The organism is Aliirhizobium smilacinae, from assembly GCF_006335145.1.
Taxonomy (GTDB): Bacteria; Pseudomonadota; Alphaproteobacteria; order Rhizobiales; family Rhizobiaceae; genus Neorhizobium; species Neorhizobium smilacinae.
The window spans coordinates 56,320-167,876 of sequence record NZ_VDMN01000002.1 but is presented as its reverse complement, the minus strand read 5'-3'; the positions used below and the strand labels follow the sequence as shown (position 1 = coordinate 167,876).

Sequence of the window (111,557 nt, the reverse complement as noted above, 5' to 3'; positions counted from 1 at the left end):
GCCGGTGGTGCAGCGACCGTTCGTTCCGCAGGCGGTGCAGGATTTCGGTCTGGCCCGAGCCGCCGGATTCCCGCTGTCGATTGCGGCGCAGGCACTGAGCGACGCGTTACAGAGGCAGATCCTGTTTTCTCAAAAAATCGAATAAAAACAGATATTTATTTGGAAAAAACATGGATATCCACCGCACATCCGCCTCTCGCGGTGCGCATAGACATATGACAAAAACGCATAGTATTGCGCTTCTTTCTTCATCCAATCATAGTCTAACGCAACGAAACCGATGATGCCCTAACGGAAAGCTGGACATCAATCGTGGGGAAACAATGCTGAGATTTATCCTGAGCCGTCTGCTGATGGCGCTACCAACGATCGTGCTCGTCTCCGTGACGGTATTTGCGCTGATCCGCTTCATTCCCGGTGATCCTGCGGCCTTGATGCTTGGCGACATGGCGCAGCCCGAACAGATCGCTGCCATGCGCACCGAACTGGGGCTCGACAAATCGATGCCGCAGCAATTCGTCATCTGGGCGGGCAATGTCCTGCAGGGCGATTTCGGTCGCTCCATCGTCAATGACGAGGAGGTATTGCCGCTCGTCGTGTCGCGTTTCATGGTCAGTGCGGAAATCGTCGTCATTGCGGTGCTATTGGCCAGTCTGATCGCGGTGCCCGCTGGCGTCATCGCCGCCTGGCGTCAGAACAGTGTCACGGACCTGGCATTGGTCGGCACGGCAACCGTGCTCCTGTCGATCCCGACCTTCTGGCTTGGACTGCTGCTGCTGCTGTTCTTCGGGCTGAAGCTCGGCTGGCTGCCGGTGCTTGGTTACGTGTCGATCGAGGACAACATCGTCGGCGGACTGCTCTATCTCGTGTTGCCGGTCATGACTTTGGTCATCCACGAAGCTGGTGTGCTGATCCGCATGGCGCGTGCCTCGACACTGGAAGTGCTGCGGCTGGACTATATCACCCATGCCCGCGCCAAGGGTCTGTCAGAGAGCGCGGTCCTGTGGCGTCACGCCTTCAAAAACGCATTCGGCCCGACATGGACGATGATCGGCCTGATCCTCGGCAACCTGCTCGGCGGCATCGCCGTCATCGAGACGGTGTTCACCATTCCCGGCCTCGGCCGCCTGATGGTCGACAGCATTTTTGCCCGTGACTACCCCGTCATTCAGGGCTGCCTGCTGTTCGTGGCCTTGTCCTATGTAGCGGTCAATCTCGTCGTCGACCTGCTTTATCCCCTATTTGATCCGCGTGTGGTCGCCGAATGAAAAAGTTCACTCTCAATGGTCTCATCGGCGGCTTTCTGATCGCCGTCCTCGTCATCACCGCCGCCATAGGCCTCGTCTGGACGCCGTTCGATCCGATGAAGCTGTCCTTCACGGCCCGTCTGGCGGGGCCAAGCGCCGCGCATCTTCTTGGAACAGATGAATTCGGGCGCGATGTGCTGAGCCGCCTGATGGTCGGTGCCCAAGCCAGCGTCTGGATCGGTTTCCTGACGGTCAGCTTTGCCACAATCTGCGGCACGCTGATCGGGCTGGTCAGCGGTTATGCGCGCGGTTGGGTCGATGGCGTGATCATGGCGGTCAACAATGCGCTTCTTGCCTTTCCCGGCATCCTGCTGGCGCTCGGCCTGCTCGCCGTGTTCGGCGCCAACCAGTATGGCATCATCTTTGCGCTCGGGATTGCCTATACGCCGTCCATGGCCCGTGTCGTGCGCGGGGCGGTCCTGTCGCTGCGCGAGCGCGAATTCATCGAGGCCTCGCGGGTGATGGGCAATGGCGAGCTGTTCACGATGTTCCGCCACATCCTGCCCAATTGCCTGGCGCCGATCACCGTGCTTGCCACCTCGATGTTCGGCTGGGCGATCCTGTCGGAAAGCGCGCTCTCCTTCCTGGGCCTCGGCGTGCCGCCACCGGCACCGACCTGGGGCAACATGCTGGCCGCCGGCCGGCCATTCATCCAGCAGGCCGTCTGGCTCGGCCTGTTCCCCGGCATCTGCATCGCGCTGACCTTGCTCGGCATCAATCTTCTTGGCGACGCCCTTCGCGACCGGCTCGACCCGCGCATGAGAGGTCTGAAATGACATCGGAAACCCTTCTGACCGTTCGCGGTCTCACGCTCGAAGTCGCCCGCACCGGTATCGAAGTGGTCAAGGATATCTCCTTCGATATCGCCTCCGGTGAAATCTTCGGCATCGTCGGAGAAAGCGGCTCCGGCAAAAGCCTCGCGACCCGGGCGCTGATCTCGCTTCTGCCGCCCGCCATCAAGCTTGCCGGTGGCGCCATCAGCTACAAGGGTCGCGACGTCCTCACCATGAAGGACGGCGAATTGCGGCGCCTGCGTGGCGCCGAGATCGGGCTCGTTTTCCAGGAGCCGATGACCTCGCTCAACCCGTCGATGACCATCGGCCGGCAGCTGGAAGAGGGGCTTGTCCTCCACACGAAACTATCACCGGATGAACGCCGCGCCCGCATCCTCGACATGCTGAACCGTGTCGGCATCCGTGATCCGGAAGGGGCGCTGGCAGCCTATCCGCACGAATTTTCCGGCGGCATGCGCCAGCGCATCATGCTGGCTTCGGTCATGCTGCTAAAACCGGCGCTGCTGATCGCCGACGAGCCGACGACGGCGCTCGATGCGGTCATCCAGCGCGACGTCATGGAACTGATGGTCGAGTTGACACGGGCCGAAGGCACGGCCGTCCTGCTGATCAGCCACGATCTGCCGATGGTGGCCCGTTATACCAGCCGCATCGTCGTCATGGAAAAGGGCGCTATCGTCGAACATGGTCGCACCGAGGATTTGCTGGAAGCGCCGCAGCATCCCTATACGAAAAAGCTGTTGTCCTCTCTACCCTTCAGGGGCGCGCCGCGCGTCGTCGATACCTCGAAGGCACCCATGGTGTCGGCGCAGAACATCGTCGTCGATTATGCCGGCCGCAAGTCGCTGCTGAAAAAGGCAAAGGCGAAACGGGCGCTGCACGGCGTCAGCATCGATATCCATGAGGGCGAGGTCGTGGCGCTGGTCGGGGGGTCCGGTTCGGGCAAAACCACGCTCGGACGCACCATCGCCGGTCTGGTCAAGGAAAACGAGGGTCAGATCCGCTTCCAGGGCCGCTCCCGTGATGAGGACTGGCGGGATTATCGAATGAATTGCCAGATGGTATTTCAGGATCCGTATTCCTCGCTCGATCCGCGCATGACCATTCTGGCCCTGGTGGAGGAAGCCCTGCGGCTGGTGCCTGATCTCGATGGTGCTGCCAAGCGCAAGCGCGCCTTGGAAACGCTGGAGGAGGTCGGCCTCAACGTCGATTATGCCAGCCGTTATCCGCACGAACTTTCCGGCGGCCAGCGCCAGCGCGTGGCGATCGCCCGCGCCATCGCCCGCCGCCCGCGTTTCCTGATCGCCGACGAACCGGTGTCGGCGCTCGACGTGACGGTGCGGGCGCAGGTGCTCGACCTCTTCTCCGACCTGCAGAAACGCTACGGCTTTTCCTGCCTGTTCATCAGCCACGATCTCGGTGTCGTCGAGCAGATCGCCGACCGCGTTATCGTCATGCAGGACGGCCGCATTATCGAACAAGGAGATCGCGACACGATCTTCGACAGCCCGAAGGAGGCCTATACGCGCCGTCTCCTCTCGGCCATCCCCGCCCTCGACCAGAACGAGCGGGGCGGCGTGACACTCAAATGGCGTCTGGAGAACTGACTTGGACACGGTAACGACTTCCGGCACGGCCGCCGATCGGCTGAACGCCATTTGTGACGCACAGCCTTTCGTCACCCGTTTCATGGTGCGCAACCTGCTGACGGGCGAGACGTTTGCGCGTGGCGCCGAAGAGGAAACCCCGTCGGCCAGCACGCGCAAGACCTCCATCATGATGGCGGCGCTGAAGGCCGTCGAGGAGGGCCGGCTCGATCTCGACGAGCAGATCACTTACGAGGCGCGTTTTGCCGAGGAAGTGGCAAGCGGCATGTTCCGCTACCTGACGCCTGGCATCGTCATCTCGCTGCGCGATGCCATTACCGGCATGATGGTGCTGAGCGACAATGTCTGCACGAAAATGGTGTTCGAGCGGCTGACGCTGGAAGAGGTCGACGGTTACTGCAAGTCGATCGGCATGAGCGGCACGCATCATCGCTTTCTCATCCCGCCGCTGGCCCTGTCGCCGGACCACGCGCTCGGTTCCGTCACCACCACGACGGCACGCGACCAGACCTTTCTGCTCCAGGCGATCCTCGACGCGCAGACGTCGGCGGATGCCGCAGCAAAGCTTGGCTGCTCGCAGGCGCTGTGTGCCTATGCGCTGCAGACGCTGAAGAACCAGATCCTGCGTTATGCCATTCCGTCGCGCCTGCCGTTCGGCACCGTCGTCGCCCACAAGGGCGGCACCGGCAAGCGGGGCCGCATGAATGCCGGCATCGTCTATCGCGACGGTAACCCGTTCTACATCATCTGCGCCTTCACCGACGACGTGCCGCAGGTCATGGCCGACGGCACGCCGGGTTACACGATGTCGCTCGAAACCATCGGCAAGCTCTCGCGGGCCTGCTGGGACGCATTCCAGTTATAGAGATCAACCAAAGAAAAAGAGGGTAGAACAGTGAAAAAGCTTCTTCTCGCAGGCGTTGCCCTGCTCGCCATGGCCGATATCGCCGCGGCCCGCGACATCACCATCGCGCAGAGTTCGGACCTGCGCAGCGCCAATCCCGGCGTCAACCGCGACGGCAATACCGATGGCGTCATCCTGCATATCGTCGAGGGCCTCGTCGGTTACAACAACAGCGGCGAAGTCAAGCCGCTGCTGGCCAAGAGTTTCGAAGCCTCGGCCGATGGCCTGACCTATACGTTCAAGCTGCGCACCGACGTGAAATTCCACAACGGCAAGCCGCTGACCGCCGAAGACGTCGTCTGGAACTGGACGCGTTATCTGAAGCCGGAAACCAAATGGACCTGCCTGTCCGATTTCGCTGAGGGTGGGGCCGCCCATGTGGCCGGCGTCAAGGCAACCGATTCCGCGACCGTGACGATCACCCTTGAAAAGCCCTCGGCCGTGTTCGTCGGCCTGATGTCGCGCCCCGAATGCGGTTATACCGGCATGATCTCGCCCGACAGCGTTGCTGCCGATGGCAGTTTCGTCAAGCCGATCGGCACCGGCCCGTTCCAGTGGGACGAGTGGAAGAAGGGTGAATATATCCACCTCAAGAAATTCGCCGATTACGTCTCGCCTGAAAATGACGGTAAGCCGGACGGCATGGTCGGCTCCAAACGCCCGCTTGCCGACGGCATCAAGTTCATGGTCATTCCCGATGCCTCGACCGTCAAGGCGGGCCTCGAATCCGGCGTGCTCGACACAGCCGAAATCTCGCCGGACCTGATCCCCGAGTTCAAGTCGAACGACAAGACCCAGCTTATCGTATCACGCAACAACGGCAAGAACCTGTTTTACATCCAGACCCGCGACAAGGTTCTGAGCAATCCGGGCGTGCGCCGCGCCATGGCGATGGCTCTTGATCTCGACGAACTGGTCGCCGCCGCCTCCAATGGCACCGGCGAGGCGAACGGATCGATGGTCTCGCAGGATAGCGTCTATTTCAACGACACCCAGAAGAAGCGTCTGCCTTACGACATCGAAGCCGCCAAGAAGGAACTGGCGGCCGCCGGTTACAAGGGCGAGCCGATCTCGATCATCGCCAACAAGCGCGGCAACGTTCCGAGCTTTCCGGCCGCCGTCATGGCTCAGGCAATGATGCAGCAGGCAGGCCTCAACGTGCAGATCGAAGTGCTCGACTATGCGACGCAGGTCGATCGCCGCCGTTCGGGCAATTACCAGGTGATCTCGCAGTCGGTCGCACCACGTCTCGACCCGGCCCTGATGTATGCCTTTTATGTCGGCAACAAGGACAAGAACGCCTCGCTGATGTGGGACGATCCAAAAGCCGTCGATCTGATGAAGGCGGCCTATGTCGAAGCTGACCAGGCCAAGCGCCAGAAGATTTTCGACGAGTTCCACGAGCTGATGCTCAAGGAAATGCCGGGCATCTTCCTCTACGACATGGTCGATGTCTGGGGTGCCACCAAGAAGCTGAAGGGCCAGCCGGTCTGGCAGTCGAACGCCCGTCTATGGGAAGTATCGGTCGACGACTGATCGTTTTTGTCGCGCCGGCAGCCGATGCCGGCGCGATACCAATCCTTTATCGAGATCTGATCCGGCCGTTTGACTGCCGGCAGGAAAACCGCGTCCTGAAATGGGCGCAAACAGACTGCGAGGACATGCCATGAACCGTGACGCCGTGACGTCGATTGCCGAAGCCATCGAAAAGATGAAGCCGGAATTCTCCGGCCTCAGCGACAGCATCTGGGATTTCGCCGAGCTGAAATTCGACGAGAAACAGTCCTCCGGTCTTCTGGCGAAAGCTCTTGAGGACAATGGTTTTGCAGTGACGCGCGGTGTCGCCGGCATGGACACTGCCTTCATCGGCGAATTTGGCAGCGGCAAGCCCGTCATCGCCATCCTCGGAGAATTCGATGCGCTGGCCGGCATGAGCCAGGCCGCCGGAATTGCCGAACACAAGCCGCTTGCCTCCGGCGGTACCGGTCATGGCTGCGGCCACAACCTGCTGGGCGTCGGGTCGCTGATGGCGGCCATCGCGCTTGCCCGTCACCTCAAGGACAACGGCATTGCCGGCACGGTGCGCTACTACGGCTGCCCCGGTGAGGAGGGCGGCTCCGGCAAGACATTCATGGTGCGTGCCGGCCTGTTCGATGATGTCGATACCGCGCTGACCTGGCATCCGGCCCCGTTCAACGGCGTGCGCTCCACCAACAATCTGGCGGTTCTCGAATATTTCTACCGATTCAAGGGCCTTGCTGCGCACGCCTCGAACGCCGCCCATCTCGGGCGCTCGGCACTCGATGCGGTCGAACTGATGAATGTCGGCGTCAATTTTCTGCGCGAGCACATGCCGCAGGATTGCCGCGTGCATTACGCCATTACTGATACCGGTGGACGTGCCGCCAACGTCGTTCAGGCGCAGGCGGAAGTGGTCTACCTGATCCGGGCGCCGGAAATGCCGCAGGCGCTCGATCTCGCGAGGCGCGTCGACAAGGTGGCACGCGGCGCTGCGATGATGACAGAAACAGAAGTCGAGATCGTTTTCGATACCGCCGCGACGAACCTTCTGCCGAATCTCGCGCTGGAAACGGCGATGCATGAAAACATGGTGGCGCTCGGACCGATCGCTTTCGACGAGGCCGATCTCGCCTTCGCCAAATCGATCCAGGACACGTTTACCGACGAGGCGATCAAAAGCAGCATCCGGCTTTACCAGATCAAGGGCGATGTTTTTTCCAATGCCAAGATCGATGGAGCGACGCCGCTGCATCTGGGCCTGCGCGATTTCGAGGGCCAGTCGCATTTTCGCGCCGGATCGACCGATGTCGGCGACGTCAGCTGGGTCACGCCAACGGCGCAATGCTGGACCCCGGCTTGGGCGATCGGCACCAATCCGCATACCTGGCAGGTGGTAGCGCAGGGCAAGAGCGCTGCCGCCCACAAGGCGATGGCGCATGCCGCCAAGGCGATTGCCACGACCGGCCTGTCGCTGTTCACATCACCGGAGCTTCTGGCGGCGGCCAAGGCGGAATGGGCGGACAAGACCGATGGTCAGGCCTATGTTTGCCCCATTCCGGCAGACATTGCGCCCGCAACGCACTCGTAGATCTGCATCCCCTTGATGGCTGAGGATGTAGGCCTGTGTTCAATCGAATTTAGGATGTCAAAATCGGCTGGTGCGTATTCATAAGGCACTTGGTAACCGCTACAGATATGCTTCGTTATGGGATATTGCGCTGCGGCGATGAAGACATCTAGCTTCCACGCAGCAAGGTCGTCGGCATCAGGGTGGCAAGGTCAAGGATGGGTGCGTCAGGACCAGGCGAGGTCACGGCGCTGGTCAATGGGATCTACATGCTATCGTCCGAGCGCGAGACGGCGGCCGAAAGCGAAATGACGCGGGCCAGCCATCCGGCGCACGGACTAAAGACACTGCTCAGCGGATCGCAAGCACGGCTATTCGCTAATAAAGTAATTTCGGCGCCAGGCGTTCCACGATGATAGGCTCGATTGCGGCAGCGATTGCAAGCAGTCGCTCATCGGTGCCGCAGGGCGAAAAGAGTGTCACGCCGAAGGGTGCGCCGTCCGTATCTGCGCCGGCAGGTAGGGCAATGACCGGGGCACCAGCCTTGCCCGTGCATTTGGCGGCGACCGACATCGGCACGATCAGCGCGTCGCAGCCGCCATTGGCGCAGGCCGCATCGATTCCCTGCGTCCGGGAGAGTGTGATATCGAGTGCGCGGTCAGCAAGATACGCCGGATCGTTCAGCCCGACCGTTGCTTCGGCAGCCAGAAGCAGCGTCTGGCCGAACGGGATTATATCGGGATGAGCCTCATTCCAAGCGATGAGTTCGCCGAGCGACCGAACGCCGGAGGGTACGTCGTTTTCCGCCAAAAAGACGTTAAGCGCGGCCTTGAATTCCGTCCGGAAAACGCTTGAGCGGAGGTTCATCAACTGCTCTGCCGAAGGAAGGTCGCAGGGATCGACGATCGTCACGCCGGCATCGGCGAGCCGTGACAGGACGGCTGCGAAGCTTCCAGCCGTTTGCCGTATATCATCCCGGTTCGCCATGGCGACGCGCGGGACGCCAAGCCGGATAGTGTCGAGCGTGATTTTCGGTAGTGCTGCGAAGGCGGATTGTTCCGATGTTGCGCCGTCCTGCATATCGGCACCACTGATGACTGAAGCCACCAGAGCAGCATCGGCGATGCAGCGGGCAATCGGCCCTGGCGAATCCTGGCTCGGCACCAGAGGCACGACATGCGTCCGGCTTGTTCGTCCGACAGTCGGCTTGAAACCGACAACGGAGGCATGAAGCGCAGGCGTCTGGATCGAATTTTGCGTTTCCGAGCCGATCGCGACCGGAGCGAATGCGGCGGCGACCGCCGCCGCCGAGCCGACGCTCGATCCCTGACCGCGATCGAAAGGACCGCTATGCGGGTTGATCACCACGCCACCCGCGCCGCTGAAGGCAGAAGGCATAAAGTCCGATACGTAATCTGCGAATTCGGTCATGTTGGTCTTGCCGAGGATGATGGCTCCCGCATCGCGCAATCTCTGCACGATTGTCGCCTCGTGCCTGGGCCGATAGTCCTTAAACGCGGCGGCGCCCGCGGTGGCCGCCATCCCGTCGGCCGTGAGGATATTGTCCTTGATGAGGACGGGAATGCCGTGGAGCAGTCCGAGGGTTCTGCCTGCACGGATCGCAGCGTCTGCCCGCGTCGCGTCGTCCAGCACAGTTGGTGAGATTTCCCGGACTGCGTTGATGGCCGGCCCGTCGTTGTTCAGGCGTTCTATCTGTTTCAGGAACCAGTCGATGGCGTCAAAGACGGAAAGTCGGCGTTGCGCGTAACACGCTTGCAGTTCCAGGATCGTTCCTGTCTTCAGGACGCGCTCAACATCGCGGTCCATGGTCAGTAGCCCCGCCGGGTAGCTTCGGTTTCCTGCAGCGTACGGCCGCCGAGGAATACCGTCTGTAAACGTCGGAGCGCCGATATATCGGTCGTTGGATCTCCATCGACGACAAGGATGTCTGCAAGCTTGCCCTTCTCGATCGATCCCACCTGCTTGTCGATGCCCATGGAGCGGGCGGAGCGAAGCGTTCCGGCCTGAAGGGCATCGTGCGTGTTCATGCCGGCGTCGACCATGGCCTCGATTTCGCCCACGAAATCTCCGAAAGGCGACCCCCAGCCGGCATCCGAACCGGCGATCAGTTCGACGCCCGCATCGAGAAGTTTCTGAAAGTAGTCGCAGCGTTCGGCGTAGCGCTGGCGGCGCGCAGCAAGTTCGTTGGTTTCTGCTTCCGTCAGCTTCCGTTCGCAAGCGCAACGCTCAAGCCTTTGAAGACCATAGCGGTGGCATTGCATGGTCGGGTGGATCGCAACGCCCTGATCGACGATCCGTTTGGTTAACTCAGGATCGTAGCTGTAGATGCCGAAAGCGTCGCAGAAGCTCGGCGGGGTTGGCCAGGCCGCTTCCCTTTGCGGCGGCTTGTAGAAGCTGCAATGGCACAGCATGTCAAAACCCGCGTCAAGCGAGTTGGCGATCGATTCATTGCTGGTTGCATGTGCCACAGCAACGCGCCCCCAGGAATGGGTCTCCTCCGCCACGGCTTTCAGTTCCGCCACGGTGTAGGAAGCACGGCAACGCGGCGTGTTGCGGGTCGATCCACCGCTCGCCATGACCTTGATATAGTCAGCGCCTTCCCGCAGCAGCTGGCGCACGGCCTGCCTCAATCCGTCCTCGCCATCCGCCTCTCCGCCCATCGGCCAGCCATGACCGCCGGTCATCGTCAGCGGTCGTCCGCAGACGAAAAGGCGCGGGCCGGGAATGATGCCGGCGGCGATCGCTTTCTTGGTGTCGAAGGCCGTCTTGCCGTAGGCGCCGTTGTCGCTGAGTGTCGTCACGCCGGTCTCGACGGTCGTCCGGCAGTTCTGCGCCGAACGGAAGAGCATCATCGGCTCACCCTCGGCAACCACCTCTTCCACGGTCAGTTTGTCGCCGGCCATGTTGATGTGCGAGTGGCAGTCCACCAGACCCGGAGCAAGGGTACGGCCCGGAAACTTTAACAGCTCTACGTCTGCCGGAACTTCGAAACTGCCGGCCGGCCCTGCTGAGACGATCCGCTCACCGTCTATGAGTACCGCGCCGTTCTTCACCGGCGCTGCACCCGTGCCGGACACGAGCCAATCCGCTTCAATCAATCGCATGTGTTGAAGTCCCCTTCTAAAGCCCTCTTGATGGGGCATTTATTAAAAAAACCATTTGGTACTTGACGTGAATTCATAATGTATACCATAAATCACGGCAACAAAAAAAGCGGGAAACACCCTTTGCGCAAAGCGAAGGAGGGCTGATCAAGAAATTACGGCAGTCACGGTCAGCAGACCGGGCGCCCTAATGGGAAGCCCTATGTATCAACAGACAACGAGTGATATCGCGATAGAACGGCCGCTCCCGTCAAGGGACTGGCGACCGATCTGGTTGCAGGCAGGTATGCTAGTTCTGCTGCTGCCCATGACGCTTTTCCTGCTGCTGTTTTTCCTGCTGCCGGCCATCAATCTGCTTGGCTACAGCATTCAAACCCAGAATGCTCAAGGGATCATCGGCGCGCCGCTGACACTGGCGCATTTCGCCAAGTTTTTTACCGTAGACCTCTACCTGCGAGTGCTCTGGAATACGCTTCGGATCAGCTTCTGGACCTGTATCTACACGGCGCTGCTGGCCTATCCGGTCGCAATTGCCATCGTTTCGGCCCGGCCGACGCTTTCGCGCGTCATTTCGTTGATCGTCATCGCGCCGCTCGTCGTGAGCGTTGTCGTCCGTGCCTATGGCTGGCAGCTGATATTGATGGCTGGACCGGGTGGGGCGCTGAACTGGCTTCTGCTTTCCATCGGCGTCATATCCGAGCCGCTCAGCCTTCTTTACACGCCAACTGCAGTCGTGATCGGCCAGGTGCATGTCAACCTGCCGATGATGGTGCTGCCGCTTGCTGCAGCCATCGGCAAGATCGATCCCAACCTTCGCGATGCTGCACGAACACTTGGTGCGCCCTGGTGGGAAGTCTTCCTGCGCGTGACGCTGCCACTCAGCATGCCGGGTCTCGTGGCGGGTGTCATCATCGTGTTCTCGCTGACGGCCGGAGCTTTCGTTACGCCGGTCGTTCTTGGTGGCCCTTCTGCGCTGATGCTCGGCAACCTCATAGAACAGCAGATCTTCACGGTTTTCGACTGGCCTTTCGGCGCGGTGATCAGCTTCATCCTGATCTTCATCGTCATCCTTCTGAACACGACCCTGATCCGCTTCGTGGAAAGCCGTAAGTTCCGGAGGGCGCAGGCATGAGCTTGAACCTCGACCGTTTTCGCCAATGGTTTCTGGCCGTCTTCGTTGGTGGTGTGCTGATCTTCGTCATGGCGCCGCTATTCGTGACACTCGCCATGTCTTTTTCCGACAGCTACTTCGTGGCGTTTCCGCCGCAGGGCCTCACCATTCGCTGGTATCAGCAGATTCTGACAGATCGCTATTTTCTGTCTGCGCTGGCACTGAGCGGCTATCTCGCCTTCGGCTCGACGATTTGCGCGCTCCTGATCGGCATTCCAGCGGCCATGGCGTTGGCACGCGGACGGTTTCCCGGTCGCACCATATTGCAGGGCATCATTCTCTCGCCGCTGATATTTCCGGAACTGGTTGCCGGTCTTGCCCTCATGCAGGTCCTTTCCGCCGCCGGCATGGTCGATGCGCGTCTCAATCTGCTGATCGGTTACACGCTGGTGGCCGCGCCCTATGTCGTGCGCGCCGTCACGACGAGCCTTCTGCTTGTCGATGCGAACCTCGAGGATGCGGCACGGACACTGGGCGCAAACCGGTTCGTGACCTTCTGGAAAGTGACGCTTCCCCAGATTGCTCCCGGCGTGGCGGCTGGTGCCGTTTTTGCCTTCATGATTTCCTTCGACAACCTTCCGATGGCGCTTTGGCTGGCGGACTCCCGCTACAGTCCGGTGCCGTTGATGCTGATGCGACAGCTCAATTCGGTTTTCGATCCTTCTATCCCGGCAATGTCCACGGTCATCATCATCCTTGCGCTTAGCGGCGCTCTGGTGGTGGAGAGACTGGTTGGAATGCGCCGCGCCGCTTCACTCCAGCCATGAATACCAACCAAAAAAAGGGGAATGCCAAATGAATATCAACAGGCGCAACGTTCTCAAACTTACGGTAGGCAGCACACTGGCAATGCCGGCGCTGATGCGCAACGCTTACTCCCAGGAGCGTGCCGTTCACATCGGTATCTATAACTCCCAGCTTGGAAAGGTCGTCCAGCGCGAGATCATCCCGAATTTCGAACGGGATTTCAAATGCCGGGTCTATACCATCGAAGGCGCGACGCTCTCCAACATCGCAGCACTGCGCACAACGCGTGAAACTCCGCGGTTCAGCGCCATGATGATGGACGATGTTGGTGTCCAGCAGGCAAAGCAGGAAGGTCTGATCGAAAAGCTCGATCCGGCGAAAATCCCCAATCTTGAAAACGTCTACCCGCGCTTTCTGTTCGAAGACAGCTTCGGTGTCGCTGTCAGCATTTCCGCGGCGGGCATGTTCATGAACCCCAATGCCCCGACCACCAAGGGCTTGAATTCCTACGAGCAGCTTTTCGACCCGAAGTTCAAGCAGCGCCTCATCCTGTCTTCGCCGAAATATACATCGAGCGTTCTCTTCGTCATGTTCATGGCCTCGCTTGCGACCGGCAAGCCGATCAAGGAGGCGCAATACCTCGTCGATCAGGGCTGGGACAAGCTCAAGGAACTGAAGCCGAGCGTTCTTACCGTCTTCGAAAACGAAGCCAACGTCATGATGGTCCCGCAGGGCCAGGCGGATGTCGGCGGCATCGAATATACCAAGGCTATCTATCCTCACACGATGAAGAACGTGCCGATCACGCTCGCGCCGATGAAGGAAGGTTTTTTCACCGGCATCAACAGCATCACGCTTGCGAAGAACGCTCCTGATCCGGAACTCGGCAACGCCTTCATCAACCGCATGCTGGACAAGGACGTCATGAAGCTGCTCGGCGAGCAGACGGTCAGCGCGCCGTCGGTAAAGGACATCACGTTCAGCCCAGATTTCGAGAAGTATCTGCCTTATCCGTTGAGCAAGATGGATGACATGCAGCTGGTCACGCCTGACTGGACCTTCGTGAATGCCAAGCGCGGCGAAATCCTTGAGCGTTACAACCAGATCCTGAGTGCCTGACGTGTCCACAAAATCGGCGGCTCTCCGCTTGGAGGGACTTTACAAGCAATACGGCAAGTCGGCAGCGGTGCAGGATGTATCGCTGTCGATCGAGCCGGGCAGCATGGTCGCGCTGCTCGGTCCGAGCGGCTGCGGCAAGACTACTTGCTTGCGGATGGTCGCCGGCCTCGTGGAACCTACTGCCGGCGCCATAGTTCTCGATGGCGCCGACATCACCCGTGTTCCGGTCCACAAGCGGAATGTCGGCATGCTCTTCCAGAACTATGCGCTTTTTCCGCAGCTGACCGTTGCGGAAAACGTAGCTTTCGGTCTGAAGATGCGGCGCATGGCCAAGGCGGAAATCGCCAAACGTATCGCCAAGGCTTTGCAGATGGTGCAGCTTCACAGCTTCAGCGATCGTTATCCCTCGCAACTTTCGGGTGGCCAGCAGCAGCGGGTAGCACTGGCCCGTGCGCTGGTAATCGAGCCGGACCTTCTCCTGCTCGACGAACCACTGGGTGCTCTGGACAAAGGGCTGCGCGAAAGCATGCAGGTCGAGCTGCGGCTGCTGCAGCGCAAGCTCGGCATTACCACGATCATGGTGACGCATGATCAGGACGAAGCGCTGACAATGGCCGATCAGGTGATCGTGATGCGGGACGGCCGGATCGAGCAGGGCGGCACACCGAAAGTGATCTACCAGAAACCGAACTCGCAGTTCGTCGCCACCTTCCTGGGCGCGTCGAACCTTTTCCATTGCCAGATGGATGCGGCAGGACCCAATATTCTACGCTCGGGCCCGTTCCGCTTCACGGTGGATGGTGCGGTGCCTTTAACGGCCAATCCGGTGATCTGCCTGCGTCCGGAATCGATCAGCATTGCGGCTGCGTCGGCCATGAATGCTGAAGGGCCGAACCGTGCCTCGGCCACGATCGAGCAGGTCATCTATCGCGGGCCTGTGATGCACTATCATATGAAGCTTGAAACAGGGCAGCCTCTGGTTGCTTACGAGCAGGTTCGTCCTCTCCACGGTTCGCGGGCAATCGAGGTCGGCGACGCCGTGGTCGCTCACTGGGAGCCCTCCAGCAATCACATCCTGCCCGGGTAAAATCACATCCCGTCATTCGCATTATAGAAAGAACAGCGGGTAGACATATGCTCAGCAACAGAAAACCCATCGACCTGCGAACCGACACGGCCACCCTGCCGACGCCTGAAATGTACCAGGCGATGGCGGCGGCCCCTCTTGGCGACGACGGCTGGCGTGACGATCCGACGGTGCTCGAACTGGAGCGCACGACAGCAACCTTGCTCGGCAAGGAAGCCGCGTTGTTCCTGCCCAGCGGCACGATGGCGGATCTCGTGGCACTGATGGCCGCCGGCCGGCGCCATGGAGGCGAACTGATCGCGCATGACGGGGCCTGGGTGCTGGGTGGTGCCTCCCATGGCGGTTATGCGACCATTGCCGGGCTCGCGGCGAGGCCGATCCCGGGGCCGCGCGGAGCCATGGACCTTGAAATGCTGGAAGAGGCGATCGACCCGATCGGGCATCACCGTGCCCCGTTTACGGCGATCGTCGCGATTGAGAATACCCATACTGCTGAAAATGGCGCGGTTCTCTCCATCGAGCATATGAGTGCCGTAAAGGCCATGGCCGAGAAGAAAGGCGTGACATTGTTTCTCGATGGCGCGCGTCTGCCGCATGCGGCCGTAGCGCTTGGAACGACGCTGGCGGATGTCGCGAGTTATGGTGATCTCGTCACGCTGTCGCTCTGCAAAGCGCTCGGCGCCCCCGCCGGCTCGATGCTCGCCGGCAGTGCGGAGATGATCGAACGTGCCCTGCTTTATCGCAAGCTCCTTGGCGGTGCCATGCGGCAGAGCGGTTTGCTTGCGGCGTGTGCACTGGTGGCTTTGAGGACACCTCTGTCAACGATCGAGACTTATCACGCCCGCGCGGCCCGGCTTGCAGAAGGCCTGGGGCGTATCGACCCGCAATTCGCCGACCCCGAACTGACTGTGACCAATCTTCTGACGCTGGATGTCCGTCATACCGGCCTCGACGCAGCACAGTGGGTGAAGGCTTTGGCGGCCGAAGACGTTCTGGTCGCTCCGATGGGCAGGTTCAAACTTCGTCTGCTGACGCATTCGGAAGTGCTGGACGAGGATATCGATGAGGCGATTGCACGCTTCGCGATCGTGCGCAGCCGGTGCCCTTCGACGGCAACGGAGCAGCTTGCCGGGTTTGGCGTCGCCTGATGAGGAAGATCAACATTAATTGCTCGCAGTATCAGCGGCAAGGCTTTCACGATGATGCGCCGGGCACGACCGAGATGGAGCGAAAGATCCGTCTTCGTCTCAAGAGAGCGGGCGTTTCCATCAGGTCTATGGGAGTTCGCAAAGGCCTACTCCGAACATAACGATCAGGGCGGGGCCAAGTCTCCGCTCGCAACAAGGCATTCAGTCACGACATGGTCTACATTTCAAAACGAATCCGCTCTCTGAATTCTTCACCAACCATCGCGATGGCGGAGCGGGCAAGAGAGCTTCGTGCCTCGGGAAAGGACATTATTGGTCTTTCGTCCGGTGAGCCGGATTTCGATACGCCGCAGCATATTCGCGTCGCGGCGGCCGAAGCGATGGAGCGTGGAGAGACACGTTATACCGATGTCGCCGGCACGCCGGCTTTGCGTGATGCAGTCATCCGAAAGTTCTCGCGCGAGAACGGGCTCTCGTTCGACCGCAATCAGATCATCGTCGGCACCGGGGCGAAGCAACTCATCTTCAATGCCCTGGTGGCAACACTTGATGAGGGAGACGAGGTCATCGTCCCTGCGCCATACTGGGTCTCATATCCCGACATGGTGCACCTTGCCGGCGGCGTCTGCGTCGTCGCGGACTGCACGACACGTGAAGATCTGAAACTTACCGCCGATATCCTGCGTGATGTCATCACGCCGCGGACGCGGTGGCTGATCCTCAATTCGCCGAACAATCCGACTGGCGCCGTCTACTCGCGTGATGAACTGGCCGATCTGGCTGCCTTGTTGCTGGAGCATCCGGCAATCAACATCATGTCCGACGACATCTATGAGCACATACGGTTTGAGGATACGCCGTTCGCAACTCTGGCCCAAGTCGAACCAGGGCTCGCCGACCGCATATTGACGATCAACGGCGTTTCCAAGGCCTATGCGATGACCGGCTGGCGCATCGGATTCGCCGGAGGGCCTGCCGACCTCGTTGGCGCGATGGTGAAAATCCAATCGCAGACCACGTCAAACGCCACCTCGATCGCCCAGGCCGCTGCCGTTGTCGCACTCGACGGGCCGCAGGACTGCGTTGAGGATGGCAGAAGGGTTTTCGAACGTCGGCGCGATCTCGTCATGAATATTTTCGCTGGCGCCAATAGGATAAAAAGTTGTAGGCCCGCCGGGGCTTTCTATATGCTCGTCGATTGTCGAGATCTTATCGGCGGTTCCGCAGAAGGTTCTGGCCATTTTGCTGACGATGAGATGCTTGTTCGGTTCTTTCTTGAAAATGCCAATGTTGCGCTGGTTGCGGGAAGTGCTTTTGGCATTCCAGGATTTTTCCGGATGTCCTGCGCAGCGGGAGACGATGTCCTGCGCGAGGCGGCCAACCGCATCGTCAAGGCAAGCTGGCTGATTTCGTAGAGATGGCCAATAGACCGATGATCGGGGTGGAGGATATGGTGAATTCGACGGCAGAGCAGGCAGGCTCCGAGTTTGATCAGGCAGGATATCAGAAGAAGAGCCTGGCTCAGGGCGCCTATGACAAGCTCCTCGATCTGATCATTACCCGCAAGATCCTGCCCGGTACGGTCGTACAGGAACGCATGTTGTCGAGCATGCTCGATATTTCGCGCACACCTGCCCGTGAAGCACTCTACAGGCTGGAGAGTGATGGATTCCTGACCCGCATTTCCAACCGTATCGTTACGGTTCGCGAAATTTCGCTGCGTGATATCATCGAGATACTCCATATCCGGAAACTGCTTGAGGTGGAGAGTGTGTCGCTGGCCGTCGGACGAATTCCTTTGGAGGAGCTCGATATGTGCGAACAGGCGATCCGAAATCTGTTGGCGCTTTCCGATCCAAGCGTCAGCGAAGACTGGGAGGTCGATGACCATTTCCACAGCATGGTGGCCCGCTACAGCGGCAACGACCATATTCTGAAGATGGTGATGGATCTGCGCATGAAAACCCGGATATTCAACATCAAGCGGGTGCCGGAGCGATATGTAAAAGGCCATGAGGAGCATCTTGTCATGATCGAGGCCTTCCGACGCGGCGATGGAGACCGGGCCAAGCAGCAGATGCACGACCATCTCGAAAACGTCCGCGAAAGCATCATCCGTAAGCTTTCCGAGATCTGACGGCCAATGGGCAGGCGTGGAACCGACTGCCGCAAAGAACATGCAAAACTGGATTTGATACGACTGTACTCGTGGGAGAAATATCGCGTTCGCATATCCATTCTGCTGGACTGATGGTGCCCGTCCAAGGCTCTTTGGTTCGGACGGGCGTTTGCATGACAGCGTCGCAACCATTGCTCCAGTGCAATGAGGACTGCTGAGGCGATGAAAACTTCCTGCATTCTATGATGCGGTCTGATCGGCAGGAACCTGATTAAGAATTGCCAGCAATCCCTATTTGCCAAATATCAATGGCAGACTGTAGCGCGGGCTCCGCTCTCTGATTTGAGTTAGCCTGACAAAAATCGCAACCAGCACTTCGTCGAAAGCGATCAGAAAACTGAGGCCGAGCGTCGACAGGACACCATGGAGTGAAAGCGGTAGGACCACATTCAAAAAGACTTGCCAGTCACGAGCTCCGAGGCTGACCGCAGCCTTCAGAAGTGTCTCGTCAATACCCCGCAAGCTCGCGGCGACGAGGAGAGCAGCGACAGGCAACCCAAGCAGAGATTGACCGATGTAGGTGAACAGTAATGCCGATGAGGACGAGTTGGCGCTATGGGTGCCGGACACGTCGGACCTGTTATCGTTCACCGGATGGTGAGAGCTCACGGGCGCTCTGGCCTGTTCGTGTCAAGGGTCCAAAGATAAGCAGGACTGGGCCTGGCGCTTTACGAAATCTGCGTTTTTCTTGCCGATATCAAGCATGCAATTCATAGTCTGACCGCCGTGGCAATGGCTCTATCATGTCCTTAGTTTGCCCATCAGTCTGTGCTCGTTTGGGTCGTCACCTATTGTGCAAAGTGCGGTCGATGAGCGCGCCATGATTGAAGCAATGAAAGCCGGGATCGGGCAGACCCCCTTACATTCTTATTGGGCTGAATGGAGAGGCGACGGCGAGATCGCTCTCTCTGTGCGGCTGGACGAGGCCGGCGACCTTTCTCCTCCCAACGCACGGGCGGATTGCTAGCACCGCAAATACACATGACAATTTGTCAGCCCATCCATGCACTTACCGGAACGGCTGTGTCCTCAAGCGGCTGTGAAATAATATCGACCAAAACTGGCCCGTCATGCTCGATAGCCTGCTTGAATACGCTGGCAAGGTCGGCAGGATCGGCGACGGTAAAGCTCTTTACACCGTAAGCGGCAGCCACCTTCGCATGATCCGTCCGGTCGAAATCGACCGAGTAGTACCGCTCATTGTAACCGAATTTCTGGCTCGCCTTGATCCAGCCGAAAACAGAGTTCGAGAAAACGATCATCAGCAACGGGATTTTCTTGCGGACAATCGTTTCCAGTTCGCCGACGGTGAAGCCGAAGCTGCCGTCGCCCATGACGGAGACGACTTTTGAGGACGGGCGCCCGTACCACGCGCCGATTGCCGCCGACATCGAGTATCCAAGCGCCCCATGCGCGCGGTTGGTGATGAAGTGGCGGCCGGGCTCCATGAAGTCGTAATAGCCGGAGAAGTATGGGCATGGCGTGCCCGGATCGGCGACGACAATTGCGTCGCGAGGCAAAAGTTTGTGAAGTTCGTTAAGAACGCGCTCCGGCCGGATCGGCGCATCGTTGCTAAACGCAAGCAACTCGAACTCCTCACGGCGCTTGGCCTTGGCTCTTGCGCTAACCGCCCTGCCATCGATGCAGCCTTGGCGGTCCTTTGGAATGATGGCCTCGACCTCGGCGAGCAAGCCTTGCAACGCCAGCTTGGCATCCCCGACAAGGCCGACATCGGTCTGGTAATTGGCCGAAATCACCATCGGGTCGGCATCGATGTGAACAATTGCCGTTGAACGCGAGGGATAGTGCCAATGCTCCGTCGTGGTTGAGCCGGCGCGCGCGCCAATGAATATCACCAGGTCGGCCATTTCTACGACTTCGCGGGTGGCGATGACGCCGCCATTCGTGCCGACAACGCCGACGCAGAGCGGGTGCTCGGCACCGAGGCTGCCCTGACCGCTGATCGTTGTGCAAACCGGAGCGTTCAGCAGCAGCGCAAGTGTCGAAAGTTCCTCGGTCGCGCCGGCAATCACGATGCCTCCCCCGACGATGAACACGGGTGATCTGGCGGCGACGATTGCCGCCGCTGCGCGTTTGACATCTGCCGGATCCGGCGCGGTGCGCCAGGAAGGGTAGCTGCCATGTTCCGGCTGCGCCCAGATCAGGTCTTCGGCGAGTGGTTGCTTCTGTACATCATAGGGCAGGCCGATATGGGCGGCACCCGGTTTGCCCGTCGTCATCGCACGGAAGGCGGCGCGAAATACCCGCGGCACTTCATCGGGGCGGTCGACCACTGCATTCCATTTGGTCAGCGGGCGATAGAGCGCCTTTTGGTCGAGTTCTGTCAGCGGGTATTTGCCGCGCGATGTCACCGGAATGTCGGAGGTGATGCCAAGGACCGGGACGGAGGATTCGTTGGCCTCGATGATGCCCGGAAGGAGATAGGTCGCGCCACCGCCGCTCGGACCTTCGCAGACGCCGACCTTGCCGGTAACGCGTGCATAGGCATCCGCAGCATAGGCTGCGCTGCGCTCGTCGCGGGTCAGGATATGTTCCATGCCGTGGTTGAGTCGATGAAGGGCGTCATAGAAGGGCAGGCTGGTGTCGCCGCACAGTCCGAAAATGTGTTTCACGCCGTTGAGCTGCAACATGCGGACGGCGGCTTCTGCGCCTGAAATCTCGTTCATGGACTTCTCCCCTTTTTAGTATAATTCAATCCTGAATACAGGATGATATTTTCTTCATCAACTCAGAAATGGAAGAAATTTTCTTGAGAATGTTGCCGGATATCGTTCTTTTAGCCGCGCAATTGGCGTCAGAAGCAAGTGCAGCAATGTTACGAAGCAGGGCGAGGCAATTGGAGAACGAGACGACATTTCCGGCTTGCCTCACGCTGTGTTACGAATATTATACAGCGATAAATAAGGCTAAAGCCATGCACAGGGGATCATCATGCTGCTGACAAGACGCAATACTTTGAAGGCTGCCGCTGCGACGGCGTTCACACTGACGGCCGGCCGTGCCATGGCTGCAACACGCATTTCCCAGTTTATCTGGACGGGCGCTCAGGAGCCGGTGCCGCGCAAGCTGGCTGAAGCCTATATGAAGGCGCATCCGGATGTGACGATCGAGCTGACGGCCGGCACCAATGCCGCCATGTATCCGAAGATCAAGGCCTCGCTCGATATCAGCGCCAATGATCCGCTCGTCAATTTTGGCTTCTTCAACCTGGATGCCTCGGCAAAGGGTCGAACAGCCAATGTCTTTGCGCCGCTCGATAAAACGGCCGTTCCCAATGTTGAAAACATTCTGGACGCCTATCGCCAGCCGGACGATATCGGCGCGATTTTCTGCATGGATGTCTGCGGTCTCGTTTATAATACCGACAAGATCAAGGAGCCGCCAAAGTCCTGGAATGACCTTTTCGATCCGAAATACAAGGGCAAGGTGGCGCTGTTCGATTATTACTGGGCAGGCAACGGTCTGGTCGCGCTCGCCAAGCTGAATGGCGGCAGCGAGGACAATATCGAGCCGGGCATGAAAATCTATGCCGATGCCGCTGCTGCAGGCCAGTTCCATTCGCTTTATACGTCCAACGCGCAGCTGCAGCAGTTGCTCGTCAGTGGTGAAGTCTGGATCGCTCCATATTTCCGCGGGGTGGCACTTCCATGGGCTGCCGGCGGTGCGCCGATCGGTTATTCCGTGCCGACCGAAGGTCAGGTGACCTTCCCGGAAGGTTTCCAGCTCGTGCGCGGCGGCAGTGCCGAGCAGACGCGCATCAGCCAGGAGATCATCAATCTCTCGCTCGCGCCTGAAGCGGTGCTTGACTATTGCAAGACGGCCTCCGTGTTGCCGCTGATGAAAAATGTCACGCTGCCTGCCGATCTTGCCAAGGATCCGGCTGTCCAGCCGGAAGCGTTGAAATCGGCCATAAATCTCGATTACGCCAAAATGGCTGCAAACCACACCGCCTGGTCGGATCAGTGGAACAAGCGGGTCAAGGTTAATCTGTAATGGCATCTTACGAGACGGGTGACGTCGTTCTCACGGCAGTCGAGAAGTGTTTCGGCGATTCCTCAGTCGTCAAGGGCATCGATCTGACGATCAGGAAGGGAGAGTTCTTCTCCCTTCTCGGTCCGTCCGGCTGCGGCAAGACGACGACATTGCGTATGATCGCCGGGCTGGAGGAGCCGACTTCCGGCTCGATCTCCATTCGTGGCGAGCGAATGAACGGCGTGCCGATCAACAAGCGGCCCACCAATCTCGTTTTCCAGAAACTGGCTTTGTTTCCGCATCTGAATGTGTGGGACAACGTCGCCTTCGGCCTCAAGCTGAAGAGGGTGCCGGAGGCCGAAATCCGTACCCGCGTCGGCGAAATGCTAGACATGGTGCGCCTTTCCGGCTTCGAAAGCCGGTCGATCGCCTCGCTATCCGGCGGGCAGCAGCAGCGCGTGGCGATCGCCCGCGCCGTGGTCAACAAGCCGGCCGTGCTGCTTCTCGACGAACCGCTCGGTGCGCTCGACCTCAAGCTCCAGACGCATCTGCAGGAGGAATTGCGCCGGATCCAGCGGGAACTGGCGATGACCTTCGTGTATGTCACGCACAACCAGACCGAAGCCATGGCAATGTCCGACCGGATCGGCGTAATGAATGCAGGGCAGCTCGAGCAGGTCGGTGCGGCGGCAGACCTCTATTTGCGGCCGCAGACCGAGTTCGTGGCCGGCTTCGTCGGTCAGACCAATCTGATCGGCGGCAAGGTGACGGCTATCGGTGAAACGACCATTTCCATAGAGGCGTTCGGCCTGACGTTTGACGCCGTTCGCCGGAGTGCCGTCGAAACCGGGCAGGCGGTAACATTCTCGCTGCGTCCCGAGCAGATCCGCATTGCACAGGCTGGCGGTGCAGGAATCCAGCTGCCGCTCGTCGATGCGACATTTTTCGGAGCGACCGCAACCTATCGTCTGCAGGTGCCCGGCGGCACGATTGTCGCCCAGACTCAGGGTGACCTGCAAATGCTGGCACCGGGACAGACGGTCTCGGTTTCCTGGCCCCCTGAAGCGGTCGTGCTTCTCACCGGTGGCCAGTCGTGACGGGCGGCAAGGCATTGGGCACGTTCAGGTCGTTTTACGTCCCGGCCATGCTCGTCGGCCCGGCGACACTGATCGTCCTTATTCCGTTCATTGCCAGCCTTGTCGTGCTTGGTGTCTACAGCGTCGGCTTTTATCCCGGTGGCGCGGGCTTCGATCTTGGTGTCTGGAAAACATTCCTCAGCGACAGCTATTCATGGACGGTCATTTTTACCAGTATCCGGCTTGCCGTCATCGTCACGTTTTTCTGTCTGCTCATCGGTTATCCTGTCGCCTGCGCGCTTGTACGCCTCGATAGCATGCTGATGTCGATCATCGCCTATACGGTGATTTTCTCGCCGCTGCTGATGAGTGTGGTCGTGCGATCCTACGGCTGGCTTCTTCTGCTTTCCGACAGCGGTTTTCTCAACAGCCTACTTGGTGCCTGGCCGCTTAACCTCGGCCCTTACCGCCTGATTTACAACGAGATCGGCGTTATCATCGCGCTGGTCCACATTCTCCTTCCGTTTGCAGTCCTGCCGCTCATCACCGTGCTGCTGCAGCAGCCGCAGCAATTGCGCGAGGCGGCGGCGGATCTGGGCGCTTCGCCCTTCGCGATCTTCTGGAAGGTGACATTTCCGCTATCCTTGCCGGGCGTGATTGTTGCTGCAGAAATCGTGTTTGCCCTTGCTGTGAGCGCTTTCGTCACTCCGGCTGTACTGGGCGGTGGCCGCGTGCTCAACCTGTCGCGGCTTGTCTATGAGAATATCGGCAATATCGAATGGGGTCTGGCGGCCGTTCAGGCGCTCATCCTGCTGATTGCCGCGGTCGGCGTGCTGCTCATTCTTGAGCGCTTCAACCGACGTACGTTTGGGGAGAAATCCTGATGCAGGCGAGAGCTGGCGATTCAAAGGCGGCAGTGCTGATGCTGCGCATGGTTCTTGGTGCAGTTCTGGTCTTTATGGCCGCGCCAATCCTCATCGTTGTGGCCAACTCCTTCAATTCCAGCCAATTCAATGTCTGGCCACCGGCAGGCTTCACGCTAGATTGGTATCACAAGGCGCTGACCATGCCGCAATTCCAGCGCGGCTTCGTCAATTCAGTCATTGCCGGCGTCCTCTCGACGCTCGTCGTTCTGGCCGTCGGCACGCCGCTTGCCTACGCTATTGTAAGGATAAAATTTCGCGGCAAAAGCCTGCTGCAGGGGGTGTTGCTGGGCCCGCTTGTCGTTCCACGCATCGCCATGGGCTTTTCGCTTTTCGTGCTTTATTTGGCCTCCGGTTCCGGCCTTTACGGCAGCATGTCCGGCATCGTTCTCGGCCATGCGCTGCTGATGTTGCCTTTTGTCGTGTCGGTTCTTGTCGCCAATCTCGGCGAAGTCGATCCGATCGTCGAAGAGGCTGCACGCGATCTTGGCGCCGGTGCGGTGGAAGCTTTCGTTCGTGTCGTGCTGCCGCAGATCCGGCCGGGCCTGATCGTTGCCGGATTGCTCGCCTTCATCACCTCCTTCGACGAAGTCGAAACCACCATCTTTCTTGTCAAACCTGTCGTGAACACCTTGCCCATCGAAATGTACCTTTATCTCGACCAATATCAGGATCCGACGCTCGCTGCCTTGTCGACCCTGCTGATTGCCCTTTCCATGCTTCTTGTGCTGGTCGGGCTGATGTTCGCCAAGCGCGGATCGCTTCGTTTCCTGCTCGGAGGGCGCGGCGCATGACAAAGCGATATAGACTTGGCATCGATATCGGCGGCACGTTTACCGATCTCGTCCTAATGGACGAGGCGAGCGGAGAAACGCTCTCGTTCAAGACAGCCTCTGTGCCGAGCGATCCTGCCCAGGCGGTTCTGAATGGTATCGAGCTTTTGCAGAAGGAGCACGGCATCGAGCCCGGCTCGATCGGCTATTTCGTGCATGGCACGACACTCGGCCTCAACACAGTGATCCAGCGGGCAGGGGCAACCACAGGCCTGCTCGTCACCAAGGGATTTCGCGATATTCTCGAAATCGGGCGTCTCAGGCTGTCTGACCCGACCAATTTTTATGTCGAGAAGATCAAGCCGTTGGTCGCACGGCAGCATGTGGGCGAGATTGATGAGCGTATCGGCGTCGACGGCCGCGTGCATCGCCCGCTCGATCTTGAAGCGGCCGAGGCGACCGTGGAGACACTGATCGGGCAGGGTGTTGAATCACTCGCCGTATGCTTCATGCATGCCTATCGCAACGGCGCCCATGAGGTGCAACTGGCCGCGCATATCCGCGAGCGCTTCCCGCAGCTCTACGTCTCGACCTCTTCAGAAATCTGGCCGCAGCAACGCGAATACGAGCGTTCGCTGGTTACGGTCATCAATGCCTATATCGGCGGTCAGCTAAGAGGCTATTTCGACCGACTGCATGACGGCATGTCGCGCATCGGCGTCAAGGCCAGCCTGCTAACGACAAAGTCGAACGGCGGCATCATGACGGCGCATGCCGGTGCCGAACGTCCGGTTGAAACGCTGCTGTCGGGCCCGGCATCCGGCGCCATGGGCGCGCTGCAGACCGGCCGCACTGCAGGCTACGACAAGATCGTCGGCTTCGACATGGGCGGAACGAGTGTCGATATCGCCATCGTCGATGGCGATGTTCTGTATTCGACCGAAAGCCAGGTTGGTGATTTTCCGGTCATCATGCCGACCGTGGATATTTCTTCGATCGGTGCCGGCGGCGGCTCGATCGCCTGGCTTGATCCATCCGGCGTGCTGAAGGTCGGGCCGCGCAGCGCAGGCGCTGTTCCCGGCCCCGCTGCTTATGGCCGCGGCGGCAAGCTGCCGACCGTCACGGATGCCTATGTGCGCATCGGCCTTTACTCTCCCGGACGCGTGCTGGGTGGTGGTTTGGTGCTCGACCATGACCTGGCCGAAGCGGCACTTGCCACACTGGCCGAGCCGCTGGGCCTCGATACCGGTGCCGTCGCATCCGGCATTCTCGATGTCACCACTGCCAACATGTATGCGCAATTCATGCCGTTGATGGCGCGTAAGGGCATCGATCCGAGGGAGTTTTCGCTTTTAGCCTATGGCGGTGCCGGGCCAGGACATGCCTTTCTGCTCGCCCGCGAAGTCGGTTCGACGCGGGTGATTGTGCCGCGGTCTCCGGGTACGCTCTGCGCGCTCGGCAGTCTTGTCACGGATCTTCGACGCGATTTCATCCGCACCGTTTCTGTCGATCTTCTTCATCGTGCGCCGGACGGGCTGGAGCGGGAACTCGCAGGACTGAAACAGCAGGCTTTTGACTGGCTTGCGTCGCAGGATACGACAATGACCGACCGCAAGGTCGAGACATCCGCCGACATGCGTTACCGAGGCCAGTCCTTCGATCTGACCGTGTCGTTCGACAGCCTCGACGCGACGGTTCTGCTCGATGGTTTCCATGCACAATATCAGCGTATCTACGGGTTTTCCGATCCCAAGGCGGATGTCGAGATCACCAATCTACGTGTCGCCGCAATCGGGGTCACCGGCAAGCCGAAGCAGGTCGTCGACAAAGACGCCAGCGGCAAGAAACATGTTCGCAAGGCAAACCCGATCCGCATCGGCACGCTGATCGAGGACCGCAAGCCAGTCGCTGCCGGCTTTTACGACCGTGCGACACTCGTTGCCGGTGACTGGTTCGAAGGCCCGGCCGTGATCGAGGCTGCCGATACCACCGTTTATGTGCCGGCAGGCTTTACCGTGCATGTCGATGCCTGGGGTAATCTCATCGGGGAGCCAGTATAATGGTCAAGTCCGACATCGATCCTGTGCTTCTGGAAATCCTGCGCAACCGCTTCAAGGCGATCGTCGAGGAAATGGCCTCGGTGACGCTGCGCACCGGCTTCACCGTCTTCGTCAAGGAAACTTCCGATTTCGGCGCCTGCCTCGTTGCCCCATCGGGCGAAGTCCTGGCGGCTCCCACCGAAACCTCGGTCAGCCTGATGGTCGGCCTGCCGGGATGGGAGGCGATAAACGCCTTCGATCATTATGACGAGGGCGACGTCTGCATCGCCAATGATCCCGACACGACCAAGGGCTTGTCGACGCATCTCCCCGATATCTGGGTCTGGAAGCCGATCTTTGTCGAAGGCGAAATTATCGCTTTCGCCTTCAACTTTATACATTCCTCGGATGTCGGTGGGCGCGTCCCCGGCAGCATTTCGCCGATCAACACGGATATTTTTCAGGAAGGCATCCGCGTTCCGCCACTAAAACTGATCCGCAAGGGCGAGATCAACCAGGATATCGTCGATCTCATTCTTCTCAACTGCCGCATTCCGGATCAGAACTGGGGGGATATCAAGGCGCAGCTTGCATCGCTTGCGACGGCCGAACGACGCGTCAAGGAACTCGCCGGCCGTTACGGCCGTGATGTGGTCACCAAGGGCATCACCGATCTGCTCGACAGCGCGGAGGAACGAGCGCGGGACATTATCCGTTCGATCCCGAACGGCGCCTACAATGCCTCTGACTACATGGAAGCCGTGGGAGTTGCCCGGCCGATCCGCATCGAACTGACGATGAAGATAGAAGGCGACAGCATCGATCTCGATTTTACCGGGACGGACCTGCAGGTTGCCGCAGCGTTCAACCTGCCGACTTGGGGACAGCAGGGGCATTACATGCTCTCGCTGGCGCTCCTGAACTATTTCAGGACGCTCGATCCGGAAATTCCCTACAATTCGGGTCTCATTCGTCCGGTCAGGTTCGAACTTCCGCTCGGCACCATCGTCAACCCTGAACCGGGCCTCGCCTACGGTGTACGTGCGGCGACCTTTATCCGCGTAATGGACTGCATCATGGGGTGCCTTGCCCAGGCGTTGCCGGAAGCAACCCCGGCGGCAAGCTCCGGGGCAATCTCCATCGTGCTTTTGTCGGTCATCGATCAGGAGACCGGCAAGCGCCGCATTACCGTCGCGCAGCCTTTGTCCGGCGGCTCCGGTGGACGCCCGCGTCAGGATGGTATCGAAGGTACAAGCTTTACCGGCGGTTGGCTGCGCAACGTGCCGAACGAAGTGCTCGAAGCGGAAATGCCGATCCTCGTCGAAGAATATGGTTATCCCATCGATCGCGCCGCTGCTGGCCGCTATCGTGGCGGTTCGGCCATTCGTTTCCGTTTCCGCAACCTTGAGGATGGCACGGTGATGACCGCGCGCGGACTGGAACGTTTCCGGTTCACCCCCTGGGGTTTTCAGGGCGGTGCTGCAGGACCGAATGCAAGTGTTCTCCTCAATCCCGGCACGGCCGCCGAAAAATCCTTGGGGCAGCTCGATCTGGTGACGCTCGAAGCCGGCGATGTTGTCGAGTTCGTGACGCCGAGCGGTGGCGGTTACGGTGACCCGTTGAAACGTCCGGCCGGCGAAGTGCTTAGCGATGTGATAGCCGGTTTCCTCACCGAAGAGGCTGCGCTGAAAGATTATGGCGTTGTGCTGAGCGACGGCGCAATCGACGAGGTCGCAACGGACAGGGTCCGGGTATCCCACGTTGCGCAGACATTGCAGGGCACTTTCGACAAAGGGTCGGCGCGCGCCGCTTTCGAGGCTCAATGGCCCGAAGACGTGCAGCGATCGCTGATAGCCGGCCTGTTGAAACAGCCTTCGGCGCGACGCCGTTATCTCCAGAAAATTCTGGAGGCCAGATTGCAGTCGGAGATCGAAGCCGGCGACCGGCTTACTCCCTCTCAGGTTGAAGTCTGGCTGGAAGAGATCGTCAGTAAAGGAGCCAAATCATGAGCGAGCTGATCCTACCGCGCCTCAAAAGCCTGATGATGCAACGGGGTATAGACGCAGCTCTGGCCTATGGCGGCGCCAATTTTATGCTGTCGACCGGGTTCCAGAACTATTTTGACAATCCGGCAGCATCCATGGCGCTGATCCCGGCGTCCGACGCGGCGCAAAGCCTGATGATTGTCTCGAACTGGACGGCACAGGCGGCCAAGGCTGCTGCCACTATCGACGTCATCGACAGTTTTCCCCTCTGGCTGGAAATCGCCAATATCGATGATATCCGAAACGGCACGGCCGGCCGCAGCGAAAAGCCGACACGCTACGACCCGGAAGTGAACATCCAGAAACTGGCCAATGCCATTCTGGAACGGGGATGGGGCAGGGGCACGATAGCCATCGAGATGGCGCTGATCTCCGCCCAGGTTTTCGAATGGTTGCGCCAGAAGCTGCCCGACGTCACTTTCGTCAACGGTGCGGACCTCTTCTTCGAAGCGCGCAAGATCAAGTCCGCCGCCGAGGTCGAAATGCTGCGCGAAGCAACGCGGTATGCCGAGGGTGGATTGAAGCGCATTGCCGAAACACCGATCACCGGCTTCGACGTGGCGCGGCTGAAGCTCATCTATGACGAGTTCTGCATCGAGCGGGCAAAGGCTAACCCGGAGACCGGATTTCAAGGAACGCGCGTCACCGCATCGATCGGCAAAGATATCTCGCCGACCGTGATCGGTGGCGCCAAGGCGTCCGCCGACACGCTGGTGTTTTTCGATTGCGGCGCCTCGATCCGCGGTTACGGTTCCGATACCGGCCGGACGCTGACGCTTTCCCCGCCGAGCCAGGAAGCTCGCAACATCATGGACGCCCTGCGGCGCGGCATGGATGCAGCCTTTGCGCTGGTGAGGCCCGGCGCACGACTGTCGGATATCTTTCATGCGGGCCAGGATGCGGTTCGCGCCAGCGGGCTGGACTGGTACACACGTGGTCACATCGGCCATGCGATGGGGATCGGCATGGGTGAGATGCCGCCCTTCATAGGCCCGAAGGACAATAGCGTTCTCGAAGTGGGGATGGTGATGGCATTGGAAACACCGCTTTATGTTCGCGGTCTGGGCGGTTTCCAGATAGAGGAATGTTTCGTCGTGACGGAAAGCGGTTACGATCCGTTGACGAGCTTGCCGCGCGACTTTTTGCCGGCAAAAGCCTGAGGAGGGGATATGGCGCGCCAGGTAGCCAAGAAGACGACTGCAACGAGGGAGGAAAGCGTTGCCGAATCTGTCTATGAGCGCGTCAAAACGCTGTCGATATCCTTCGACCTGCTTCCCGGCAATCGCATCAACGAAATCGAGCTGGCCGAACGTTTAGGCGTTAGCCGCACGCCGCTGCGGGAGGGATTGAACCGACTTGTCTCGGAAGGATTTCTGACGATTCAGCCAGGCAAGGGGTTCTTTCGGCGCCCGCTGGACGCCAAGGAGATTTTCGATCTTTTCGAGTTGCGACAAAGTATAGAGGTGACAGCCGCACCGATTGCGATCCAGCGTGCTTCAAATGCTGCCATTGGCCAGATCCGTGATTTCCTGGAGGTCAGCAAGGCGGATGTGCCAAGCCGAACGATCGCCGATCTCGTCGAACTGGACGAGAGTTTTCACGAGCAGCTGATGGCGCTGACCGGCAACGAGGAAATGCTGCGCGTGCTGAAGAACGTCAACGCACGGATTCGGTTTGTGCGGTGGATCGACATGGAAAACAAGCGTGCCACCACACAGGGCGAGCACATCGCCATAATCGAGGCGATCGCCCATCGCGACACTGCGGAAGCCGTCCACCTGCTTGCCGGCCATATCGAAAAGCGGATGGACCAGGTCACGGCCGCGATCCGTGAAGGCTACGCCCGCATCTACACGGACAAACAGCTAAACGCCTTCGGAGCGTGAGAGATGTTGAAAAATCCCCCCAAGCGCACTGTCGTCACTCATTGGGGCACTTATACGCTTGATGAGGGCGACAGTGAGCTGCGGCCAATAGAGGGTGATCCACGTTCTTCGCCGATCGCGTCTTCCATGACGGATCCCGTTGTTGATCGTGCCCGCATTCGCAAGCCTGCCGTCAGGACATCCTTTCTGAAGGGCCGCCGCGATGGCCTCGGCCGCGGGAAGGAAAGTTTTACCGAGGTTCCATGGGATGAAGCGCTCGACATTGCTGCCGCCGAACTCGACAGGGTTCGCGCGACTTACGGAAATGGGGCCATTTACGGCGGCTCCTACGGTTGGGCCAGTGCCGGTCGCTTTCACCACGCCCAGAGCCAGATCCATCGGTTCCTCAATTGTATCGGCGGATATACGAGGTCGGTCAATACCTACAGTACCGGCGCTGCCGAAGTGCTGGTGCCGCATGTTCTAGGCGACAGCCGCGGCCTCAATATAGCGCATACGACCTGGCCGGTCATCGAGCGCAATACTCGGTTTATCGTCATGTTCGGTGGCGCGCCGGAGCGCAATGCGCAGGTCAATTCCGGCGGCATCAGCCGCCATGTCTTGCACGACAGCCTAAAGGCAGCGCGCGCAAACGGCTGTGAAATCCTCTCGATTTCGCCGATCCGCGATGACATCCTGCCGGAGCTCGAAGCACAGTGGCTGCCGATCATCCCGACGACCGATGTGGCGTTGATGCTCGGCATCGCCCACACGCTTCTTCAGGAAAATCTGCAGGATGCAGATTTCATCCAGCGCTATACGACCGGGTTTGATCGGTTCGAGGCCTATCTTCGCGGACAGACCGACGGAATTGCAAAATCGGCGGAGTGGGCCTCATCGATCACCCGTATCGATGCGGAGGAGATTCGTGCCCTTACCCGACGCATGGCCGGCGCCAGGACCATGATCATGATGGTCTGGGCTTTGCAGCGTTCGGAGCGTGGCGAGCAACCCTACTGGATGGCGATCACACTCGCAGCCATGCTCGGCCAGATTGGTCTGCCGGGCGGCGGTTTCGGCTTCGGTTACGGCTCGATCAACGGTATCGGTGTGCCTGTCCACGGGTTTGCCTGGCCCTCTCTGCCACAGGGTCGGAATGGAGTTTCCGATTTCATTCCGGTGGCGCGCATCTCGGACATGCTGCTTGGTCCAGGCGAGCCCTATGATTACAATGGGGAAACGCGCCGCTATCCGGATATCAAGCTTGTCTATTGGGCCGGCGGCAATCCCTTTCATCACCATCAGGATCTCCACCGGCTGGAGGCCGCTTGGCAACGGCCGGAAACGATCATCGTGCATGACAGCTGGTGGAATGCGACGGCGCGGCGCGCCGACATTGTTCTTCCGGTTGTCACCCAGATCGAGCGCGACGATATCGCCTGTTCCAGCCGCGACAGGCTGATCTCGCCTTCCCACCGGATCAAGACGGTTCCTGACGGCCTTGCAGACTATGATGTCTTTTGCGGGCTGGCCCGGCGTCTCGGCGTAGACGCAGCCTTCAGCGAAGCGCGCACGACGGAAGGCTGGCTTCGTTTTCTTTACGGGCAGGCGGTGGAGCGTACCACCGCGGCCGGCTTTGATCTCCCGGATTTCGATACCTTTTGGGCGGGGAGCGCGATAGTGCTGCCCGAGCCGAATAGCCAACCAAACCTGATGGAAGATTTTCGTGACGATCCCATCCTTCACCGGCTAGCGACACCTTCTGGTAGGATCGAGATCCATTCTGAAAAGATCGCGGGGTTCGCCTATGATGACTGCCCGGGTCATCCGACATGGCTTGAGCCGCAGGAATGGCTTGGCTCTGGTGCCGCCGAAACATTCCCACTTCACCTGATCTCCAACCAGCCAGCTACCCGACTGCATAGCCAATACGACAACGGCATCGTATCGAGACGCTCGAAGCCGAAGGGCCGCGAGCCAGTGCGCATGCACCTTCTCGATGCCAAAGCCAGACAACTGGCTGATGGCGATGTCGTTAGGATTTTCAATGAGCGGGGCGCATGCCTGTCCACCGTATCGCTAACCGACCAGATTTTGGCTGGCACGGTGCAGATGGCGACAGGCGCATGGTTTGATCCGCAGAGAGACGGAAAAGGGCGGTTGATTGAGGTGCATGGAAACCCCAATGTTCTGACCCGCGATGTCGGCACATCAAGATTGGCGCAGGGCGCATCCGCCCATTCCTGTCTTGTCGAGATTGAGCTCTATGACGAAGAATTGCCAGCCGTAACGGTGTTCGAACAGCCGGTTATCGTCAAGGGCACGTAGGCATGGCCTGGAAGATGTGCAGCGCTGGCGTGATCGGCAAGAAACGACCGTTGGCGTCTCAACCCGGAATCCCCCGCACGCTGTCACGCGTGAGTTATGGTATAATGTTTTTCATCTCTATACCCGTGGCAATCCACGGATGAAGTTCTGCGATCCTCGCAGCCAGTATGAGTGGTTGACGCGTCTTCAATCCGAATTCCCGGTCGAGCTCCGAAGTTTTCCCGGCCAGGCAGTGAGTGCGATGTCGATCAGCCTCTTCAGTCGCACATTGCAGGCGCCGTCGCAGGCTTGTGCGGACATGCCCTGGATGATCGCACCATAGAAGCGCGCGAGCGTATCGGTATCGGTTTGCACCGGCAATTCCCCTTCTACGACCGCACGGTCGAAGCGGGCTTTGAGGGTTTGCATAGACGCCTCGCGCAAGGCTGCCGTCATTCGCGCGACGGACACGTTTTCTTCCGCATGCTGCAGGACGGCCGTCGAGACCATGCAACCCGGCGGCTTATCCGGCTGAGTGTCGCCGTCGGCGATATCGTAAAGGTAGAGGCTCAGGGCTTCATAAACCGGAAGATTGGACTGCAGGATTTTTGACCGTCGGCTGTTTTCACGGGCAATGCTGAAGTCGAGCGCCTGGCGGTACAACTCTTCCTTTGAACCAAAGGTCGAATAAAGCGTCGGCGGATTGATACCCATGGCCTTCGTGAGGTCGGCGGTCGAAGTTCCCTCGTAGCCGCGTTCCCAGAATAAGCGTGCCGAGATGTCGAGCCCGACATCGCGATCGAGCACGCGCGGTCTACCTCGTTTGCGAACTGGCTCAGCCATTAAAATAGTGATCCCTATTAAAATATTGACACTCGTTTATCCGCCGTTATTATAGTGATCACTATTTAATTTAGCAACGGAGTGATCCATGTCCCGAAGACTCGCAGACAAGATAGCCCTCATCACCGGAAGTTCGCGCGGTATCGGTCGGGCCGCCGCGCTTGCATTCGCAAAGGAGGGCGCCGCACTGATTGGCGTGCACTACACCGCCAATGCGGATGCGGCCAATGCCACCACACGCGATATCGAGGCGCTTGGTGTCAAGGCCGTCGCCGTGAAGGCCGATCTCAGACACGGCAAGGACGCGGCCGACAGTCTCTGGGCGCAGTTCAGCGAAGCTGCGCGTAGCGAGACTGGCTCCGCCTCTCTGGACATTTTGGTGAACAATGCCGGCATCGCGCCGGCATTACCGTTGAAGCAGACGAGCGAAGCTGCGTTCGACGAGGTAATGGCGATCAACTATAAAGCGCCGTTCTTCCTGATCCAGGCCGTCGCCGACAACATTCGCGATAACGGTCGTATCATCAATGTCTCGACCGGATTTACGCGGATCGCGGCACCGACGCATCCGGCCTATGCAGCCTCCAAGGGGGCGCTCGAGACTTTGACACTGGCACTGGCGCCTGAATTTGCGGTTCGCGGAATTACGGTCAATGCCGTTCTGCCGGGTGTGACAGAAACGGATATGAATGCCGAATGGCTGGCATCGCCCGGCGCGCGCGCCGGCGCCGAAGCACTCTCGGTATTCTCCCGTGTCGGCCGGGCGGAGGACGTCGCCGACGTTATCACTTTCCTCGCATCGAACGATGCGCGCTGGACGACTGGCCAGATGATTGATGCCACGGGTGGTGCCCGGATTTGATCGACCCCAAGCTCCCCCTATTTGGAGCCGTTCAAAACCAAACGGGATCGGCGCATTCTCGACCAACTGCCGTCCTAGGTCCGGTCGCCCGTCTGCGCACGTGACAGGATCGCGCTCACTGAGCGCGATCCTGTCTTCATCCACCCGCGTCGTGCTTTCGCACTAGGGATCTGTCTCTCGCGGGAGATCGAGTGACATGCCACAAGTCCTGATCCTTTCGAGACCGGCGTGACGCCTTTCCAGGCAATGTCGTTCCATAGAAACTTCGTCTGACCCCATCATCCCATCACCTATGGTACCAAGTAGCATCTGATCGTGGGTCGTTCGATCTCATGTGGATGGAACGCGCAGTACAAATATGGGCCGGGGAATGGATCTTTCGAAGATAGAAACACTGATAGCTTTTGTCGGTCGGTCCAATATCTCTCAGCTCATCGTCACCGAGAAAGATACAACCGTCCGGATATTTCGTGACAGTTCGTATGACGCTCATTTACCGGCACGCCAGGAGGCCATGGCGCCGCTAAAGCATGCTCAAGGCGTGGAAAACCCAACAACCGAGGGCTTCGTGGTTTCTGCTCCGATATTCGGCGTGCTGCATAGCGCAGCGGCGCCGGGCGATCCGCCATTCGTCGCCGTCGGTGATAATGTCGTTGAGGGCCAGACACTTTTCATCATCGAGGCGATGAAGGTGTTCAACAAGATTTCGGCTCCGCGTTCCGGCCGGATCACGCGCCTGGCTGACCTCAATGGCACGGAAGTGGAGGCCGGTGACATGTTGGCGGAGATCGCGTGATGCCGTCAACACAACGCTTCGACAAAGTCCTGATCGCCAATCGCGGCGAAATCGCTTTGCGTGTAGTGCGCGCGTGCCGTGAAATGGGGCTGAAGACCGTCGTCGTCTGCTCGGAAGCTGACCGGCATTCCACCTATGCCCGAAGCGCCGATCAGTCTATCTGCATCGGTCCTTCGGCCGCGTCGAAGAGTTATCTGAATCAGAATGCTATCCTGCTGGCGGCACGCCTGTCGGGCGCAGGCGCCGTTCATCCGGGCTATGGTTTCCTTTCGGAAAATGCACGTTTCTCAGCCGCTGTCGAAGACGCCGGGATGAGATTCATCGGTCCGGATGCCGATGCAATCGCCACGATGGGCGACAAGATTGCGGCCAAGAGCGCCATGGTGGCGGCCGGTGTGCCTTGCGTTCCGGGTCCTGATACTGAGCTTCCGGTGGAACCGAACTTGATCCGCGCAATCGCGTCGGAGATTGGTTATCCCGTTATTGTCAAGGCTGCCGGGGGTGGTGGCGGGCGCGGCATGCGCGTTGTGCTGGATGAGGCCGATCTGGTGGAAGCGGTATCCCTGACCCGCGAAGAAGCGCGCAAGGCCTTTGGAACTCCGGCGCTCTACATGGAGAAATTTCTCCAGCATCCGCGTCATATCGAAATTCAAGTCCTGTGCGACACGCATGGAAACGCGGTCTGGCTCGGCCATCGCGATTGCTCGATGCAGCGCCGCCATCAGAAGGTTGTCGAGGAAGCGCCAGCGCCCGGCATTTCCGAAGCGCTGATCGGCCCTGTCGGTGAAGCCTGTGTCCAGGCCTGCCAGCAGATCGGCTATCGTGGCGTCGGCACGTTCGAATTTCTCTATGAGGATGGTGCCTTCTATTTCATCGAGATGAACACCCGTCTGCAGGTGGAGCATCCGGTGACCGAGGAGACCAGTGGCGTTGACATCGTGCAGCAGCAATTGCGCGTGGCGCAGGGCGAAGCGTTGTCGATGAGCCAGCCTGACGTGGTCTGCAAAGGCCACGCCATCGAATGCCGCATCAATGCCGAGGACCCGGCGACCTTCATGCCGTCTGCCGGTATCATCACCGCACTTGAATTGCCGCAGGGTGAGGGTATTCGCGTCGATACCCATGTCGAGGCCGGCTACAAGGTTTCCCCTTACTACGATTCGCTAATCGCGAAATTGATCGTGCACGGCCGCGACCGGGCCGACGCCATGCAGCGGACACGGTTGGCTCTGGCGTCCTTCAAGCTTGGGGGCATTACCACCAATCTTCCTTTGCTGCGTGAACTCTTCGAAGATCCCGCCTTTGCGCAGGGCGAAACAGACATTCACTATCTGGAAAAATGGCTGAAAACGCGGGGGACCGCATGAGCAAGCTGGATTTGAGCGATCCCGCCATCATTGAACGGCTGACCGCAGTGCTTGAAGCCGCCGGCGTCGAAGGCATCGAGATCACCCAGCCGGATCAGAGCCTGCTCATCCGTTTGTCGGGTTCGGCCAATGGCTCTGCGCGGCAGATGCGCTCCGGCAAGCCGGATGCCGCAGGCACACCCGTAGTCGTCAAGGCGCCGATGGCGGGCGAGTTCTGGCCGTCTGATCTGTCCCGTACGGGCGCGCCAGATGTATCGGCGGCAAGCGGCACGGTAGGCTTCCTGCGGGTCGGCCCAATCCTGCTGCCACTCGTGGCAGGACCGTTAAAGCGCTTGCGCCGCCATCTCGCTGAACAAGGAACAATCGTCGGTTTCGGCGATCCGATTGCAGAAGTCGAGCCAGAAGCATGAACGCCTCAGTTGCCAAAATCACCTCGCCTGCGGAAGCGCTTGTACTGGATCGCAAGGGCGCTCGCGTTTCCCCGATCGGCTCCCGCGCCTTTCTTATCGAGGCGACCGGCGAGTTCGATCTTGCCGCGCAGCGGCGGATCTGGGCCCTGTCCAAGGCCGCGGAACTGTGGAGTGAAACGCTCGAGATCGTACCGGGCATGACCAATCTTCTCGTCGTACTGAAGGTGACGCCTGAAGACCCGGAAACTTTGGCACTGCGCCTGCTGGAAGCCTGGGAACAGGCTGAAAGCATCGATCTGGTGGGCCGAACGATCGAGATCGCGGTTACCTACGGTGGCCAGCATGCCACCGATCTGGCGGCATTGTGTGACAGATCCGGCCTGTCCGACCGTGAGGTTGTTCGCATCCATTATGAGGGCATCTACCGGGTCTTTGCGCTCGGAAGCGCGCCGGGCTTCGGTTACCTTCACGGGCTTGATCCGCGCATCTACATGCCGCGCAAATCTGTGCCGTCGCTCAACATGGCACGAGGTTGCGTTACCATCGGCGGCATGCAGACGGGCGTTGCCGTTCTGACCGGGCCGAACGGCTGGAATTCGATCGGCTTTGCCGAATTGCAGATGTTCGATCCGATGTCGGACACGCCTGCCGTGATGGCGCCGGGCGATACGGTGCGTTTCGTGCCAGCGAGCATAGAGCTATGATAGAGATCATCCAGACAGGACCGTTCAACACGGTACAGGACCTTGGTCGTCCCGGCTTCCGTAATATCGGCGTGACCACCAGCGGCGCGATGGATCCGCTGGCGCTCAAGGTGGGCAACAGCTTACTCGGAAACGAAACCGACGCGGCTGTCATTGAAATCCAAACCTATCCGTTCAAGCTTCGTTTTACGAAGGCGACGGCTTTTGTCGTGACGGGTGCGGATTGCGGCGCCTCGATCGACGGGCGTCCGGTGCAACCATGGTGCGCTCTGCCGGTGGAAGCCGGGCAGCTATTGGAGCTTGGCCAGCCGCGGGTTGGAACGCGCGCCTATATCTGCATTGCCGGCGGCATCGATGTCGCGGCCGTGATGGGGTCGCGCAGCACCTCGCTCCGCGGCGCATTCGGCGGCAACGAAGGACGTTTTCTGGTTGCCGGCGATATCCTGCAGCTCGGTGACATTTCCGCTTCCCTGAACCTTCCTGCCACTGGTATCGCGGTTGTCGATCCGGCGTATGCGCTTGCCGATGTCTATCCGGCCCCTGAGGATGGTGCACTGGTCGTACGCGCCATTCCGGCCGGAGAACATTCTCTGTTCGGCGAGGATGCCGAGCGCTTCTGGTCGCAGACCTGGAAGATCTCTACCCAGAGCGACCGCACTGGCTATCGCCTGATGGGCGAACCGATCAAGCCCACGACTCCGGTCGAAATGCGGTCTCACGGCGTTGTCTCCGGTGTCGTTCAGGTGCCGCCGAGTGGTGAGCCGATCATCCAGATGTCCGATGCCAACACGGCTGGCGGCTATCCCAAAATCGCCGGCGTGATCGAAGCCGACCTTTGGCGGCTCGGGCAGACGCGCATCGGCAGCCGTCTGCGCTTTGTCCGCGTGACGCACGCCCAGGCAGCGGAGGTGGAAAAGGCGGTCGCCGGCTTCATCGACGATGTCCGCAGGACGTCGCGCATGGTTTGCGGTGCATTGCAGGCGATGAAGTAAGGCGAGGAGGAAGGAATGAAGATCGATCTGAATTCCGATATGGGCGAGGGTTTTGGCCCCTATAGCCTGTGCGATGACGAGGCGATGATGAAGGTCGTGTCCTCGGCCAATATCGCCTGCGGTTTTCACGGCGGCGATCCCGATACGATGGCGCGAATGGTGCGTCTTGCCAAGGCAAACGGCGTCGGCATCGGTGCCCATCCCGGCCTGCCGGATCGCGCTGGTTTCGGTCGTCGTGAAATTCCCTATTTGGCCGATGAACTGCGCCAGCAGATGCTATACCAACTCGGCGCCTTGAAGGCGATCGCCGCCAGCGAAGGCCAGCGCGTTTCCCATTTCAGCTTCCACGCGGCTATGGGAAACATGGTCAACCGCGACCCTAAGCTGGCTGACCTGATGATAGAAGCAATCCGCGCCGTCGATCCTGAACTGATCATCTTCGCCATGCCGGGAAGCGAAATTGAAGCCGCAGCAAAGCGCGCCTCGCTCAAGACCTTGCTGCTGTTCCTTGCTGATCGGGCTTATGACGCACAGGGCCGCCTTGTTGCCCGCGGACTGCCGGGGGCCTTGGTCAAGGATGAGGCGGCTGTGCGCGCTCGCGTGCGCCAGTTCCTCGTTGACCGGACCGTCACCACGATTGATGGCGTGACCATCGACATGCCTGCGAAATCCATTCTCGTTCATAGCGATACGCCGGGTTCGCTCGAACTGGCGCGGATCGTGCGAAGCGAAATCGAGGCTGCCGGCGGCACGCTTGCACCTGCATCGGAGGTTGCCGGCTGAAGCCGTCGCCTGTTTCATTTTCCACCTAAAATTCAAAACTGGAAGACCAGACCCATGCCCGCCACTGCCGACCGTTTGAAGAATGTCTCCATCTCTGCCTCCGCTGCGATGACACAGCGTGCGCGTGAACTTGCCGCCCAAGGGATCAAGGTGGTCAGCCTGTCTTCCGGCGAACCGGATTTCCCGACGCCTCGTCATGCTATTGAGGCAGCTTATGCCGCAGCCCTTGCCGGTGACACGAAATACCCGACGATGGATGGCACGCCGGCCATGAAGGCGGCGATCATCCGCAAGTTCAAGCGCGAGAACAACCTGACCTATGAACCGAACCAGATCGTCGTGTCTGGTGGCGGAAAGCAGGTCATCTTCAATGCCGTGCTGGCAACCTGCAATCCGGGCGACGAAGTCGTCATCCCGGCACCGTCTTGGGTCAGCTATGCGGATATCGTCAAATTCGCTGGTGGCGTGCCAGTCTCGGTGCCGTGCCCGGAAAATGCCGGTTTTAAACTGCGCGCCGAAGATCTTGAAGCTGCGATCACCCCACGCACCAAGTGGCTGTTCCTGAATTTTCCGAACAACCCGACCGGTGCGGCCTGCTCGCGCGCTGATATGGCAGCGATCGCCGAGGTCATGCTGCGCCATCCGAATGTCTGGACCTTAACGGACGACATCTACGAACACCTCGTCTATGACGATTTCGAATTCTGCACCATCGCAGAAGTCGAGCCGCGCCTCTACGATCGCGTGTTGACCATGAACGGTGTGTCAAAGGCCTACGCCATGACCGGCTGGCGCCTGGGTTATTGTGGCGGACCGAAGGATCTCATTGCTGCGATCAGCAACGTCAACGGCCAGAACAGCGGCGGCACCTCGACGCTCACTCAGGCCGCAGCCGTTGCTGCACTCGATGGTCCGCAGGATCTCCTGAAAGAACGCTCGTCGATCTATAAAACCCGCCGTGATTACGTGCTCGGCCGGCTGGCCGAAATACAAGGCCTGCGCGCACACAAGCCGGAAGGCGCGTTCTACATTTTCCCGAACATGTCGGAGCTGATCGGCAAGACGACCAAAGGTGGCCGCAAGATTGAGACCGACGTCGATTTCGTCATGGGGCTGGTCGAGGAGCATCATGTCGCGACCGTGCAGGGTGCGGCTTACGGTATGAGCCCGTATTTCCGCATCTCCTATGCAACGAGCATGGAAATGCTGGAAGAAGGCTGCAACCGTATCGCCCAGTATTGCAAGGACATGAAGTAACCGGCTTTGGATTGAGCCCTTGACGGTCAGGTCTTGAGCCTGGCCGTCAACTCGATCAGAATGTCCCTGACTGCAATCGCCGGCTCCGACAGCGGCGTTTGGTCGGAAACGCAGAGTGACAGCGTCTCCTCGATCCGCGGAGTGACGAGGCGACAAATCAGATTCTCGCTGGATTCGGCAATCAGCCGGTCGGCAATCGCCTTGGGCATGATCGTGGCCCCAAGTCCTCGATCCACGGACCGGCTGAGTGTCCTGACGATTTCCACTTCCGCCACCACTTTCAGTTCGACCTTGCTGCGTGAGAACGCTGTATCGACTGCGCGGCGAACGAAATTATAGGCTGGTGGCATGAGGAATGGCAGGCCGTCCAGCGCGGTCACGGAAACCGGCGCGTCGCTTGTCTCGATGGCAAAATCCGGGTGCGCGACGAGAAAGAACTCTTCTTTCAACAAGGGTTCGAAGCGCACGCCCTTTATCGGGCCGATCCCATGAATGAGCGCCATTTCCAGACGGCCGTTCATGATCATCTGGCTGTAGGTTTGGCCAACGCTTTCGGTCAGATGCAGCAATATACCCGGATGGCGCTTCCGCGTTTCGGCCAGGAGTTCGACCGACAATGTTGCCGCGCTGCTGAAAGGGACAAGACCGACCGATACGCGACCGGCCAGCGACCGGCCGGCGGTGGCGACATCGGACTGTGCCTGTTCCATCTGCCGCAGGATGATCTGCGCGTGGCGATAAACCGCCTGGCCGGCATCGGTCATCGTCACTCCTTGCTGACTGCGGATCAGAAGCTTCTGCCCGAAGTGGTCTTCAAGGGCGGCAAGTTGCTGGCTGAGTGCCGGTTGCGCCAAATGAAGGATGTCTGCAGCGCGCGTGATGCTGCCGCTGTCGACGATGACAATGAAGGACTTGAGGCGCCGGATATCCATTTTGGTCGATGCTGCCTGTGTTGATATCACCCGTCCGGAAGGTCGTCATACGGTCACGACCTGTCTTTTAGCGGATGAAGAGAAAACCTAGCCGATTGATTTGTAACGCGCAAATCACGCCTCAAGCAATAAGCGCGACACTCCATAACGCTTCCTTATTAGCCCAAAACTAATCGGTCTTAGGCAAGTCAAAAAAGCTTCGCTAGTCTCATCTCAACAAAGGGGAATTCAATGCCGTTTTCCGACTACAAGACTGCTCTGGTGACTGGTGCCTCGTCGGGAATTGGCGCCGCCGTCGTAGAGAGACTTTGCCGCGAAGGCCTGGAGGTCCATGCGGTTGCTCGCAGCGCCGAGCCGTTGCGCGAGCTTTCCGAACGAACCGGCTGTATCGCGCATGCAATCGACGTGACCAATCGCGAGTCGCTGGCCGAGTTGACCGGCCGAGTTGCATTTGACGTCCTCATCAACAATGCCGGTGTCGATCGGCCGAAGAAATTCCTGGAGGCTGAAGACGGCGACATCGATCTTCTGATCGACGTCAACCTTCGCGCCGTGCTGCACCTCTGCCGTATGGTTGTGCCGGGCATGGCTGAACGCGACCGTGGCCACGTGATCAACATTTCCTCGATTGCCGGCAATTACAATTTCGGTGGCAACTCGACCTACCATGCCGTCAAGGCCGGCGTCGCCATGCTGTCAAACCAGCTGCGCATCGATACGTTCGGGAAGCGGGTTCGGGTCACTGAAATCTGCCCCGGTCGTGTGGCAACCGATATATTCAACCATGTCCACGGCGATGATCCTTCGATCCGTGAGCGGTTCATCGACGGTTTCGAATTGCCGCAGGCTTCCGATATCGCCGATGCCATCGCCTTCGCGATCGCAGCACCCGTTGCGGTCAATATCGGCCACATGGAAATCACGCCGACCCTTCAGGTCATGGGTGGTCTGCAAACGGCAAAGCCGCAAACGCCAGTTACCAGCGGTAGTTCGGAAGGGGCGAAGCGGTGAGCGGGTTCGATCTTTCTGCGATCCTCTCCAATCCTGAATACATGTCGATGCTGATGCACGGCATGCAGATGACCTTTGTCATCTTCTTCGGCTCATGGCTCTTGGCGATGACGCTGGCCATTCTTCTCCTTGCGCTGCGTGTCTCTCCGCTTCGCATCGGTGAGCCGATCGTGGCTGCCTATGTCTCCTACCACCGCAACGTGCCTACTCTCGTCCAGCTGATGCTTTGGTATTTCGGCATATTCACGCTGATGCCTCAAGGGTTTTCGGACTGGCTGGCGACCCACAATGCAGAGGCGATTTTCGCAGTTATCGGCCTCGGTCTCTGCCAGGCGGCCTATTTCAGCGAAGATCTGCGTTCTGGTCTGCGTTCGGTAAGCAGCGGCCAGATGGAAGCTGCCCAGGCTCTGGGTCACGGTTATACTTCTGCCATGCGTTTCGTGATCATGCCGCAAGGCGTGCGTAACGCGCTGCCGCCGCTGATCAATCACAGCGTATCCCTGTTCAAGAACAGCAGCATCGCCATTGTCATCGGTGCACCTGAGTTGACGCATGCGGTCAAGGAAGTGGAAAACCTCAGCTTCCGAACATTCGAGATCTATACGATCGGAACTGTCACCTATCTGTTTTTCTCGCTGATCATAATGGGGATAGGGGCATATCTTTCGATGCGTGCAGACCCGGCTCGGAGGGCACGCGCGTGATCCAGGATTTTATCAACATAATCAATGATTACTGGCTGCTCCTGCTGATCGGCCAATATCCGAACGGCCCGCTGGGCGGTCTTGCCAACACCCTCATTCTGTCAGCGTTGGCGATAGCGCTTGCCTTCCCGGTCAGCATCCTGATGGCGCTGGCGCGGCTTTCGAAATGGCGCCTGTTGCGCTGGCCCGTGACAGGCCTCGTTTATGTAACCCGCGGCGTGCCGCTGCTGATGCTCATCCTGTGGTGCTATTTCGTTATCCCGCTATGGACGGGCGCCGACGTGCCGAGCTTCCTGATCATGCTGGTAACGCTGGTCATCTATCAGGGTGCGTTCTTGAGTGAAGTTGTCCGTGCCGGTATCGTTTCGCTGGGGCAGGGGCAGATGGATGCCGCCAAGGCACTCGGCCATGGCCACATGAGCGCCATGCGTTTCGTCATCCTGCCGCAGGCACTCTACAACATGATCCCGAGCATGATCTCGACTTTTGTTTCGACGATCAAGGACACCACACTCGGTTATGTCATCAACGTGCCCGACCTGACATTTGCAGCAAGCCAGGTGAACAACCAGCTTCTGACCCAGCCTTTCCAGGTCTTCCTCATTCTCGCAGTCGTCTACTACATACTCTGCTGGAGCCTGACCTATGTCGCCAATAGCATCGAGCGACGCATCACCCGCCGGCGAGCCGGGCCGCGCAACGCCCGCCTGCCGGCCGAGGCAGCGCCCCTCAAAACCATCACGGAGCAGCTATGAGCACCTCAGTGTCCGAACCGAAGGCCGCCACGGCGATCCGTATCGCCGACGTTTGCAAGAACTACGGTGACTATCAGGTCCTGAAGAACATCAACGCTGAAGTGGCACGCGGCGAAGTCGTCGTCATCTGTGGCCCGTCCGGCTCCGGCAAGTCGACATTGATCCGCACCGTCAACCGGCTCGAAGAGATCAATAGCGGTGGAATAAGCTTCGAGGGGCAGAATATCCACGCGCCGATGCGCGGCAGCGAACTCAACAAATTGCGCAGCCGCATAGGCTTTGTGTTTCAGAGCTTCAACCTCTTTCCGCACCTTTCTGTCGTCGATAACGTCTCGATGTCGCCGATCCGGGTCAAGGGCGTGTCGGCCGATGTTGCCCACGACAAGGCGCTGAAGTTGCTCGATCGTGTCGGTCTGGCCGACAAGGCGAATTCCTACCCCGGTCAGCTTTCCGGTGGTCAGCAGCAGCGCGTGGCGATCGCTCGCGCGCTCGCCATGGAGCCGCCGGTCATGCTGTTCGACGAACCGACCAGCGCGCTCGATCCGGAAATGGTGGGCGAAGTGCTGAGCGTGATGAAAAGCCTGGCGGCCGAAGGCATGACCATGCTGTGCGTCACACACGAAATGGGCTTCGCCCGCGACGTCGCGGACCGGATCTGGTTCATCGATGCAGGCGAAATTCTCGAAACCGCTCCTCCCGAAGACTTCTTCAAGAATCCTCGACATCCGCGTGCCCAGCGCTTCCTCGCTGATCTGCGGCACTGACTGCCTTCCACATAAAATAACAATGGAGAACAGCAAATGAACTGGAAATTCGCAACTCTCGCAGCGCTTGCCGCCGGCACCGCTGTCGCAGCTCCCGCCAAAGCTGACCAGCTCGCAGACATCCTGTCGGCCAAAACGCTGCGTTGTGCCACATTCGCCGACGTGACGCCGTTTGCGGCTCCCGACCCGAAGACCCGCGAAATGGTCGGCTTCGACGTCGATCTGTGCAACGCAATCGCCAAGGAAATGGGTGTCAAGGCAGAGGTCAAGCCGGTCTCTGTCGAAGCTCGCGTGCCGGAAGTCAAGCTTGGCCGCGTCGACATCACCGTCGCCAACCTTGCCTATACCCAGAGCCGCGCCGAACAGATTCAGTTCAGCGACCCCTACTATCTCGCCAAGGAAATGCTGATCGTTCCGGCAACGGACGAAGGCAAGGCGAAGGCTGATTTCGTCGGCCAGCGCATCGCTTCCACCAAAGGATCGACTTCCGAAATGTCGATCAAGCTCAACAAGTCCGAGCCGTTGACATTCCAGGACACCGGTTCGGCCTACCTCGCTGTTCAGCAGGGCAAGGCGCGCGGCATGGTCGCCAACACGATGACGACGACAAAGCTCGTCAACGAGTCGAAGACCCGCGGCAAGGAGATGCGGATGATCATGGATCCGATGCTCTACCAGCCGATCGGCATCGGCATGCAGAAGGACCAGCCTGCGCTGACAACAAAGGTCAACGAGATCCTGCGCAAGCTAGATGCCGATGGCGAGATCAACAAGATCTGGGACAAGTGGCTCGGGCCGGATACCGAATACAAGATGACCCGCACCGACAAGGTCGTACCGCTTTCCGAATTGAAGTTCGACCCGATCCCGTGATCTGACGGCGCATAGCGCCTTCCGATTTCAATCTAAACACAATCAAAAAATGCCGACGGCGGCAGTCTTGCCGCCGTGCGGTTTATCTATGGCCTCGAGGAGGGCTCAATGACCCATATCAAAGATATCCCCGAACGTCCCTCCAAGGAGGATCTGGCGGCGATTGCAAAGTTTTCGCCCGCCACCATTCACGAGGCTCAAGGCCGTCGCGGTGCTCTTTCGTCTCGCCTTAAGCCGGTCGATTACCGCATGAAACTCTGTGGTCCGGCTTACACTGTCAAATCCTCGCCGCGCGACAACATCATGCTGCAGTTGGCAATCAACTATGCCAAGCCGGGCGACATCATCGTCGTGTCGGCAGGCGAATATGAAGAGGCAGGCTCGTTCGGCGACGTTCTTGCCAATGCCTGCCTTGCCAAGGGTATCGGCGGCCTTGTCACCGATACGGGCGTACGCGATACGCTACAGCTCCGCGAACTCGGTTTCCCCGTCTTCTCGCTCAGCACCTGCATCAAGGGTACCGTCAAGGAAACGCTCGGCACGACCAACGACTCGATCATCGTCGGCGGCGAAATCATCAATCCAGGCGATGTCATCGTCGGTGATGCGGACGGTCTCGTTGTCGTTCGTCGCAATGAAGTTGCCGAAGTGGCGAAGCTATCGCAGGCGCGTGAAGATGCCGAGGCCGGCTTTATCGAAGCCTACAAGGCTGGGACTTCTGTCATCGATGTCAGCAAGCTTGAGCCGGTACTGAAAGCAAAGGGCCTGATCGTCGATATCTGAAAACAGAAACGGGGAAGTATCGGTTGCTTCCCCTTCAACGCGATAGAGGTCCGCAGCTTTGATGGCGCACTAAAAGGCGCCCTTGCGGCCGCCTTCATGGCTTATCCGGCCACGAGCCTGCGCAATCCGTCGATCGCCAGATCGGTAATCGTCTCCGGCGTGTTGTCGATATCGACGACCACGACGTCTGCTTCCTGATCCGGCCGCTCCAGTGTCGCAAGCTGGCTTTCCAGAAGGCTGGTCGGCATGAAATGGCCTTCGCGATTGCCCATGCGCCGGGTCAGCAGAGCTTTGCTACCATCCAGAAACACAAAGGCAAGCTTTTCGCCGGCGGCCGCGCGCAGCCGGTCACGGTAGACCGTCTTCAGCGACGAGCAGGTCAGGACGATGCCGCTTTCCGCGTGATCGGCAAGAATCTCACCGATCCGGTCAAGCCAGGGCCCGCGATCTTCGTCGGTAAGCGGTGTGCCCTTCGACATCTTGGCGATATTGGCTTGCGGGTGGAGGTCGTCGCCCTCCTGATAGGGCAGGCCAAGCGCCTCGGCGAGGCGTGTGCCGACCGAACTCTTGCCGCATCCAGCAACGCCCATCACGATGATGGGACGCCGGACGGTGTGTGCCTCAAAGGCTGATGGTGATGCCGCCGTCGACATAAAGCGTGTGTCCATTCACGAAAGAGGAGCCCTTGCCGGACAGGAAGACGGCCGCGCCGACCAGTTCATCGACATTGCCCCAGCGGGCAGCCGGCGTACGCTTTTCCAGCCACGCGGAAAATTCCGGATTGTCGACCAGCGCCTGGTTGAGCGGCGTCTTGAAATAGCCGGGTGCAATGGCGTTGACCTGCAGGCCATGTTTGGCCCAGTCGGTGGACATGCCCTTAGTGAGGTTTTTGACGGCGCCCTTGGTGGCGGTATAGGGCGCGATGCTCGGACGGGCGAGTTCGCTCTGCACCGAGGCGATGTTGATGATCTTGCCATGACCGCGGGCGATCATGTGGCGGGCAACGGCCTGACCGACATAAAAGACGCTGGAGATGTTGGTGGTTAGAAGCTGTTGCCACTTGTCGATCGGAAAATCCTCGAGCGGCGAGCGATGCTGCATGCCGGCATTGTTGATGAGGATATCGATCGGACCGATCTCGGCCTCGATCTTGTCGATGCCTGCCGCGACGGATGTGTGGTCAGTGGCATCGAAGGCAATGGGATGTGCGGTGAAGCCGTCGGCGGTCAGTTGTTCCCGCGCGGCATTCAGCTTGGTCTCATCGCGGCCGTTGAGAATGACGGTTGCGCCATGTTCGGCAAGACCACGGGCGAGCGCCAGGCCGATGCCCTGGCTGGAGCCGGTGATCAGCGCGGTCTTACCCGTGAGATCGAACAGCGGAAACGACATCGAAAATTCCTCCCGGTTCATAAGGTTCTTTGACGTTGACATGGATGTTATCGATAACATATGCAATCAAAAACCAACCTCGGGAGTGAGAAATGAAGCCGCAGATTCTTGTCATCGGTCCTTATCCGGAATGGGATATGTTGGAGCTCGAAAAGAGCTACGACGTGAAGAAGCTTTATGAGGCCAGCGACCGCGACGCGTTCATCGAAGGCGAAGCGAAGCAGGTCACGGCAATCGCCACCCGTGGCGAACTCGGCGCTTCTGCGGAACTGATCGCCAAGCTGCCCAACCTGAAGATTGTTTCGGTCTATGGCGTCGGTTATGACGCGGTCAATCTGGATGCCTGCCGCGAGCGCGGCATCCGCGTTACCAACACGCCGGATGTTCTTACTAACGATGTCGCAGATCTGGGCGCGGCCATGATGCTCTGCCAGTCGCGCGGCATGATCGGTGCCGAACAGTGGGTGAAGGACGGAAGCTGGGCCGCCAAGGGGCTGTACCCCCTGAAGCGCAAGGTCTGGGGTCGTAAGGCCGGCGTTCTCGGCCTTGGCCGTATAGGCTTCGAGGTTGCCAAGCGTCTGCGCGGCTTCGATATGGACATCGCCTATAGCGACGTTTCGGAAAAGTCCTATGCTGAAGGCATGACCTACACCGCCGATCCGGTGGCGCTTGCCGCACATTCCGATTTCCTGTTCGTGACACTCGCAGCATCTGCCGCCACCCGTCACATCGTCTCGAAGGATGTGATCGAAGCGCTTGGTCCGGAAGGCATGCTGATCAACATTTCGCGTGCCTCCAACATCGATGAAACGGCGCTTCTGGACGCGCTCGAAAATGGCAAGCTCGGCTCCGCTGCGCTCGATGTGTTCGAAGGCGAGCCAAAACTCGATCCGCGCTTCCTCAAGCTCGACAACGTCCTGCTTCAGCCGCATCACGCTTCGGGCACGATCGAGACGCGCAAGGCGATGGGCAAGCTTGTGCGTGATAATCTGGCGGCTCACTTCGCCGGCCAGCCCCTTCCCACCCCCGTCATCTGAGGTCGTGTCATGAAAGCTGTCGTCATTCACTCCGCCAAGGACCTGCGCGTCGAGGACCGGGATATTGAAACCGCCGGTCCGGGCCAGGTGGATATCGCCATCGAGGCCGGCGGCATTTGCGGGTCGGACCTGCATTATTACAATCACGGCGGTTTCGGCACCGTGCGCGTTCGCGAACCGATGATCCTCGGTCACGAGGTTGCCGGTCGTGTGGTCTCGCTTGGAAGCGGTGTCTCGCATCTCGCTGTCGGTGATCGTGTCGCAGTCTCGCCAAGCCGTCCGTGTAATTCGTGCGATTACTGCCTCAAGGGCCAGCAGAACCATTGCCTCAACATGCGCTTCTATGGAAGTGCAATGCCGATGCCGCATATCCAGGGCGCGTTCCGTCAGCGTCTGGTTGCGGAAGCCTGGCAGTGCCACAAGGTGAACGAAGGCATTTCCATCAACGAGGCGGCCTTCGCAGAGCCCTTTGCGGTGACGCTGCATGCTGTTTCCCGTGCCGGTTCGCTGCAGGGCAAGCGGGTGCTGGTGACCGGCTGCGGTCCGATTGGTGTTCTGTCGATCATCGCTGCACGTTTGCATGGCGCCCGCGAAGTGGTAGCGACCGACGTCATGGATGCGGTTCTTGCAAAAGCCAGGCTGATCGGCGCCGATCGTACCATCAACGTCGCTTCGGAGCCGGATGCTCTCAACGCCTACACGCCCAACAAGGGCTATTTCGACGTGCATTTCGAGGCGTCGGGTAATGAGCGTGCGGTGCGCTCGGGTCTCGAAGTGCTCAAGCCGCGTGGCATTCTGGTGCAGCTTGGTCTGGGTGGCGATATATCGTTGCCGCAGAACACGATCGTTGCCAAGGAAATCGAGATGAAGGGCACGTTCCGGTTCCACGAGGAATTCGGGCAGGCCGTCGATCTCATCAACCAGAAGCGCGTCGATTTCTCTCCGCTCCTGTCGGAAATCTATCCGGTTGCCGATGCGGTGAAGGCCTTCGAGGTTGCGGGCGACCGCAGTCGCTCGATGAAGGTTCAGCTCAGCTTCTGAGCCGGTTAGGAGCTATCATGTGCTGCCCCGATGCAGCATATGATAGCTCGTTGTGATGGTCGCGGCAGTGCCGCGGTTTTCCAGCATGGCAATCATCTGCCCGGCTGCCTGCGCGCCGATCCCGTAGCTGTCGACATTGACGGTGGTGATGCCGGGCTCCGATATCGAGGCGATCTCGTAATCGCCGAAGCCGGCGATGGCGATGTCACGCGGCACGACCAGTCCCATTCTCTTGCATTCCATGATCGCGCCGAAGGCCGGAAGGTCGGAAACGCAGATTGCGACATCGGTATCCGGATAACGTTCGAGCAACGCGCGGATTGCCTCTCCGCCATGTGACATGCGGATCGGCACGGCTTCGATGGCCACCACGCGGTTACTGGTCAGGCCGTGCCGCGACAATGCCCGGTCGAAACCGATATGGCGCTGATGGCCACGGGTATCCGAAGCCTCTGATCCGGTTATGAAGCCGAAGCGCGAGTATCCCTGAGCAACGAGGCTGTCGACCAATGCTTCCATCGCATCCGTGTTGGAAAAGCCGACAACGGCATCGACAGGATTTTCCGGCACATCCCAGGTCTCGATCACCGGGATGCCGGCATTGGCAAGCAGCACCCTTGCCTTCGACGTATGTTTGCCACCGGTCAGGATGATGCCTTCCGGCCGTCGCCGCAGCATGGACTCGATCAGTTCTTCCTCACGCTCGACCGAATAGTTCGTATAACCGAGCAGCAGCTGCATGCTGGTCTGCGCCAGCGTGTCGGTGATGCCGCGGGCGGTATCGGCGAAGTTCGAGTTGTCGATCGAAGGCACGATGGCGGCGATGAAGCCGCTGCGGCGAGACGAAAGACTGCCGGCCGACTGGTCGAGGACATATCCGAGTTGATCGACCGCTGCCAGAATGCGCTCCAGCGTATCCTTGGCGATGTAGGATTTGCCCTTCAGCGCACGCGATACCGTCATGGCCGAAACGCCGGCAATCCGTCCGACATCCGCCATGGTTGGAGGACCGCTATTGGCGTCGGTCGGCCTTTGCTCCTGCTCGGTCGGCATCTCTTCTCCTGTCACGGGATGATCCGACTGAAACCGTGCTTATCGGTGCGCGTCAAGGTAGACATGTCCAATGACCCTCTTCGCCCAGCGCCTTTACGACCGTTGTCAGGATATTCCGCACCTCGATCATTGCGCGGGTAGGGGGATGGTCAACCGGCATGTCGAGTATCAGGCGGCGCGAAAGATCCGGACCGGAAACAGGCACGGCTGCCAGCCGTTCCTGCCGCATATCCGAATAAACGGCGCCTCTGCCGAGAATGGTGAAGCCAAGCCCCGCGCGTATCGCGGCTTTGGTACTCGCCAGCCCTTCGATCTCGCGCACTATGTTCAGTTCGCGGCCAAGCATCAGTGCTTGGCGTTCCAGCAGAACCCGAATACCATGACGACGGGTCGGCATGATCAGCGGAAGGGCAAGGGCCTTTTCAACGGTGATCTGCTTTCGGCCCGCACCAAAAGCGCCGATCGGGCCGACCGCATAAAGCCGCTCGTCGAACAGCGGCACCGATGCCGACTTCGCTACGTCCACAAGATTGACGGCAAGATCGTAAAGGCGGGTATCTATTGCAGCCCTGAGCGTCTGACTATCGCCTTCACTGATCGTCAGGCGAATCTGTGGAAACATTCTTTCGCAGGTTTCGAGCATCGGTACGGACAGAATGGGCGACAATGAACTCAGGATGCCAAGCGAGACCTCTCCCGTCGGATTTTGTGCTCTTTCGCGGGTTGCGGCTTCCGCCTGCTCGACCGCGCGCAGGATCGCTTGCGCATGTGAAAGCAGCGTCTGGCCGGCTTCCGTCAGCACGACGCCGCGCGAGGTACGGTTGAGCAGCTGTACGCCAAGATATTCCTCAAGCGAACGCATATGAAGGCTGAGCGGCGGCTGGGCGACGCCCAGTTCTCGTGATGCCCTCGTAAATGAGCCCGATTCCGCAATTTTGGCAAAGTAGCGAATCTTCAAAAGATCAAGGGTCATTTCCGCCTCCGTCGCCATACCGTAAAGATATAGGACGTATCTGCAATATATATTTGTTCGAATAGCCAGGCTGGCCTAGTTTCTCCTGACAGCGAGAGGAAGCGCTGCCAAGGAGGAAAATATGAAGCTTGTACGCCTTATGACGCTGGCCGCGATCGGCGCCGCGTTATTATCGAATGTCGCCGCCGCAGAGCAGCTGGACGACATCAAGAAAGCCGGTGTCCTGAACTGCGGTGTTCTCACCAATTCGCCCCCACTCGGTTTCCAGGACCCCAAGACCCGCGAACCCAACGGTTATGAGATCGAGATTTGCGGCATGTTCGCAAAATATCTCGGCGTCAGCGCCAAGATGACCGCAGTTTCGCCGCAGACGCGTATGGCTGAGTTGACGCAGGGCCGCGTCGATATCCTGTCCTCGCTCCTGAGCTACAGCAAGGAACGCGCAGAGCAGGTGGACTTCAGCGGTGCCTACATTGCCGAGGACTTCAATTTCGTCGTGCTCGATCAATCCGACATCAAGACCGTTGCAGATCTTTCCAGCCAGCGCATTGGACTGGTGAAGGGCTCCGTATTGATCCCGCTCACGGAGAAGCGCCTGCCAGACGCCCGCATCCTGTCGTTCGAAACGAGCGCGGCATCCTTCCTCGCCCTGCAGCAGGGCAAGGTAAAGGCGACCGTCTATCGCTTCTCCGAAGGCAAAGCCGTACAGCGCAATGCTGGCGCCGAGATCAAGGGGCTCCGGTTCCTGGACGAGCCGCTTCTCTCCATGCCGTCCGGTTTCGGTTTCCGCAAGGGATCTCCCGAGCTGGTCAAGCAGTCGAACGCATTCCTCGCCGAACTGGAAACCAATGGCGAAGGGCAGAAGCTCTACGACAAGTGGCTGGGCAAGGATTCCGAGCTGAAGGCAACGCGCAAGTTCGAGTTCGGCAAACCCCAGGAAACCTGGTTCACGAACTGATCTCCTTCGCATACGGAATACAGGTCAACTTTCATGGGTTACCAATTCGACTTTGGTAGGGTCCTTCAGGGTGAGTATCTTCAACTCATCCTGGAGGGGCTCCAGGCCACGATGGTGGTTTTCGTTTTTTCCTGGATCATCGGTCTGGTTCTGGCGGTCGCTCTGACCGTTGTTCGAGCGATCGAGTTCAAGCCGACGCAGTTCCTTGTCGCGGCCTTCGTTGAATATCATCGCAACGTGCCGATGCTGATCCAGCTGTTCGTCTGGTATTTCGGTTTCGCCGTCATCCTGCCGGATTCGGTCAACGACTACCTGAACGACGTCGGGGCAGAGATCGGATACGCCATCGTCGCACTGGCCCTCAACAAGGCGGCCTATATGTCGGAAGATTTCCGCAGCGGCCTGCGGTCCATCCACCCGGCGCAGATGGAGGCGGCGCGCTCGATCGGTCTCACCTATCTCGGCGCCATGTGCTGGGTGATCCTGCCGCAAGCGTGGCGATTGGCACTGCCCGCTTTGCTCGGCCAGACCCTCATTCTCTTCAAGGGTACGAGCCTTGCGGCCGCCATCGGGGTTGCCGAACTCAGCTATCAGGCCCGCTATATCGAGGAACAATCCTTCCGTATCTTCGAAGCTTACGGCATCGCCACGGCGATCTACATGATCATCTCGTTTGCGATCATGTGGCTCTCGTCGATCCTCTCCAAGCGATATGAGCTGAGGGTGAAGTAATGCTGGAAATCATTCAGGAATACTGGCTTCTGCTGCTGATCGGCGAATATCCGCATGGCAAGCTGGGCGGACTGGCGATGACGCTGATCATCTCCTTCGTCAGCCTCATCGTGACATTCCCTTGCGCCGTACTGATCGCGCTTGCCAGAACCGGCAAACCCGGCATCATCCAGACGATTGCCAACGGCTTCGTCCACAGTGTCCGCGCCATTCCGCTGCTGATGCTGATCTTCTGGGCGTATTTCGCTTTGCCGATGATCATCGGCTTTCCGATCGATGCGGTGTTCACGCTGATCGTCGCCATCGTCATTTACCAGACGGCCTATCTCGGCGAAATCATCGCCGCCGGCATCGTCGGACTGCCCAAGGGGCAGAGGGAGGCCGCGGCCGCACTCGGCCTCGGCTACATCCCGACCACGTTCAAGGTCATCCTTCCGCAAGCGATCTTCAACGTCATCCCAGGCATCGTCAATCAGCTGACGACGATCATCAAGGAGTCCTCGCTCGGCTCGATCATCGCCGTCTCGGAACTCTCCTACGTGATGCTACAGGTCAACTCCAACGAAGTAACCAAGCCGCTGCAGATCTTCGGTATTCTCGCTGCGGTCTACTTCGTCCTTTGCTTCAGCCTCAGCCAGGCCACGAACTGGCTGGAACGCAGGATTTCGGCACGCCGAACCGGGCAGGTTATTGTGGAGGCTGTGGCATGATCGAATTTCAGAACGTTTCCAAGTGGTTCGGCGCCCTGCAAGTGCTGCGTGACGTCAATGCGACGGTAGCCAAGGGGACCACGACCGTGCTCTGCGGTCCCTCCGGTTCCGGAAAATCGACGCTGATCCGGACGGTCAACCGGCTTGAGCCGATCCAGAAGGGGCAGATTACCCTTGCCGGGCGCGACATCTATGCGAAGGATGTCGATGTCAACGTGCTGCGCAGCGGCATCGGTTTTGTCTTCCAGCAGTTCAATCTTTTTCCGCATCTCTCGGTGGTGGAAAACGTGATGTTGCCGCTGCTGCGTATCCGCGAGCGGTCGCGTGCTCAGGCACGGCCAGTGGCGATGCAGATGCTGGAACGGGTAGGGCTTGCCGACAAGGCGAATTCTCTTCCCGCCGATATTTCCGGTGGCCAGTCGCAACGTGTCGCGATCGCGCGTTCGCTGATCCTGAAGCCGGAAGTGCTTGTTCTTGACGAACCGACCAGCGCTCTCGACCCGGAAATGGTCGGGGAAGTGCTGAAGCTGCTGCGCGAACTATCGGCTGACGGCATTACCATGATGTGCGTCACCCACGAAATGGGATTTGCACGCGAAGTAGCGGATCGCATCTGGTTCCTACGCAACGGCACACTGACTTTCGATGCCGAACCGGCGCAATTCTTCTCGGATGAAGCGCATCAGGATGTTCGCAACTTCCTATCCGCAGTTCGTAAAAATCATTGAGATAACAGGAGGACAACATGGTCCATATCAAGGATATTCCCGCCCGTCCGAGTAAACAGGACTTGGAGGCGCTGTCGAAATTTTCGCCGGCCACCATTCACGAGGCACAGGGCCGTCGTGGCGCATTGTCGTCGCGTCTGAAGCCGGTCGACTACCGGATGAAGCTCTGCGGCCCGGCCTTTACGGTAAAATCCTCGCCACGCGACAATATCATGCTGCAGCTGGCGATCAATTATGCCAAGCCCGGAGACATCATCGTGGTTTCCGCCGGCGAATACGAGGAAGCCGGCTCGTTCGGCGATGTGCTGGCGAATGCCTGCCTTGCCAAGGGTATCGGCGGTCTTGTCACCGACACCGGCGTTCGCGATACGCTGCAGTTGCGCGACCTGGGCTTTCCGGTTTTTTCGCTCAGCACCTGCATCAAGGGTACCGTGAAGGAAACGATCGGGACGACCAACGACAGCATCATCGTCGGCGGCGAGATCATCAATCCGGGCGACGTGATCGTCGGCGATGCCGATGGTCTCGTTGTGGTTCGTCGCCACGAGGTTGCCGAAGTGGCAAAGCTGTCCCAGGCGCGTGAAGATGCCGAGGCCGGTTACATTGCTGCTTACAAGGCCGGCAAGTCCGTGGTCGAGGTCAGCAACCTCGAGCATGTCCTGAAAGCCAAAGGTCTCGTCGTAGAGGCCTGATCACGGACAAGACATAACATCATCTGGACCTGACATGAGCGCAGCACTGAAGAACCTGACCGTTTCCTCGACCGAGGTTGCTGTCGAAATCATCGCGATGAACAAGTGGTACGGTGATTTCCACGTGCTGCGCGACATCAATCTGAAGGTGATGAAGGGCGAGCGTATCGTCATTGCCGGGCCTTCGGGCTCCGGCAAGTCGACGATGATCCGCTGTATCAATCGTCTCGAAGAGCACCAGTCCGGCAATATCCTCGTTGACAATATCGAGCTCACCAACGATCTGAAGAAGATCGACGAAGTGCGCCGCGAAGTCGGCATGGTGTTCCAGCACTTCAACCTCTTCCCGCATTTAACGATCCTGGAAAACTGCACGCTGGCGCCGATCTGGGTTCGCAAGATGCCGAAGAAGGAAGCCGAGGAAGTGGCGATGCACTACCTCAAGCGCGTCAAGATCCCGGAACAGGCGAACAAATATCCGGGCCAGCTCTCCGGTGGCCAGCAGCAGCGCGTGGCGATCGCCCGCTCGCTCTGCATGAAACCGAAGATCATGCTGTTCGATGAGCCGACCTCGGCGCTCGATCCGGAAATGGTCAAGGAAGTGCTCGACACGATGGTGAGCCTTGCCGAGGAAGGCATGACCATGCTGTGCGTCACCCATGAAATGGGCTTTGCCCGTCAGGTCGCCAACCGCGTCATCTTCATGGACCAGGGCCAGATCGTCGAGCAGAACTCACCTGCCGAGTTCTTCGACAATCCGCAGCACGAGCGCACAAAGCTGTTCCTCAGCCAGATCCTGCATTGAATGGTCTGCTGAAGCATTTCTAACACGTTTTTTGCAATTCAAAGCGAGCTGGCGGCATTCGGATGAAGCTTCTAGGGCTGCACACACGCTATGAAGTGCTCTTACGAAGGGCATCGTCCCGCCAGCTAAAGTTTCCACCCCATCCGGTGTCGAGTGTAGGTAAAACAGGGTCGCAAGTTCATAACCCTTTCAAGATCAAGGGCTCACGATGCGATGTTCATAATCCGCTCTTTCGCCATGACGTACAATGAGCCGTCTTAAATAAATGGACTCTCATTCGACTTGCCGGAGAACGGATTTAACAGTTGCGGAGCTTTTTTGAGCGCCGTCGACCAAACGGCATAACCCGCTGCATTCATGTGGACCAAATCGGGCAAGTAGTATCGGAACATCGGCAAACCGTTCTCGCCGATGAGGCCGTTGCCTGCCTCAATCCACGATGTGTCATCGCGGCCTTCGCACCAGTCGCGTGCCAGCTGGTTGAAAAGCTCGAATTCATGGTGATAGATCCACCGTGCGGGACTGTGCTTGATCGACAGGATGAACACTTCGGACTGCGGCAGCGCCTGTGAAATCCGGTTCCGCAGATCCTTTAGATGGCGAAACGTCGTATGGGCGGTAAGGCCGTCGCTGGCGATGTCATTTTCACCGAAATAGAGCGCTATTCTTCTCGTTTTGAGAGGCTTCAGAAGCTGATCAAGATAGTGAATGCCTGAAAGAAATGTGCCTCCGCCGAAACCAAGGTTGACGACATCCAGCGAACCTAGATCCTCGGTGATGGAATTCCAGATCCGAAAGGAAGAGGAGCCATAAAAGGCGATCGGATCGGAGGGAAGGCCGACGCGCTCAAGTCGCGCCAGTATCGTGATGATATCGTCCTCGTGACGGCTTGTGCCGATACCGGCCGGGAAATCGTACATATCTTTCCTCAAACAAATGCTCGGGAGTGTTTTGCCGGATGTTCCCCGGCTTACTGGCCAAGGTTTACGATAGCGTGTGACGTATTACATTCAGCGCCCCGCGGATCAGGACGTCGTCTTTGCCCATGGTGACTTCAAGGTCGAACACGTTCGCGGCAGCCACGTAAAGGTCGTTTAAGCCGTCATTCCCGATGATGATTGCTTCACCGCCTTCCGAATACCAGCCATCTTCGCGCGCCTGCCTGAATTCCTGGCCGATTACCATACCGTGGACATAAGACCGCAACTGCTCTGCCGAGAGCTTGCCGGCCAATCCACCAGTCCTTGCCGAAAACAGCAAAGACAGCATAGCTCCGGAGTTCTTCGCTTCCTCAAGACCCCAGCGATAGGCTTCCGGATCATCCACCGGCGGCTGCGCCGCGCCTCGGGCGATGAAGGAGTTGTTCAAGAGCAGTGCAAAAACCTCACCGGTCACGAAGGTTTGAAAACTGTCGATCCGTCTATTTTTCACCTTCGCCCACTTGCTGTGGGTCCCGGGTATGATGATCGTCGCGTCATCGGCAAGCCCATGTCCTGCGACCTGCGTTTCTTCTCCGCGCATTACGTCCGGAAAGGGTTTGCGCAACGGATCCGTCAGGCCTGGCAGGAAAACAAGATCCGACCCATTCGGCAATGATCTGCGTATGGCTCCTGCAGCAAGCTCGGCTGGACCTGCAGGGCAAGGCACATAGGGGACTTCAATCCAGCCATTGCGGCTGGTGACCATCCCAAGTGCGGCAACGGGCAACGCTCCGTGGGCGGAGAACCAAGGCGCAAGAACCGCGGTCAGCACCTCTTCATGGTCGCCTTTGTTGAGGCTCGAGATACCTTGCGACGTCTCAATATTCTCCAGTTCGTTGCCGCGGGCATCGACCAGCGTTGCCCTCAATGAAGTGGTTCCCCAATCGACAACGATCGCCGCTGTTTCTCCTGCCATGTCGTGAGCCTCCTCTGCTCATTTCATCTGGGGGCTTGTCATAGGGGGCAAGCATATGTAGTGTCAATTAGTGAATTCAGAGTACCACTATATGATACTTCATTGGGAGGTGAAGAAATGGCAGCTGGTTTAAAGGGCATTTTGCCTGTCATGCCGACGCCCTTTTTGGCGGATGGCAGTGTTGATGAGGCAGGAATGTCGCGGCTGGTGCAGTTCGCTCTCGATCAGGGTGTGGATGGCGTCGTGTTTCCCGGTTTTGCCAGCGAGGTAGAAAACCTTGATGCCGATGAACGTGCACTGCTTCTAAGGATTGTCGTCGCCGCTGCGGCAGGTCGGGTGCCGGTCGTGGCAGGCGCCAGTGCTGCTGATTGGCGCGAGGTGGTCGATCACGGCCGGGTTGCAACAGGTCTTGGTATCCGGCATCTGATGGTGCAGCCGCCGAAATCGGTCGGCATCGATGCGCCGGCTTTGATCGAATTCCTCGGCAATATTCTCGAAGCGCTGCCGGACGTCGAAATCATCCTGCAGAATGCACCGGCGCCGCGCGGCTCCGACCTGTCGCCACAGGCGATCGTCGAAATCCTCCATGCGCTGCCGCGGGTCGCTTACGTGAAAGAAGAGACGCTACCGGCTGGTCCTGCGATCAGCCATATCATCGCCCACGCGCCGGAGACGTTGAAGGGTGTGATCGGCGGCGGCGGAGCACGCTACATTCTCGACGAATATGCCCGTGGTGCGACCGCTGCCATGCCTGCGTTGGAAATTGCCGGGGAACACGTGGCGATCGACCGGGCACTCGCCGCCGGCAGGCGCGATGAAGCCCGCAGCATTTACGTCCGCACCCTTCCGCTTCTGGTTCTTCAGGCGGTCTACCGCATGCGGCTGACCAAACATGTCCTGGCGCGCCGCGGCGTGATCGACGGTGTCGGCGTACGCGCCGCAACCCCAAATCTCGATGCAGCGGCGATTGCAGATATCGATGCCAATCTTGTCGAGCTCGGTCTTCTTGTTTCGGAGGCCGCATGAACAGTCCCATTGCGACCATTGAAGTCTTCACACTGACTCAACCGCGCAAGGTGCCCTATCTCGGTGCCCTGCGCGAAGGCGAAGTGGTTAATCCGAACGGCTATATCGTGCGAAAGGGAAATCGCACGGTCTATCCGACCTTCGATCGCAGCGTGCTTGTCCGGATGACGACCGAAGCAGATACGGTTGGATGGGGCGAAACCTATGGCATCGTCGCGCCTGGCGCGGTGGCCGCTCTGATCAACGACCTGCTCGCCGGTTTCGTCATCGGCCGCGATGCATCCGATCCGTCGGCAATCTATGACGATCTCTACGACATGATGCGGGTGCGGGGTTATACCGGCGGCTTTTATGTGGATGCGCTGGCGGCTCTCGATATCGCGCTGTGGGATATAGCCGGACAGGAAGCCGGCAAGTCCGTCCGCGAGATGCTCGGCGGTGGCGTCGATGATTTCCCGGCCTATGTCTCGGGCCTGCCGGAAAAGACCCTTGAGGCCCGCGGCGAACTGGCGAAATACTGGCAGGATCGCGGTTTCGATGCCTTCAAGTTTGCAACGCCGGTGGCCGATGACGGGCCTGCGGCGGAAATGGAAAACCTGCGCAAGGTTCTCGGGCCGGATGCGAAGATTGCAGCCGATATGCACTGGAACCAGACACCGGAAAGGGCATTGGATCTGATCGCCGAAATGGCGCCGTTCGATCCGTGGTTTGCCGAGGCACCGGTCTGGACCGAGGATATTGCCGGGCTGGAAAAAGTCTCCAAGGGCACCGACATCCCGATCGCGGTCGGCGAGGAATGGCGCACCCATTGGGACATGCGCGCCCGCGTCGAGCGGTGCCGAATTGCCATCGTCCAGCCGGAAATGGGCCACAAGGGCATCACCAATTTCATCCGTATCGGCGCGCTGGCGAACGAACACGATATCGACGTGATACCGCATGCCACGGTCGGGGCCGGCATCTTTCTGGCCGCCAGTCTGCAGGCGTCTTCGACACTGCCGACGCTCAAGGGCCATGAATTCCAGCATTCGATCTTCGAGCCAAACCGCCGCCTTCTGTCAGGTGACATGGATTGCAGCGAAGGTCGCTATCACCTGCCATCCGGGCCTGGGCTCGGAGTGAAGCCGTCGGAGGCGGCGATCGGTCTGCTTGAACGTATCTGAATTGGTTCTTTGGAGGAGGAAACCATGAACAAGAGAATGAAAAGACTGGCGCTCGGCGCCGCGACTGCCGCTTTGATGACAATGGGCAGCTTTGCCCCGGCCATGGCCGATACCGTCCTGAAATTCATTTCCTGGCAGACGGACGATGCCGGTACCGGCGAGTGGTGGCGTTCGGCCATCGCCGAATTCGAAAAACAGCATCCTGGGGTGAAAATCGAGTTCACCAAGGCAGAGCGCAGCTCCTATGCGGATACGATGACCACGCTGTTTGCCGCCAACCAGCCGCCGCAAATCGTTCATCTGGCATCCTTCGAGTTCCAGATGTTTGCTGATAGCGGCTGGCTGGAGCCGCTCGATCCGTGGCTGAAGAAGGACGGCATCGACATGACCGGCTGGGCCGGCCAGCAGAAATGCGAATGGAATGGTGAAACCGTCTGCATCATGACAAACTATTTTGGGTTCGTCATGGCATACAACAAGAAGATCCTGGATGCGGCCGGCGTTGCCGTGCCGAAGACCTACGAGGAGTTTCTGGCTGCCGCAAAGGCGACCACCAAGGATCTCAACGGCGACGGTATCATCGACCAGTTCGGCACCGGCCACGAAACCAAGGGCGGGCCGGGCCAGTATCTGACCGAGATGTTAAACTACATCATCGACGCCAAAGCCTACTGGACCGATAAGGACGGCAATATCACCATCGACACGCCCGAAATGGTCGAAGGTCTGACGCGCTGGAAGACCGTGATGAAAAGCGGTGTCAGCCCCGTCGATATGAGCGCCAGCGACGTGCGAAAACTGTTTGCCGACGGCAAGATGGCCATGCGTCTAGACGGTCCGTGGCTTTATGGCACAACCGAAAAAGGATCAGCCAAGAGCGATATCGTTTATGCAGCCCCGCCTCTCACGCCGCCGCTTGGTGGCTCATCGAACGTGCTGGCGATGCCGTCAGATATTCCGGACGACCAGAAGCAGCTTGTCTGGGACTTCATCAAGCTGACGATGACGCCGGAATTCCAGCGCAGCTATGCAACGATGGGCGGTAATACGCCGCCAAGTCCGAAGGCCGATGTCTCCGGCGTCGAAAAGACTATTCCGCATTTCCCGATCCTGATTCAGACGATGAAAGAAGCCGCTGCAGCCGGCATCGACCGTGTACCCACCGGGCTCGAGCTCTTTTACAACGAGTTCAGCAAGATGGTGATGGAAGAAACGCAGCGGATGATCATCCAGGATCTCGATCCTGCTGACGTTGCCAAGACCATGCAAGCCAAGGCCGAGTCCATCAAGGGCTGACCCATCATAAGGGCATGGCCCGCATCGGCGGGCCATGGGCAACTCACAGTATCCGGCAGGAGGACCATCCATGACCGACACCGTTCAGGCGGGGCGGCGCAAGTTCTTTGATCTTGCGCGCCCCAGCCGGCAACATCTTCTCGGCTACATTCTGATCGCTCCGGCGGTGCTGATGGTTGCCGCCATCATCATCTGGCCGCTGGTCCTGGCGATCGACCTGTCCTTCCAGCAGGTCAAGATCCCTCGGCTCGGAGGCGCCAGCCGGCCATTTTCGGTAAGCAACTACACCTGGCTGTTTTCGTCGGAAGAATTCTGGCTGGCCTGCTGGGTAACACTCAAACTGGTGGTGGTCGTCACCGCCGGCAGTGTGGCCGTGGGTCTGAGCACGGCGCTTCTTGCCAACAACCGTTTCAAGGGCCGTACCATCGCCCGCCTCGGCATGGCGCTGCCCTGGGCCGTGCCGGAAATCATCGCCGTCGTCATCTTTGCCTGGATGTTCGACACGTCCTTCGGCCTGTTCGGCTGGCTGGCAATCCAGCTCGGTTTTACCGGCCAGATGATCCCGTGGGTGAGCAGTTCTACAGCCGCCTTCTGGGCGGTGGCGATCACCATGGTGTGGAAGGGCTTTCCGTTCGTCTCGATCATGTGCCTTGCCGGCCTGCAGTCGATACCGTCCGATTATTACGCGGCCGCCAAGGTGGATGGGGCGAACGTCTGGCAACGTTTCCGCTGGATTACCATGCCGCTTCTTATGCCGGTTCTGGGCGTCACGCTGGTCCTGACCCTGCTGTGGGTGTTCCGCGACTTTTCGATCATCAAGGTACTCACCGGTGGCGGTCCGCTGCGCTCGACGCAAACCCTATCGATCATGACCTACGATCAGGCTTTCCAGTATCACAACTTCGGTCGCGCCGCGGCAGTCGGCGTGCTGACGCTAGTGATCTGCATCGTCGCCAGCCTGCTGATGCTCGGCCGGCGTTCGAAATCGATCTATTGAGGAGGCTCCGATGAGACGCACATTCGTACAGAGCCTCGCGCTTTATGCCACGGTGGTCTTTACACTGGCGATGATCCTGTTTCCGGTCTACTGGCTGCTGGTCACCGCGCTTTCCACCACCGACGAACTTTACCGCCTGCCGCCGACATTCTGGCCGACAGATCCGCAATGGGACATCTTTGCACGTGTCTGGGCGGCAAAACCGATCCTGCTGTGGCTGTGGAACTCGATGCTGGCAGCTATCGGCTCCGTGGCACTGTCCATGCTGGTTTCGGTCAGTGCCGGTTATGCGCTGTCGCGGTATTCGATGCGGGGGGGCGCCACGATGGGGATGTTCGTCCTGACAGCCAAGATGCTGCCGGCGACGCTGCTGGTTATTCCTCTGTTTTCGATCTTTTCCAGCTTCGGCCTGATCGGCAGCCTGTGGACGCTCGTGCTTGCGCATTCAACGATGATCATCCCGTTCGCAACCTGGATGCTGAAGGGATATTTCGACACGATCCCGAAAGAACTCGAACAGGCCGCCATGGTAGATGGCTGCTCACCGGTTGGCGCCATGGTGCGCGTGGTTCTACCGATCGCTACACCCGGTCTGGCTGCGACCGCACTTTACGCCTTCGTGCTCAGCTGGTCCGACTATGCCTATGCGCGGACCTTTCTGGTCAATTCGCCCGACAACTGGACGGCCAATCTCGGCATCACCACGATGCAGGGCGAATATGTCACCTACTGGAACGACATTTCCGCCGCCTCGGTGTTCATCGCCCTGCCGATCATCGCAATCTACCTTTTCCTTGAACGTTATTTGGTCGGCGGCCTAACCGCTGGCGCGGAGAAATAAGCATGGCCAATATTTCCATTCGCAATGTCAGCAAGTCCTATGGGGCTCTCAATGTGCTCAGGCCCTTCTCGCTCGAAATCGAAAATGGCGAGTTCGTGGTATTGGTCGGGCCATCGGGTTGCGGCAAGTCGACAATGCTGAAGATTCTCGCCGGCCTTGAGCCCGCAAGCGAAGGCCAGATCATCATCGGCGATCGCGAGGTGACGGATCTTGCACCCGGCGATCGTGACATCGCCATGGTGTTCCAGAACTACGCGCTTTACCCGCACCTGACCGTGCGCCAGAATATCGGCTTTGGCCTGAAGATGCGCGGCACCGACAAGACCGAGATCGACCGGCGTGTCGACGATGCAGCCCGCATTCTCGAAGTGACGCCCTATCTGGACCGCAAGCCGAAGGACCTGTCCGGCGGACAGCGCCAGCGTGTTGCGCTCGGCCGTGCGATCGTGCGCCAGCCGCAAGCGTTTCTGATGGACGAACCGCTGTCCAATCTCGACGCCAAGCTGCGTGTCCATATGCGTGCCGAAATCGGTGCCCTGCACAAGCGCATCGGCGTGACCACAGTCTACGTGACGCATGACCAGGTCGAGGCGATGACGATGGCGGATCGCGTCGTTATCATGCAGGGCGGCATCATCCAGCAGATTGCTGCACCTGACGAGCTGTTCAACAACCCTGCCAACCTCTTCGTCGCCGGTTTCATAGGTTCGCCGGGCATGAATTTTCTCAATGCGGACCTGCGTGACGGCAGGCTGACGGCTTTCGGGCAACAGCTGACTTTACCACGCGCCACATCTCATCAGGGGCCGGTCGTGGTCGGCCTGAGGCCCGAGCATCTGACGCTCGGGGAAGGGAGTGTTACCTTCGGCGTTCGCCCGACACTGGTGGAAAGTCTCGGCTCGGAAAAATACGTCTATTTCGGTGCCGAAGAGGCTCGAATTGCAGATGGCGAAGAGGGCAAGTCGAAGGGACTGATCGCGCGCGTCTCGCATAGCGGCAATCTGCCACGGGATCAGGAACTCAGGCTCGGTTTCGACCCGGGTCAGCTTTATCTCTTCGACGCCAAGACGGGTGAACGGCTATGATTCTCGTTACCGGATCGGCAGGGCGCGTCGGCCGCGCCGTCGTCGCAGCGTTGCGAGCAAAAGGCCGGGCTGTGCGCGGCTTCGATCTTCGCTCGTCGGGGACAGATGGGGATGACATCGTCGGATCGCTCGAAGACGCAGCCAAGCTGGCCCAGGCAGTCGAAGGCGTTGTGAGCGTTCTGCATCTCGGGGCCTTCATGTCCTGGGCACCGGCGGATCGTGACCGCATGTTTGCGGTCAATGTCGAGGGCACGCGTCGCCTTCTGGAGGCAGCCTCTGCCGCAGGCGTGCGGCGGTTCGTGTTTGCCTCATCGGGTGAAGTGTATCCGGAAAATCGCCCGGAATTCCTGCCGGTAACGGAGGATCACCCTCTCAAGCCAAACTCACCTTACGGGCTGACCAAGCTGCTTGGCGAGGAGCTGGTGCGTTTTCAGCAGCGAGCCGGAGCGATGGAAACGGTGATCCTGCGCTTTTCGCATACACAGGACGCTTCGGAATTGCTGGACGAAGACAGTTTCTTTTCAGGCCCGCGCTTTTTCCTGCGGCCACGCATCCGGCAACAGGAAGGTTTCGGAAATACAGCCATTGCCGAGCTCCTCCGGTCGAAGGATATCGGCACGCCGGCTCATGTGCTGGCACGCAACGAGAACGGCCGACCGTTTCGCATGCACATCACGGAAACCCGTGACATGGTGGCGGGCATTCTTCTCGCTCTAGATCACCCCAATGCGGCAGGCAGCATCTTCAACCTCGGAGCGGATGAACCAATCGATTTTGCCGAACTGCTGCCACGCATCGCGGCACTGACCGGTCTGCCCATTGTCCCAGTCGATTTTCCCGGCGCCGGCGTTTATTACCACACGTCGAACGCGCGGATCAGAAACGCCTTGGGGTTTGAAGTGGAATGGACGATGGACCGGATGCTGGACGAGGCGGACGCCGCAAGGCGGCGGCGCATGGCCGGAAAGAGGGCGCAATGAAGCCAGAGACACCGGGCGGCACGGCGGCACTCGCCAAGGGCCTAACCCTCCTCGACATGGTCGCAGACGCGCCCGAACCGCTGCGGTTCGCAGAACTGCTGCGAGCCTCCGGCTTGCCGAAACCAACCTTCGCCCGCATCCTGCGGACGCTGATCGCCTATGGTCTTGTCCGGCAAGATGAAGCACGCGGCACCTATGTTCTGGGTCAGCGTTTTCTCGAGATGTCTCATAAGGTCTGGGAGAGCTTTGATCTCGTCTCGGCAGCCACACCGGAACTGGAGCGACTGGCGGCCGAACTCGGCGAGACAGTTGCCCTGTGCCGCCTCGATGGTGTCATGACGCAATATCTGGCCGAACGATCGCCCAATGGTCTTTCCGTGAGGGTCGAGGTCGGTCGCCGCGTACCGCTGCACTGTACCGCCCCGGGAAAGGCGCTTCTCGCGTTCCAGGATCCGGCGGTGGGGCGGTCGCTTATGGATCGTCTGACGCTTGATCGCCAGACGCCGCAGACCATAACCTCTCTCGAGGCATTGCAGACCGATCTGACACTGACGCGGGCACGTGGTTATTCGATCTCCTATGAAGAGCATCTGCTAAGCGTCAATTCGGTCGCAGCCCCGGTGATGGGACGCGACAACACGCCGATCGGCGTGCTGGTGGCGCTTGGCCCCTCATCACGCCTTGAAGCATCCAATATCCACCCGGTGGGGCGTGAACTGATTGCCGCCGCCCGGCGCATTACCGGTGCTGCGGGCGCCGTTGCCATCAGCTCTCGCCCCCGACCGCGCTCAGCAACCGGAAAGCCGATGGCGGAACTGAGTTGCATTCTACCCTGGGGGGCGCAGCTGGGCGAAAGCCCTGTATGGCATGAGGCGGAAAATGCTCTTTATTGGGTTGATATCCTCCACCCGGCAGTTCATCGCTTTTCCCCCGCAACCGGTCGTAACGAAACGTGCGAAACGGGCAAGCTTGTCAGCGCCGTCATTCCGGTGACTGAAGACCGTCTTCTGGTCGCATCGCAGGACGGCGTCGAATGGTTGGATTTTGCCTCCGGCCGTTTGACCCCATTCGTTAGTCCAGAGGCTGGAATCGCAGACAACCGTCTCAACGACGCCAAATGCGGGCCGGATGGTGCAATCTGGGTCGGATCGATGCGCATCGATGCGTCCAAGCCGACGGGTGCGCTTTATCGCATCGATAAGACCGGTGCGTTTGAACGCAAGGAAGAAGGCATCATCGTCTCGAATGGCCTCGGCTGGAGCCCGGATGGCGGTACCTTCTATTTCGTCGACACGGTGCCCGGCCTGATCCATGCCTATGATTGCGATGCAATGACCGGCGCGCTTTCTGCTCGCCGGGAATTTGCCCGTATCCCGGTCTCTGACGGGCGGCCTGATGGTCTTGCCGTCGATGCGCAAGGCGGTGTCTGGTGCGCGATCTGGGATGGCTGGTGCGTGCGTCGCTACCTCCCCGACGGCAAGCTCGATCAAGTAATCGAAATGCCGGTGCCGCGGCCTTCGAGCATTGCCTTCGGTGGACCGGACCTTTCCACGCTTTTCATCACCAGCGCGCGCACACGCCTGCCAGCCTCGACTTTGGCCGATGCGCCATTGTCCGGTGGCCTGTTTTCCTGCCGCCCGGGTGTTGCCGGTGCGCGCATCTCATCGTTTGGGGGATAATGATGAATCTTGAAGCCATCTTTGGTTTGAAGGGGCGCAGGGCGCTCGTCACCGGTTCCAGCCGCGGTATTGGCGCGGCTATCGCTGAGGGGCTGGCGGGAGCAGGAGCACATGTCATTCTGCATGGCACCAAAACCGATGCCGCCGCGGCCGTGCAAGAGCGGATTGTCAAAAACGGCGGCACGGCACAGGAACTAGCTTGCGACCTGTCCGCACCCCATGCCGGCCGCAATCTGATTGAGCAGGCCGAAGCCATAGGCCCGGTGGATATCCTGGTCATCAACGCCAGCGCCCAGATCAACGCCACCCTTGCGGATCTGATGCCCGAAGATTTCGCTTTTCAGGTGGCCGTCAACTTCGGTTCGACCGTCGATATGCTGCAGACAGTCCTGCCGCACATGGCCGCGCGCAAATGGGGCAGGGTGGTCTCCATCGGCTCGATCAACCAGCTTCGCCCGAAAGGTATAGTCACCGCCTATGCCGCAACGAAGGCAGCGCAACACAATCTCATCCAGAGCCAGGCGCGTGATTATGCAAAGGACAATGTCCTGCTCAATACACTTGCCCCCGGCTTGATCGATACCGATCGAAATGCCCACAGACGTGACGAAGATCCAGAGGGTTGGGCAGAATATGCCCGCACGCTGAATTGGATGGGACGAGCCGGCCAGCCAGAAGAAATGGTCGGCGCGGCGATCTTGCTCTCATCCCAGGCCTGCAGCTTCATGACCGGTGAGAGTATTTTCCTGACGGGCGGTTACTGAATGGATGTGTCGGAGCCGTTGAGAGTGGCGGGGCTTGTCACTTTGGGGCAAGCAACGTTCGTAGCCTAAATGAAGTCTCAAATTTCCCAAAGCGGCATTTCCCCACCTGCGGGAATACTCTTCGGATAAATTGCTTGGGACGTTGTCATGGGGCATGTCGCGAGTTTTCATGGCCAACTGCGTATTGACGATCGCTATCGACATTTCGGCTCTCGATGTTACGGAGCATGCCGAGGATTTTGAATGCCATTGCCGAGAAGCTGAAGCGCCACAGGCCAGCCGATCGCAATCTCAAGCGCTCCAGGAGAGCTTATGGCCGAAACCATGCGAATTGTCGGTCAGCTTGACGTAATCGATTTCAACCGCCCAGACTGGCGAGCTGAAAGCCTGCGCGAAAGGGAAACGTTTCCGATAGACGGATAGCGCCTCGTCTTCGGCCTGTCCTTCCAGCAACAGCGCCTTGCCACTGAACTGAATACCCTTGATCTCGTCCATCTGGATCGGCTGTCCGGCGACGGTTCCTGCAACCAGTTCGTTGACCGCGAGCAGTGAAAGCTCGAATACGATGCTGCACGACAAGATCAGGAAAGGCGAGCTTAACCTTGCCGGCGTCGGCGCCGCCCAGTCGCAGGTCGCCCGCATCCCGCTTGGGCCGAGCGAGCCTTTGTCTGTGGTCGCCAATCCGCGGCTGCGGCTGCCCAACCTGACGGAAATGAGCATCGAGCAGGCCTGCAGCCTGCCTTTGGTGCTTGGTGTCGGCCAGCTGAGCATCCATCAGAACTTTGCTCTGGCGGCGAGAGCCAGGGCCATTTTTCTGGCGCCGATCATTGAGGTCGGATCGCTCACGCTGGCAATCGCAATGGTGCGCAATGCCCCGCTCAGTACCATATTGCCGGCTTCGTCGGTGAGCAAGGATGTCGATGCCGGGTTGCTAGTGACCGTTCCGATCAGTCGCGACGAGGTGCCCGGTGCTCTTTCGATCATCTTCTCCGCCGACCGATCCCTGTCAGACGCCGAGCGCACTATCCTGCAGGAGCTGGTCAGCGTCTTCAAGAGTGGACATCCTTAGATGTTTGATCCTGAGGCAATTCCCCTGTCGTCATCAGAATCAAGTTCTGGAGGGGCCGACAGTTCAAGTGCCTTCAGGACCTGAGGAAGCTGGCATTCCGGTTTATCGAAGCCTCTTGGCAACTTCGTCGCGAGCGTATTTCACCAAGGATTTAACGAGACGCTGCTGTGGACGCGATGCTGCGCTTACCGCTGCAAGACTAATCTGTACGCGTGGCCTGAAGGGTAGTACCCGCATTGTGCCGTGCTGTCGGCAGGACGCTGTCAACTCGTCGATGATGGCCACCCCAACACCCTGCTCGACACAATAGCCGGCCACGTTCATGAAGCGGACGTCAACGGTTGGATTAAAGACTACTCGGCTCTTTTGAAACGCTTCCTCGATCAGTTTATTGATACGGCTGCCCGAGCCGGCCTTTATCACCGGCATGCCGTCGAGATCCACGGGGGTGACGAACTGCAGTTTACCTAATTCGCTGTCCGGGGAGAATGCGCAAACCATATCGAGCGCGGCGAGCGGTGTTTGTTCAAGCGACGGTCGAGGATAAGGCTCCATGGCAAAGCCAATATCAGAGACGCCAGTCTCCACATAGTTCAGTACAGTATCCAGCCGGTGCGTTTCCAGCGCGACTTCGACACCCAGATGGTTCGTCAGGAAGCGGGAAATTACTTGCGGCATCAGCGATTCCGAAAGCTCCGCTGTTGCAGCCACCCGGATCCGTCCCTTGCGTCCAGCCTTCAGATAGGCAGCCGTCTGCATGACCGTATCACGCATCAGGAACAGCGGTTCCGCTTCACCGAGAAGAACCTGCGCTTCCGGCGTTGGAATGAGGCGGTTGTTCACTCTCTCGAATAGGAGAAACCCCAACGAGGCCTCCGCGCTCTTGATCGAATTGGACACAGCAGGCTGCGACATTCCCAGATCCTGTGCTGCCGCAATCGTTGAATGGGTCCTGATCACCGCTGCCAGAATTTCCAACTGTCGTAGATTCATGCCCGCTGCCCACCCTTTGAAAATTTAGGATTTTCAATAGAAACTATTCAAGAAGGATATGAAATCAACAGTTAAAATAATTGAAGGGCATATTGCCATTTGCGAATTCGCAGACCTATCATTGCCTCATTCGAAGGCAACATTCGCCCTTGAGTAAAAAATCACCAGATCCGGAAAGTGACATTCGTCAATGGGCCTTTTGAGCGGCGTTAAGATCCTCAGCTTCAATCACTTTCTGGCCGGCCCGCTTGCCGCACAGACTTTGGCTGATCTTGGCGCGGATGTTATCGCGGTCGAACCGATCGAAGGGGCCTTCCAGCGTAACTGGGCTGTCGCCAATCGTTTCGTCGAGAGTGACAGCGTCAATCATCTTGCGACCGGCCGCAATAAGCGCAGCATCGCGGTCGACCTGAAGAACCCGCAGGGTGTCGCAGCCGTCAAGAAACTGGTCGAAACGGCGGATGTCGTGATGGAGAATTTCCGGCCCGGCACGATGGCGAAACTCGGCCTTGGTTACGAACAGCTAAAGGCTATCAATCCAAGCCTGATCTATGCGGTTGCCACGGGTTTCGGCGGCGATGGCCCCTATCGTGATCGGCCGGGCCAGGATCTGCTTTTGCAGGCAATGTCTGGCCTTGCCGCCAGGACCGGCACTGCCGAAGGCGCACCGACACCGGTCGGCGCCGTCATCGTCGACCAGCACGCGGCTTCGCTTTATGCCATGGCTATCCTTGCAGCGCTTTTCGCCAAGGCGAAGACCGGCGAAGGGCGTCTTGTCGAGGTCAATCTTTACCAGGCCGCAATCGACCTGCAGGTCGAGCCGCTGACGGCATGGCTGAACGGAGCGCAATCGCCGACCTCGCGTGGCCCGGCCGGCATAGCCTCCTGGTTCTCGCCCGGTCCTTACGGCATCCATGCGACGGCCGATGGTCATCTCGCCGTCTCGATGGCGGCACCGAAGGCGCTGGCCAGCGTGCTCGGTATTGCCGCTCTGGAAAATTTTACCGACACGGACAGTTTTGCCCGCCGCGAGGAAATTACCCGGCTTGTCGCCGGAAAGCTGACGGAGAAAACGACCGCCGAATGGCTGCCTCTACTCGAGGCCGGCAAGATCTGGCATGCGCCGGTCCAGGATTATGAGGACCTGCAGGCCGATCCGCAGCTCTCACATATGGGAGCCTTCAAGACGGTCGAGGGCGCCTATGGCAAGGATGTGACGATGGTAATGCATCCGGCCCGTTATAACGGCCAGTCGCCCGAAGTGCGACTGGTGCCGCAGCGGCTCGGCGCCCAGACCCGCGAAGTTCTCGGCGAAATCGGTTACGGCGCTGCCGAGATCGATGCGCTCCTTGCCGCCTCGGCGGTTGGAGCGAAATGATGGCGGGTTCCATGGAAATCGGCATGAAGGTCATCAGCTTCTGTCATTATCTGCAGGGCCCGGCCTGCTGCCAGTATCTGGCCGATATGGGAGCCGACGTCATCAAGATCGAGCCACTCAAGGGTGCCTTCGAGCGCCACTGGTCGGGCGGCAATTCATGGGTGACAGATGTCAGCGCCTTTTCGCTGGCGGTCAACCGCAACAAGCGTTCGATCGCCATCGACGTGAAATCCGAAGAGGGCCTTGCGATCGCCCGCGATTTGATCGCCGACGCGGATGTGCTGGTGGAGAATTATCGCCCAGGCGTGCTTGACAGGCTCGGCCTCGGTTATGAAGCTGTCCGCGAAATCAACCCGGCGATCATCTATGCGTCCGCCTCCGGCCTCGGTGCCACCGGGCCTGCCGCCAAACGGCCCGGCCAGGATCTGCTTATGCAGGCGCGCTCTGGCCTGATTGCCGCCACCGGCGGTGGAGAGGATGGTCCCTCGGTCGTCGGCGCTGCAGTGGTCGATCAACATGGCGGCTCACTGCTCGCCATGGGCATTCTCGGCGCGTATGTCCGCCGCCTGCAGACAGGCGAGGGCGCAAGGGTGGAATCGAGCCTGTTTGCTGCTGCAATAGATCTGCAGGTCGAGGCATTGACGAAATATTACGCGGCTCCGGACCGGGCGAACCGGGTGAAGCGCGGCCGCAATTGCGGTAGCTGGTATCACGATGCGCCTTACGGGCTCTATACGCTGACCGACGCCCGCATCGTGCTTTCGATGAACGACGCCGGAAAACTTGCCGAAGCGCTGGACAGCGACGACTTGCGCGCGCTGCGCTCGATCGACCGTTATGCCGAGCGTGATCGTTATGCCGCCGTCATGGCAGACATTCTTGCGAAACGCAGTTTTTTCCAGGTCGAAAGCGTCTTCAACGAACATGGAGTCTGGTTCGAGCGTGTCCAGTCCTATGAGGACCTGCTGGAGGATCCGCAGGCGAAACATATGGGCGTGTTCGGTGAGATCGACATCAATGGCAAGACGGCCACGCTGATCAATCATCCGCTGCGCTATGACGGGGAGACGCCTGCGATGCGACGCATGCCGCTTTATCCCGGCACGGACAGCCGGGACATCATGACGGAACTGGGCATGTCGGCCGAAAGGCAGGACGCGCTGATCAGAATGGGTGTGATCGGGCAGGCAGAGCCGGCCGAGTTGCATCATGGATAACGCCTTCGGGCCGATTGGAAGACAAGATGATAGACTTTTCACTGACGGATGACAGCCGGCTGCTGGTCGAAACTGTCCGAAAATTCGTGGAGACCGAGGTTCAGCCGTTGGAAGAAGCGACCGAGCACGACGCCCGTATTCCCCCCGAAGAGCTGAAACGCGTCAAGGCGAAGGCGCAGGCACTCGGCCTTTATGCGATGAACATGCCGGAAGATGTCGGTGGCGGCGGTCTCTCCTGCGTCGACCATTGCCTGGTCGAGGAAGAACTCGGCAAGACCTCCGATGCACTGATCCGCCGCGTATTCGGCCAGGTCTATCCGATGCTTCTCGCCTGCGAAGGCGACCAGCGCGACCAATATCTGCTGCCAACCGTTCGCGGTGACAAGATCTGTGCCATGGCCATTACCGAGCCGGGCGCCGGATCGGATGCTGCTTCCATCACCACGACGGCGCATCTCGATGGCGACGAGTGGGTGCTGAACGGTACCAAGCATTTCATCAGCGATGGCGACATTGCCGACTACGTGATCGTCATGGCGCTGACCGACAAGGAAAAGCGCGCTCGCGGCGGCATCACTCTCTTCCTTGTCGACAAGGGTACGGCCGGCTTCAAGGTTGCTCGCAATCAGCCGATGATGGGGCATCGTGGCTACGGTCACGCCGAGCTGGTGTTCGACAATTGCCGCATCCCGGCATCTGCCGTGCTCGGCGAGGTCGGCAATGGCTTCAAGCTGATCATGAAGAGCGTTCTTGAAATTCGCCTGGCCCATATCGGTGCCCGTGCCGTCGGCATGGCGAGCCGTGCGCTCGAAATGATGCGCACCTATGCCGGTGAGCGCAAGCAGTTCGGCCAGGCGATCGGCGATTTCCAGATGGTGCAGAAGCTGATTGCAGACAGCGCAATCGAGATCTTTGGCGTCAAGATGATGGTCTTGAATGCCGCATGGGAAATCGATCAAGGCATGGAACCACGCGACAAGGTCTCGATGATCAAGGTCGCAGCCTCCGAAATGCAGGGCCGTGTCGTCGACCGCGCCATCCAGGTTTTTGGCGGCATGGGCTTCACCAAGGAAGTTCCGCTGGAGCGGATGTATCGCGATGCACGCGTTACTCGCATCTATGACGGCACGTCTGAAATCCACCGCATGCTGATCGCCCGCAGCATGATCAAGAACGGCCTCAATCTCTAAGGAAGACTTCTCAATGACGACGCAATCTCCCCTGATGGCTCCCTTGGCGGTCGGCGCGACCTTTTCCTTCCGCAAGACGATGACGGTCGCAGAACAGGCTATGTTCACCGGCATCAGCGGCAATCTCGGCCCGCTCTACGTTGATGCGCGTGCCGCCGCGAAGGCCGGTGCTGCCGGAATGGTTTCCTTCGAACTTGCCGTCAGCGCTCTTTCCACCACCTGTCTCAACCGTCTCGGTGGCCCTGACCGACGTATCGGCGCGATCGCACTCACCTTCATGGCTCCCGTCATCGTCGGCGAGTCCGTGCAGGCGAGCGCCGAGATCACCGCGATCGAAGGAGATGACGCCGTCTGCAAGATCTCCTGCATCAACAGTGGTACCGGTGAGGAAATCATCGCAGGCACGGCCCGCCTCGTTCCCTTCGCGGCGAAGGGGTGATGCGATGTACGACTTCAAATCCTTCGATGACCTGAATGTCGGAGACAAGGTTGCGATCTCCAAGACAATAACCGAGGCCGACGGCGCGCTCTACATCGCGGCGACGGGCGATTTCGGGCCTGTTCACGTGGATGAGGTTTATGCCGGCGCCACTCGCTTCGGCAAAAGGTTGGCGCCCGGCATCATGGTCGCGGGGCTGTGCACCAGCATCCTGACCAGCGAACTCGTCGGCGTTGTCGGCATATCTATCGAGGATCGCTTCTGGTTCACCGGCCCGGTCGTCTACGGCGACACCATTACGTTCGAAGTCTGGATTGCCGAGAAACGTGAGGAAAACCGCACGATCATCTGGCAGGCGAGCGCCCGCAATGAAGACGGCCTGGAAGTGCTGAAGGCCGAGGCGACACTGAAATTTCCCCGCAAAAAGCCGGCGGCCTGAGAAAGCGACATGAGGACGACGATGAAGACACCGGATCTGAAAGGCCTGACGGTCGCAACGCTTCTCCCCTATCGCGACGATTTCTCGATCGATTGGAACGATTATGCCCGCGTGCTCGATTATTGTGTCGCGCCGGACGGTGTCACCGCCGCCCTCGTCAACGGCCATGCCGGCGAAGGCGGACTGCTGACCGCGGCCGAGCGCCGCGAAGTGATCGAGCGTACCCGCGCCCATATCCCGAACAAGCCGGTTCTTGCGGGGATAATTACGGCCTCCACCGCCGAAGCAATTGCGGAGGCGAAGATGGCCGAGGCGGCTGGTGCCGATTGTGCCGTTCTCTTTCCGCCGGGCCCGCTTGGCGGCGGGGCCTCGGCGACATCGCGTGCACCGGTTGCCTATGTGCGTGCTGTTTCCGAAGCGATCAATATCCCGGTCTCGCTTTTCCAGTATCCGGTCACCTCCGGTTACGGCTATTCGACCGAGACTCTGTGCGAACTTGCTTCGATCAAGGGCGTCATCGCCGTCAAGGAAGGCAGCGATACGATGCTGGCCTATGACGAGAACTGGCGCGCCGTGAAGAAAGCGAGCCCGCATGTGTCGATCCTTGCCTCTAACTATAACTGGTTCCTGCCACAGATGGCGGTTGGTGCCGATGGCATCCTTTCGGGTCTGGGCAGTCTTGCGCCACATCTGTTTGCAGAGCTTTGGCAGGCAAGCGCTGCCGGCGATCTCTCTGCCATGCGCGCTGTCAACGACCGTCTTTACCCGATCGTTCGCGCGATCTACGGACCGTCGCCGCTGATCGACATGCACACGCGCATGAAGACTGGCCTCAAGGCGCTCGGGGTGATCCGTAACGCATCGCCGCGTGCGCCGATGATGCCGACCGAAGAAGGGATTTCCGCCAATATTGCAATGGTTGTCGAAGCTGCCCGCACGGCCGGCGACATCCGGCTGGCTTAAGGAGATCGCGATGCAGGACGAGGCTTTCACCCATATCGTGCGTGTCGATATCGACCCGGAACATGAGGATGCGTTCAACAGATGGTATGTCGAAACGCATTTTCCGGACCTTCTTGCCTGCCCGGGGTGGCTTTCCGCCAAGCGCTTCGTCTCTGTCGGAGACGGTCCGCGTTATGCCGCGATGTATGAGGTGGCCGGCCGCTGGGCTTTCGAGACACCCGAGTTTTCCAAGGTAAAGGGCTTCGGTCCCTTCGAGCCTTATGTCAGGAATTTCACCCGGATCCAGCTTCGTCCAATCGGCTGAGCAGTCGGGTGTCATGCGCTTAGGCCGTCGCCATTTTCCAAGCTGTGGCGGCGGAACAAGGATAAGAAAAAGACAAGACGTGAATTCAAAATTTCACCACTCCGGAGAGAACAACATGATGAAATTTCTTATGAAAGCGAGCGCCGTCGCGACCCTCGTACTTTCGCCTGCCGCCGCCTTCGCTGCCTGCACCGCACCGGTGATCAGCGATGAGAACCTGGTTGAAAAAGGCAAGCTTCAGCTTTCCATCAACCCGACCAACCCGCCGCAGCAATTCATCGACAAGGACGGCAAGCTGCAGGGCCTGAATGTCGAGATGGCTGCCGAATTGTCGAAACGCCTGTGCCTACCGGTCGAACTCGTCCGCATGGACTTTCCGGCGATGATCCCGGCGATGACGGCCGGCCGCATCGACGGCATGAATACCGGCATGTTCTGGACCGAAGAACGCTCCAAGCTGATGTATCTGGTGCCGAACGGTCGCCAGTCGGTCTCCGTCGTCGTGGCACCGGACAGCAAGGAAGCCTATTCCAAGCCGGAGGAACTGCTCGGCAAAACCTCGGCGGTCGAAGTTAGCACCTACCAGATGAACTGGCTGAAGAAGTTCAGCGACGACAGCGCTGCCAAGGGTGCCAAGCCCGTCGAGATGCGCACCTTCCCGACCGCCACCAACGTGGTTGCTGCGCTTCTTGCCGGACAGACGGATAATGCGCTTCTGGTCGACAGCGTGGCACGCGATCTCGTCAGCAAGGGCAGGGTCAAGGAAGTTCTCTCCGGCCTCGGCGCGGCGCGCACCGCCATGTCCTTCCGTAACAAGGCGGTTGCAGAGGCGATCGTCAAGGCAACGACAGAAATGCGCGCCGACGGCTCCTACAAGGCACTGTTCGACAAGTTTGGCCTGACTCCTCTCAAGGATGACGAACCGGTCGAAATCGCTGGTCCCGGTCCTGCCTGATTAGAGCCGGCCTGATTGCAAACAGCTCTCGCGCGCCTGATCATCATCATGCGATTTCAGGCGCGCGAGCTCGATGATCCTAACGATGGCACCGAGATCCCGTGCCGCACGCCCAACAGGAGATGAACGTGCGTTTTTTCGATCCGGCAGCATTCGTCGACTATCTTTTCAATCATTTCCTGATGGGGGGCGTTCTCGTCACCATCGGACTGACCTTGGCGAGTGTCGCCGGCGGCCTCGTTCTCGGCATGATCATCGCGCTGATGAGAATGTCGCAGAATCTCGCTCTGTACGGTTTTGCGCGAACCTATATCTGGTTCTTCCGCGGCACGCCGCTCCTGATCCAGCTCGTGGTCATCTATACCGGCTTGCCGCAGCTCGGTATCAAACTCGGCGTCATCAATTCGGCATTGATCGGCCTGATCCTGCACGAGGCCTCCTATCTGGCCGAGATCATCCGTAGCGGCTTCATGTCCGTGCCACAGGGACAGCGCGAAGCCGCATGGGCGCTCAGCGTCCCCAGGCGCACGATCTTCTGGCGCGTGACGCTGCCGCAGGCTTTCCGTCTGATGATCCCGCCTTTCGGCAATTCGGTGAATTCACTGCTCAAGGCGACCTCGCTTGCCTCGGTCATTTCGGTCGAGGAAATCATGCGGCGTAGCGACATGCTGATGCAGGAGCATTTCCAGATCCTTGAAGTTTATGCCGCCGCAGCCGTCTATTACCTGCTGCTCGTCTCGGTCTGGGACCTGATACAACAGCGCCTCGAAAGCCATTTCGGCCGATCCCTCGACCGCAATGCCAAATCAACCCCTGCCAAACGGCGCTGATTTCCAGAAAGGCAGGTTCCAATGACGAACGATACACATCACGGTCTGGGCGAGAAGGACCAATATGCAGTCCGCATGGAAGCGGTCTACAAACGCTATGGCGATTTCACGGCTTTGACCGAGATCGACCTGAAGGTCGGAAAAGGCGAACGTATTGTCATCTGTGGTCCGTCCGGTTCCGGCAAGTCTACGCTGATCCGCTGCATCAACCATATCGAGAAACATGACGAAGGCCTGATCTTCGTCAACGGCATCGAATTGCAACATAATCCGAAGTCGATCGACCGGGTCAGGCGCGAGACGGGAATGGTCTTCCAGAACTTCAACCTTTTTCCCCATATGACTATTCTAGAAAACTGCGTGCTTGCACCGATGTCGGCGCATCGCCTGTCGCGCAAGGATGCCGAGGATCGCGCCAGGGCGCTTCTGGAGCGTGTCCATATTGCCGACCAGGCCCAGAAATTTCCGGCTCAGCTCTCCGGTGGTCAGCAGCAGCGTGTGGCGATCGCCCGCGCGCTGTGCATGCAGCCGAAAGTGATGCTGTTCGACGAGCCGACCTCGGCGCTCGATCCGGAAATGGTCAAGGAAGTGTTGGAAACGATGAAGAGCCTCGTCGGCGACGGCATGACAATGATCTGCGTGACCCACGAAATGGGCTTCGCGCGCGAGGTCGCCGACCGGGTCGTGTTTATGGACCGGGGCCGGATCGTCGAACAGGCGCCGCCGGACCAGTTCTTTACCGCGCCACAGACCGAACGGGCTCGTTATTTCCTCGATCAGATCATTCACTAAACGGGTATCGAACGAGGCGCCCGAGGATTGTCCGCGCGTCGGAAATAGCTTGATGAGGAAATGAGAATGAGTGTTGAACTCGGCATGGCTGCCTGTGTGTTCAGAAGTGTCGAAATCCTGCCGGTTGCTCGACATGCAGGTTTCGATTTCCTGGTGGCCGATATGGAGCACAGCGCCATGTCGCTTGGCGAGGCGGCGACACTGTGTGTGGCCGGACGCATGGCAGGTTTCCCGGTCTATGTGCGGGTGCCCAAAGCATCGTCCGACCATCTGACACGAGCCGCCGATTGTGGCGCGCGTGCGATCATCGTGCCGCATGTCGACGGCCTTGCCGAGGCGCGTGGCATCGTCGACAAGCTGCGTTTCCCGCCGAAAGGAAACCGCTCGCTGCCGAGCCCTATCGCTGCCGCCTCGTTTTGGCCGGTCCCGGCGGCGGACCTGATCTCGGCGTCCGAGGAAGGGTTCCGTATCTTCGCGATGATCGAAAGCGCGGAGGCGCTTGCGGCGGTCGAGAACATCGCTGCCGTCGATGGTCTTGATGGCGTGCTTATCGGCTCACAGGACCTTGCCCAGTCGCTCGGCCATACTGGCAATCTCACCCATCCTAAAGTCACCGCCGCCTTTTCCCGCATTGCAACTGCGGCACGGGAAAACGGCAAGGTGTTTGGCGTGATGGGCGTGCCGCCGGCGCTGCTTGAATCCCATGCCCTGTCACTTGGCGCCCGATTGATCGTCGTGACCAACGAGATCAACCTTCTCGCGGAAGCAGCAATGGAGTGCGCGACAAGGACAAGACAATATATCGAAGGAGGAAAAACCCGTTGAGCATGTTGAAGATTACCATTGCCGGGGAAACCTTTCCCGCGCGGCTGGAAATGGAAAAGGCGCCTGCCACATGCGCGAGCTTTCTGGCGCGGCTGCCCTTCATGGAACAGGTCATTCACGTGCGTTGGAGTGGGCAGGGCGTCTGGATGCCCCTGGGCGACATGAAATTCGACGTTCCTTATGAGAACGCGACGAGTTATCCCGCGCCGGGCGAGATCATCCTTTATCCGGGTGGCGTCAGCGAGACGGAAATCCTCATCGCTTATGGCCGCGTCAATTTCGCCAGCATGGCGGGGCAGCTTGCCGGCAATCATTTCCTGACGATTACCGAAGGCCATGACCGTCTGGCCACGATCGGCAAGAAGGTTCTGTGGGAAGGTGCCCAGTCCATCGCCTTCGAGCGGGTCTGATTTCAAGAGACCGGCAAAAGGGAGTCTGTCATGAGCGAATTGGATCTTGCGATCCGCGGCGGAACGATTGTCACCGCAAGCGACATGTACAAGGGCGACATCGGTATTTTCGACGGCCGGATCGTGGCAATCTCGGACGAGATCACCGGCGCGCGGCAGGAAGTCGATGCGTCCGGCCTTTGGGTCATGCCCGGTGGCATCGACAGCCATGTGCATATCGCGCAGGATTCCGGGCCGGGCATCGTGATGGCGGACGATTTTGCTTCTGCCACGGCTTCTGCCGCGGCGGGCGGCAATTCGACCGTCATGTCCTTTGCGCTGCAAAAGCGCGGCCAGTCGCTGAGACAGTCGGTCGAGGATTACCGCAAGCTGGCCGAGGGCGAGTGTTTTGTCGATACGAGCTTCCACCTGATCATTTCCGATCCGACGCCGGCCGTGCTCGGCCAGGAATTGCCGGCTTTGGTGAAGGACGGTTATACCTCATTCAAGGTCTTCATGACCTACGACGATCTCGTTTTGAACGATCGAGAGCTGCTTGCCGTCTTCGACGTCGCGCGACGGGAAAAAGCGCTCGTCATGGTGCATTGCGAAGGCTACGACACCATCCGCTTCCTCGCTGAACGGCTCGAACAGGAAGGCAAGGTCGCGCCCTATTATCATGCCGTATCACGCCCAGAAGTGGTCGAACGGGAGGCGGCGCATCGGGCAATCAGTCACGCGCAGCTGGTCGATGTGCCCATCATGATCGTCCACGTCTCAGGAGCAGAGGCGATGGAACAGGTACGCTGGGCACAGCGGCGCGGCCTCAAGGTCTATGCCGAGACCTGCCCGCAATATATCACGCTGACGGCCGAGGATCTCGATGGCCTGGGCATGGAGGGCGCCAAATACGTTTGTTCGCCGCCACCGCGGGACGCCGAGAGCCAGAAGGCGATTTGGGAAGGCCTTTCCCAAGGCGTATTCCAGACTTTCTCCTCGGACCATTGCCCATTCCGCTATGACTCGCCGCAGGGCAAGCTCAATCCCAAGGCACGCTCCTCGTTCCGCTGGGTACCGAACGGCATTCCGGGTGTCGAGACGCGGTTGCCCATTCTATTTTCCGAAGGTGTGTCCAAGGGGCGGATCACACCGCAGACCTTTGTCGCACTTTCGGCGACCAACCACGCGCGGATGTACGGGCTTTATCCGAAAAAGGGTTCGATCGGCATAGGTTTCGATGCCGATATCTGTCTCTGGGATCCAAAGCGCAAGGAGACATTGCGTCAGGAAATCCTGCATCACGGCTCGGACTATACGCCTTGGGAAGGTTTTGAGGTCACCGGCTGGCCTGTCGCCACCTTCGTCCGTGGCAAGATCGTCTATCGCGACGGCGAGGTACTCGGCGATCGTGGGCACGGGCAGATCCTGGCGCGCGGCATCAGCGAATATGTCGGCGCCTGACGGGTCAAAACGCAAACATTGAAAATCGAAGGAAGTATAATGGTGCAGACAGCAGGCCGGGATCACACGTTCGCCGGAATCTTCGCTTCAACCATATGCCCGATGACAGAGACCGGCCAGATTGACATCGACAATCTTGCTGCGCATCTGTCGTCGGTTGCGGGTATCGACGGCATGAGCGGCTTGCTGATCAACGGCCATGCCGGCGAGAATTTTGCGCTGGACCGAGCTGAAAGTGCGGAAGTCGTGAGGACCGCCAGAGCCGCATGCGGCAAAAGCCTGATCGTCGCAGGGATCAATTCCGAACGCACGGATATCGCCGCAGCTCTCGCCGAGGACGCTGCGCGGTATGGTGCGAATGCCGTCATGGTCTTTCCGCCCTTTTCCTGGGCCCTCGGCGCAGACGAGCGGTTGATCGTTGAGCATCATCGGGCCGTTGCGGCCGCTTCCGGTCTGCCGTTGTTCTTGTTCCAGGGCTCCGTCGGTTCCGGAAAGACAGCATTTTCGACAAGCATTTTGACAAAACTCCTGGAAATCGAAAGTGTCGTCGGCATCAAGGAAGGCAGCTGGGAAACCGCGGCCTATGATTTGACGCGGAGGCTTTCCAGGAAGCTGCGCCCGGATGTCGCGGTCATGGCATCGGGCGACGAGCATCTGTTCACCTGTTTTGCGATCGGCAGCGACGGCAGTCTTGTCAGCCTCGCCGCCGTCGTGCCGGAACTGATCGTTGCGCTCGACCGGGCCATTCTCCGTGGCGATCTTGCTGTGGGACGAGAGATCCATGAAAAGCTTTATGTTCTTGCTCGAGCAGTTTACGGTGCGCCAGGCCATCTCGCTACGTTGCGACTGAAGACATGCCTAAAGCTTCTGGGCCGCATTCCTACCGTAAAATCCCGTACGCCAATCTTGGAGCTTAATCCCGCTGAGGTGCTTGAACTCGTGGCGGCGCTTAAAACGGCTGGCTTATCGGCAGATTTGGAAGCTGCAAAATCGTGCGGATAGCCAAGCTGCGAACTCGCGAAAAGCTGCTTTCCGGCTTGCCGGGACAACCCGCAATGGCTTTCGGCATGGCCGCAATCCTGCCGATACTCATGGGCGGTACGGCGTTTACACTACTTCCGACCCTTCCTCGAAACAGTAATCGAGGTTGACGTGAATACGGCTTCTGTATTGGGGGAACTCGTAGCCGGCTTTATACCCACTTGTCATGTCGAGATGCGCACCAGGGCAACCAACAGAATGTATCGGTCATCCTGTCAGGCCGAACCTGGGCAGGCATTTACGGTTCGGGAAACTCCAGTTTGCGAACGTCATAACCAAGCTGGCTTGCCTTTCGGACCATTTTCTTGAGTTTGGCTTTGGACGGCACGGTGCGGGCATAAATCCAAAGATTGGTCAGGTCAGGATCGGCACTGATGAACCAGGTCTTGTCCGGCGATTTATAAAGAACCCAGTAGTTGAATGTAATCAAAAGCGGATAGCGAACACGCATCCTTGCCTTGTCTTTATCAAAATCGAGTATGCGCCCTGTCCCATGCACTGTCTTCAATCTGCCTTCCGGATTGCCGACACGGCATCCGTCCTCGACGAGCACCTCATCTGGTGATTTTCCGCGGCGATAGGACGAATAACCGGCGACACAGCCATCGGTTAGCCACATGGGCCGTCGGCCGATTTCCAGCCATCTCCCGCGATAATGGTCGGTGCCGACCTCAACCACTTTAGGCTCGGCTGCCGCGGTAGTGTAAGGAGCAAGTGTTCCGGCGAGCCAGAAAAAGCCGATGAAGCATTTCCAGAAGTCCCGCATGTCATCCTCCCGTTTCTTTGCCTAACAATTCTTGCTGCTCGTGGGTTCTGCTCTCACGCCTGCGTATCTCATGGCGATGAAAGCCATCAGGCATGCAACCGCGAAAATGTTGAGATCGATAAGCACGGCAAGATCGGCATCACTCCAGCCATGGAACGACGATCCGCCGGTATGGTTTGATAGAAGGAAGACGGCGAAGACGAATGCTGCCAAGCCGCGCTGGATCCACTTCTCCTCCGTTCGAAAGGAAACCGCGACGAGCATGACGCAAGCGCCGAAGAACAATTCTGTCCCAGAGCCTTGGCCGAACAAGTGCGTCTCGAATACGGTGTCAAACGTCCCGACAATGGGAAGCGCGGCCCGTGCCATCATTGGAGACCGTCTGGCAAGGAACGGGATTGCCAGAAAGATCGGAGCGGCAAGCAGCGAGCCAAGCGATGCGACGAAACCGTGACCGACGAGATACCAGACATAGAGCGGATAGAAGGGTTTGTTCAGAAAGATGACCCAGGCGACAGTGACAGTCGCCTGGGTCAAAGGATCGAGAGGCGACCGCTGCGCACTCATGACCTTCTCGGTTTCAGCAGATAATGGCCGACGCCCCAGATGTCGCCGTTCTCGTGACCGAAAAGCCCGGCAGTTGCGAGGAAGAAAAGCCGCCAACGGCGTAGCCAGAGGTGGGCATCCTTATCATAGACCTCCGCGAAGATCGGCCGGACTCGATCAATTTCGCGGTCGAAATTGGCGAGCCAGTCTAGCGCTGTCCGACGATAGTGGGTTCCAGACCACCGCCATTCCTCATCGACCGTGAACAGATCCGGAAAGCGATGAGGCAGATCGTGTGCCGGCATGATACCGCCAGTGAAGAAATGATGCGCGATCCAGTCAGACGGGTCATCGCGATCGAAGCGGTAAGAGCGGTCCCTGTGAGTGAAGACATGCAGAAAGAGCCGTCCCTCCGGCTTCACCCAATCGTGGGCACGTTCAAAAAGCTTCCGCCAGTTCGACATGTGCTCGAACATCTCGATCGAGACCACACAATCGAAGCGTTGATCGATTGCAAAGTCGTTCATGTCGGCCGTCATCACCGAAAGATTCGTCAGCCCGCGTTGATTGGCCGTCGCTAGGATGAAGGCGCGCTGAGACGCGGAGTTGGAAACGGAAACGATGCGCGAGTTCGGGAATTGCGATGCCAGATAAAGCGAAAGCGAGCCCCAGCCGCAGCCGAGTTCCAGGATCGTCATTCCGTCTTCAATTGCTGCATGCTTGACGGTTTCGGCCAGTGCATAAACCTCTGCCTCCTTCAGTGTCGTATGCTCGGCCGGATAGAGGCAGCAGGAGTATTTTCGGCTTGGTCCCAGAACCCGAGAAAAGAAAACTGCGGGTACCTCATAATGCTGGCGGTTGGCTTCATCCGAATGGATCGCAACAGGATATTGGTTCATCGCATCAACAAACAGACTTTCCTGGTCGGCAGGCGTAGCTGCCAGGCGGCGCTTCGTACGAGTACAGAGAAAGTCGATACCCGCGAGCGTCATGCCGTCAGTCAGTGGTGCCCGTTCGGCAGTGTTTATAGCAAAGGCCAGCATGTTCATTTCAACTCTCCTTCCGGGTGGATATCTTGCTTTCTGGGGCCGGGGAAAAAGGCATTGACGCGTTGCTGCAGGGCGTGGAATTTCTTGCCACGCGAGCGCAGCATATGTTCTTCAAGAGGCGGAATGCCGGACACATGCACTAGCAGCCAGTACATGAGGAGAGGAGCCAACAGCGACAGCCAGCCTACGATGGATGCTGACGCCGCAAACAATACCCAGCAGCACCAGAACATCCATTCGAAGAAGTAGTTCGGGTGGCGCGAATATCGCCAAAAGCCTGTTTCGCAGACCTCGGTCTTCGCTTGGGGCGTCTTTCGAAAGTGACGCAACTGCAGGTCAGAGATTGCTTCGCCTGTGAGCGCAAGGACAGCGATAATAATGGCGAGAACGTCAATGACGCGCGGGAAGCTAGCTTCGTTCGTGGCTGCCGAATAGACAGCCAAGACAAGGATAAACGCGGCGATCGCCTGGATCTGCAGAAAAACGAACAACCGCCACGAGGCGCCGTCACCCCACTCTTCGATGAACTTCGCATAACGTGGATCTTCGCCGGAAGCTCTGGTTCGCGACCCTATATGGCCACCCAACCTGAGGCCCCAGGCAGCGACGATCATCAGAACCGCGATGCGCCGATCAGGATCTCCATGCGCGAAGACAGCGGCGATGCTTCCGCCGACACCGACTGCGAATGACCAGATCGTATCGATCCAACCACTCAGACCTGTTGTTCGCTGGACCGCCCATGCACCGGCCATGGCCAGCGACAGCCAGAATGCAATGACGATCAGCAGAAGCATGTCCATAGGCTCCTCGCAAAGCAAAGTCTCGACGTCTTTCGTGAGATCTACGAAGAAAACGCGCATCCAGTTTCATCCCGATCATAAAAAATCAGAAATTTGTGTTCTTCCGCGAAACTAAAAGCCGGAAACGCTCGTAGCCTCTTGCAGATGCATCGACGCAATCTTCGCAACAGATGGAGGGAGAAGGCATGAGCTGGCCAGATGAGGTCACCGGAACGCAGCTTGAACTTTCTCAGGCACCCGCAGAATTTGGTTGGGCAGGCACCATGCTTGCGCGGTTTCTGGCGGATATAAGCCACGGCCATATCAAGATTGTGCTTCCATCCGGCCAGGTCATCAACAAACAAGGTTCCTGCCCAGGCCCCGAGGCGATCATCCTGATCCGAAATTGGCGGATGTTGCGCCGGATGATCGCAGCAGGCGATATCGGATTTGCCGAAGGTTTCATCGAAGGTGACTGGACCACTCCCGATCTGACTTCAGTCATTCGGTTTGCAGCCGGAAATAGCAAGGCGCTAGCGCCAGCCATTGAAGGCAGCCTGCCTATGCGTGTTCTCAACCGCATAAAGCATCTGTTTCGCGCCAACACGAAGCGTGGCAGCCGCAAGAACATCGAGGCGCATTATGACCTCGGTAATGACTTCTATGCGCTTTGGCTTGATGCCTCCATGCTTTACTCCTCTGCAATCTTCGACGAGACGACACGAACATTGGAGGAAGCGCAAAAGAAAAAGCTGTGCCGGATCGGCGAGAAGCTTAAGCTTACAGGCGGGGAATCCGTTCTTGAGATCGGCTGCGGCTGGGGAGCGCTTGCCACACATCTGGCGAAGGTAAAAGGTGTAAAGGTGACCGGGATCACCTTGTCGCCTTCGCAGCTTTCCTGGGCCAAGGGTGCCACTGAGCAATCCGGATTATCGGGGGACGTGACGCTTCGGCTTCAGGACTATCGCGATACCGATGGTCAGTTTGATCGCATTGTCTCTATCGAAATGTTCGAGGCCGTCGGCGAGGCCTATTGGCTAAGCTATTTCAATACATTGAAGCGTTGCCTGAAGCCCGGAGGCAGTGCGGTTCTGCAGATCATTTCGATAGAGGAAGAGCGGTTCAAGACCTATCGCGGCGGCACCGACTTCATCCAGAAATACGTGTTTCCGGGCGGCTTCCTGCCATCGGACAATGCCTTGTCGGAATCGGTTGCGGCGGCGGGATTGAGGGTGCGTGAGATAGAGCATTTCGGCACATCATACGCGCGGACATTGGCGGAATGGCGAATTCGTTTCGAGGAGTCTTGGCCACAGATTGCCGCGCTCGGTTTCGACGAGCGATTTCGGCGTTTGTGGCTCTACTACCTTTGCTACTGCCAGGCGGGTTTCGAGGAGGGGACGATCAATGTCGGGCTCTACACGATTGAGCACGCATCAGAGCAGCAGGAAGGAGGCCTGTCGTGAAAAAGATAAGCGTTGTGATGATCGTCACTTGCCTGACGTGGGGAACGGTGGCTTGCGCCGCCGACATCGGTGGCCAATGGGCGCGTGGCGATGGCAACGCGAAGGTAACGATCGCGCCATGCGGATCCGACATCTGCGCGACGAATACCTGGATCAAACCGGGTACGCCGAAGGAGAAAGAGGGCGACAAGCTGGTCATGAGCATCAAGCCTGATGCGGATGGTGTCTATTCCGGGAGTGCCTTTGATCCGCAGCGCGACTTGACCTACCGGCTTACGGTGACGGTCAAGGGCGACAGGATGACGACGAAGGGCTGTATTGTCGCCGGTCTGTTGTGCAAGGGCATCGAGTGGACCCGCATCGATTGAGTGTGGTCGAAAGGAAATGCCGATGAAGAGGTATCTTGTCGCCTATTTCGTGACGTTGGTCGTGATGGTCTCGATCGACGCCGTATGGTTGAGCACTATGGCCGATCGTCTTTACCGCCCGGTGATGGGGGACATGCTTGCGACCGATTTCCGGCTGTTACCGGCGATAATCTTTTATTTGATCTATCCCGCTGGACTGGTCTTTCTCGCAGTTCGGCCCGCACTCAGGGAGAGGGCTCTTAAGGCTGCAATCCTGTCGGGTGCTGTGGTAGGTTTTGTTGCCTACTCCACCTATGACCTGACCAATCAGGCGACATTGATCCGCTGGTCAACGGTGTTGACGATCGCGGATCTTTGCTGGGGCACCTTCCTGTCCGCCGTCGCGAGTGGTGCCGGTTACTGGATGACCGAGCGTCTGTTCGCCGGCTCGACTTCGGGACGGCCCACGCCCTGACCGTATCGCGGATCCATGATGGCTCCATGGCGATGGCGTTGACGGGTAGTAAGCCTACCTCGCTTGGAGCCTTTGAAGCAGGAACAGATAGCGAGCTGTCATTGGGCAGGTGTCTATCTTCTGAGAGGCGATCAGCTCGTTCTTGATCCATTACAGGGAAAACCTGCCTGTATCCGCATCCTCGTAAGGCGGGGTATTCCGGGCTCGGCTATCGAGCGAAAAAACTATCCTGTTTGAGATTTTGTATGTGTTCGCCTGCCATAGCACCGGCGATGCAGCAATTCATTCTACGTTGGCGACCACAGGCGGTATTTCCCTATCGGTGATCTTGAGCGGGGGGCACCGGGTTTGCGGTCTGAAAATGTTCGGCCTCCGCATGCAGCCAGTCGCAGAACAGGCTGGCCTTGCGATTGCGCCTGTCCCGTCGCAAAGCCACGTAGTGATGACCACTGTCAATGAACCCGAAAGGTGCCACTAGCCGGCCTGACGTGATGTCATCGACCACATAAGGCCATGGTGCGGCACAAACCCCCAGACCGGCGCGAGCCGCTTCGAGCATGAAATAGAAATGCTCGTAATCGACCCGCGAGCCTGCGACGAATTGTTTTCCCGAACGAGATAGCCAATCGCTCCAGGCGTGCGGCCGTGTCCGCGTGTGGAGTTCAGGAAGGCCGTCGATGTCTCCGGTCCGACCGTCCGAGAGGCCGGCAGCCAAGACTGGTCCAATCTGCTCGGGAAACAGCGAGATGACGTCGGCTCTATCGGGCCAAGGAGGATCACCGACTCTTATGGCAACGTCAAAGCCATCCCGCCCGAAATCGACCGGCCCCGATGATGCCGATAACCGCACATCGATCTTCGGATAGTCCGACTGGAAACGGTAGAGACGAGGAATAAGCCAGCGCATTGTAAATGTGCCAGGGCAGGAAACATCGAGAGGCCCTTCGTCCGTGTCGGCCACCGCACGTACGGAGGCGTCGATTTGATCGAATGCCATGCCAAGACCGGCGAGCAATGTCACGCCGGCTTCCGTCAGTCGCAATCGGTTTTTCGGACCTTCGAATAGGGGCACACCCAAAAGAGACTCCAGGTGCTGGACCTGGCGGCTCACCGCACTGTGGGTGACGTTCAGTTCGTCTGCCGCCAGCGTCATCCGGCCATGGCGGCCGGCAGCTTCGAAAGCGCGCAAGGCGTTGAGTGAGGGGATACGTCTGACCATGTGAGATTTCCGAACATTGGGTGTTCGATCATATCGGTTTTCATCGTGTGATGCATGGCCTCATATCAAAGTCGCAATCGATCTATTTGCCATTCATGAACATGAAATTTGGCCGGGCTCGATTGAGTATTCACAAAGGGAAGACGCGAGAATGAGTGACAGACATCACGATGGCAGCGCAGGTGATGCGAACTATGGGGTTATCGGTAAAGGATATACGAACTATCGCCAGCCTGAGCCCTACATCGCCGAGTTCATCGTAAAATCTCTTGGCGGTGCACAGACAGTTTTGAATGTCGGAGCAGGAGCCGGTTCCTATGAGCCTGTGGACCGAGCCGTGACGGCTGTCGAGCCATCGGCATCGATGCGGGTGCAGCGACCGGATCGACTTCCGGTGGCCGTCGATGCCGTTGCGGAAAAGCTCCCCTTTTCCGATGCCAGCTTCGACGCCAGCATGGCAACGTTTACCGTCCATCAATGGCCGGATCTGAAAAGAGGACTTGCCGAGATGCGCCGCGTCACACGCGGGCCTGTAGTCATCCTCACCTGCGATCCGGATGAATTGACTCGATGCTGGCTGAATGACTATGCGCCGGAAATGATTGCTGTCGAGGCTCACCGGTATCCGGGGATGAGCGCAATATGCGAGGGCTTGGGCGGTAATGTCGATATTCTCGCCGTCCCTATCCCGCTCAATTGCGTCGATGGATTCAGTGAAGCCTATTATGGCCGCCCTGAACAAATCCTGGAGCCCGGCGCCCGGCTTGCTAATTCGGCATGGAGTTTCGTCGATGACAGCATCGGCGACCGTTTCGTTGCAAATCTCACCCGGGACCTCGCCGACGGAATCTGGGATGCGCGTTATGGCGTGCTTCGCACGCAGCCGTTTTTCGAAGGATCTCTCCGCCTTATCGTCGCAAGGCCGGGGCATGCGTCATGAGAAGCAAACTACGTGCACTGCCATCGCTCGCTGGCCCGTTTCCGCCATTCGATCTCGATACGACATCACCTAATCCGCAGGATATGTTCGCCGCATGGTTAAGCGACGCCATCGAAGCCGGGATTAGGGAGCCGCACTCCATGGTGCTCTCCACAGTTGACGAACTCGGCGAGCCGGACGCTCGCGTCCTCATTCTCAAGAATCTCGATCAACGGGGATGGCATTTCGCGACGATAGGCAATGGACTAAAAGGCTGCCAAATTGCTGCGAATCCCAATGTGTCGCTAACCTTCTATTGGTCTTCGCTCGGTCGGCAGGTCCGCATTCGCGGGGTAACCTTAAAGGCCGATGATCATGAGAGTAATGCCGATTTCCAGGCTCGTTCTGCGGTGGCAAAGGCAAACGTGTTTGTCGGGCGGCAAAGTCAGGTGCTGACGTCAAGGAGTGAACTCGATACCGCCATTGCGAACGGCGCTCGCCAGGTTTCCGAAAAGCCGGACAGCATTGCCTCGAACTGGTCGCTCTTCATCGCCTCGCCCCGCGAGGTCGAGTTTTGGCAAGCCGCGGAAGACAGACGTCATCAGAGGTTGTTGTACAAACGGGATGGCACCGCTTGGCTTTGCGATCAGCTATGGCCATGATCCATTTTCGCACTGCGCCAAGATTTTGCCAATAGTGCGCAGATGATCAAAAGAGTGCCTTGTCCATTTCTACTGAGATGTCCGTCAAGGCCTTGCTTGGCCGATAGTCGATCACGCGCGCCACGCAACCATCAAACGAGCCCGCCAGCAAAGGCGCTCTCCAATGCCTGATGGGCATGAAATTTCAGCTGACAGATTGCTGACAATTGCCATCAGCGGCCTGTCAGCGCGCTCGTGCAATTCTGAACTTGTCGAACGAGGAGGTTCCTCGGAATGAACAGGAAAGGATTTTGACCATGAAGACCAAGCTTTCTCTCGCCGCTCTTGCCGCAGCTTTCGCCTTCACCGCCGCGATGCCGGTTTTTCAAGCCGTGGCGCCGATCACCGGTTCGTCTGCCGCCCTCGCAAGGCAGGGAGCCGACGACGGCGCCGGCCACGATGCAAATGACGACAAGGGGGGGCGTCGCGGCGGCCACGGAGCCGATGACAGGGGCGGCCACCACGCCAAAGACGACAAGGGTGGCAAGCGCAGCGGTCGTCGATAAGCGATCCCGCCAACTTCCTCCTGAACTCCGCCGTTAACCGGCGGAGTTCTTGTCGTTTGCTGCCTACATTGCTTCATGCCAGAATATTTTGGCCATATGCCCCCTGCGGAGAAACCATGGGCTCGAACCGCCGCATGCTTATCATCCTGATGTTCTCCGCCTTCGTGACCGTTGCGGCGACGCCCCTGTCGTTCGTTTATGCCAAGGATGGTGACGGCTCCGGGGGAGGCTCGGACGGTGGTGGGTCAGGTCATGGTGGCGGCGATGATGGGGGAGGGGACAATCACGGCGGACGTGACGGTAGTGACAACGACCACGGTACCCGGGGAAGCGGTGACGGCGATCGCGGTGAAGCCGGCGGCTCGTCGGGAACCCGCCCAGGCCGAGCCGATTACGAGCGGGCACGGGACGCGGTGCGCGACGGCCAGATCATGCCTCTGAAGTCGATACTGCAGAAGATCGATGTCGAGCGTTACGGCCGCATCATCGACATTCGTCTCGGCCGGTCTCAATCCCAGGATATCTACCAGGTGAAGTTGCGCGATGGTGGAGGCGTGATCCGTAACCTGAAAGTAGACGCGCGAACAGGTGCTGTGCTGGGGAGGAACTGATCCGATGAAAATCTTGCTTGCCGAAGACGATCCGAACATCGCCGGCCATGTGGTGGAAAAGCTCGGGCGCGAGGGGTATCGCGTCGAGGTTTTGTCAAACGGCCCGGATGTATGGGAGCAGGGGGAGGCTGGGGATTATGCCGCCATCATCCTTGATCTCGGATTGCCGGGCATGGACGGACTCTCTATCCTCAAACGCTGGCGGGGCGCCGGCCTCGAAACGCCGGTTCTGGTGCTGACGGCTCGCGGATCGTGGATGGAGCGGGTCGATGGCTTCGATGCGGGAGCAGACGACTACCTGCCGAAGCCGTTCCGCAGCGAGGAGTTGGTGGCTCGTCTTCGCGCGCTTCTGCGGCGAACCGGCAAAGCGGCTCCACGCGTAAAAGCGGCCGATCGGTTCACGCTCGACGAACAGGCGCGGCGTGTTACGTTCGATGGCCGAGAACTCGATCTTTCGCCGCTCGAATTCCGGATGATGACGCTGTTTATCGATCGACCCGGCGTGGTGCTGACGCCAGCGGAACTCGCCAGCCAGGTTCAGGGCCGAGATGACGATGCAGCCAAGAATGCTGTCGAGGCGATGATCGGCAGGTTGCGACGCAAAACCGACAGCGATGCGATCGAAACGCGCCGCGGCTTCGGTTATGTTCTTCCCGAGAAGCGGCCATGATTACCCGCTCGCTGCGTTTCCGCCTTGCCGCCGGCGCTCTCATTTCGATCGCGGTTGCCCTGTCGCTCGTCTGGTATGTGCTCGGCCATCTGTTTGAGGATTATCTGGCCGACCAGTATGCCAACGAAATGACGGCCGTGTCCGATGCGCTCGGTGCCCGGCTGGCCATAGAGGACGGCAACCTCCGGCTCGCAAGCGAGCCTTCGGATCCGCGGTTCCAGATCCCGGCGGGCGGTCGCTACTGGCAGATTACTGCCGAAGGAGGAGAAACGCCGCTGCGTTCGCGCTCGCTCTGGGACCAGGAGCTTTCAAGGGCACTCCTGCTGCCTGACATGTATTGCGGTTTTCACCAGGCTGAAGGGCCGGATGGCGGCGTCATCCTGGTTTCGATTAAGGATATGGTGCTGACCGAAGGCGACCACCAAACGACCTTCACGGTATATACTGCGTTTTCGAAGGACGACATGGAAGCCGCGCTTGCCAGCTATCACTGGCCGCTGATGCTGATGTTGATCGTCACCGGAGCGCTTTTGCTCCTGGCCTCCTTTCTACAGGGTCTGATCGGGCTGAAACCCTTGTCGCATCTCCGTCGCGAGATCGCCGACATAAGGGCGGGACGGTCAAGCCAGATGGGTGCATCGGGACCAGCCGAGGTCACCCCGCTGGTCAACGAAATCAACATGCTGCTGTCCGAGCGCGAGACAGCGGTCGAAAGAGCAAGGGCACGAGCCAGCGATCTGGCACATGGCTTGAAGACGCCGCTCACCGTGCTGTCACATCTGGCCGAAGCACTGCCTGCGGACCGCCGGGAAATGGCGCTGCAGCAGATCGAACTGGTGCGGCAGCGTGCAGATCGTCAATTGCAGGCCGCGCGCCTGGGCGTCGAGCAGATGGCGACGACCTCGCTGATCGGTATTTCCGGCAAGCTTGTCAGCGTATTATCGCCCGTCACCAGAAGCCGCGGTATCGAATGGACTTTGGATATCGATCCTGACATCACCATCCAGGCTGATCCGGCAGATGTCGCCGAGGCAATGGGCAACATTCTAGACAACGCGGTGCGTTTCGCCGAACGGCGGATCGAGATCAGCGCCTTGCAGGACAGAGAAATGACGGTGCTGCGCATCGGCGACGACGGGCCGGGCGCGGCACCTGATCGATATGCCTCAATGCTCAAGCGGGGTGTAAGCGGCGGCGAAGAGGGGATGGGAGCCGGGCTTGGTCTTGCGATCTCGCGTGACATCGCGACCGCCTATGGTGGCGATCTCCAGCTTGACCGGTCGCGGCTCGGCGGCCTGGAAGTCGCTCTGTGCCTGCCAAACAAAGCTCTCGCCAACTTGCAGCCAAACAGTTTCGGCTGAGTTTCGGTCGTTTTGCTATTGCTAGTCATTCGCAATAATGACAAGTTGAGCATCGAGGCCGCCTCAACGATGCGGTAGCTGGAGACTATGATGCATTTTCGAAATGCCACTCCGGCCAGGCAAGTTTCGGGTTGGACGCTCGAATGGCCTTCCGTCACCGCGATCAGCATTCTCTGTCGATGCGCGATCCTGGCAATTCTGGTCGTTGGAGTCCTGATGCACAGGATCGTTATTTAACCCGTTGGATTTCTAGCAGGTCACGTCCGCAGGCATTTGGTGATGTCCGATCTTGTGGGGTCCACGAAGAAGGCATCTCTTGCGGCGGTTTTGTTCTGGGCTGTGACTTCATTCGGAATGAGCGTCACGACCGTGCGCCGGCAGTCGGCAATGATCTATCTCATATTTGATTGTGCGTACTTCGGCTGCGGGAACTCAAGGGCTTTGGCATATGCCTTTATCGGCACGGAGATCGTGATAGCTGTGATCATCAGTCGGCCGCCGAATTTGCGGAATGCTTGGTCGAATTGAAAAACGCCGTTGTTTACGCGGCCCAAACCAGCAAAATGCTGACAAGCGATGTCCAGCTTCTGCGACTGCTTCGCAGGTGCAGTAAGTCGATGAATTTGCACTTGCAAATCATTGTTATTAAGAGGATTTTTGCAAAAAAATACACAGCGTTCGCCTTGACTGCTGCGGGTGCGTCGGGTACCTCGCGTGCCATCGGGGAGTAGTCACCGCTGACCCAGCGGGAGCGCGTCAACATACTCGTGTCAAAAGGCACGTGGCGCGTTCAGCCGACATGTTCGGATAGACAAGACCGTGGCGAATTCCGTTCAGCTCGGACAGAGCGGAGGACACCCGGTTAGATACGTCCGCAAGGAAAAACTCATGTCAATCATGGCAATCATCGTGCTCGCCATCAGCATGTCTATGGACGCATTCGCCGTTTCGGTCGGCAGAGGCGCGGCCATGGGACGGCCACGGTTCAGCGAAGCACTCAGGACCGGCGTCGTATTCGGCATAGTTGAAGCCATCACCCCGCTGATCGGCTGGGCTGCAGGCGTAACCGCGGCAGCATATATTTCCGCCGTCGACCATTGGATTGCGTTCAGCTTGCTGGCGGTCGTCGGTCTTAATATGCTCTACGCTGCCTTCAAAGGTGGCGACGAGGAACAGGACAGTTCGCGAGCCAGTATGTCCTTCATGGTTTTGATTGCAACTGCGATCGGTACCAGTCTCGACGCAATGGCGGTCGGTGTTTCGCTTGCCTTTCTCGAGGTCAATATCCTGGTCATCGCAGGTGCAATCGGTCTTGCGACGTTCCTGCTGTCGTCCGGAGGCATGCTCGTTGGGCGGCTGATTGGTGCAAGGTTCGGTCGCCTGGCCGAGGGTACTGCAGGTGTCGCACTTGTCGTCCTCGGTTCGTCCATTCTCTACGAGCATCTTACTGCCGCAGTAGGCTGATTTCCTTAAGTCCCCGAGCCGCCGTTAGCGATCAGCATAAACACACGTACGGCCCCGAATGTGCCTGCAGGAATAGTCTGTCACCCGTGGTAGCGGTCTTTGTGAATCGGATGGGAGTGCTCGTGCCCTCCTTGGACTGCCTTCGCGCCTGCGATATGCGCGTGGTCGGCATCGATATCCGTATGGATATGGCGTTCGTCGCTTTCGACGGCAGGCCACAGAAAAGCTGCCGCGATGGCTCCTGCCGCCGTTAGACTCGCGAGCACGAAATAAGTCGGGGTGAGGCCGACCGTGGCTCCCAGCCATCCAGCCAGCGGATATGTGATCAGCCAACAACCGTGCGACAAGGCAAACTGCGCGGCGAACAACGCCGGGCGATCCTCGGGCGAGGCAGAGCTTCGCAGGATACGGCCGGATGGCGTGAGGACAAGCGAATATCCGACGCCGATCACCGCCCACACTATAAGCAAAGCCACATACGAGCTCACGACCATACCGACCAGCAACGCAACACCTAGCACAACTGTGCCCGAAAGCATGACAGGTCGGTCTGCATTGTTCTTCAAGAGGCGCGGTAGGATAAAAGCAGCCGCCATTGATCCCAGACCAAAAGCTGCGAGCGCAGTTGCGGTGTAGCGTTCACCAAGCGCCATCGTGCCCTGGACGAGGACGACGGTGTTGACGAAGACCATGGAACCGCCCGCCGCAACCGCCATGTTGAAGGCAAACAGTCCACGCAGGCGCGGAACCGTCAGATAAAGGCGTATCCCCCGCGTCGTCCGATCGTAAATGCTGCGTGGCTCGCTCGGTTTGGGGTCGGGCAGCAGAACCGAGACCACGAGGCTTGCCGATGCCAGGAAACCGACGACCGTGCCAAGATAGAGATTGTGGTAGCTCATCAGCGCCAGGAATGCTGCCGCAAGCAGCGGACTTCCGACCTTCTCCAGATCGTAGGCAAGGCGAGAGAGCGACAGGGCGTTGGTATAATCGTCCTCGTCTGGTAGCACGTCGGGGATCGTCGCCTGGAAGGTCGGCGTGAACGCCGCCGATGCCGCCTGGAGTATGAAGATCAGGAAGTATGCTTGCCAGACATCGGTGATGAAGGGCAGGCATAGTGCGACGGCGGCGCGGACGAGATCGAGCGTCACCAGCATCGCGCGACGGGGAAGCTGTTCAGTAAAGGCCGTCGCGATCGGCGCAACGACGACATAGGCGATCATCTTGATGGCCAGCGCCGTGCCAAGGACAGCGCCTGCGTTGCCGTCGGCAAGTTCGAATGCCTGCAGGCCCAGGGCGACAGTGGCAAGCCCCGTCCCCAGCAAAGCGATGACCTGAGCGAAAAATAGGTGGCGATAGGTCCGGTTTCTAAGAACGCCCAGCATTTCGCGATACTCCTGACGCCGCAGCGCCTACAGATATTTCGTAATTGTCTTGAACTCGTCGAGTGTCTGGCGCTGCTCGCGGCCGAGCGATCCGGCGGAGTCTTCCAGGCAGTGATCGAGGTGATCCTGGATCAGCGTTCGCTTGGCATTGGTGATTGCCTTTTCGACCGCGTGGAGCTGCTGGGCTATGTCGAGACAGGGCTTGCCCGCCTCGATCATGGCGATGACGCTCTTCAGGTGTCCGTCGGCACGCCTCAGCCGCTTGATGATGTCGGGATGTGTATCGTGCTTATGTTCGATCATGTGTTCTACCTATCCTCCGGGAGAGGATATAACAAGCCTGAATTCTATTCGAAACCTGGATTTGATGGTGCCCATCAACCGCAGAACAAGCGCATTATGCTTCTGCCAACACGGCGACAAGTCGTGCAAGAAACTGCTCGCATTTCTCTATCTGGGATACCTCGATATACTCATCGGGCTTATGTCCCTGCGCCATATCGCCCGGTCCACATATCAGGACGGGGATATCGAGAGCTTGAGAGAAAAGCCCCCCTTCTGTTCCATAGGCAACTTTTATGGTGGAGAGATTACTGCCGAGAAGTCCCTGGATCAGGGTCACAATCGGGCTGTCCGCTGCCGTATCGAGCCCGGGGTAAGCAGACAAGTGCTGAATGGTGATCCCTGCTCCTGGGAATCGGTCGCGATACGGGGCAACTATGTCTTCCGCATCCAAGCGGAGATCCGAAACGATCGCCGATGGGTCGTCCGCAGCGATATGGCGGATCTCGAACACGATCTCACAGGATGCGGGTACTATGTTGAGCGCTTCGCCTCCTCGCATGAGGCCCGCATGAAGAGTGGTATAAGGGATCGCGTAGTCGCAATCGCGCGCACCACCTGAGGCGAATTCCTTCTGCCGTATCTGCAAACGCTGCAGAAAGGCTGCCCCCAGATGAAGAGCGTTTAATGCCTCCGGAGCCAGTGCCGAATGTCCTTCCTGACCATGGCAACACGCCCTCAGGGCTGCCTTGCCCTTGTGGCCTGTGGCAAGACGCATACCCGTAGGCTCACCTATAAGGCAGAAGGCAGGACGTAGTGGCTCTTGCGCTAGGCTCTCAATCATACCGCGCACGCCGAGACAGCCCACCTCCTCGTCATAGGACAAGGCGAGATGCAGTGGCCTATGCAAATTCTGTTCGGCAGCTTTCAGCATCGTATGCAAGGCAACGGCGACGAAGCCCTTCATGTCCACGGCGCCACGGCCATATAGGCGCCCCTTGTCAGGCCGGAGGACGAATGGATCGAACTGCCAGTCTTGGCCTGCTACCGGCACCACATCGCTGTGGCCGGAAAGAATGATGCCTCCATCCACTTCCGGTCCAACCGTTGCCCATAGATTTGCACGCGTGCCATCGGAATGAGCAAATCGGCGAACGGTAATCCCGGCCGGTATAAGAAGGCTCTCTACGTAATCCAGAAGCGCAAGGTTCGACTGCAGCGATATGGTGGGAAACGCAACCAGTCGAGACAGTATCTCGGAAATCGTATTCATCATCAGTCTCTGCATGAATTGGCCGCGCGATTTTCACATGAAGGGAATGCAGGCGCTTTGGGCTTGGCTCCGCGGGCCACCTCCCTGTTTCTGGCGCGGTGCGTTAGGCTCGCACTGACGTCACTCGTCGCCAGGCACTCCGTAGGAGGGAGCAATGCGAGGGTCTAGGGCCCGGGTCACATAAGCGTCCATTTGCGGCTCATAGATATCCCATGCCTCCGTCAAGGCCTTTATCGGGCAATCGGTCGTCCAGTCGATGCGCAGTTCCGCGAGAGGCCAGCTTTGCCGGTCAACAAGCAGCAGGCCTGCCGAATGCACAGGACCGGCCTCACCGCCAGCATCCAGTCCTGCGGCCAAAGCCGCCATGAGCCGCTGTCCCAGGCCACCGGTCTTTTGCCGAAACGTGGCCACCATTGCTTTTGGAACAGTGACATTCGCAAGAAGATTGCCGGCCGACGCCACATCCTTATCCTTTGCCTCGCTCCATAATCCGAGAACATGGGGACCGGAATAGATTGCACTTTCGCCGCTACACCCGACTGCCAGGACCTGGCGCCACTCCATATGCTCACCGGTCCTCTCCAGTATGCTCAACGCCTCGTTTGCAGTGGCTCCCAGCTCCATCAGTTCCAACGCTCGCGCACCAAGGCGAGGGTCCGTTACATTCTGCGTGGAGACCGCTCCAACTCCCGCTTTTGCAAAGGCGCACCGTGCAGCCACTGCGGGGGAGGAGGACGAGATCGCGAGTCCGAACATCCCCGTTTCAGGGCAGTGACCGACAATAGAAAATGTCATGGTGATCCTCGATAAAGTTAGTTTGCCAGCAGCCCGTTAATCCGGGATCACGGCTGTCGCGTCGATTTCCACCAGCCACTCGGGGCGAGCGAGCGCCACGACAACCAAACCGGTGCAGACGGGATGCACGCCGTGAATATACTCGCCCATGGTCCGGTAGACGGCTTCGCGATGGCGAACGTCGGTGAGATAGACGACGAGCTTGGTGACATGCGCCATCTTGCCGCCGGACTCTTCGACCAACTGGCGAATGTTCTGCATCACCTTGTGGGTCTGCTCGACCGGATCATGGCTATCGATGTTTTTGGCCGTATCGAGATCCTGAGGGCACTGGCCACGCAGGAAGATCACCGTGCCGCGGGCAACGACGGCCTGGGCAAGATCGTTGTCCAGCTTCTGCTCCGGATAGGTTTCCTTGGTGTTGAACTTGCGAATGCGGGTATGGGCCATGCGATTTTGTTCCTTTTTTTAAATTGGCGGCTGTAAGTCTGTCGTCATGCCCGTGGCCGTGTCGCCAGCATGGAGGAGCGATCCTCAAAAGCGGCATGCCAGTCCGCAAGCGCTTGCCGTCCGTTGCGCCAGTCCAGATCGGGAAAGCGGAAATCGAGCCAGCCGAGCGCACAGGCAGAGGAAATGCTGCCGATGTCCACGGTGCCCGGGCCGGAGATGTCGGCAAGCATCGCGTCCAGCGCGTCGGATACCTTCTCGCCCTGCTTGTCGGTCCACTCCGTCCAGCGTAGTTCGTCCGGCCGCAGCAGTTTTTCGTAGCGTATCAGCAATGCCGCATCGAGTAGGCCGTCGGCCAGCGCCTGCCGGCGCAAGGCCAGCCAGCGTGCCGGTCCGGCAGGCGGGAACAGCCGCGATACGGCGGTTTCCTGCTCCTCAGCCGCCAGATGATCCAGATATTCGCAGATGACGCGGCTGTCATACAGCGCTGTCCCGTCGGACGTCTCTGCCGCGGGTATCTTGGCCAGCGGATTGACTGCCTGGATGCGGGTGTCCCGCTGGATCGGGTTTGCGGCGCTGTCGCGAATGTCGATCCGGCCGGCAAGGCCGAGTTCATGCGCGCAGACCATGACCTTGCGCACGAAAGGCGAGGCGGAGCCCCAATAGAGAGACAGGCGTATCATGCGACATCCGGCATAAGCAGGACGATCTTGCCGAAATTCTCGCCGCCCTCGAGCAGGCGATGCGCATCGGCCGCCTCGTCCAGCGGTAGGACGGAGGAGATGACGGGGCGTACGCTGGACTTGCCCAGGTGCGGCATGAGATGTGTTGCGATATCCCGCGCGATCCCGGCCTTTTCCGCATCGGTCTTCGGCCGCAGTGTCGAGGACGTCAGCCAGAGCCCCTTGCGCATGACCAGCCCGAGATCGATCGAGGCAGTCGCTCCGGTCATGAAAGAAAGACCGACATGGCGCCCGCCCGGCGCCATGACCGCCAAGTGGCGGTTGACAGCCTCGCCGCCCAAAATGTCGAGAACGACATCGACACCTCGCCCCTTGGTCTCCGCCAGGATGCGCTCATCGCAACCCGGCTCCCGATAGTCGATTGCGCAGACGCCCATCGCTGCCAGCCGAGCACATTTTTCAGGCCCACCAGCCGTCGCGATGACGCTTGCTCCGACAGCCGTTGCAAGCTGCAGTGCCAGCGTGCCGATGCCGGATGATCCGCCCTCGATCAGCAACACTTCGCCGGACCGAAGTCTGCCCCGGTCGAAAAGGTTGTGCCAGATGGTGAAGAGCCCTTCCGGAAGAGCAGCCGCCTCTACCAGGGAAATCCCTTTCGGGACCGGCAGGCAATGGTCGGCGCGGGCGCAGACATGGGTCGCATAACCACCCGCCTTGACGAGGGCCATGACCGCCGATCCCGAAAGGGCAGGATCGACGCCTTTGCCGCAGGCCACGATACGGCCTGAAACCTCAAGTCCGAGAATATCGGACACGCCTGCCGGCGCCGGCAATGCCCCGGAACGCTGCATGATGTCGGGCCGGTTGATGCCGGCCGCCGCCACCGCGATCAGCACCTCGCCCTCGGCCGGAACGGGGGTATCCCGCTGCACCGATGTCAGAACGTCTGGCTCACCACTTACCTCGGCTATGACGGCCGTCATTGTCCCGGGGATGGCGGCGGCTTCGGAGGTTATAGGCAATCCCCTAGTCCTTCTCGTAGGCGACATAATTGCGCTGCACGACGATATGGGTGGCGATGTATTTGGCGTCGTACCAGCAGCCGTAGATGAACGAGGAGGCACGGTTCGTCAGTTCAGGGAGACCGAGGAAGTATATGCCCGTCTCTGACGAGATACCGCGCTTGTGAAACGGCGTGCCGTCCTGGTGGAAGGCATCCACGTCGAGCCAGCTGAAATCGAACTTGAAGCCGGTCGCCCAGATGATGCTCTTGATCCCGGCCTTGGCCAGATCCAGTTCAAGGACGGGATTTGCAATGCAGGTGGGGTCTGCCGCTATCTCCCAGGCTTCGTTCTCCGCAGGCAGGTCGATGCCGTTGCGGTCGATATAGGCATCTGCCTCGCGCAGCACTTCGAGATAGGCGCGGTCACCCTCGGCGATGTTGGCAGCAAGATCGTCGGCGAAGCTGAGAACACCGTTCTCATAGCCTTTGGTGAGGCCGAGGACCGTGACGCCGTTTTGCGCGAGATTGCGGAAGTCTATGGTCTTGCCGCCATCATAACCGCTGACGGCGAAGGCCACGTGTTTCTTCTTTGCAATCGTCTTGACTTCGTCCCACTTGCCCAGAACGCCGAGCCACCAGACATAGTCGCGCTGGCGGTAGGAGCGAGGCGGACGATAGTGCTCGCCGATCGACAGATAGACCTTGCGGCCTGCACGCTGCAATTCCTCGGCGATCTGTGATCCCGAAGCGCCGCCGCCGACCACGAGAACGGCGCCTTCGGCCAGTTGCTCGGGGTTCTTGTAGGCCGACGAGTGGAGCTGATCGATCCCGCAATCTGCGGGAATGATCTTCGGATAACTCGGTACCTGGAAGGGACCGGTTGCTGCCACCACCCGCTGCGCTTCGATCACTCCCTCGGACGTGGTGACGAGGAAGCCCGGGCGTCCCTCGTTGCGTTGAACGCGCCTGACCTCGACGCCGGTTCGGACCGGAGCGGCGATCATCTTCGCGTAGTCCTCGAAGTAGCGCGCCATTCTCTCCTTGGGCGGAAAGGTGTCTGGAGAGACGTCGTCGAATTCGAGGTTCGGGAACCGGTCATGCCAGGCCGGTCCGTTGGCCACGAGCGAATCCCAGCGGCCCGAGCGCCACTGTTCGGCGACCCGCCTGCGCTCGAGCACGATGTGCGGCACTCCGCAGTCCCGCAGGTGCTCGCTCATCGCTATTCCCGACTGACCGGCACCAACAACGAGTGTATCGATTTTTTCGGCTGTCATCTTCACTTCCTAGAATTGGGCAATGCGATCGGCCATCGTTGCCCACTCCGGGGACGTGTGAATGGCTGATCGAAGTTGTAGCGCGCAGAAACCTGCGCAAGACGAGGTGATGGGAAGGAAGCATCCTTCCTGTTCACGCCCGGGCAAATTTGACCATCCGGCCCGGGCGCACTTGTCTGGCCCGGCCGATCTTTTAAACGGGCCAGGAGAAGCGTTTGATAGCGGTCATTCATTCAGCCTATCGGCGTCCGGTCATTTCAGGAGGTTTGGCAAAGCCGTCGAAAGAGCCGGAAACAGCGTCAGCAGGATCAGGAACAAGAAGAGCGCTATGAGGAACGGCGTGTTCGCCTTCGTCACCTTGATGATATCCTCGTTTCCGATCTTGGCGGCGACCAGCAGCGCTATAGCAACCGGCGGAGTCACCTGGCCGATTACCACCGTCATAACCATCAGCACGCCGAAATGAACGAGATCGACGTCCATGACCATCAACGAGGGGAGCAGAACGGGCATGATCATCGGGATTAGCGGGTCGAGCACCATTCCTGCGATCAGCGCGATCAGGAGAAGCGCGAAGATCTTCAGCGTCGTGTTTTCGAACGGGAAGACCGTTTCAAGCCCGTTAGCCAGCGCTGCGGGCACCCCGGCTTGCGAGAGCGCCCAGCCGAGCGCCGTAGAGAAGCCTACGACCATCAGCACTTCGCCGGTCAGAATGCAGGAATCGACCATCGCGCGGCGCAGATTGGCGAATGTCAATGTCCGATAGACGACGGCAGCGAGGATTAGCGCATAGGCAACAGCGAACGCCCCCGCTTCTGTAGCGGTGAAGACACCGAACATCAGGCCGAAGAGGATGAGCCCCGGCATGCCAAGCGGCAGTATGGCGTACTTTCCCGTACGAATGACCTCTGACCACTGGAACGTTCCCATGGCCTTCCATCCGTTGCGGCGTGCGAGGATGGAGATGGTGATCATCATCACCACGGCCATCAGGAGCCCCGGGACGACGCCGGCCAGGAAAAGCGCCCCGAGCGACGTGCCGGTAACGGCAGAGTAGAGGATCATCGGCGAACTTGGCGGAATGAGAACGCCGATGCCTGAGGATGTCGCCGTCACTGCCGCCGCGAACGGTCCCGGATAGCCATGTGCCTTGAGCTTGGGAATGGTGATCGATCCGCTGCCGGCTAGGTCGGCGACCGAGGTGCCGATCATGCCGCCGAACATGACGCTTGCGACGACATCGACATGGGCCAGGCCACCGCGCATCCACCCCACCAGTGCGACACCGAAATCGAACAGCTTGTCGGCGATCCCGGTGGCATTCATGATGCCGCCGGCAAGGATGAAGAGCGGTAGTGTGATGAGGATATAGTCTCCGACACCGCCGAGCGTCTGCTGAGGCAATGCCAGCTCCCAGCCGCCGCTGAAAGCCAGGAAGAACAGGACCGATGCGGCGAGCGATATCACGATCGGCAGGCCGATCAGCACGAAAGCGCATAGAACGAAGAGTGTAATGGCTGCAAGACCGAGCATCAGTTCTTCCTCCCCTCGATGATGTTGAAGGCGAAGGCGATGCCCAGGCCGACGCAGGTTGCCAGGATCCCCGAAATCGCCACGCCCTTGGATATGCCGAGGATCGGCGTACGGTCGGAACCGAAAATTCCCAGGTAGCGCCAGGCCAGAACTCCGATCACGACCACGACAGCGATGGAAAAGACCGACTGGAATATCACCAGCGCATAGCTGGAGAGGCCGGTCAGGCGGCGTGTCCAGATGGCGCAGCTGATGAGTTCGTTCTTGAGCGCGCCGATGGTGATGCCGAGCGCACCGAGCCACATCAGCAGCGCCGTCACGACCTCCTCGGTCCAGGGTAGCGGCATGGAGAAAAGATAGCGTCCAAGCGAATTGGCCAGCACGAGGCCGACCAGGAATATCAGCAGCATGATGGCGGCGGTCTCGACCAACCACGTGAACATGCTGCGCAGCTTCGAATGGCGGGTGATGTCCTCGCGCAGAATCTCGCTTGGCGTCGGGGCGACAACTTCGTTCATTCTTCGTCTCCCTTTGCGGTATAGCCGTCGAAAAGGCGGCCGTAGCCGGGACGGCTCCCGGCGACTCCGGTAAGCTCGAGGCAGTGCCAAAAGGATGCTTGGTTTGCCGATATCACAGGCTTGCCCAGACGATCCTCAAGCACTTCGATGGCGCCGACGGACCGGAAGTTGGTGCATGATATGAAGATTGCGCTGGCATCTGGATGATCGACGGACAGCACGTGGTCGTAGACTTCCTCGATCGAGACCTCCGCCAGTGCGTGGTCATCCGATATGCTCAGGTATCCGCTTTTGACGACCGCGTGCCCGTTCTCCTCCAGAAACCGGATGGCCCGCTCATGGATCTCCGGCAGATACGGGGTAGCAAGCGCCACCTTGCCGGCCTTTACCTGATTGAGCGCTGCCAAGGTTGCCGTCGATGCCGTCGTTACCTTGGGACCCGGCACCCACTGTCGGATCTTATCAATAAGTGCCTTGTCGTATGCCGTGCCGTGGAGGAACGAGGCGCTTGTACCGCCGAACAGCAGCACATCGATCGGGGCGGCGCCGGCCATGCGTGCAGCGACTTCCAGCTCTGGCGCGTTCATCATCTCTTCGATGCCCTGAACCGTCACCTTCGGCAGCTTGATCCGGGCAGTATGGGTGGAGACGCCCTTGGCGGACATCGCCCACATCTCCTCTTCCATCACAACGCTGGAGGCAATGTAGATCAATCCGATGCGCGCCAGGTCGCCTGAACCGTCATAGCGAAACTGCGGGTAGTCTCCGGCTTTCGCCGGAGACGGGGATGCTGTCGCGGTCAACGAAGCGTCTCCTCAACCTTGGTCATAAATTCCGGGGTGACCACTTCCGCAATCTTGATACGAACCGGGGCTGCAGCGGACTGGAAGGCTGCGATGTCGGGCTTGGTTACCGTCACGCCAACCTTCTCGAACTCGGCAACGAGTTTCGTGTCGCTTTCATCTGAAAGGGTGCGGGTCTTCTCGACGCTGGCCTTGGCGGCGGCCTTCACCTTGGCCTTGAGATCGTCGGGCAGAGCATCGAATGCCGCGCCGTTCATGACCAGGGTGATCGGGGTGTAGATATGGTTGGTCAGCGAAATGTGGGACTGCGTCTCGAACAGCGAGAACTCCTTGATAACGGAAAGCGGGTTTTCCTGACCGTCGATGATGCCCTGCTTCAGACCCATGTAAACTTCGCCGAGGGCAAGAGTGGTCGGTGCAGCACCGAGGGTCTGGAACGCCATGATGCGTGTCGGGCTGTTCGGCGTTCGGATTTTGAGGCCGCTCAGGTCCTTTGGAGTGGAAATTGCACGCTTGGAGTTGCTGATCACGCGCACGCCGAGTTCGCCAAAGGCCAGGACCTCGAGATTGGCCTTTTCCTTCAACGAGGCGGCCATGATCTGACCGAGTTCGCCGTCGAGTGCTGCGCGTGCCTGCTCTTTGCCGGAAAACAGGAAGGGCGTATCAAAGATGGAGAATTTCGCATCCAGAGCGGCAACGCCATCGGAGCCGAGCGGGATGACTTCGACCACGCCGGCACGGATGAGTTCGGCCAGCGCGTTCTCGTCGCCGAGCGATCCGCCATCGGCGAATTCGATGGAAAATGCATCGCCGCTCGTCTTCTTGAGCTCGTCGCGGAAGGTGGTGAGCATCACGTTGGTGGGGTCGCCACCGGTGGTTTCCACCGCGAGCCGCATCTTCGTCTGAGCCGCCGCCAGATCGGCGGACAGCACGCCGGCCAGCATGCCGAAAGCGAAGCCGATTTTTTTCATCATGAGCATTTCGATCACCCTCTTTTATCGTTTCTGCCGAAATACTCTTGATGAAAGGCAGGAAACGCAAGGTGCGGACGGCTTATAAATTAGGCATTATATCGCTTTAATTTGATTATTTTTCAGTCACTTGGGGAATTATTAATGCCTATATCAACCAACAATTCCTCGCATAGGGCTACGCTATCTCGTTTCGTGAGATAGATAGTCTTTGCTTAGTTTCGGCCTATCTCGAATTGGGAACACCAAACGTTGTTCAGGGTCGGTTTCGATCAGTGAAAATGGTTGCTCGGCTATCCCACGGCATGTGGGGATCGGGCGCCTCTCGATCTCGGACATGCTTCGAGCGTAGAAAAAACCTCCCACAGCGGCGACGGTATCGCCTTCCCAACCTCGGTAACGATCACTGTCAGAGGTACAGGGGGGAATGAAAGAAACCGGAACGGTGCGATATAGCCGTGATGGCAGGCGCTCTGCAGGCCGTGCGGCAGAGCGGTGGGAAAGGCGACTAAGCTCATGGCAACCGGACGGACATGGATGTGCTCGTCCGATCCTCGCCGTGGTGGGTTAGTGCAGACACCGTCTATGTGTTCGTCTGTCCGTCTAGTCACGGGAAAGACTTAAGGCGACAATGATTGGTGCATGTCGAATTGCGCGGATCGAGTGGTTTTCCGTGCAGTGGTCCTGCGTGATCGCAATGCCTATTCTGCAGTCACCGATGCTTCGAACTGTCATTCTGCTAATAAATTAAGCTGGACGGGTGATGCCGAAGGTCTTAGCATCGGAAAATATTGCTATCTGCCGCACTTGATAGGTTGAAACTATGAACACGTCTCTTCGTGTACTCCGCTATGTCGTTGAGACGGCAGACTGTGGAAGCGTCACGGAGGCGGCCCGCAGACTGAACGTGTCGCAGCCTTCGATCTCAACGGCGCTGGCGCAGGTAGAAGCGCAGCTCGGTATCCAGATCTTCATCCGCCATCACGCTCGCGGCGTCACCCTGTCGGCGGCCGGCCAGCGTTATGTCAACGATGCCCGGCGACTGCTCAGCCACGCCCGGGATTTTGCCAACAGCGCACAGGCGCTCGGCGATTCTCTGCGTGGCGAGATCGTTGTCGGCAGTTTCCCGACACTGGCTATCCGCTTCATGCCGGCTCTTCTGTCCGGCTTTGCGCAGCGCTATCCGGGCATTTCGGTAAAGCTCGAGGAGGGCGACCAGCAGGAATTGATCGGCCACCTCGTTTCGGGCTGCGCGGAACTGGCACTTTCTTATCACTTCGCGGTACCAGACGAGATAACCGGTGAGAAGCTTGCCGACCTGCCGCCCTATGCGCTTGTCGCCGCCAGCCATCCGTTGGCAGGTCGCGACGAAATCAGTCTGGCCGAACTTGCCGATGAACCCTTCATCTTGCTCGACCTTCCGCATTCGCGGGATTATTTCTTCTCGCTGTTCGCAACCTGCGGACTGGAGCCACAGGTTGCCTTCAAGACCCGCTCATCCGAGCTCATACGCGGGCTTGTCGGCCATGGTCAGGGCTACTCCCTGCACAACGTCCTGCCTCGCACGACGATCGGCTATGACGGCAGCAGGATCGCTCTGCTGCCTATCTCGGAACCGCTTGCGCCCGCGACCGTCACCTTTCTGCGTCTCACTCGGAACGGCCTTCGTCCTGCTGTACAAGCGTTTGCCGACTATCTTCGCGAGGCCTTCGCCAAGGGCGGCATGTTCTGTCCTGCCTGACAGGGTCATGGCCCTAGATCGACGACGAGTTCCGGGTTGATGACGGGCACCGAGCGAATGGTATCGGAATTGTTGATATCTTCACTGCGGCGAAGCTCGATGCCTTGCGGCTCAGCGCATTGTTTCAGGCCTCGAAATCAGAATGCATTGTAGAGCAGCAGGTAGGTCGAGTCATTTCGAACCACCCTGCCGGATCAGCGTTGCGACCGCCGTGAGGGCGAGCTCGTAGCCGAGTGCGCCCAGACCGGCGATTACGCCCGTGGCGGCCTTGGAAACGTAAGAATTATGGCGGAACGGCTCACGTTTCCAGATATTGCTCATATGCGCTTCGATGATGGGGCCGTCATAGGCGAGCAATGCGTCCAGGATCGGGATAGAGCTATAGGTCAGGCCGGCCGCATTTATCACCAGACCGTTTGCCGCCTGTCGCGCTTCCTGAATCCAGTCGACGATCTGTCCTTCATGGTTGGATTGCCGGAAATCGAGCTGAATACCGATTGTCGCCGCATGGGCGTGACACCGATCACCGATCGATTGGAAACTTTCGCTTCCATAGGTTCCGGACTTGTCGAGGCCGTAAAGATTGGCATTCGGACCGTTCAGGAAAAAAACCGTAGGGAGAGACGTCATTGGCATGGCTCCTTGATATGGCTCAAACCATAGCCAAACCAACGGCATGATCGAATAATATTATACTATTCATTGAAGTGCCCTGGGCTATGAACTGGCGTCAGGAGATATTGCGACCGGAGGCACTCAGCTATCGGCGAAATGTTCGGTGAGGCGGATATGGTGGCGGCTGGGTGTGTACCTGGTGCTCAACTATATGCAGGTTTCAGGATATCCGTTCTGTTTCGGTCAGTTGGAAATCGGGGCATACGGCAAAATCTGGAGCGGTCGATTCGCATTGCATCAGGAGTTTCATTTGCAGTTTTGGCCTTTGACAAACTTTGCCATAACGGAGTATTTTGAAGCCTCAAGGAGACTATAATGGCGACAATGAATGTGTCTCTCCCCGACCCAATGAAAGACTGGGTCGAAGCGCAAGCCAAGACTGGCCGATATTCAAACGTGAGTGATTACGTCAGGGACCTTATCCGCAGAGACCAGACTCGCTCTGACAAAATTGCAGCGATGCAGCGTTTCGTCGATGACGGGATCAGGAGTGGCGTTGGAACCCGTTCTAAGGACGAGTTGTTCGCCAGCGCCGTTGCGCGGGCCGAGATCACCGGCGGACGTGATTGATGCCATTCAGCCTCTCTGCCGAAGCTGAAGAGGACATCGTTGCGATCGCTGAACAAGGTCTCCGCACCTTTGGAACCGTGGTCGCCAAACGATATCACGATGAACTTTTTGCTGTGCTCGATCTCATTGCCGCAACCCCTCGATTGGCGCGTGAGCGGGATGAGATTTCTCCGCCTGTCAGAATACATCCTTTCAAGGCTCAGTTGGTGGTTTATCGGATCAACGATGATGAGAGTGTTTTTGTGATACGCATCCGTCACGGGCACGAAGATTGGATCGGAGATCCCTTCTGACCCCCCGCAGGATTAAGAAAGATCAGCAGTCGGCTATATTGCAGCCGGCAAGCTGACGCGTTTGGACTTTCGATTCGCGAAATTCTCTGGAATTCTTATAAATATGCCACTGCTGCGCTGTGAAATCCCATGGAGTCAGCAACTTCACACACAGAATATCCTGTTCGGCGGCTCGTTTCTTTTAAGGAGCAGTTAAGGGTAGGCTTGGGATTTAAGGATATGGTCCATACCGCTTCGAACATGCCGGCGGAGGCAGCGTTGCGCTGCCTCCGCATCCTTTTTCAACGCCAGTTCGAACAACAATTGGTGGTCGTCGACAACTGCCTGCCCGCGAAAATTCTCGGCGAGCATGTGGTAACGAAGAAAGCGGTCGAAAACCGAGGAAAGGCTCTGCATCAAGGTTGCAGAATTGCAGGCGGAAACGATGGCCTGGTGGAATTCCCAATCATAGCGTACCCAGTCGATCGTGCGTGAGGTATCGCCTGCCAAAAGCTTCCGCTCTACCGCTACCAGCCTGTGATGCGCAGCGACGATCCGGCCTTCCCATTCCAGATCGCCTAGTGCAAAGGACAGAGCAATCGCGTGGCATTCCAGCACGATGCGAAGGTCGGCAAGCTCCATCAGTTCTTGCCGGGAAACAGGGCTGACTTCAAAGCCGCGCTGCCCTTCCGCGATCACCAGGTTTTCCGCAGTCAGCCTGTAGAGAATTTCACGAAGAGACGAAACGCTGATCGAATAACGTTGCCTTGCTTGCTCCAGCTTGATCTTCGTCGCCGGCGGCAGGACGCCGAGGATGATATCCTCGCGCAACTGCCGGAACACGATCTCGCTGACATTGCTCGTATGGTGTGGCAATGACCTGCCGGAATCTTCTTGTCTCAGGCCTTTCATCCTCGTGCCAACGGCTTTCTGGTCAGCGCGTGTTCGACGCCGCCCTGGATATGTCTTGCAAGCACCTCCTTGGCAACCTGCTGATCCCGCTTCAACGCGGCGTCTAGAAGCAGTTGATGTTCGTTGGACGCGACATCACCACGATAGGATAGCGCAACCATTTGATAACGCAGGTATTTGTCGAAAACGACGGAATGGGTATCCATAAGCAGCGTCGAACCGCACGCGGAAATGAGTGACTGATGAAATTCCCAGTCATATCTCTTCCAGTCTTCGGC

Annotated in this window: 116 protein-coding genes and 1 riboswitch (2 of these 117 only partly in view); of the genes, 82 read left to right on the top strand and 34 right to left on the bottom strand. The window is 58.9% G+C overall.

Going from position 1 to position 111,557, the window contains the following annotated elements; translation table 11 throughout:
• From FHP24_RS11690 to FHP24_RS11660, 7 genes are all read left to right on the top strand, one after another.
• Positions 1–145, top strand: the 3' end of a protein-coding gene (locus FHP24_RS11690; RefSeq protein ID WP_139676384.1) for a LysR family transcriptional regulator. The gene continues 761 nt to the left of window position 1, outside the view; 145 of the gene's 906 nt are visible here — the last part of the coding sequence; the start codon falls outside the window, past its left edge; its stop codon occupies positions 143–145.
• A gap of 178 nt (positions 146–323) precedes the next feature.
• A complete protein-coding gene (locus FHP24_RS11685; protein ID WP_139676383.1) occupies positions 324–1,268 on the top strand; it encodes an ABC transporter permease in 945 nt (314 codons plus the stop codon).
• Positions 1,265–2,083 (top strand): ABC transporter permease, encoded by an 819-nt coding sequence (locus FHP24_RS11680; protein ID WP_139676382.1) that lies wholly within the window; start codon positions 1,265–1,267, stop codon positions 2,081–2,083. The genes FHP24_RS11685 and FHP24_RS11680 overlap by 4 nt, the downstream gene beginning before the upstream one ends.
• Entirely contained in the window at positions 2,080–3,708 is a 1,629-nt protein-coding gene (locus tag FHP24_RS11675; RefSeq protein ID WP_139676381.1) for an ABC transporter ATP-binding protein, read from the top strand. The genes FHP24_RS11680 and FHP24_RS11675 overlap by 4 nt, the downstream gene beginning before the upstream one ends.
• Before the next feature lie 82 nt (positions 3,709–3,790).
• Positions 3,791–4,573 (top strand): serine hydrolase, encoded by a 783-nt coding sequence (locus FHP24_RS11670; protein WP_394344620.1) that lies wholly within the window; start codon positions 3,791–3,793, stop codon positions 4,571–4,573.
• A 30-nt stretch (positions 4,574–4,603) separates the two neighbouring features.
• Positions 4,604–6,148, top strand: a complete 1,545-nt coding sequence (locus FHP24_RS11665; RefSeq protein WP_139676379.1) for an ABC transporter substrate-binding protein — start codon at positions 4,604–4,606, stop codon at positions 6,146–6,148.
• A 130-nt stretch (positions 6,149–6,278) separates the two neighbouring features.
• Positions 6,279–7,721, top strand: coding sequence for a M20 family metallopeptidase (locus FHP24_RS11660; protein ID WP_139676378.1), 1,443 nt, complete (start codon positions 6,279–6,281; stop codon positions 7,719–7,721).
• A 357-nt stretch (positions 7,722–8,078) separates the two neighbouring features.
• Here the strand turns inward: FHP24_RS11660 and FHP24_RS11655 are convergent, their stop codons facing one another.
• Positions 8,079–9,527, bottom strand: coding sequence for an amidase family protein (locus FHP24_RS11655; protein ID WP_139676377.1), 1,449 nt, complete (start codon positions 9,525–9,527; stop codon positions 8,079–8,081).
• Between the two features lie 2 nt (positions 9,528–9,529).
• The gene (locus FHP24_RS11650) at positions 9,530–10,825 is read right to left on the bottom strand and encodes an amidohydrolase family protein (protein ID WP_180355975.1); all 1,296 of its coding nucleotides are present in this window, start codon (positions 10,823–10,825) and stop codon (positions 9,530–9,532) included.
• Between the two features lie 286 nt (positions 10,826–11,111).
• On the opposite strand from FHP24_RS11650, the gene FHP24_RS11645 reads away from it, so the two are divergent.
• The 7 genes from FHP24_RS11645 to FHP24_RS11615 all read left to right on the top strand — a co-directional run bounded on the left by FHP24_RS11645 (position 11,112) and on the right by FHP24_RS11615 (position 18,234).
• Positions 11,112–11,957, top strand: coding sequence for an ABC transporter permease (locus FHP24_RS11645; RefSeq protein WP_246091709.1), 846 nt, complete (start codon positions 11,112–11,114; stop codon positions 11,955–11,957).
• On the top strand, positions 11,954–12,763 hold the full coding sequence (locus FHP24_RS11640; protein ID WP_139676374.1) for an ABC transporter permease: 810 nt from the start codon (positions 11,954–11,956) through the stop codon (positions 12,761–12,763). The genes FHP24_RS11645 and FHP24_RS11640 overlap by 4 nt, the downstream gene beginning before the upstream one ends.
• Before the next feature lie 28 nt (positions 12,764–12,791).
• Positions 12,792–13,862, top strand: coding sequence for an extracellular solute-binding protein (locus FHP24_RS11635; RefSeq protein WP_139676373.1), 1,071 nt, complete (start codon positions 12,792–12,794; stop codon positions 13,860–13,862).
• Between the two features lies 1 nt (position 13,863).
• Complete coding sequence (locus FHP24_RS11630) at positions 13,864–14,949, top strand: ABC transporter ATP-binding protein (RefSeq protein ID WP_139676372.1); 1,086 nt, start codon at positions 13,864–13,866, stop codon at positions 14,947–14,949.
• Between the two features lie 47 nt (positions 14,950–14,996).
• Positions 14,997–16,097 carry a GntG family PLP-dependent aldolase gene (locus FHP24_RS11625; protein ID WP_139676371.1) on the top strand — a complete coding sequence of 367 codons (1,101 nt, stop codon included), beginning with the start codon at positions 14,997–14,999 and terminating at the stop codon, positions 16,095–16,097.
• A 212-nt stretch (positions 16,098–16,309) separates the two neighbouring features.
• Complete coding sequence (locus FHP24_RS11620; protein WP_139676370.1) at positions 16,310–17,512, top strand: pyridoxal phosphate-dependent aminotransferase; 1,203 nt, start codon at positions 16,310–16,312, stop codon at positions 17,510–17,512.
• 2 nt (positions 17,513–17,514) lie between these two features.
• Positions 17,515–18,234, top strand: a complete 720-nt coding sequence (locus FHP24_RS11615; RefSeq protein ID WP_246091708.1) for a GntR family transcriptional regulator — start codon at positions 17,515–17,517, stop codon at positions 18,232–18,234.
• A gap of 273 nt (positions 18,235–18,507) precedes the next feature.
• On the opposite strand, the gene FHP24_RS11610 is transcribed toward FHP24_RS11615, so the two are convergent.
• Together FHP24_RS11610 and FHP24_RS11605 are read right to left on the bottom strand one after the other, a co-directional pair.
• Positions 18,508–18,846 (bottom strand): ABC transporter permease, encoded by a 339-nt coding sequence (locus FHP24_RS11610; RefSeq protein WP_180355974.1) that lies wholly within the window; start codon positions 18,844–18,846, stop codon positions 18,508–18,510.
• A 422-nt stretch (positions 18,847–19,268) separates the two neighbouring features.
• Positions 19,269–20,963, bottom strand: coding sequence for a thiamine pyrophosphate-binding protein (locus FHP24_RS11605; protein WP_139676368.1), 1,695 nt, complete (start codon positions 20,961–20,963; stop codon positions 19,269–19,271).
• Positions 20,964–21,228: 265 nt separating this feature from the next.
• On the opposite strand from FHP24_RS11605, the gene FHP24_RS11600 reads away from it, so the two are divergent.
• The 9 genes from FHP24_RS11600 to FHP24_RS11560 are packed head-to-tail and all read left to right on the top strand — an operon-like array spanning position 21,229 to position 33,318.
• Positions 21,229–22,290 (top strand): ABC transporter substrate-binding protein, encoded by a 1,062-nt coding sequence (locus tag FHP24_RS11600; RefSeq protein WP_139676367.1) that lies wholly within the window; start codon positions 21,229–21,231, stop codon positions 22,288–22,290.
• A complete protein-coding gene (locus FHP24_RS11595) occupies positions 22,290–23,366 on the top strand; it encodes an ABC transporter ATP-binding protein (RefSeq protein ID WP_139676366.1) in 1,077 nt (358 codons plus the stop codon). Before FHP24_RS11600 ends, FHP24_RS11595 begins: the two co-directional genes overlap by 1 nt.
• On the top strand, positions 23,363–24,229 hold the full coding sequence (locus FHP24_RS11590; RefSeq protein ID WP_139676365.1) for an ABC transporter permease: 867 nt from the start codon (positions 23,363–23,365) through the stop codon (positions 24,227–24,229). The genes FHP24_RS11595 and FHP24_RS11590 overlap by 4 nt, the downstream gene beginning before the upstream one ends.
• A complete protein-coding gene (locus tag FHP24_RS11585; protein WP_139676364.1) occupies positions 24,229–25,062 on the top strand; it encodes an ABC transporter permease in 834 nt (277 codons plus the stop codon). Before FHP24_RS11590 ends, FHP24_RS11585 begins: the two co-directional genes overlap by 1 nt.
• Entirely contained in the window at positions 25,059–27,101 is a 2,043-nt protein-coding gene (locus tag FHP24_RS11580; RefSeq protein ID WP_139676363.1) for a hydantoinase/oxoprolinase family protein, read from the top strand. Before FHP24_RS11585 ends, FHP24_RS11580 begins: the two co-directional genes overlap by 4 nt.
• Entirely contained in the window at positions 27,101–29,089 is a 1,989-nt protein-coding gene (locus FHP24_RS11575) for a hydantoinase B/oxoprolinase family protein (RefSeq protein WP_139676362.1), read from the top strand. The genes FHP24_RS11580 and FHP24_RS11575 overlap by 1 nt, the downstream gene beginning before the upstream one ends.
• Positions 29,086–30,285 (top strand): M24 family metallopeptidase, encoded by a 1,200-nt coding sequence (locus tag FHP24_RS11570; RefSeq protein ID WP_139676361.1) that lies wholly within the window; start codon positions 29,086–29,088, stop codon positions 30,283–30,285. Before FHP24_RS11575 ends, FHP24_RS11570 begins: the two co-directional genes overlap by 4 nt.
• 9 nt (positions 30,286–30,294) lie before the next feature.
• Positions 30,295–31,011, top strand: a complete 717-nt coding sequence (locus tag FHP24_RS11565; RefSeq protein ID WP_139676360.1) for a GntR family transcriptional regulator — start codon at positions 30,295–30,297, stop codon at positions 31,009–31,011.
• 3 nt (positions 31,012–31,014) lie between these two features.
• Positions 31,015–33,318 (top strand): molybdopterin-dependent oxidoreductase, encoded by a 2,304-nt coding sequence (locus tag FHP24_RS11560; protein WP_139676359.1) that lies wholly within the window; start codon positions 31,015–31,017, stop codon positions 33,316–33,318.
• A gap of 186 nt (positions 33,319–33,504) precedes the next feature.
• On the opposite strand, the gene FHP24_RS11555 is transcribed toward FHP24_RS11560, so the two are convergent.
• The gene (locus tag FHP24_RS11555) at positions 33,505–34,140 is read right to left on the bottom strand and encodes a TetR/AcrR family transcriptional regulator (RefSeq protein ID WP_139676358.1); all 636 of its coding nucleotides are present in this window, start codon (positions 34,138–34,140) and stop codon (positions 33,505–33,507) included.
• Positions 34,141–34,228: 88 nt separating this feature from the next.
• Here FHP24_RS11555 and FHP24_RS11550 point away from each other — a divergent pair, with 88 nt between their 5' ends.
• From FHP24_RS11550 to FHP24_RS11515, 8 genes are all read left to right on the top strand, one after another.
• Complete coding sequence (locus tag FHP24_RS11550; RefSeq protein ID WP_139676357.1) at positions 34,229–35,002, top strand: SDR family oxidoreductase; 774 nt, start codon at positions 34,229–34,231, stop codon at positions 35,000–35,002.
• A 370-nt stretch (positions 35,003–35,372) separates the two neighbouring features.
• Positions 35,373–35,798, top strand: coding sequence for an acetyl-CoA carboxylase biotin carboxyl carrier protein (locus FHP24_RS11545; RefSeq protein WP_139676356.1), 426 nt, complete (start codon positions 35,373–35,375; stop codon positions 35,796–35,798).
• Positions 35,798–37,165, top strand: coding sequence for an acetyl-CoA carboxylase biotin carboxylase subunit (gene accC, locus FHP24_RS11540; RefSeq protein ID WP_139676355.1), 1,368 nt, complete (start codon positions 35,798–35,800; stop codon positions 37,163–37,165). Before FHP24_RS11545 ends, accC begins: the two co-directional genes overlap by 1 nt.
• The gene (locus FHP24_RS11535; protein WP_139676354.1) at positions 37,162–37,575 is read left to right on the top strand and encodes an acetyl-CoA carboxylase; all 414 of its coding nucleotides are present in this window, start codon (positions 37,162–37,164) and stop codon (positions 37,573–37,575) included. Before accC ends, FHP24_RS11535 begins: the two co-directional genes overlap by 4 nt.
• A complete protein-coding gene (pxpB, locus tag FHP24_RS11530) occupies positions 37,572–38,279 on the top strand; it encodes a 5-oxoprolinase subunit PxpB (protein ID WP_139676353.1) in 708 nt (235 codons plus the stop codon). Before FHP24_RS11535 ends, pxpB begins: the two co-directional genes overlap by 4 nt.
• Positions 38,276–39,271, top strand: a complete 996-nt coding sequence (locus FHP24_RS11525) for a 5-oxoprolinase subunit C family protein (protein ID WP_139676352.1) — start codon at positions 38,276–38,278, stop codon at positions 39,269–39,271. The genes pxpB and FHP24_RS11525 overlap by 4 nt, the downstream gene beginning before the upstream one ends.
• A 15-nt stretch (positions 39,272–39,286) precedes the next feature.
• A complete protein-coding gene (locus FHP24_RS11520) occupies positions 39,287–40,054 on the top strand; it encodes a 5-oxoprolinase subunit PxpA (RefSeq protein WP_139676351.1) in 768 nt (255 codons plus the stop codon).
• A 54-nt stretch (positions 40,055–40,108) separates the two neighbouring features.
• Complete coding sequence (locus FHP24_RS11515) at positions 40,109–41,311, top strand: pyridoxal phosphate-dependent aminotransferase (RefSeq protein WP_139676350.1); 1,203 nt, start codon at positions 40,109–40,111, stop codon at positions 41,309–41,311.
• A 26-nt stretch (positions 41,312–41,337) separates the two neighbouring features.
• Here FHP24_RS11515 and nac read toward each other — a convergent pair whose 3' ends face one another.
• Positions 41,338–42,243, bottom strand: coding sequence for a nitrogen assimilation transcriptional regulator NAC (gene nac / locus FHP24_RS11510; protein WP_139676349.1), 906 nt, complete (start codon positions 42,241–42,243; stop codon positions 41,338–41,340).
• A 231-nt stretch (positions 42,244–42,474) separates the two neighbouring features.
• Between nac and FHP24_RS11505 the strand changes: the two genes are divergently transcribed.
• From FHP24_RS11505 to FHP24_RS11480, 6 genes are all read left to right on the top strand, one after another.
• Positions 42,475–43,254, top strand: a complete 780-nt coding sequence (locus tag FHP24_RS11505) for an SDR family oxidoreductase (protein WP_139676348.1) — start codon at positions 42,475–42,477, stop codon at positions 43,252–43,254.
• The gene (locus FHP24_RS11500; RefSeq protein ID WP_139676347.1) at positions 43,251–43,958 is read left to right on the top strand and encodes an amino acid ABC transporter permease; all 708 of its coding nucleotides are present in this window, start codon (positions 43,251–43,253) and stop codon (positions 43,956–43,958) included. The genes FHP24_RS11505 and FHP24_RS11500 overlap by 4 nt, the downstream gene beginning before the upstream one ends.
• A complete protein-coding gene (locus tag FHP24_RS11495) occupies positions 43,955–44,713 on the top strand; it encodes an amino acid ABC transporter permease (protein ID WP_139676346.1) in 759 nt (252 codons plus the stop codon). The genes FHP24_RS11500 and FHP24_RS11495 overlap by 4 nt, the downstream gene beginning before the upstream one ends.
• The gene (locus FHP24_RS11490; protein WP_139676345.1) at positions 44,710–45,477 is read left to right on the top strand and encodes an amino acid ABC transporter ATP-binding protein; all 768 of its coding nucleotides are present in this window, start codon (positions 44,710–44,712) and stop codon (positions 45,475–45,477) included. The genes FHP24_RS11495 and FHP24_RS11490 overlap by 4 nt, the downstream gene beginning before the upstream one ends.
• 36 nt (positions 45,478–45,513) lie before the next feature.
• Positions 45,514–46,350: an ABC transporter substrate-binding protein gene (locus FHP24_RS11485; protein WP_139676344.1), complete on the top strand. Its 837-nt coding sequence runs from the start codon at positions 45,514–45,516 to the stop codon at positions 46,348–46,350.
• A gap of 108 nt (positions 46,351–46,458) precedes the next feature.
• Positions 46,459–47,133, top strand: coding sequence for a 4-carboxy-4-hydroxy-2-oxoadipate aldolase/oxaloacetate decarboxylase (locus FHP24_RS11480; protein WP_139676343.1), 675 nt, complete (start codon positions 46,459–46,461; stop codon positions 47,131–47,133).
• Positions 47,134–47,234: 101 nt separating this feature from the next.
• Here the strand turns inward: FHP24_RS11480 and FHP24_RS11475 are convergent, their stop codons facing one another.
• Positions 47,235–47,723 (bottom strand): gluconokinase, encoded by a 489-nt coding sequence (locus tag FHP24_RS11475; protein ID WP_246091751.1) that lies wholly within the window; start codon positions 47,721–47,723, stop codon positions 47,235–47,237.
• 31 nt (positions 47,724–47,754) lie between these two features.
• Positions 47,755–48,522, bottom strand: coding sequence for an SDR family oxidoreductase (locus tag FHP24_RS11470; RefSeq protein ID WP_180355973.1), 768 nt, complete (start codon positions 48,520–48,522; stop codon positions 47,755–47,757).
• Positions 48,523–48,614: 92 nt separating this feature from the next.
• On the opposite strand from FHP24_RS11470, the gene FHP24_RS11465 reads away from it, so the two are divergent.
• Entirely contained in the window at positions 48,615–49,559 is a 945-nt protein-coding gene (locus FHP24_RS11465; protein WP_139676340.1) for a 2-hydroxyacid dehydrogenase, read from the top strand.
• 9 nt (positions 49,560–49,568) lie between these two features.
• Positions 49,569–50,600 (top strand): L-idonate 5-dehydrogenase, encoded by a 1,032-nt coding sequence (locus FHP24_RS11460; RefSeq protein ID WP_139676339.1) that lies wholly within the window; start codon positions 49,569–49,571, stop codon positions 50,598–50,600.
• Positions 50,601–50,615: 15 nt separating this feature from the next.
• Here FHP24_RS11460 and FHP24_RS11455 read toward each other — a convergent pair whose 3' ends face one another.
• Together FHP24_RS11455 and FHP24_RS11450 are read right to left on the bottom strand one after the other, a co-directional pair.
• The gene (locus FHP24_RS11455; RefSeq protein WP_394344615.1) at positions 50,616–51,668 is read right to left on the bottom strand and encodes a LacI family DNA-binding transcriptional regulator; all 1,053 of its coding nucleotides are present in this window, start codon (positions 51,666–51,668) and stop codon (positions 50,616–50,618) included.
• Between the two features lie 37 nt (positions 51,669–51,705).
• Positions 51,706–52,626, bottom strand: coding sequence for a LysR family transcriptional regulator (locus FHP24_RS11450; RefSeq protein ID WP_139676338.1), 921 nt, complete (start codon positions 52,624–52,626; stop codon positions 51,706–51,708).
• 121 nt (positions 52,627–52,747) lie between these two features.
• Here FHP24_RS11450 and FHP24_RS11445 point away from each other — a divergent pair, with 121 nt between their 5' ends.
• The 6 genes from FHP24_RS11445 to FHP24_RS11420 are packed head-to-tail and all read left to right on the top strand — an operon-like array spanning position 52,748 to position 57,251.
• On the top strand, positions 52,748–53,584 hold the full coding sequence (locus tag FHP24_RS11445) for a transporter substrate-binding domain-containing protein (RefSeq protein WP_139676337.1): 837 nt from the start codon (positions 52,748–52,750) through the stop codon (positions 53,582–53,584).
• Positions 53,585–53,617: 33 nt separating this feature from the next.
• Positions 53,618–54,316: an amino acid ABC transporter permease gene (locus FHP24_RS11440; protein ID WP_139676336.1), complete on the top strand. Its 699-nt coding sequence runs from the start codon at positions 53,618–53,620 to the stop codon at positions 54,314–54,316.
• Entirely contained in the window at positions 54,316–55,026 is a 711-nt protein-coding gene (locus FHP24_RS11435) for an amino acid ABC transporter permease (RefSeq protein ID WP_139676335.1), read from the top strand. Before FHP24_RS11440 ends, FHP24_RS11435 begins: the two co-directional genes overlap by 1 nt.
• The gene (locus FHP24_RS11430; protein ID WP_139676334.1) at positions 55,023–55,754 is read left to right on the top strand and encodes an amino acid ABC transporter ATP-binding protein; all 732 of its coding nucleotides are present in this window, start codon (positions 55,023–55,025) and stop codon (positions 55,752–55,754) included. Before FHP24_RS11435 ends, FHP24_RS11430 begins: the two co-directional genes overlap by 4 nt.
• Positions 55,755–55,771: 17 nt before the next feature.
• Positions 55,772–56,446 (top strand): 4-carboxy-4-hydroxy-2-oxoadipate aldolase/oxaloacetate decarboxylase, encoded by a 675-nt coding sequence (locus FHP24_RS11425; protein ID WP_139676333.1) that lies wholly within the window; start codon positions 55,772–55,774, stop codon positions 56,444–56,446.
• Between the two features lie 34 nt (positions 56,447–56,480).
• A complete protein-coding gene (locus FHP24_RS11420) occupies positions 56,481–57,251 on the top strand; it encodes an amino acid ABC transporter ATP-binding protein (RefSeq protein ID WP_139676332.1) in 771 nt (256 codons plus the stop codon).
• A 257-nt stretch (positions 57,252–57,508) separates the two neighbouring features.
• Here FHP24_RS11420 and FHP24_RS11415 read toward each other — a convergent pair whose 3' ends face one another.
• Positions 57,509–58,171 carry a GDSL-type esterase/lipase family protein gene (locus FHP24_RS11415; protein WP_139676331.1) on the bottom strand — a complete coding sequence of 221 codons (663 nt, stop codon included), beginning with the start codon at positions 58,169–58,171 and terminating at the stop codon, positions 57,509–57,511.
• Between the two features lie 64 nt (positions 58,172–58,235).
• On the bottom strand, positions 58,236–59,147 hold the full coding sequence (locus FHP24_RS11410) for a 2-dehydro-3-deoxygalactonokinase (RefSeq protein WP_139676330.1): 912 nt from the start codon (positions 59,145–59,147) through the stop codon (positions 58,236–58,238).
• Positions 59,148–59,264: 117 nt separating this feature from the next.
• Between FHP24_RS11410 and FHP24_RS11405 the strand changes: the two genes are divergently transcribed.
• The 9 genes from FHP24_RS11405 to FHP24_RS11365 all read left to right on the top strand — a co-directional run bounded on the left by FHP24_RS11405 (position 59,265) and on the right by FHP24_RS11365 (position 68,978).
• A complete protein-coding gene (locus tag FHP24_RS11405) occupies positions 59,265–60,173 on the top strand; it encodes a dihydrodipicolinate synthase family protein (RefSeq protein ID WP_139676329.1) in 909 nt (302 codons plus the stop codon).
• Positions 60,170–61,336 carry a mandelate racemase/muconate lactonizing enzyme family protein gene (locus FHP24_RS11400; RefSeq protein WP_139676328.1) on the top strand — a complete coding sequence of 389 codons (1,167 nt, stop codon included), beginning with the start codon at positions 60,170–60,172 and terminating at the stop codon, positions 61,334–61,336. Before FHP24_RS11405 ends, FHP24_RS11400 begins: the two co-directional genes overlap by 4 nt.
• A 24-nt stretch (positions 61,337–61,360) precedes the next feature.
• Positions 61,361–62,632 (top strand): ABC transporter substrate-binding protein, encoded by a 1,272-nt coding sequence (locus tag FHP24_RS11395; RefSeq protein ID WP_139676327.1) that lies wholly within the window; start codon positions 61,361–61,363, stop codon positions 62,630–62,632.
• Positions 62,633–62,702: 70 nt separating this feature from the next.
• Complete coding sequence (locus tag FHP24_RS11390; protein ID WP_139676326.1) at positions 62,703–63,629, top strand: carbohydrate ABC transporter permease; 927 nt, start codon at positions 62,703–62,705, stop codon at positions 63,627–63,629.
• A 10-nt stretch (positions 63,630–63,639) separates the two neighbouring features.
• Complete coding sequence (locus FHP24_RS11385) at positions 63,640–64,470, top strand: carbohydrate ABC transporter permease (RefSeq protein WP_139676325.1); 831 nt, start codon at positions 63,640–63,642, stop codon at positions 64,468–64,470.
• A gap of 2 nt (positions 64,471–64,472) precedes the next feature.
• Positions 64,473–65,555 (top strand): ABC transporter ATP-binding protein, encoded by a 1,083-nt coding sequence (locus FHP24_RS11380; protein ID WP_139676324.1) that lies wholly within the window; start codon positions 64,473–64,475, stop codon positions 65,553–65,555.
• Positions 65,552–66,535, top strand: a complete 984-nt coding sequence (locus FHP24_RS11375; protein WP_139676323.1) for an NAD-dependent epimerase/dehydratase family protein — start codon at positions 65,552–65,554, stop codon at positions 66,533–66,535. The genes FHP24_RS11380 and FHP24_RS11375 overlap by 4 nt, the downstream gene beginning before the upstream one ends.
• On the top strand, positions 66,532–68,214 hold the full coding sequence (locus FHP24_RS11370) for an SMP-30/gluconolactonase/LRE family protein (protein ID WP_139676322.1): 1,683 nt from the start codon (positions 66,532–66,534) through the stop codon (positions 68,212–68,214). The genes FHP24_RS11375 and FHP24_RS11370 overlap by 4 nt, the downstream gene beginning before the upstream one ends.
• A 2-nt stretch (positions 68,215–68,216) precedes the next feature.
• The gene (locus tag FHP24_RS11365) at positions 68,217–68,978 is read left to right on the top strand and encodes an SDR family NAD(P)-dependent oxidoreductase (RefSeq protein ID WP_139676935.1); all 762 of its coding nucleotides are present in this window, start codon (positions 68,217–68,219) and stop codon (positions 68,976–68,978) included.
• A 291-nt stretch (positions 68,979–69,269) separates the two neighbouring features.
• Here the strand turns inward: FHP24_RS11365 and FHP24_RS11360 are convergent, their stop codons facing one another.
• A complete protein-coding gene (locus FHP24_RS11360) occupies positions 69,270–69,557 on the bottom strand; it encodes a hypothetical protein (protein WP_139676321.1) in 288 nt (95 codons plus the stop codon).
• Here FHP24_RS11360 and FHP24_RS11355 point away from each other — a divergent pair.
• Positions 69,544–70,047, top strand: a complete 504-nt coding sequence (locus FHP24_RS11355) for a substrate-binding domain-containing protein (protein ID WP_139676320.1) — start codon at positions 69,544–69,546, stop codon at positions 70,045–70,047. The genes FHP24_RS11360 and FHP24_RS11355 overlap by 14 nt on opposite strands.
• 102 nt (positions 70,048–70,149) lie before the next feature.
• On the opposite strand, the gene FHP24_RS11350 is transcribed toward FHP24_RS11355, so the two are convergent.
• A complete protein-coding gene (locus FHP24_RS11350) occupies positions 70,150–71,040 on the bottom strand; it encodes a LysR family transcriptional regulator (protein WP_139676319.1) in 891 nt (296 codons plus the stop codon).
• A 190-nt stretch (positions 71,041–71,230) separates the two neighbouring features.
• Here FHP24_RS11350 and FHP24_RS11345 point away from each other — a divergent pair, with 190 nt between their 5' ends.
• The 14 genes from FHP24_RS11345 (at position 71,231) to FHP24_RS11280 (ending at position 83,224) form a co-directional block, all read left to right on the top strand.
• Complete coding sequence (locus tag FHP24_RS11345) at positions 71,231–72,418, top strand: CaiB/BaiF CoA transferase family protein (RefSeq protein ID WP_139676318.1); 1,188 nt, start codon at positions 71,231–71,233, stop codon at positions 72,416–72,418.
• Positions 72,418–73,635 (top strand): CaiB/BaiF CoA transferase family protein, encoded by a 1,218-nt coding sequence (locus FHP24_RS11340; RefSeq protein ID WP_139676934.1) that lies wholly within the window; start codon positions 72,418–72,420, stop codon positions 73,633–73,635. The genes FHP24_RS11345 and FHP24_RS11340 overlap by 1 nt, the downstream gene beginning before the upstream one ends.
• 26 nt (positions 73,636–73,661) lie before the next feature.
• Complete coding sequence (locus tag FHP24_RS11335) at positions 73,662–74,825, top strand: acyl-CoA dehydrogenase family protein (protein WP_139676317.1); 1,164 nt, start codon at positions 73,662–73,664, stop codon at positions 74,823–74,825.
• Positions 74,826–74,838: 13 nt separating this feature from the next.
• A complete protein-coding gene (locus tag FHP24_RS11330; RefSeq protein WP_139676316.1) occupies positions 74,839–75,264 on the top strand; it encodes a MaoC/PaaZ C-terminal domain-containing protein in 426 nt (141 codons plus the stop codon).
• 4 nt (positions 75,265–75,268) lie between these two features.
• Complete coding sequence (locus FHP24_RS11325) at positions 75,269–75,703, top strand: MaoC family dehydratase (RefSeq protein ID WP_139676315.1); 435 nt, start codon at positions 75,269–75,271, stop codon at positions 75,701–75,703.
• Between the two features lie 21 nt (positions 75,704–75,724).
• On the top strand, positions 75,725–76,666 hold the full coding sequence (locus FHP24_RS11320; protein WP_246091705.1) for a dihydrodipicolinate synthase family protein: 942 nt from the start codon (positions 75,725–75,727) through the stop codon (positions 76,664–76,666).
• Between the two features lie 10 nt (positions 76,667–76,676).
• Positions 76,677–76,970: a DUF4286 family protein gene (locus tag FHP24_RS11315; protein WP_139676313.1), complete on the top strand. Its 294-nt coding sequence runs from the start codon at positions 76,677–76,679 to the stop codon at positions 76,968–76,970.
• A 115-nt stretch (positions 76,971–77,085) separates the two neighbouring features.
• On the top strand, positions 77,086–77,925 hold the full coding sequence (locus FHP24_RS11310) for an ABC transporter substrate-binding protein (RefSeq protein ID WP_139676312.1): 840 nt from the start codon (positions 77,086–77,088) through the stop codon (positions 77,923–77,925).
• 128 nt (positions 77,926–78,053) lie between these two features.
• Complete coding sequence (locus tag FHP24_RS11305) at positions 78,054–78,755, top strand: amino acid ABC transporter permease (RefSeq protein ID WP_139676311.1); 702 nt, start codon at positions 78,054–78,056, stop codon at positions 78,753–78,755.
• Between the two features lie 21 nt (positions 78,756–78,776).
• On the top strand, positions 78,777–79,547 hold the full coding sequence (locus FHP24_RS11300) for an amino acid ABC transporter ATP-binding protein (RefSeq protein ID WP_139676310.1): 771 nt from the start codon (positions 78,777–78,779) through the stop codon (positions 79,545–79,547).
• A 66-nt stretch (positions 79,548–79,613) separates the two neighbouring features.
• Positions 79,614–80,372, top strand: a complete 759-nt coding sequence (locus FHP24_RS11295; protein ID WP_210237823.1) for an HpcH/HpaI aldolase family protein — start codon at positions 79,614–79,616, stop codon at positions 80,370–80,372.
• Between the two features lie 2 nt (positions 80,373–80,374).
• Positions 80,375–80,782 (top strand): DUF3830 family protein, encoded by a 408-nt coding sequence (locus tag FHP24_RS11290; RefSeq protein ID WP_139676309.1) that lies wholly within the window; start codon positions 80,375–80,377, stop codon positions 80,780–80,782.
• Positions 80,783–80,812: 30 nt separating this feature from the next.
• Positions 80,813–82,222 carry a dihydropyrimidinase gene (gene hydA, locus FHP24_RS11285; protein WP_139676308.1) on the top strand — a complete coding sequence of 470 codons (1,410 nt, stop codon included), beginning with the start codon at positions 80,813–80,815 and terminating at the stop codon, positions 82,220–82,222.
• Positions 82,223–82,261: 39 nt separating this feature from the next.
• Positions 82,262–83,224 (top strand): dihydrodipicolinate synthase family protein, encoded by a 963-nt coding sequence (locus FHP24_RS11280; protein ID WP_139676307.1) that lies wholly within the window; start codon positions 82,262–82,264, stop codon positions 83,222–83,224.
• A gap of 277 nt (positions 83,225–83,501) precedes the next feature.
• On the opposite strand, the gene FHP24_RS11275 is transcribed toward FHP24_RS11280, so the two are convergent.
• Genes FHP24_RS11275 through FHP24_RS11260 form a run of 4 tightly spaced genes read right to left on the bottom strand, consistent with a single transcriptional unit; the run spans position 83,502 to position 86,427 of the window.
• Positions 83,502–84,029 carry a lipocalin family protein gene (locus tag FHP24_RS11275; protein WP_139676306.1) on the bottom strand — a complete coding sequence of 176 codons (528 nt, stop codon included), beginning with the start codon at positions 84,027–84,029 and terminating at the stop codon, positions 83,502–83,504.
• A gap of 21 nt (positions 84,030–84,050) precedes the next feature.
• On the bottom strand, positions 84,051–84,596 hold the full coding sequence (locus tag FHP24_RS11270; RefSeq protein WP_139676305.1) for a hypothetical protein: 546 nt from the start codon (positions 84,594–84,596) through the stop codon (positions 84,051–84,053).
• Complete coding sequence (locus FHP24_RS11265) at positions 84,593–85,624, bottom strand: SAM-dependent methyltransferase (protein ID WP_139676304.1); 1,032 nt, start codon at positions 85,622–85,624, stop codon at positions 84,593–84,595. The genes FHP24_RS11270 and FHP24_RS11265 overlap by 4 nt, the downstream gene beginning before the upstream one ends.
• Positions 85,621–86,427 (bottom strand): DUF1295 domain-containing protein, encoded by an 807-nt coding sequence (locus tag FHP24_RS11260; RefSeq protein WP_394344614.1) that lies wholly within the window; start codon positions 86,425–86,427, stop codon positions 85,621–85,623. The genes FHP24_RS11265 and FHP24_RS11260 overlap by 4 nt, the downstream gene beginning before the upstream one ends.
• A 185-nt stretch (positions 86,428–86,612) precedes the next feature.
• Here FHP24_RS11260 and FHP24_RS11255 point away from each other — a divergent pair, with 185 nt between their 5' ends.
• The 3 genes from FHP24_RS11255 to FHP24_RS11245 are packed head-to-tail and all read left to right on the top strand — an operon-like array spanning position 86,613 to position 88,694.
• Complete coding sequence (locus FHP24_RS11255; RefSeq protein ID WP_139676302.1) at positions 86,613–87,872, top strand: SAM-dependent methyltransferase; 1,260 nt, start codon at positions 86,613–86,615, stop codon at positions 87,870–87,872.
• Positions 87,873–87,889: 17 nt separating this feature from the next.
• A complete protein-coding gene (locus FHP24_RS11250) occupies positions 87,890–88,240 on the top strand; it encodes a DUF2147 domain-containing protein (RefSeq protein WP_139676932.1) in 351 nt (116 codons plus the stop codon).
• 22 nt (positions 88,241–88,262) lie between these two features.
• A complete protein-coding gene (locus FHP24_RS11245) occupies positions 88,263–88,694 on the top strand; it encodes a DUF2177 family protein (RefSeq protein ID WP_139676301.1) in 432 nt (143 codons plus the stop codon).
• 316 nt (positions 88,695–89,010) lie between these two features.
• Here FHP24_RS11245 and FHP24_RS11240 read toward each other — a convergent pair whose 3' ends face one another.
• Positions 89,011–89,913, bottom strand: a complete 903-nt coding sequence (locus FHP24_RS11240; protein WP_139676300.1) for a LysR family transcriptional regulator — start codon at positions 89,911–89,913, stop codon at positions 89,011–89,013.
• 151 nt (positions 89,914–90,064) lie between these two features.
• Here FHP24_RS11240 and FHP24_RS11235 point away from each other — a divergent pair, with 151 nt between their 5' ends.
• The 7 genes from FHP24_RS11235 to FHP24_RS11205 all read left to right on the top strand — a co-directional run bounded on the left by FHP24_RS11235 (position 90,065) and on the right by FHP24_RS11205 (position 96,145).
• The gene (locus tag FHP24_RS11235; protein ID WP_139676299.1) at positions 90,065–90,853 is read left to right on the top strand and encodes a class I SAM-dependent methyltransferase; all 789 of its coding nucleotides are present in this window, start codon (positions 90,065–90,067) and stop codon (positions 90,851–90,853) included.
• On the top strand, positions 90,850–91,494 hold the full coding sequence (locus FHP24_RS11230; protein WP_139676298.1) for a pyridoxine/pyridoxamine 5'-phosphate oxidase: 645 nt from the start codon (positions 90,850–90,852) through the stop codon (positions 91,492–91,494). Before FHP24_RS11235 ends, FHP24_RS11230 begins: the two co-directional genes overlap by 4 nt.
• Before the next feature lie 296 nt (positions 91,495–91,790).
• Complete coding sequence (locus FHP24_RS11225; protein WP_139676297.1) at positions 91,791–92,039, top strand: hypothetical protein; 249 nt, start codon at positions 91,791–91,793, stop codon at positions 92,037–92,039.
• Positions 92,040–92,155: 116 nt separating this feature from the next.
• The gene (locus FHP24_RS11220) at positions 92,156–92,650 is read left to right on the top strand and encodes a PepSY domain-containing protein (protein WP_139676296.1); all 495 of its coding nucleotides are present in this window, start codon (positions 92,156–92,158) and stop codon (positions 92,648–92,650) included.
• A gap of 4 nt (positions 92,651–92,654) precedes the next feature.
• Complete coding sequence (locus FHP24_RS11215) at positions 92,655–93,320, top strand: response regulator transcription factor (protein WP_139676295.1); 666 nt, start codon at positions 92,655–92,657, stop codon at positions 93,318–93,320.
• Positions 93,317–94,681 (top strand): HAMP domain-containing sensor histidine kinase, encoded by a 1,365-nt coding sequence (locus FHP24_RS11210; protein WP_342782340.1) that lies wholly within the window; start codon positions 93,317–93,319, stop codon positions 94,679–94,681. The genes FHP24_RS11215 and FHP24_RS11210 overlap by 4 nt, the downstream gene beginning before the upstream one ends.
• A 710-nt stretch (positions 94,682–95,391) precedes the next feature.
• Positions 95,392–95,562, top strand: a riboswitch (yybP-ykoY riboswitch).
• Between the two features lie 7 nt (positions 95,563–95,569).
• Positions 95,570–96,145: a manganese efflux pump MntP gene (locus FHP24_RS11205; RefSeq protein ID WP_139676294.1), complete on the top strand. Its 576-nt coding sequence runs from the start codon at positions 95,570–95,572 to the stop codon at positions 96,143–96,145.
• Positions 96,146–96,225: 80 nt separating this feature from the next.
• On the opposite strand, the gene FHP24_RS11200 is transcribed toward FHP24_RS11205, so the two are convergent.
• From FHP24_RS11200 to FHP24_RS11145, 12 genes are all read right to left on the bottom strand, one after another.
• Complete coding sequence (locus tag FHP24_RS11200) at positions 96,226–97,527, bottom strand: MFS transporter (RefSeq protein WP_139676293.1); 1,302 nt, start codon at positions 97,525–97,527, stop codon at positions 96,226–96,228.
• A gap of 27 nt (positions 97,528–97,554) precedes the next feature.
• Positions 97,555–97,830 (bottom strand): metal-sensing transcriptional repressor, encoded by a 276-nt coding sequence (locus FHP24_RS11195; RefSeq protein ID WP_139676292.1) that lies wholly within the window; start codon positions 97,828–97,830, stop codon positions 97,555–97,557.
• A 94-nt stretch (positions 97,831–97,924) separates the two neighbouring features.
• The gene (gene argE, locus FHP24_RS11190) at positions 97,925–99,085 is read right to left on the bottom strand and encodes an acetylornithine deacetylase (RefSeq protein WP_342782339.1); all 1,161 of its coding nucleotides are present in this window, start codon (positions 99,083–99,085) and stop codon (positions 97,925–97,927) included.
• Between the two features lie 117 nt (positions 99,086–99,202).
• Positions 99,203–99,877 carry a DUF1028 domain-containing protein gene (locus FHP24_RS11185; RefSeq protein ID WP_139676291.1) on the bottom strand — a complete coding sequence of 225 codons (675 nt, stop codon included), beginning with the start codon at positions 99,875–99,877 and terminating at the stop codon, positions 99,203–99,205.
• Positions 99,878–99,913: 36 nt separating this feature from the next.
• Positions 99,914–100,327 carry a RidA family protein gene (locus FHP24_RS11180; RefSeq protein WP_139676290.1) on the bottom strand — a complete coding sequence of 138 codons (414 nt, stop codon included), beginning with the start codon at positions 100,325–100,327 and terminating at the stop codon, positions 99,914–99,916.
• A gap of 44 nt (positions 100,328–100,371) precedes the next feature.
• Positions 100,372–100,998 carry a glutathione S-transferase family protein gene (locus FHP24_RS11175; protein WP_394344619.1) on the bottom strand — a complete coding sequence of 209 codons (627 nt, stop codon included), beginning with the start codon at positions 100,996–100,998 and terminating at the stop codon, positions 100,372–100,374.
• 5 nt (positions 100,999–101,003) lie between these two features.
• Complete coding sequence (locus FHP24_RS11170) at positions 101,004–102,029, bottom strand: NAD(P)H-quinone oxidoreductase (RefSeq protein ID WP_246091703.1); 1,026 nt, start codon at positions 102,027–102,029, stop codon at positions 101,004–101,006.
• 4 nt (positions 102,030–102,033) lie between these two features.
• Positions 102,034–103,284, bottom strand: coding sequence for a flavin-containing monooxygenase (locus FHP24_RS11165; RefSeq protein ID WP_139676288.1), 1,251 nt, complete (start codon positions 103,282–103,284; stop codon positions 102,034–102,036).
• 252 nt (positions 103,285–103,536) lie between these two features.
• Complete coding sequence (locus FHP24_RS11160) at positions 103,537–104,817, bottom strand: TRAP transporter large permease (protein ID WP_139676287.1); 1,281 nt, start codon at positions 104,815–104,817, stop codon at positions 103,537–103,539.
• Complete coding sequence (locus FHP24_RS11155; protein ID WP_139676286.1) at positions 104,817–105,335, bottom strand: TRAP transporter small permease; 519 nt, start codon at positions 105,333–105,335, stop codon at positions 104,817–104,819. The genes FHP24_RS11160 and FHP24_RS11155 overlap by 1 nt, the downstream gene beginning before the upstream one ends.
• Positions 105,332–106,138 carry a maleate cis-trans isomerase family protein gene (locus FHP24_RS11150; protein WP_139676285.1) on the bottom strand — a complete coding sequence of 269 codons (807 nt, stop codon included), beginning with the start codon at positions 106,136–106,138 and terminating at the stop codon, positions 105,332–105,334. The genes FHP24_RS11155 and FHP24_RS11150 overlap by 4 nt, the downstream gene beginning before the upstream one ends.
• Complete coding sequence (locus tag FHP24_RS11145) at positions 106,135–107,112, bottom strand: TRAP transporter substrate-binding protein (protein WP_180355971.1); 978 nt, start codon at positions 107,110–107,112, stop codon at positions 106,135–106,137. The genes FHP24_RS11150 and FHP24_RS11145 overlap by 4 nt, the downstream gene beginning before the upstream one ends.
• Before the next feature lie 820 nt (positions 107,113–107,932).
• Here FHP24_RS11145 and FHP24_RS11140 point away from each other — a divergent pair.
• Positions 107,933–108,850: a LysR family transcriptional regulator gene (locus FHP24_RS11140; protein ID WP_139676283.1), complete on the top strand. Its 918-nt coding sequence runs from the start codon at positions 107,933–107,935 to the stop codon at positions 108,848–108,850.
• A 171-nt stretch (positions 108,851–109,021) separates the two neighbouring features.
• On the opposite strand, the gene FHP24_RS11135 is transcribed toward FHP24_RS11140, so the two are convergent.
• Complete coding sequence (locus tag FHP24_RS11135; RefSeq protein WP_139676282.1) at positions 109,022–109,480, bottom strand: type II 3-dehydroquinate dehydratase; 459 nt, start codon at positions 109,478–109,480, stop codon at positions 109,022–109,024.
• A 360-nt stretch (positions 109,481–109,840) separates the two neighbouring features.
• Here FHP24_RS11135 and FHP24_RS11130 point away from each other — a divergent pair, with 360 nt between their 5' ends.
• Both FHP24_RS11130 and FHP24_RS11125 read left to right on the top strand, forming a co-directional pair.
• The gene (locus FHP24_RS11130) at positions 109,841–110,095 is read left to right on the top strand and encodes a type II toxin-antitoxin system ParD family antitoxin (protein WP_139676281.1); all 255 of its coding nucleotides are present in this window, start codon (positions 109,841–109,843) and stop codon (positions 110,093–110,095) included.
• The gene (locus tag FHP24_RS11125; RefSeq protein WP_139676280.1) at positions 110,095–110,388 is read left to right on the top strand and encodes a type II toxin-antitoxin system RelE/ParE family toxin; all 294 of its coding nucleotides are present in this window, start codon (positions 110,095–110,097) and stop codon (positions 110,386–110,388) included. Before FHP24_RS11130 ends, FHP24_RS11125 begins: the two co-directional genes overlap by 1 nt.
• A gap of 192 nt (positions 110,389–110,580) precedes the next feature.
• Here FHP24_RS11125 and FHP24_RS11120 read toward each other — a convergent pair whose 3' ends face one another.
• Both FHP24_RS11120 and FHP24_RS11115 read right to left on the bottom strand, forming a co-directional pair.
• On the bottom strand, positions 110,581–111,279 hold the full coding sequence (locus tag FHP24_RS11120; RefSeq protein WP_139676279.1) for a GntR family transcriptional regulator: 699 nt from the start codon (positions 111,277–111,279) through the stop codon (positions 110,581–110,583).
• Positions 111,276–111,557 carry the 3' end of a GntR family transcriptional regulator gene (locus tag FHP24_RS11115; protein ID WP_139676278.1) on the bottom strand. It continues 393 nt past the right edge of the window, so the window shows 282 of its 675 coding nt (coding positions 394–675); its start codon lies off the right edge, out of view; its stop codon occupies positions 111,276–111,278. Before FHP24_RS11115 ends, FHP24_RS11120 begins: the two co-directional genes overlap by 4 nt.

What these genes read in the sequence shown, in the direction of transcription:
- FHP24_RS11685 (WP_139676383.1), top strand. Translation starts at nt 324, where the DNA reads ATGCTGAGATTTATCCTGAGCCGTCTGCTGATGGCGCTACCAACGATC.
- FHP24_RS11680 (WP_139676382.1), top strand. Translation starts at nt 1,265, where the DNA reads ATGAAAAAGTTCACTCTCAATGGTCTCATCGGCGGCTTTCTGATCGCC.
- FHP24_RS11675 (WP_139676381.1), top strand. Translation starts at nt 2,080, where the DNA reads ATGACATCGGAAACCCTTCTGACCGTTCGCGGTCTCACGCTCGAAGTC.
- FHP24_RS11670 (WP_394344620.1), top strand. Translation starts at nt 3,791, where the DNA reads ATGGTGCGCAACCTGCTGACGGGCGAGACGTTTGCGCGTGGCGCCGAA.
- FHP24_RS11660 (WP_139676378.1), top strand. Translation starts at nt 6,279, where the DNA reads ATGAACCGTGACGCCGTGACGTCGATTGCCGAAGCCATCGAAAAGATG.
- FHP24_RS11655 (WP_139676377.1), bottom strand. Translation starts at nt 9,527, where the DNA reads ATGGACCGCGATGTTGAGCGCGTCCTGAAGACAGGAACGATCCTGGAA.
- FHP24_RS11650 (WP_180355975.1), bottom strand. Translation starts at nt 10,825, where the DNA reads ATGCGATTGATTGAAGCGGATTGGCTCGTGTCCGGCACGGGTGCAGCG.
- FHP24_RS11645 (WP_246091709.1), top strand. Translation starts at nt 11,112, where the DNA reads ATGCTAGTTCTGCTGCTGCCCATGACGCTTTTCCTGCTGCTGTTTTTC.
- FHP24_RS11640 (WP_139676374.1), top strand. Translation starts at nt 11,954, where the DNA reads ATGAGCTTGAACCTCGACCGTTTTCGCCAATGGTTTCTGGCCGTCTTC.
- FHP24_RS11635 (WP_139676373.1), top strand. Translation starts at nt 12,792, where the DNA reads ATGAATATCAACAGGCGCAACGTTCTCAAACTTACGGTAGGCAGCACA.
- FHP24_RS11625 (WP_139676371.1), top strand. Translation starts at nt 14,997, where the DNA reads ATGCTCAGCAACAGAAAACCCATCGACCTGCGAACCGACACGGCCACC.
- FHP24_RS11620 (WP_139676370.1), top strand. Translation starts at nt 16,310, where the DNA reads ATGGTCTACATTTCAAAACGAATCCGCTCTCTGAATTCTTCACCAACC.
- FHP24_RS11615 (WP_246091708.1), top strand. Translation starts at nt 17,515, where the DNA reads ATGGCCAATAGACCGATGATCGGGGTGGAGGATATGGTGAATTCGACG.
- FHP24_RS11605 (WP_139676368.1), bottom strand. Translation starts at nt 20,963, where the DNA reads ATGAACGAGATTTCAGGCGCAGAAGCCGCCGTCCGCATGTTGCAGCTC.
- FHP24_RS11600 (WP_139676367.1), top strand. Translation starts at nt 21,229, where the DNA reads ATGCTGCTGACAAGACGCAATACTTTGAAGGCTGCCGCTGCGACGGCG.
- FHP24_RS11595 (WP_139676366.1), top strand. Translation starts at nt 22,290, where the DNA reads ATGGCATCTTACGAGACGGGTGACGTCGTTCTCACGGCAGTCGAGAAG.
- FHP24_RS11585 (WP_139676364.1), top strand. Translation starts at nt 24,229, where the DNA reads ATGCAGGCGAGAGCTGGCGATTCAAAGGCGGCAGTGCTGATGCTGCGC.
- FHP24_RS11580 (WP_139676363.1), top strand. Translation starts at nt 25,059, where the DNA reads ATGACAAAGCGATATAGACTTGGCATCGATATCGGCGGCACGTTTACC.
- FHP24_RS11575 (WP_139676362.1), top strand. Translation starts at nt 27,101, where the DNA reads ATGGTCAAGTCCGACATCGATCCTGTGCTTCTGGAAATCCTGCGCAAC.
- FHP24_RS11570 (WP_139676361.1), top strand. Translation starts at nt 29,086, where the DNA reads ATGAGCGAGCTGATCCTACCGCGCCTCAAAAGCCTGATGATGCAACGG.
- FHP24_RS11565 (WP_139676360.1), top strand. Translation starts at nt 30,295, where the DNA reads ATGGCGCGCCAGGTAGCCAAGAAGACGACTGCAACGAGGGAGGAAAGC.
- FHP24_RS11560 (WP_139676359.1), top strand. Translation starts at nt 31,015, where the DNA reads ATGTTGAAAAATCCCCCCAAGCGCACTGTCGTCACTCATTGGGGCACT.
- FHP24_RS11555 (WP_139676358.1), bottom strand. Translation starts at nt 34,140, where the DNA reads ATGGCTGAGCCAGTTCGCAAACGAGGTAGACCGCGCGTGCTCGATCGC.
- FHP24_RS11550 (WP_139676357.1), top strand. Translation starts at nt 34,229, where the DNA reads ATGTCCCGAAGACTCGCAGACAAGATAGCCCTCATCACCGGAAGTTCG.
- FHP24_RS11545 (WP_139676356.1), top strand. Translation starts at nt 35,373, where the DNA reads ATGGATCTTTCGAAGATAGAAACACTGATAGCTTTTGTCGGTCGGTCC.
- accC (WP_139676355.1), top strand. Translation starts at nt 35,798, where the DNA reads ATGCCGTCAACACAACGCTTCGACAAAGTCCTGATCGCCAATCGCGGC.
- FHP24_RS11535 (WP_139676354.1), top strand. Translation starts at nt 37,162, where the DNA reads ATGAGCAAGCTGGATTTGAGCGATCCCGCCATCATTGAACGGCTGACC.
- pxpB (WP_139676353.1), top strand. Translation starts at nt 37,572, where the DNA reads ATGAACGCCTCAGTTGCCAAAATCACCTCGCCTGCGGAAGCGCTTGTA.
- FHP24_RS11525 (WP_139676352.1), top strand. Translation starts at nt 38,276, where the DNA reads ATGATAGAGATCATCCAGACAGGACCGTTCAACACGGTACAGGACCTT.
- FHP24_RS11520 (WP_139676351.1), top strand. Translation starts at nt 39,287, where the DNA reads ATGAAGATCGATCTGAATTCCGATATGGGCGAGGGTTTTGGCCCCTAT.
- FHP24_RS11515 (WP_139676350.1), top strand. Translation starts at nt 40,109, where the DNA reads ATGCCCGCCACTGCCGACCGTTTGAAGAATGTCTCCATCTCTGCCTCC.
- nac (WP_139676349.1), bottom strand. Translation starts at nt 42,243, where the DNA reads ATGGATATCCGGCGCCTCAAGTCCTTCATTGTCATCGTCGACAGCGGC.
- FHP24_RS11505 (WP_139676348.1), top strand. Translation starts at nt 42,475, where the DNA reads ATGCCGTTTTCCGACTACAAGACTGCTCTGGTGACTGGTGCCTCGTCG.
- FHP24_RS11490 (WP_139676345.1), top strand. Translation starts at nt 44,710, where the DNA reads ATGAGCACCTCAGTGTCCGAACCGAAGGCCGCCACGGCGATCCGTATC.
- FHP24_RS11485 (WP_139676344.1), top strand. Translation starts at nt 45,514, where the DNA reads ATGAACTGGAAATTCGCAACTCTCGCAGCGCTTGCCGCCGGCACCGCT.
- FHP24_RS11480 (WP_139676343.1), top strand. Translation starts at nt 46,459, where the DNA reads ATGACCCATATCAAAGATATCCCCGAACGTCCCTCCAAGGAGGATCTG.
- FHP24_RS11475 (WP_246091751.1), bottom strand. Translation starts at nt 47,723, where the DNA reads ATGGGCGTTGCTGGATGCGGCAAGAGTTCGGTCGGCACACGCCTCGCC.
- FHP24_RS11470 (WP_180355973.1), bottom strand. Translation starts at nt 48,522, where the DNA reads ATGTCGTTTCCGCTGTTCGATCTCACGGGTAAGACCGCGCTGATCACC.
- FHP24_RS11465 (WP_139676340.1), top strand. Translation starts at nt 48,615, where the DNA reads ATGAAGCCGCAGATTCTTGTCATCGGTCCTTATCCGGAATGGGATATG.
- FHP24_RS11460 (WP_139676339.1), top strand. Translation starts at nt 49,569, where the DNA reads ATGAAAGCTGTCGTCATTCACTCCGCCAAGGACCTGCGCGTCGAGGAC.
- FHP24_RS11450 (WP_139676338.1), bottom strand. Translation starts at nt 52,626, where the DNA reads ATGACCCTTGATCTTTTGAAGATTCGCTACTTTGCCAAAATTGCGGAA.
- FHP24_RS11445 (WP_139676337.1), top strand. Translation starts at nt 52,748, where the DNA reads ATGAAGCTTGTACGCCTTATGACGCTGGCCGCGATCGGCGCCGCGTTA.
- FHP24_RS11440 (WP_139676336.1), top strand. Translation starts at nt 53,618, where the DNA reads ATGGGTTACCAATTCGACTTTGGTAGGGTCCTTCAGGGTGAGTATCTT.
- FHP24_RS11435 (WP_139676335.1), top strand. Translation starts at nt 54,316, where the DNA reads ATGCTGGAAATCATTCAGGAATACTGGCTTCTGCTGCTGATCGGCGAA.
- FHP24_RS11430 (WP_139676334.1), top strand. Translation starts at nt 55,023, where the DNA reads ATGATCGAATTTCAGAACGTTTCCAAGTGGTTCGGCGCCCTGCAAGTG.
- FHP24_RS11425 (WP_139676333.1), top strand. Translation starts at nt 55,772, where the DNA reads ATGGTCCATATCAAGGATATTCCCGCCCGTCCGAGTAAACAGGACTTG.
- FHP24_RS11420 (WP_139676332.1), top strand. Translation starts at nt 56,481, where the DNA reads ATGAGCGCAGCACTGAAGAACCTGACCGTTTCCTCGACCGAGGTTGCT.
- FHP24_RS11415 (WP_139676331.1), bottom strand. Translation starts at nt 58,171, where the DNA reads ATGTACGATTTCCCGGCCGGTATCGGCACAAGCCGTCACGAGGACGAT.
- FHP24_RS11410 (WP_139676330.1), bottom strand. Translation starts at nt 59,147, where the DNA reads ATGGCAGGAGAAACAGCGGCGATCGTTGTCGATTGGGGAACCACTTCA.
- FHP24_RS11405 (WP_139676329.1), top strand. Translation starts at nt 59,265, where the DNA reads ATGGCAGCTGGTTTAAAGGGCATTTTGCCTGTCATGCCGACGCCCTTT.
- FHP24_RS11400 (WP_139676328.1), top strand. Translation starts at nt 60,170, where the DNA reads ATGAACAGTCCCATTGCGACCATTGAAGTCTTCACACTGACTCAACCG.
- FHP24_RS11395 (WP_139676327.1), top strand. Translation starts at nt 61,361, where the DNA reads ATGAACAAGAGAATGAAAAGACTGGCGCTCGGCGCCGCGACTGCCGCT.
- FHP24_RS11390 (WP_139676326.1), top strand. Translation starts at nt 62,703, where the DNA reads ATGACCGACACCGTTCAGGCGGGGCGGCGCAAGTTCTTTGATCTTGCG.
- FHP24_RS11385 (WP_139676325.1), top strand. Translation starts at nt 63,640, where the DNA reads ATGAGACGCACATTCGTACAGAGCCTCGCGCTTTATGCCACGGTGGTC.
- FHP24_RS11380 (WP_139676324.1), top strand. Translation starts at nt 64,473, where the DNA reads ATGGCCAATATTTCCATTCGCAATGTCAGCAAGTCCTATGGGGCTCTC.
- FHP24_RS11375 (WP_139676323.1), top strand. Translation starts at nt 65,552, where the DNA reads ATGATTCTCGTTACCGGATCGGCAGGGCGCGTCGGCCGCGCCGTCGTC.
- FHP24_RS11370 (WP_139676322.1), top strand. Translation starts at nt 66,532, where the DNA reads ATGAAGCCAGAGACACCGGGCGGCACGGCGGCACTCGCCAAGGGCCTA.
- FHP24_RS11365 (WP_139676935.1), top strand. Translation starts at nt 68,217, where the DNA reads ATGAATCTTGAAGCCATCTTTGGTTTGAAGGGGCGCAGGGCGCTCGTC.
- FHP24_RS11355 (WP_139676320.1), top strand. Translation starts at nt 69,544, where the DNA reads ATGCTGCACGACAAGATCAGGAAAGGCGAGCTTAACCTTGCCGGCGTC.
- FHP24_RS11350 (WP_139676319.1), bottom strand. Translation starts at nt 71,040, where the DNA reads ATGAATCTACGACAGTTGGAAATTCTGGCAGCGGTGATCAGGACCCAT.
- FHP24_RS11345 (WP_139676318.1), top strand. Translation starts at nt 71,231, where the DNA reads ATGGGCCTTTTGAGCGGCGTTAAGATCCTCAGCTTCAATCACTTTCTG.
- FHP24_RS11340 (WP_139676934.1), top strand. Translation starts at nt 72,418, where the DNA reads ATGGCGGGTTCCATGGAAATCGGCATGAAGGTCATCAGCTTCTGTCAT.
- FHP24_RS11335 (WP_139676317.1), top strand. Translation starts at nt 73,662, where the DNA reads ATGATAGACTTTTCACTGACGGATGACAGCCGGCTGCTGGTCGAAACT.
- FHP24_RS11330 (WP_139676316.1), top strand. Translation starts at nt 74,839, where the DNA reads ATGACGACGCAATCTCCCCTGATGGCTCCCTTGGCGGTCGGCGCGACC.
- FHP24_RS11325 (WP_139676315.1), top strand. Translation starts at nt 75,269, where the DNA reads ATGTACGACTTCAAATCCTTCGATGACCTGAATGTCGGAGACAAGGTT.
- FHP24_RS11320 (WP_246091705.1), top strand. Translation starts at nt 75,725, where the DNA reads ATGAAGACACCGGATCTGAAAGGCCTGACGGTCGCAACGCTTCTCCCC.
- FHP24_RS11315 (WP_139676313.1), top strand. Translation starts at nt 76,677, where the DNA reads ATGCAGGACGAGGCTTTCACCCATATCGTGCGTGTCGATATCGACCCG.
- FHP24_RS11310 (WP_139676312.1), top strand. Translation starts at nt 77,086, where the DNA reads ATGATGAAATTTCTTATGAAAGCGAGCGCCGTCGCGACCCTCGTACTT.
- FHP24_RS11300 (WP_139676310.1), top strand. Translation starts at nt 78,777, where the DNA reads ATGACGAACGATACACATCACGGTCTGGGCGAGAAGGACCAATATGCA.
- FHP24_RS11295 (WP_210237823.1), top strand. Translation starts at nt 79,614, where the DNA reads ATGAGTGTTGAACTCGGCATGGCTGCCTGTGTGTTCAGAAGTGTCGAA.
- FHP24_RS11290 (WP_139676309.1), top strand. Translation starts at nt 80,375, where the DNA reads ATGTTGAAGATTACCATTGCCGGGGAAACCTTTCCCGCGCGGCTGGAA.
- hydA (WP_139676308.1), top strand. Translation starts at nt 80,813, where the DNA reads ATGAGCGAATTGGATCTTGCGATCCGCGGCGGAACGATTGTCACCGCA.
- FHP24_RS11280 (WP_139676307.1), top strand. Translation starts at nt 82,262, where the DNA reads ATGGTGCAGACAGCAGGCCGGGATCACACGTTCGCCGGAATCTTCGCT.
- FHP24_RS11275 (WP_139676306.1), bottom strand. Translation starts at nt 84,029, where the DNA reads ATGCGGGACTTCTGGAAATGCTTCATCGGCTTTTTCTGGCTCGCCGGA.
- FHP24_RS11270 (WP_139676305.1), bottom strand. Translation starts at nt 84,596, where the DNA reads ATGAGTGCGCAGCGGTCGCCTCTCGATCCTTTGACCCAGGCGACTGTC.
- FHP24_RS11265 (WP_139676304.1), bottom strand. Translation starts at nt 85,624, where the DNA reads ATGAACATGCTGGCCTTTGCTATAAACACTGCCGAACGGGCACCACTG.
- FHP24_RS11260 (WP_394344614.1), bottom strand. Translation starts at nt 86,427, where the DNA reads ATGGACATGCTTCTGCTGATCGTCATTGCATTCTGGCTGTCGCTGGCC.
- FHP24_RS11255 (WP_139676302.1), top strand. Translation starts at nt 86,613, where the DNA reads ATGAGCTGGCCAGATGAGGTCACCGGAACGCAGCTTGAACTTTCTCAG.
- FHP24_RS11250 (WP_139676932.1), top strand. Translation starts at nt 87,890, where the DNA reads ATGATCGTCACTTGCCTGACGTGGGGAACGGTGGCTTGCGCCGCCGAC.
- FHP24_RS11245 (WP_139676301.1), top strand. Translation starts at nt 88,263, where the DNA reads ATGAAGAGGTATCTTGTCGCCTATTTCGTGACGTTGGTCGTGATGGTC.
- FHP24_RS11240 (WP_139676300.1), bottom strand. Translation starts at nt 89,913, where the DNA reads ATGGTCAGACGTATCCCCTCACTCAACGCCTTGCGCGCTTTCGAAGCT.
- FHP24_RS11235 (WP_139676299.1), top strand. Translation starts at nt 90,065, where the DNA reads ATGAGTGACAGACATCACGATGGCAGCGCAGGTGATGCGAACTATGGG.
- FHP24_RS11230 (WP_139676298.1), top strand. Translation starts at nt 90,850, where the DNA reads ATGAGAAGCAAACTACGTGCACTGCCATCGCTCGCTGGCCCGTTTCCG.
- FHP24_RS11225 (WP_139676297.1), top strand. Translation starts at nt 91,791, where the DNA reads ATGAAGACCAAGCTTTCTCTCGCCGCTCTTGCCGCAGCTTTCGCCTTC.
- FHP24_RS11220 (WP_139676296.1), top strand. Translation starts at nt 92,156, where the DNA reads ATGGGCTCGAACCGCCGCATGCTTATCATCCTGATGTTCTCCGCCTTC.
- FHP24_RS11215 (WP_139676295.1), top strand. Translation starts at nt 92,655, where the DNA reads ATGAAAATCTTGCTTGCCGAAGACGATCCGAACATCGCCGGCCATGTG.
- FHP24_RS11210 (WP_342782340.1), top strand. Translation starts at nt 93,317, where the DNA reads ATGATTACCCGCTCGCTGCGTTTCCGCCTTGCCGCCGGCGCTCTCATT.
- FHP24_RS11205 (WP_139676294.1), top strand. Translation starts at nt 95,570, where the DNA reads ATGTCAATCATGGCAATCATCGTGCTCGCCATCAGCATGTCTATGGAC.
- FHP24_RS11200 (WP_139676293.1), bottom strand. Translation starts at nt 97,527, where the DNA reads ATGCTGGGCGTTCTTAGAAACCGGACCTATCGCCACCTATTTTTCGCT.
- FHP24_RS11195 (WP_139676292.1), bottom strand. Translation starts at nt 97,830, where the DNA reads ATGATCGAACATAAGCACGATACACATCCCGACATCATCAAGCGGCTG.
- argE (WP_342782339.1), bottom strand. Translation starts at nt 99,085, where the DNA reads ATGATGAATACGATTTCCGAGATACTGTCTCGACTGGTTGCGTTTCCC.
- FHP24_RS11185 (WP_139676291.1), bottom strand. Translation starts at nt 99,877, where the DNA reads ATGACATTTTCTATTGTCGGTCACTGCCCTGAAACGGGGATGTTCGGA.
- FHP24_RS11180 (WP_139676290.1), bottom strand. Translation starts at nt 100,327, where the DNA reads ATGGCCCATACCCGCATTCGCAAGTTCAACACCAAGGAAACCTATCCG.
- FHP24_RS11165 (WP_139676288.1), bottom strand. Translation starts at nt 103,284, where the DNA reads ATGACAGCCGAAAAAATCGATACACTCGTTGTTGGTGCCGGTCAGTCG.
- FHP24_RS11160 (WP_139676287.1), bottom strand. Translation starts at nt 104,817, where the DNA reads ATGCTCGGTCTTGCAGCCATTACACTCTTCGTTCTATGCGCTTTCGTG.
- FHP24_RS11155 (WP_139676286.1), bottom strand. Translation starts at nt 105,335, where the DNA reads ATGAACGAAGTTGTCGCCCCGACGCCAAGCGAGATTCTGCGCGAGGAC.
- FHP24_RS11145 (WP_180355971.1), bottom strand. Translation starts at nt 107,112, where the DNA reads ATGATGAAAAAAATCGGCTTCGCTTTCGGCATGCTGGCCGGCGTGCTG.
- FHP24_RS11140 (WP_139676283.1), top strand. Translation starts at nt 107,933, where the DNA reads ATGAACACGTCTCTTCGTGTACTCCGCTATGTCGTTGAGACGGCAGAC.
- FHP24_RS11135 (WP_139676282.1), bottom strand. Translation starts at nt 109,480, where the DNA reads ATGACGTCTCTCCCTACGGTTTTTTTCCTGAACGGTCCGAATGCCAAT.
- FHP24_RS11130 (WP_139676281.1), top strand. Translation starts at nt 109,841, where the DNA reads ATGGCGACAATGAATGTGTCTCTCCCCGACCCAATGAAAGACTGGGTC.
- FHP24_RS11125 (WP_139676280.1), top strand. Translation starts at nt 110,095, where the DNA reads ATGCCATTCAGCCTCTCTGCCGAAGCTGAAGAGGACATCGTTGCGATC.
- FHP24_RS11120 (WP_139676279.1), bottom strand. Translation starts at nt 111,279, where the DNA reads ATGAAAGGCCTGAGACAAGAAGATTCCGGCAGGTCATTGCCACACCAT.